The 107880-nt window shown below is 65.7% G+C and carries 124 protein-coding genes (2 of these 124 running past the window's edge); 74 read left to right on the forward strand and 50 right to left on the reverse strand.

Going from position 1 to position 107880, the window contains the following annotated elements:
• The 3 genes from ACT7B3_RS08320 to ACT7B3_RS08330 all read left to right on the forward strand — a co-directional run.
• Positions 1–349, forward strand: the 3' portion of a protein-coding gene (locus tag ACT7B3_RS08320) for an alanine/glycine:cation symporter family protein (protein ID WP_444677756.1). 1058 nt of this gene lie to the left of the window's left edge; only the last 349 of its 1407 coding nucleotides appear in the window; its start codon lies off the left edge, out of view; the stop codon is at positions 347–349.
• 68 nt (positions 350–417) lie between these two features.
• Entirely contained in the window at positions 418–1530 is a 1113-nt protein-coding gene (gene gcvT / locus ACT7B3_RS08325; RefSeq protein ID WP_445157581.1) for a glycine cleavage system aminomethyltransferase GcvT, read from the forward strand.
• Between the two features lie 112 nt (positions 1531–1642).
• Positions 1643–2929 carry an O-antigen ligase family protein gene (locus ACT7B3_RS08330; RefSeq protein ID WP_445157582.1) on the forward strand — a complete coding sequence of 429 codons (1287 nt, stop codon included), beginning with the start codon at positions 1643–1645 and terminating at the stop codon, positions 2927–2929.
• A 37-nt stretch (positions 2930–2966) separates the two neighbouring features.
• Here the strand turns inward: ACT7B3_RS08330 and ACT7B3_RS08335 are convergent, their stop codons facing one another.
• The 3 genes from ACT7B3_RS08335 to ACT7B3_RS08345 form a co-directional block, all read right to left on the reverse strand.
• Positions 2967–3749, reverse strand: coding sequence for a LysM peptidoglycan-binding domain-containing protein (locus ACT7B3_RS08335; protein ID WP_445158860.1), 783 nt, complete (start codon positions 3747–3749; stop codon positions 2967–2969).
• A 125-nt stretch (positions 3750–3874) separates the two neighbouring features.
• Positions 3875–4744 (reverse strand): acyltransferase, encoded by an 870-nt coding sequence (locus ACT7B3_RS08340; RefSeq protein WP_445157583.1) that lies wholly within the window; start codon positions 4742–4744, stop codon positions 3875–3877.
• Positions 4745–4875: 131 nt separating this feature from the next.
• On the reverse strand, positions 4876–5799 hold the full coding sequence (locus ACT7B3_RS08345) for a LysR family transcriptional regulator (protein ID WP_444679337.1): 924 nt from the start codon (positions 5797–5799) through the stop codon (positions 4876–4878).
• A gap of 128 nt (positions 5800–5927) precedes the next feature.
• On the opposite strand from ACT7B3_RS08345, the gene ACT7B3_RS08350 reads away from it, so the two are divergent.
• Positions 5928–6629 (forward strand): CoA transferase subunit A, encoded by a 702-nt coding sequence (locus ACT7B3_RS08350; RefSeq protein WP_444677752.1) that lies wholly within the window; start codon positions 5928–5930, stop codon positions 6627–6629.
• Between the two features lie 79 nt (positions 6630–6708).
• The gene (locus ACT7B3_RS08355; protein WP_444677751.1) at positions 6709–7371 is read left to right on the forward strand and encodes a CoA transferase subunit B; all 663 of its coding nucleotides are present in this window, start codon (positions 6709–6711) and stop codon (positions 7369–7371) included.
• 203 nt (positions 7372–7574) lie between these two features.
• On the opposite strand, the gene ACT7B3_RS08360 is transcribed toward ACT7B3_RS08355, so the two are convergent.
• The 3 genes from ACT7B3_RS08360 to ACT7B3_RS08370 form a co-directional block, all read right to left on the reverse strand.
• Complete coding sequence (locus tag ACT7B3_RS08360) at positions 7575–8342, reverse strand: DUF1338 domain-containing protein (protein ID WP_444677750.1); 768 nt, start codon at positions 8340–8342, stop codon at positions 7575–7577.
• A 323-nt stretch (positions 8343–8665) separates the two neighbouring features.
• Positions 8666–8926 carry a GrxA family glutaredoxin gene (locus tag ACT7B3_RS08365; RefSeq protein WP_444677749.1) on the reverse strand — a complete coding sequence of 87 codons (261 nt, stop codon included), beginning with the start codon at positions 8924–8926 and terminating at the stop codon, positions 8666–8668.
• 118 nt (positions 8927–9044) lie between these two features.
• Complete coding sequence (locus tag ACT7B3_RS08370; RefSeq protein ID WP_445157584.1) at positions 9045–9866, reverse strand: inositol monophosphatase family protein; 822 nt, start codon at positions 9864–9866, stop codon at positions 9045–9047.
• Positions 9867–9965: 99 nt separating this feature from the next.
• Here ACT7B3_RS08370 and hybE point away from each other — a divergent pair, with 99 nt between their 5' ends.
• Together hybE and ACT7B3_RS08380 are read left to right on the forward strand one after the other, a co-directional pair.
• The gene (gene hybE / locus ACT7B3_RS08375; protein ID WP_445157585.1) at positions 9966–10406 is read left to right on the forward strand and encodes a [NiFe]-hydrogenase assembly chaperone HybE; all 441 of its coding nucleotides are present in this window, start codon (positions 9966–9968) and stop codon (positions 10404–10406) included.
• A gap of 86 nt (positions 10407–10492) precedes the next feature.
• Positions 10493–11266: a 3-hydroxybutyrate dehydrogenase gene (locus tag ACT7B3_RS08380; protein ID WP_445157586.1), complete on the forward strand. Its 774-nt coding sequence runs from the start codon at positions 10493–10495 to the stop codon at positions 11264–11266.
• On the opposite strand, the gene ACT7B3_RS08385 is transcribed toward ACT7B3_RS08380, so the two are convergent.
• Positions 11267–11806, reverse strand: a complete 540-nt coding sequence (locus tag ACT7B3_RS08385; RefSeq protein ID WP_445157587.1) for a response regulator transcription factor — start codon at positions 11804–11806, stop codon at positions 11267–11269. It abuts the gene before it with no gap.
• Positions 11807–11866: 60 nt separating this feature from the next.
• Entirely contained in the window at positions 11867–13132 is a 1266-nt protein-coding gene (locus ACT7B3_RS08390) for an ATP-binding protein (RefSeq protein WP_445157588.1), read from the reverse strand.
• A 170-nt stretch (positions 13133–13302) separates the two neighbouring features.
• Here ACT7B3_RS08390 and ACT7B3_RS08395 point away from each other — a divergent pair, with 170 nt between their 5' ends.
• The gene (locus ACT7B3_RS08395) at positions 13303–14892 is read left to right on the forward strand and encodes a peptide chain release factor 3 (RefSeq protein ID WP_445158861.1); all 1590 of its coding nucleotides are present in this window, start codon (positions 13303–13305) and stop codon (positions 14890–14892) included.
• Between the two features lie 20 nt (positions 14893–14912).
• Positions 14913–15674 carry a TatD family hydrolase gene (locus ACT7B3_RS08400; RefSeq protein WP_445157589.1) on the forward strand — a complete coding sequence of 254 codons (762 nt, stop codon included), beginning with the start codon at positions 14913–14915 and terminating at the stop codon, positions 15672–15674.
• Here the strand turns inward: ACT7B3_RS08400 and ygfZ are convergent.
• Complete coding sequence (gene ygfZ, locus ACT7B3_RS08405; protein WP_445157590.1) at positions 15671–16711, reverse strand: CAF17-like 4Fe-4S cluster assembly/insertion protein YgfZ; 1041 nt, start codon at positions 16709–16711, stop codon at positions 15671–15673. The two genes, ACT7B3_RS08400 and ygfZ, sit on opposite strands and share 4 nt — an antisense overlap.
• Before the next feature lie 136 nt (positions 16712–16847).
• Here ygfZ and ACT7B3_RS08410 point away from each other — a divergent pair, with 136 nt between their 5' ends.
• From ACT7B3_RS08410 to nei, 4 genes are all read left to right on the forward strand, one after another.
• A complete protein-coding gene (locus ACT7B3_RS08410) occupies positions 16848–17045 on the forward strand; it encodes a hypothetical protein (protein WP_444677741.1) in 198 nt (65 codons plus the stop codon).
• Positions 17046–17059: 14 nt separating this feature from the next.
• Entirely contained in the window at positions 17060–17482 is a 423-nt protein-coding gene (locus ACT7B3_RS08415; protein ID WP_445157591.1) for an OsmC family protein, read from the forward strand.
• 89 nt (positions 17483–17571) lie between these two features.
• On the forward strand, positions 17572–19593 hold the full coding sequence (uvrB, locus tag ACT7B3_RS08420; protein ID WP_445157592.1) for an excinuclease ABC subunit UvrB: 2022 nt from the start codon (positions 17572–17574) through the stop codon (positions 19591–19593).
• A 175-nt stretch (positions 19594–19768) separates the two neighbouring features.
• Positions 19769–20590, forward strand: a complete 822-nt coding sequence (nei, locus tag ACT7B3_RS08425) for an endonuclease VIII (RefSeq protein ID WP_445157593.1) — start codon at positions 19769–19771, stop codon at positions 20588–20590.
• Positions 20591–20677: 87 nt separating this feature from the next.
• On the opposite strand, the gene ACT7B3_RS08430 is transcribed toward nei, so the two are convergent.
• The gene (locus ACT7B3_RS08430; protein WP_445157594.1) at positions 20678–22465 is read right to left on the reverse strand and encodes a thiamine pyrophosphate-requiring protein; all 1788 of its coding nucleotides are present in this window, start codon (positions 22463–22465) and stop codon (positions 20678–20680) included.
• A 260-nt stretch (positions 22466–22725) separates the two neighbouring features.
• Here ACT7B3_RS08430 and ACT7B3_RS08435 point away from each other — a divergent pair, with 260 nt between their 5' ends.
• The 3 genes from ACT7B3_RS08435 (at position 22726) to ACT7B3_RS08445 (ending at position 26778) form a co-directional block, all read left to right on the forward strand.
• Positions 22726–24231: a fumarate hydratase gene (locus ACT7B3_RS08435; protein ID WP_445157595.1), complete on the forward strand. Its 1506-nt coding sequence runs from the start codon at positions 22726–22728 to the stop codon at positions 24229–24231.
• 90 nt (positions 24232–24321) lie between these two features.
• Positions 24322–25740: a cardiolipin synthase gene (gene cls, locus ACT7B3_RS08440; protein WP_445157596.1), complete on the forward strand. Its 1419-nt coding sequence runs from the start codon at positions 24322–24324 to the stop codon at positions 25738–25740.
• Between the two features lie 120 nt (positions 25741–25860).
• The gene (locus ACT7B3_RS08445) at positions 25861–26778 is read left to right on the forward strand and encodes a LysR substrate-binding domain-containing protein (RefSeq protein ID WP_445157597.1); all 918 of its coding nucleotides are present in this window, start codon (positions 25861–25863) and stop codon (positions 26776–26778) included.
• Between the two features lie 183 nt (positions 26779–26961).
• Here the strand turns inward: ACT7B3_RS08445 and ACT7B3_RS08450 are convergent, their stop codons facing one another.
• Positions 26962–28038, reverse strand: coding sequence for a bifunctional nicotinamide-nucleotide adenylyltransferase/Nudix hydroxylase (locus tag ACT7B3_RS08450; RefSeq protein WP_444677735.1), 1077 nt, complete (start codon positions 28036–28038; stop codon positions 26962–26964).
• Positions 28039–28190: 152 nt separating this feature from the next.
• Between ACT7B3_RS08450 and ACT7B3_RS08455 the strand changes: the two genes are divergently transcribed.
• Positions 28191–29075, forward strand: coding sequence for a YihY/virulence factor BrkB family protein (locus ACT7B3_RS08455; protein ID WP_445158862.1), 885 nt, complete (start codon positions 28191–28193; stop codon positions 29073–29075).
• Between the two features lie 121 nt (positions 29076–29196).
• Here the strand turns inward: ACT7B3_RS08455 and ACT7B3_RS08460 are convergent, their stop codons facing one another.
• The 35 genes from ACT7B3_RS08460 to ACT7B3_RS08630 all read right to left on the reverse strand — a co-directional run bounded on the left by ACT7B3_RS08460 (position 29197) and on the right by ACT7B3_RS08630 (position 51899).
• Positions 29197–29445, reverse strand: a complete 249-nt coding sequence (locus tag ACT7B3_RS08460; protein WP_445157598.1) for a helix-turn-helix transcriptional regulator — start codon at positions 29443–29445, stop codon at positions 29197–29199.
• A 74-nt stretch (positions 29446–29519) separates the two neighbouring features.
• Positions 29520–29831 carry a hypothetical protein gene (locus ACT7B3_RS08465; RefSeq protein ID WP_445157599.1) on the reverse strand — a complete coding sequence of 104 codons (312 nt, stop codon included), beginning with the start codon at positions 29829–29831 and terminating at the stop codon, positions 29520–29522.
• The gene (locus ACT7B3_RS08470) at positions 29824–30177 is read right to left on the reverse strand and encodes a hypothetical protein (protein ID WP_445157600.1); all 354 of its coding nucleotides are present in this window, start codon (positions 30175–30177) and stop codon (positions 29824–29826) included. The genes ACT7B3_RS08465 and ACT7B3_RS08470 overlap by 8 nt, the downstream gene beginning before the upstream one ends.
• Entirely contained in the window at positions 30177–31859 is a 1683-nt protein-coding gene (locus tag ACT7B3_RS08475; protein ID WP_445157601.1) for a dATP/dGTP pyrophosphohydrolase domain-containing protein, read from the reverse strand. Before ACT7B3_RS08475 ends, ACT7B3_RS08470 begins: the two co-directional genes overlap by 1 nt.
• Positions 31860–31873: 14 nt before the next feature.
• Positions 31874–32182, reverse strand: a complete 309-nt coding sequence (locus ACT7B3_RS08480; protein WP_445157602.1) for a hypothetical protein — start codon at positions 32180–32182, stop codon at positions 31874–31876.
• A complete protein-coding gene (locus ACT7B3_RS08485; protein ID WP_445157603.1) occupies positions 32179–32754 on the reverse strand; it encodes a hypothetical protein in 576 nt (191 codons plus the stop codon). Before ACT7B3_RS08485 ends, ACT7B3_RS08480 begins: the two co-directional genes overlap by 4 nt.
• Entirely contained in the window at positions 32744–33634 is an 891-nt protein-coding gene (locus ACT7B3_RS08490) for a hypothetical protein (RefSeq protein WP_445157604.1), read from the reverse strand. Before ACT7B3_RS08490 ends, ACT7B3_RS08485 begins: the two co-directional genes overlap by 11 nt.
• Positions 33631–34392 (reverse strand): hypothetical protein, encoded by a 762-nt coding sequence (locus tag ACT7B3_RS08495; RefSeq protein WP_445157605.1) that lies wholly within the window; start codon positions 34390–34392, stop codon positions 33631–33633. The genes ACT7B3_RS08490 and ACT7B3_RS08495 overlap by 4 nt, the downstream gene beginning before the upstream one ends.
• 29 nt (positions 34393–34421) lie before the next feature.
• Positions 34422–34703, reverse strand: coding sequence for a hypothetical protein (locus ACT7B3_RS08500; protein WP_445157606.1), 282 nt, complete (start codon positions 34701–34703; stop codon positions 34422–34424).
• On the reverse strand, positions 34700–35857 hold the full coding sequence (rdgC, locus tag ACT7B3_RS08505; RefSeq protein WP_445157607.1) for a recombination-associated protein RdgC: 1158 nt from the start codon (positions 35855–35857) through the stop codon (positions 34700–34702). The genes ACT7B3_RS08500 and rdgC overlap by 4 nt, the downstream gene beginning before the upstream one ends.
• Positions 35858–35902: 45 nt before the next feature.
• Positions 35903–36754, reverse strand: a complete 852-nt coding sequence (locus tag ACT7B3_RS08510; RefSeq protein WP_445157608.1) for a DNA adenine methylase — start codon at positions 36752–36754, stop codon at positions 35903–35905.
• A 26-nt stretch (positions 36755–36780) separates the two neighbouring features.
• Positions 36781–38514 carry a DNA cytosine methyltransferase gene (locus ACT7B3_RS08515; protein ID WP_445157609.1) on the reverse strand — a complete coding sequence of 578 codons (1734 nt, stop codon included), beginning with the start codon at positions 38512–38514 and terminating at the stop codon, positions 36781–36783.
• Positions 38507–38710, reverse strand: a complete 204-nt coding sequence (locus tag ACT7B3_RS08520; protein ID WP_445157610.1) for a hypothetical protein — start codon at positions 38708–38710, stop codon at positions 38507–38509. Before ACT7B3_RS08520 ends, ACT7B3_RS08515 begins: the two co-directional genes overlap by 8 nt.
• 136 nt (positions 38711–38846) lie before the next feature.
• Entirely contained in the window at positions 38847–39026 is a 180-nt protein-coding gene (locus ACT7B3_RS08525; RefSeq protein WP_445157611.1) for a hypothetical protein, read from the reverse strand.
• Complete coding sequence (locus ACT7B3_RS08530) at positions 39023–40249, reverse strand: DUF5131 family protein (protein WP_445157612.1); 1227 nt, start codon at positions 40247–40249, stop codon at positions 39023–39025. The genes ACT7B3_RS08525 and ACT7B3_RS08530 overlap by 4 nt, the downstream gene beginning before the upstream one ends.
• Positions 40246–40965, reverse strand: a complete 720-nt coding sequence (locus ACT7B3_RS08535) for a hypothetical protein (protein ID WP_445157613.1) — start codon at positions 40963–40965, stop codon at positions 40246–40248. The genes ACT7B3_RS08530 and ACT7B3_RS08535 overlap by 4 nt, the downstream gene beginning before the upstream one ends.
• Complete coding sequence (locus ACT7B3_RS08540; protein WP_445157614.1) at positions 40962–41210, reverse strand: hypothetical protein; 249 nt, start codon at positions 41208–41210, stop codon at positions 40962–40964. The genes ACT7B3_RS08535 and ACT7B3_RS08540 overlap by 4 nt, the downstream gene beginning before the upstream one ends.
• Positions 41207–41497, reverse strand: coding sequence for a hypothetical protein (locus tag ACT7B3_RS08545; protein ID WP_445157615.1), 291 nt, complete (start codon positions 41495–41497; stop codon positions 41207–41209). The genes ACT7B3_RS08540 and ACT7B3_RS08545 overlap by 4 nt, the downstream gene beginning before the upstream one ends.
• A gap of 84 nt (positions 41498–41581) precedes the next feature.
• Positions 41582–42334 (reverse strand): hypothetical protein, encoded by a 753-nt coding sequence (locus ACT7B3_RS08550; protein WP_445157616.1) that lies wholly within the window; start codon positions 42332–42334, stop codon positions 41582–41584.
• Positions 42335–42363: 29 nt separating this feature from the next.
• On the reverse strand, positions 42364–42906 hold the full coding sequence (gene ssb, locus ACT7B3_RS08555; protein WP_445157617.1) for a single-stranded DNA-binding protein: 543 nt from the start codon (positions 42904–42906) through the stop codon (positions 42364–42366).
• 516 nt (positions 42907–43422) lie between these two features.
• Entirely contained in the window at positions 43423–43893 is a 471-nt protein-coding gene (locus ACT7B3_RS08560) for a hypothetical protein (RefSeq protein WP_445157618.1), read from the reverse strand.
• On the reverse strand, positions 43890–44474 hold the full coding sequence (locus ACT7B3_RS08565) for a hypothetical protein (RefSeq protein WP_445157619.1): 585 nt from the start codon (positions 44472–44474) through the stop codon (positions 43890–43892). The genes ACT7B3_RS08560 and ACT7B3_RS08565 overlap by 4 nt, the downstream gene beginning before the upstream one ends.
• A 116-nt stretch (positions 44475–44590) precedes the next feature.
• Positions 44591–45631 (reverse strand): RecT family recombinase, encoded by a 1041-nt coding sequence (locus ACT7B3_RS08570; RefSeq protein ID WP_445157620.1) that lies wholly within the window; start codon positions 45629–45631, stop codon positions 44591–44593.
• Complete coding sequence (locus tag ACT7B3_RS08575) at positions 45628–46716, reverse strand: YqaJ viral recombinase family nuclease (RefSeq protein ID WP_445157621.1); 1089 nt, start codon at positions 46714–46716, stop codon at positions 45628–45630. The genes ACT7B3_RS08570 and ACT7B3_RS08575 overlap by 4 nt, the downstream gene beginning before the upstream one ends.
• Positions 46717–46793: 77 nt before the next feature.
• A complete protein-coding gene (locus ACT7B3_RS08580; RefSeq protein WP_445157622.1) occupies positions 46794–47102 on the reverse strand; it encodes a hypothetical protein in 309 nt (102 codons plus the stop codon).
• 36 nt (positions 47103–47138) lie between these two features.
• Positions 47139–47408 (reverse strand): hypothetical protein, encoded by a 270-nt coding sequence (locus ACT7B3_RS08585; protein WP_445157623.1) that lies wholly within the window; start codon positions 47406–47408, stop codon positions 47139–47141.
• Positions 47409–47499: 91 nt separating this feature from the next.
• On the reverse strand, positions 47500–47715 hold the full coding sequence (locus ACT7B3_RS08590; RefSeq protein WP_445157624.1) for a hypothetical protein: 216 nt from the start codon (positions 47713–47715) through the stop codon (positions 47500–47502).
• Between the two features lie 96 nt (positions 47716–47811).
• Entirely contained in the window at positions 47812–48405 is a 594-nt protein-coding gene (locus ACT7B3_RS08595) for an HNH endonuclease (RefSeq protein WP_445157625.1), read from the reverse strand.
• Positions 48402–48614, reverse strand: coding sequence for a hypothetical protein (locus ACT7B3_RS08600; protein WP_445157626.1), 213 nt, complete (start codon positions 48612–48614; stop codon positions 48402–48404). The genes ACT7B3_RS08595 and ACT7B3_RS08600 overlap by 4 nt, the downstream gene beginning before the upstream one ends.
• Positions 48611–48757: a hypothetical protein gene (locus ACT7B3_RS08605; protein ID WP_445157627.1), complete on the reverse strand. Its 147-nt coding sequence runs from the start codon at positions 48755–48757 to the stop codon at positions 48611–48613. The genes ACT7B3_RS08600 and ACT7B3_RS08605 overlap by 4 nt, the downstream gene beginning before the upstream one ends.
• Positions 48754–48891: a hypothetical protein gene (locus ACT7B3_RS08610; RefSeq protein ID WP_445157628.1), complete on the reverse strand. Its 138-nt coding sequence runs from the start codon at positions 48889–48891 to the stop codon at positions 48754–48756. Before ACT7B3_RS08610 ends, ACT7B3_RS08605 begins: the two co-directional genes overlap by 4 nt.
• Before the next feature lie 173 nt (positions 48892–49064).
• Complete coding sequence (locus ACT7B3_RS08615) at positions 49065–49280, reverse strand: hypothetical protein (protein ID WP_445157629.1); 216 nt, start codon at positions 49278–49280, stop codon at positions 49065–49067.
• Between the two features lie 298 nt (positions 49281–49578).
• Positions 49579–49887, reverse strand: a complete 309-nt coding sequence (locus ACT7B3_RS08620) for a LuxR C-terminal-related transcriptional regulator (RefSeq protein ID WP_445157630.1) — start codon at positions 49885–49887, stop codon at positions 49579–49581.
• A 413-nt stretch (positions 49888–50300) separates the two neighbouring features.
• A complete protein-coding gene (locus tag ACT7B3_RS08625; RefSeq protein WP_445157631.1) occupies positions 50301–51356 on the reverse strand; it encodes a J domain-containing protein in 1056 nt (351 codons plus the stop codon).
• 9 nt (positions 51357–51365) lie between these two features.
• Positions 51366–51899, reverse strand: a complete 534-nt coding sequence (locus tag ACT7B3_RS08630; protein WP_445157632.1) for a helix-turn-helix domain-containing protein — start codon at positions 51897–51899, stop codon at positions 51366–51368.
• A 166-nt stretch (positions 51900–52065) separates the two neighbouring features.
• Here ACT7B3_RS08630 and ACT7B3_RS08635 point away from each other — a divergent pair, with 166 nt between their 5' ends.
• From ACT7B3_RS08635 to ACT7B3_RS08895, 53 genes are all read left to right on the forward strand, one after another.
• On the forward strand, positions 52066–52311 hold the full coding sequence (locus ACT7B3_RS08635; RefSeq protein WP_445157633.1) for a hypothetical protein: 246 nt from the start codon (positions 52066–52068) through the stop codon (positions 52309–52311).
• 110 nt (positions 52312–52421) lie between these two features.
• Complete coding sequence (locus tag ACT7B3_RS08640; RefSeq protein WP_445157634.1) at positions 52422–53237, forward strand: BRO-N domain-containing protein; 816 nt, start codon at positions 52422–52424, stop codon at positions 53235–53237.
• Positions 53234–54109, forward strand: a complete 876-nt coding sequence (locus ACT7B3_RS08645) for a hypothetical protein (protein WP_445157635.1) — start codon at positions 53234–53236, stop codon at positions 54107–54109. Before ACT7B3_RS08640 ends, ACT7B3_RS08645 begins: the two co-directional genes overlap by 4 nt.
• Complete coding sequence (locus ACT7B3_RS08650) at positions 54106–54927, forward strand: ATP-binding protein (protein ID WP_445157636.1); 822 nt, start codon at positions 54106–54108, stop codon at positions 54925–54927. Before ACT7B3_RS08645 ends, ACT7B3_RS08650 begins: the two co-directional genes overlap by 4 nt.
• Before the next feature lie 2 nt (positions 54928–54929).
• Positions 54930–55475: a hypothetical protein gene (locus ACT7B3_RS08655; protein ID WP_445157637.1), complete on the forward strand. Its 546-nt coding sequence runs from the start codon at positions 54930–54932 to the stop codon at positions 55473–55475.
• Positions 55472–55930, forward strand: a complete 459-nt coding sequence (locus tag ACT7B3_RS08660; protein WP_445157638.1) for a recombination protein NinB — start codon at positions 55472–55474, stop codon at positions 55928–55930. Before ACT7B3_RS08655 ends, ACT7B3_RS08660 begins: the two co-directional genes overlap by 4 nt.
• A complete protein-coding gene (locus ACT7B3_RS08665) occupies positions 55927–56274 on the forward strand; it encodes a DUF968 domain-containing protein (RefSeq protein WP_445157639.1) in 348 nt (115 codons plus the stop codon). Before ACT7B3_RS08660 ends, ACT7B3_RS08665 begins: the two co-directional genes overlap by 4 nt.
• On the forward strand, positions 56271–56741 hold the full coding sequence (locus ACT7B3_RS08670) for a Holliday junction endonuclease (protein WP_095619220.1): 471 nt from the start codon (positions 56271–56273) through the stop codon (positions 56739–56741). The genes ACT7B3_RS08665 and ACT7B3_RS08670 overlap by 4 nt, the downstream gene beginning before the upstream one ends.
• The gene (locus ACT7B3_RS08675) at positions 56738–56938 is read left to right on the forward strand and encodes a hypothetical protein (protein ID WP_445157640.1); all 201 of its coding nucleotides are present in this window, start codon (positions 56738–56740) and stop codon (positions 56936–56938) included. The genes ACT7B3_RS08670 and ACT7B3_RS08675 overlap by 4 nt, the downstream gene beginning before the upstream one ends.
• A 102-nt stretch (positions 56939–57040) precedes the next feature.
• Positions 57041–57628, forward strand: coding sequence for a helix-turn-helix domain-containing protein (locus ACT7B3_RS08680; RefSeq protein ID WP_445157641.1), 588 nt, complete (start codon positions 57041–57043; stop codon positions 57626–57628).
• Positions 57628–58629: a hypothetical protein gene (locus ACT7B3_RS08685; RefSeq protein WP_445157642.1), complete on the forward strand. Its 1002-nt coding sequence runs from the start codon at positions 57628–57630 to the stop codon at positions 58627–58629. The genes ACT7B3_RS08680 and ACT7B3_RS08685 overlap by 1 nt, the downstream gene beginning before the upstream one ends.
• Before the next feature lie 67 nt (positions 58630–58696).
• Positions 58697–60145: a hypothetical protein gene (locus ACT7B3_RS08690; protein ID WP_445157643.1), complete on the forward strand. Its 1449-nt coding sequence runs from the start codon at positions 58697–58699 to the stop codon at positions 60143–60145.
• Between the two features lie 34 nt (positions 60146–60179).
• Positions 60180–61262: a hypothetical protein gene (locus tag ACT7B3_RS08695; protein ID WP_445157644.1), complete on the forward strand. Its 1083-nt coding sequence runs from the start codon at positions 60180–60182 to the stop codon at positions 61260–61262.
• A 109-nt stretch (positions 61263–61371) separates the two neighbouring features.
• Positions 61372–62193 carry a hypothetical protein gene (locus ACT7B3_RS08700; protein ID WP_141246897.1) on the forward strand — a complete coding sequence of 274 codons (822 nt, stop codon included), beginning with the start codon at positions 61372–61374 and terminating at the stop codon, positions 62191–62193.
• On the forward strand, positions 62186–62911 hold the full coding sequence (locus tag ACT7B3_RS08705; RefSeq protein ID WP_445157645.1) for a hypothetical protein: 726 nt from the start codon (positions 62186–62188) through the stop codon (positions 62909–62911). Before ACT7B3_RS08700 ends, ACT7B3_RS08705 begins: the two co-directional genes overlap by 8 nt.
• A complete protein-coding gene (locus tag ACT7B3_RS08710; RefSeq protein WP_445157646.1) occupies positions 62908–63393 on the forward strand; it encodes a hypothetical protein in 486 nt (161 codons plus the stop codon). Before ACT7B3_RS08705 ends, ACT7B3_RS08710 begins: the two co-directional genes overlap by 4 nt.
• Entirely contained in the window at positions 63390–63728 is a 339-nt protein-coding gene (locus ACT7B3_RS08715; RefSeq protein ID WP_445157647.1) for a hypothetical protein, read from the forward strand. Before ACT7B3_RS08710 ends, ACT7B3_RS08715 begins: the two co-directional genes overlap by 4 nt.
• Complete coding sequence (locus ACT7B3_RS08720; RefSeq protein ID WP_445157648.1) at positions 63728–64783, forward strand: hypothetical protein; 1056 nt, start codon at positions 63728–63730, stop codon at positions 64781–64783. Before ACT7B3_RS08715 ends, ACT7B3_RS08720 begins: the two co-directional genes overlap by 1 nt.
• Complete coding sequence (locus ACT7B3_RS08725) at positions 64783–65307, forward strand: hypothetical protein (protein WP_445157649.1); 525 nt, start codon at positions 64783–64785, stop codon at positions 65305–65307. Before ACT7B3_RS08720 ends, ACT7B3_RS08725 begins: the two co-directional genes overlap by 1 nt.
• A gap of 159 nt (positions 65308–65466) precedes the next feature.
• Positions 65467–67146 carry a hypothetical protein gene (locus ACT7B3_RS08730; RefSeq protein WP_445157650.1) on the forward strand — a complete coding sequence of 560 codons (1680 nt, stop codon included), beginning with the start codon at positions 65467–65469 and terminating at the stop codon, positions 67144–67146.
• A gap of 10 nt (positions 67147–67156) precedes the next feature.
• Positions 67157–67735 (forward strand): hypothetical protein, encoded by a 579-nt coding sequence (locus ACT7B3_RS08735; protein ID WP_445157651.1) that lies wholly within the window; start codon positions 67157–67159, stop codon positions 67733–67735.
• A gap of 15 nt (positions 67736–67750) precedes the next feature.
• Positions 67751–69403 carry a hypothetical protein gene (locus ACT7B3_RS08740; RefSeq protein WP_445157652.1) on the forward strand — a complete coding sequence of 551 codons (1653 nt, stop codon included), beginning with the start codon at positions 67751–67753 and terminating at the stop codon, positions 69401–69403.
• Positions 69404–69412: 9 nt separating this feature from the next.
• The gene (locus ACT7B3_RS08745) at positions 69413–70126 is read left to right on the forward strand and encodes a hypothetical protein (protein ID WP_095619237.1); all 714 of its coding nucleotides are present in this window, start codon (positions 69413–69415) and stop codon (positions 70124–70126) included.
• Positions 70127–70188: 62 nt separating this feature from the next.
• Positions 70189–70947, forward strand: coding sequence for a hypothetical protein (locus tag ACT7B3_RS08750; protein WP_095619238.1), 759 nt, complete (start codon positions 70189–70191; stop codon positions 70945–70947).
• The gene (locus tag ACT7B3_RS08755; protein ID WP_445157653.1) at positions 70947–71705 is read left to right on the forward strand and encodes a hypothetical protein; all 759 of its coding nucleotides are present in this window, start codon (positions 70947–70949) and stop codon (positions 71703–71705) included. The genes ACT7B3_RS08750 and ACT7B3_RS08755 overlap by 1 nt, the downstream gene beginning before the upstream one ends.
• Entirely contained in the window at positions 71677–71919 is a 243-nt protein-coding gene (locus ACT7B3_RS08760) for a hypothetical protein (protein WP_095619240.1), read from the forward strand. Before ACT7B3_RS08755 ends, ACT7B3_RS08760 begins: the two co-directional genes overlap by 29 nt.
• A 43-nt stretch (positions 71920–71962) precedes the next feature.
• On the forward strand, positions 71963–72319 hold the full coding sequence (locus ACT7B3_RS08765; RefSeq protein ID WP_176475692.1) for a putative holin: 357 nt from the start codon (positions 71963–71965) through the stop codon (positions 72317–72319).
• A 9-nt stretch (positions 72320–72328) separates the two neighbouring features.
• Entirely contained in the window at positions 72329–72637 is a 309-nt protein-coding gene (locus tag ACT7B3_RS08770) for a phage holin family protein (RefSeq protein WP_095619242.1), read from the forward strand.
• Positions 72612–73316 carry a peptidoglycan-binding protein gene (locus tag ACT7B3_RS08775; protein WP_095619243.1) on the forward strand — a complete coding sequence of 235 codons (705 nt, stop codon included), beginning with the start codon at positions 72612–72614 and terminating at the stop codon, positions 73314–73316. The genes ACT7B3_RS08770 and ACT7B3_RS08775 overlap by 26 nt, the downstream gene beginning before the upstream one ends.
• Entirely contained in the window at positions 73313–73537 is a 225-nt protein-coding gene (locus tag ACT7B3_RS08780; protein ID WP_095619244.1) for a DUF7940 domain-containing protein, read from the forward strand. The genes ACT7B3_RS08775 and ACT7B3_RS08780 overlap by 4 nt, the downstream gene beginning before the upstream one ends.
• Complete coding sequence (locus ACT7B3_RS08785) at positions 73534–73821, forward strand: hypothetical protein (RefSeq protein WP_095619245.1); 288 nt, start codon at positions 73534–73536, stop codon at positions 73819–73821. The genes ACT7B3_RS08780 and ACT7B3_RS08785 overlap by 4 nt, the downstream gene beginning before the upstream one ends.
• 28 nt (positions 73822–73849) lie before the next feature.
• Entirely contained in the window at positions 73850–74053 is a 204-nt protein-coding gene (locus ACT7B3_RS08790) for a hypothetical protein (protein WP_095619246.1), read from the forward strand.
• Between the two features lie 127 nt (positions 74054–74180).
• Complete coding sequence (locus ACT7B3_RS08795) at positions 74181–74681, forward strand: hypothetical protein (RefSeq protein ID WP_095619247.1); 501 nt, start codon at positions 74181–74183, stop codon at positions 74679–74681.
• Positions 74681–75058: a hypothetical protein gene (locus ACT7B3_RS08800; RefSeq protein ID WP_445157654.1), complete on the forward strand. Its 378-nt coding sequence runs from the start codon at positions 74681–74683 to the stop codon at positions 75056–75058. The genes ACT7B3_RS08795 and ACT7B3_RS08800 overlap by 1 nt, the downstream gene beginning before the upstream one ends.
• Positions 75059–75064: 6 nt before the next feature.
• Positions 75065–75964, forward strand: coding sequence for a hypothetical protein (locus ACT7B3_RS08805; RefSeq protein ID WP_445157655.1), 900 nt, complete (start codon positions 75065–75067; stop codon positions 75962–75964).
• Positions 75961–76425, forward strand: a complete 465-nt coding sequence (locus tag ACT7B3_RS08810) for a hypothetical protein (protein WP_095619250.1) — start codon at positions 75961–75963, stop codon at positions 76423–76425. The genes ACT7B3_RS08805 and ACT7B3_RS08810 overlap by 4 nt, the downstream gene beginning before the upstream one ends.
• Positions 76426–76438: 13 nt before the next feature.
• The gene (locus ACT7B3_RS08815) at positions 76439–76921 is read left to right on the forward strand and encodes a defense against restriction DarA-related protein (RefSeq protein WP_445157656.1); all 483 of its coding nucleotides are present in this window, start codon (positions 76439–76441) and stop codon (positions 76919–76921) included.
• On the forward strand, positions 76921–77427 hold the full coding sequence (locus tag ACT7B3_RS08820) for a hypothetical protein (RefSeq protein WP_445157657.1): 507 nt from the start codon (positions 76921–76923) through the stop codon (positions 77425–77427). Before ACT7B3_RS08815 ends, ACT7B3_RS08820 begins: the two co-directional genes overlap by 1 nt.
• The gene (locus ACT7B3_RS08825; RefSeq protein WP_095619253.1) at positions 77402–77692 is read left to right on the forward strand and encodes a PAAR domain-containing protein; all 291 of its coding nucleotides are present in this window, start codon (positions 77402–77404) and stop codon (positions 77690–77692) included. Before ACT7B3_RS08820 ends, ACT7B3_RS08825 begins: the two co-directional genes overlap by 26 nt.
• A 116-nt stretch (positions 77693–77808) precedes the next feature.
• A complete protein-coding gene (locus tag ACT7B3_RS08830; protein WP_445157658.1) occupies positions 77809–81519 on the forward strand; it encodes a defense against restriction DarA-related protein in 3711 nt (1236 codons plus the stop codon).
• Between the two features lie 14 nt (positions 81520–81533).
• On the forward strand, positions 81534–87968 hold the full coding sequence (locus tag ACT7B3_RS08835; RefSeq protein WP_445157659.1) for an SNF2-related protein: 6435 nt from the start codon (positions 81534–81536) through the stop codon (positions 87966–87968).
• A gap of 1 nt (position 87969) precedes the next feature.
• Positions 87970–88389: a hypothetical protein gene (locus tag ACT7B3_RS08840; RefSeq protein WP_445157660.1), complete on the forward strand. Its 420-nt coding sequence runs from the start codon at positions 87970–87972 to the stop codon at positions 88387–88389.
• A gap of 50 nt (positions 88390–88439) precedes the next feature.
• Positions 88440–89978 (forward strand): hypothetical protein, encoded by a 1539-nt coding sequence (locus ACT7B3_RS08845; protein ID WP_141246899.1) that lies wholly within the window; start codon positions 88440–88442, stop codon positions 89976–89978.
• On the forward strand, positions 89975–90874 hold the full coding sequence (locus ACT7B3_RS08850; RefSeq protein WP_445157661.1) for a hypothetical protein: 900 nt from the start codon (positions 89975–89977) through the stop codon (positions 90872–90874). The genes ACT7B3_RS08845 and ACT7B3_RS08850 overlap by 4 nt, the downstream gene beginning before the upstream one ends.
• Positions 90875–90876: 2 nt before the next feature.
• A complete protein-coding gene (locus ACT7B3_RS08855; protein WP_445157662.1) occupies positions 90877–93915 on the forward strand; it encodes a glycoside hydrolase family 19 protein in 3039 nt (1012 codons plus the stop codon).
• A gap of 49 nt (positions 93916–93964) precedes the next feature.
• On the forward strand, positions 93965–94264 hold the full coding sequence (locus ACT7B3_RS08860) for a hypothetical protein (RefSeq protein WP_445157663.1): 300 nt from the start codon (positions 93965–93967) through the stop codon (positions 94262–94264).
• Complete coding sequence (locus ACT7B3_RS08865) at positions 94264–95763, forward strand: hypothetical protein (RefSeq protein ID WP_445157664.1); 1500 nt, start codon at positions 94264–94266, stop codon at positions 95761–95763. Before ACT7B3_RS08860 ends, ACT7B3_RS08865 begins: the two co-directional genes overlap by 1 nt.
• Positions 95760–96689 (forward strand): hypothetical protein, encoded by a 930-nt coding sequence (locus tag ACT7B3_RS08870; RefSeq protein ID WP_445157665.1) that lies wholly within the window; start codon positions 95760–95762, stop codon positions 96687–96689. Before ACT7B3_RS08865 ends, ACT7B3_RS08870 begins: the two co-directional genes overlap by 4 nt.
• 12 nt (positions 96690–96701) lie before the next feature.
• Entirely contained in the window at positions 96702–97397 is a 696-nt protein-coding gene (locus tag ACT7B3_RS08875) for a phage tail protein (RefSeq protein ID WP_445157666.1), read from the forward strand.
• 4 nt (positions 97398–97401) lie between these two features.
• A complete protein-coding gene (locus tag ACT7B3_RS08880; RefSeq protein WP_445157667.1) occupies positions 97402–97752 on the forward strand; it encodes a hypothetical protein in 351 nt (116 codons plus the stop codon).
• Positions 97753–97754: 2 nt separating this feature from the next.
• Positions 97755–98810: a phage major tropism determinant gene (locus tag ACT7B3_RS08885; RefSeq protein ID WP_445157668.1), complete on the forward strand. Its 1056-nt coding sequence runs from the start codon at positions 97755–97757 to the stop codon at positions 98808–98810.
• A 2-nt stretch (positions 98811–98812) separates the two neighbouring features.
• Entirely contained in the window at positions 98813–99166 is a 354-nt protein-coding gene (avd, locus tag ACT7B3_RS08890) for a diversity-generating retroelement protein Avd (RefSeq protein ID WP_245522962.1), read from the forward strand.
• A 329-nt stretch (positions 99167–99495) separates the two neighbouring features.
• The gene (locus tag ACT7B3_RS08895) at positions 99496–100521 is read left to right on the forward strand and encodes a reverse transcriptase domain-containing protein (RefSeq protein WP_445157669.1); all 1026 of its coding nucleotides are present in this window, start codon (positions 99496–99498) and stop codon (positions 100519–100521) included.
• Between the two features lie 7 nt (positions 100522–100528).
• Here ACT7B3_RS08895 and ACT7B3_RS08900 read toward each other — a convergent pair whose 3' ends face one another.
• A complete protein-coding gene (locus ACT7B3_RS08900) occupies positions 100529–101809 on the reverse strand; it encodes a tyrosine-type recombinase/integrase (RefSeq protein ID WP_445157670.1) in 1281 nt (426 codons plus the stop codon).
• Between the two features lie 387 nt (positions 101810–102196).
• Here ACT7B3_RS08900 and yccX point away from each other — a divergent pair, with 387 nt between their 5' ends.
• Positions 102197–102469: an acylphosphatase gene (gene yccX, locus ACT7B3_RS08905; RefSeq protein WP_444677734.1), complete on the forward strand. Its 273-nt coding sequence runs from the start codon at positions 102197–102199 to the stop codon at positions 102467–102469.
• 4 nt (positions 102470–102473) lie between these two features.
• Here yccX and ACT7B3_RS08910 read toward each other — a convergent pair whose 3' ends face one another.
• Genes ACT7B3_RS08910 through ACT7B3_RS08920 form a run of 3 tightly spaced genes read right to left on the reverse strand, consistent with a single transcriptional unit; the run spans position 102474 to position 105292 of the window.
• Positions 102474–103418, reverse strand: coding sequence for a nucleoside hydrolase (locus ACT7B3_RS08910; protein ID WP_445157671.1), 945 nt, complete (start codon positions 103416–103418; stop codon positions 102474–102476).
• An 18-nt stretch (positions 103419–103436) separates the two neighbouring features.
• Entirely contained in the window at positions 103437–104342 is a 906-nt protein-coding gene (locus ACT7B3_RS08915; protein WP_445157672.1) for a ribokinase, read from the reverse strand.
• Between the two features lie 2 nt (positions 104343–104344).
• Entirely contained in the window at positions 104345–105292 is a 948-nt protein-coding gene (locus ACT7B3_RS08920; protein WP_445157673.1) for an NAD(P)-dependent oxidoreductase, read from the reverse strand.
• Positions 105293–105447: 155 nt separating this feature from the next.
• Here ACT7B3_RS08920 and ACT7B3_RS08925 point away from each other — a divergent pair, with 155 nt between their 5' ends.
• The 3 genes from ACT7B3_RS08925 to ruvC all read left to right on the forward strand — a co-directional run.
• The gene (locus ACT7B3_RS08925; RefSeq protein WP_445157674.1) at positions 105448–105711 is read left to right on the forward strand and encodes an FmdB family zinc ribbon protein; all 264 of its coding nucleotides are present in this window, start codon (positions 105448–105450) and stop codon (positions 105709–105711) included.
• A gap of 55 nt (positions 105712–105766) precedes the next feature.
• A complete protein-coding gene (gene aspS, locus ACT7B3_RS08930; protein WP_444677731.1) occupies positions 105767–107545 on the forward strand; it encodes an aspartate--tRNA ligase in 1779 nt (592 codons plus the stop codon).
• A 161-nt stretch (positions 107546–107706) separates the two neighbouring features.
• Positions 107707–107880: the 5' portion of a crossover junction endodeoxyribonuclease RuvC gene (ruvC, locus tag ACT7B3_RS08935; RefSeq protein WP_445157675.1), read on the forward strand. 366 nt of this gene lie beyond the right edge of the window; 174 of the gene's 540 nt are visible here — the first part of the coding sequence; its start codon is at positions 107707–107709; its stop codon lies off the right edge, out of view.

Below are 107880 nucleotides of genomic sequence, written 5' to 3' on the forward strand. Positions count from 1 at the left end.
TGCCGCGCTGCCCGGCTGGGGCAACCAGATCGTGTCGCTGGCGCTGGCAGTGTTTGCCTTCACCACCATCCTCGGCTGGTCTTTCTACGGCGAGAAGTGCTTCCAGTTCTTGTTCGGCACCCGCTCGATCATGCTCTATCGGGTGCTGTTCGTGCTGGCCATTCCGCTGGGTGCCATCGCCCAGCTGGGCTTCATCTGGCTGATGGCCGATACCTTCAATGCCCTGATGGCGATTCCCAACCTGATCGCCCTGGCGCTGTTGTCACCGGTTGTGTTCAAGGTCACCAAGGATTACTTCGACGGCAAGGAAGTGCTGCCTGGCGAAGAACTTGACCACAACAAGAGCTGAGCGACGGCCTTGTGGCCCGCTCGGGAGGTGCCTGCAAGGCACCTCCTTTTTTCCCTGAGGAGTCCGAGATGAGCCAACTCAAGCATACGCCGCTGCACGCCCTTCATTTGGAGCTGGGGGCGAAGATGGTGCCCTTCGCTAGCTACGACATGCCGGTGCAGTACCCGCTGGGCGTCAAGAAGGAGCATGAGCACACCCGCACCTCCTGCGGGCTGTTCGATGTGTCGCATATGGGCCAGATCCTGCTGAAGGGCCCGAATCCCGCGCAGGCCCTTGAGACGCTGGTGTGTGCCGATATTGTCGATTTGCCTGTGGGCATGCAGCGCTATGCGCTGTTTACCGGCAACGAAGGCGGCGTACTCGACGACCTGATGGTGGCCAATGCCGGTGACTGCCTGGTGCTGGTGGTGAACGCGGCGTGCAAGGACCAGGACGTGGCGCTGCTCGAGACCGGGCTGGACGCTGACCACGGCATCGAGGTGCTCGACCGCGGCCTGCTGGCGCTGCAAGGACCGAAGGCCGCCGATGTGATGCAGCGTTTCTGTCCGGAAGCCTGCGAGATGATCTTCATGCAGCATGGCCGCTTCGAGATGGCCGGTATACCGGTATGGATCAGCCGCAGCGGCTATACAGGGGAGGATGGCTTCGAGATCTCGGTGCCCGCAGACCAGGTCGAGGCGCTAGCGCGGCGACTGCTGGCCGAGCAAGAGGTGGAAGCGATTGGCCTGGGCGCACGCGATTCCCTGCGGCTTGAAGCTGGCCTGTGCCTCTATGGGCATGACATCGATACCGAGACCACGCCGGTGGAAGCGGGCCTGATCTGGGCCATTGGCAAGGCGCGCCGACATGGAGGCGAACGTCCGGCGGGCTTCCCGGGTGCCGACGTGATCCTGCATCAGGTCGACGCCAAGGACCATCGCCGCAAGCGGGTCGGCCTGCTTGGCGAAGGGCGTGCCCCGGTACGTGAGGGAGCAGAGTTGTTCGATGAAGCCGGACGTTCGATCGGTCGCGTGACGTCAGGCGGATTCGGCCCCAGCGTCGGCCAGCCGGTGGCCATGGGGTATGTCACGATCGAGCAGGCGGAGATTGGCACCACCGTTTATGCTGAAGTGCGTGGCAAGCGCTTGCCCATGGTAGTGGCGAAGATGCCGTTCGTGGCGCCTGGCTACCATCGGGGCTAAGCCTTAAACCAAGACTCATCCTTATACCGTTACCTTTCTTCCAGTTCGAAGTAGGCAGGGACATGCGATAGGGGCAGGAGGGCCGTGGCCACCTGCCTCGGGAGTGCGCTCAGTGGATGATACCGCCGTGAACGAGCCTCAGTCGCCGCCTGCCGGAGCGGCACTTCGCTTTCGCTATTTGCAGGCTCTGTGGAGCCGTCGCCTGGCCTCAATGGCGCTTGCCGGTGCCGGCATGCTGCTGGTGTTGCCTTGGCAGTGGCTGGTCATCGTGCCGGTCCTGCTGCTGCTGGCGGCGTTGCTGGCCGATGACTCGCCTGATGCGGTTGCGCCGCTGAGGGATGACTGGCTGATGATGGCTGCCCTGGGGGGCTATGGGCTGACCTGGCTGGTGATGGCGCAGTGGCACGGCGAGAGCGTGCGCGGCGTTGCCCATGCCTGGCCCGTTGCGCTGGCCATCGCCGCCCTGGTGGCCTTCGCCAAGCTACGTGCGACGGCAACCTGGCTATGGGCTGGGCTGGCGCTGGGTAGCCTTGCAGGAGGCGCCTGGGCGATCTGGCAGAAGCTGATCGAGGGCTCTCGGCGTGTCGAGGGGCATGAGCCCTTCAACGCCATCCTGTATGGCAACCTGGGGCTTCTGCTGGGGCTGCTGTGCCTGGCCGGGCTTGGGTGGGCCTGGTCCCGCCAGGCTCGCTGGCGCTGGTCGCTACTGATGGTGGCCGGCGGTCTGTCTGGCCTGCTGATCTCGGCTCTCTCCGGCACGCGGGGCGGCTGGATCGGCCTGCCCCTGGCGGCCTGGGTGCTTTACCGGGGGCACGTCAGCCGCATGTCGGTGCGCTGGCGGCTGGGCTTGCTGTCGACGCTGTTGCTCTTAATGGCGGCGGCGTACCTGGTGCCGCAGACCGGGGTTGCCGAGCGGGTCGAAAATGCCAGGGTCGGCGTCGAGCGTTACTTCACCGGTGACGATGACATGAATTCGATCAGCGCCAGGGTCGAGATGTGGAAGGGGGCGGTAGAGCTGATTGGCGAGCGGCCGATGACCGGCTGGGGCATGGCCGGTTATCGCACGCTGATGATCGAACGCAGCGAGGAGGGGCGTCAGGACCCGCTGCTGCGCCGCTTCTGGCATGCCCACAACGATGCGCTGGATGCTTGGGTCAAGCGTGGCCTGCCGGGATTGCTGGCGCTGCTGGGTCTCTATGTTACGCCGCTGTGGCTCTTTGCCCGGGGGATCGGCTCCGGCTCGGGTGAGCGTCGGTCCCTGGCGGTGGCGGGCACGCTGCTCGCCGTGGCCTTCATCGATTTCGGCCTGACCTACAGCCTGCTGGCTTACCCGGCGGGAGGCTGGATCTATGCCCTCCTGCTGGTGCTCTTTTGGGGGCTTTACCGTCAGGCTCGCTGATCGGCATGCCCCCTTGTTGACCTGTTGGCGTGTTGGCTCAGCGCAGCACTCGCCGCGGGTCGATCGGCTTCCCGCCCATGCGCAGGTCGAACAGCAGATCGTGGCGTTCGGCGGCGCTGTTGAAGCTGACCTCACAGAGCGGCGTTCCGCGGGTAACCCGCGCGCCATCATCCACCAGCAGGGTGTCGCACAGGGCGTAGACGCTCTGCAGGTTGTCGGCGTGATGCACGATGACCACGCGTCCCAACTGGCGCATGCTGCCGGCGAAGCGCACATCACCATCGGCGACCGCCTTGGCCCGGGCGCCGCGGCTGGTAGCCAGCAGCATGGGTTGCAGGGTGCCGCGGCTGTCGGTGCCGAAGGAGCGCACCACGCGATAGTCGTCCAGCGGCCACGGCCAGTTGCGCGCCGAGGCAGGCAGGGCGGGAGCGTTCGAAGGTGCAGACGCCGGAGCGGCCGCCGTCCCGCTGCCGGCCTGGCTGGGACGGCTCGGGCTCGACGCCGCAGGTGCTGCGGCAACGGCGCTGCCGGAGCCGCGTAGCGGCACGTGAAGCACCTGGCCCACCCGTAGCTGGGTGGGCTCAATGCCAGGATTGGCCGCCTGAATACGTGCCGGAGTGGTGTTGAAACGCCGCGCAATGGCCGAGTAGGTATCGCCGGGGCGTACCTGGTAGCGGTAGGGTCCGCCTGACGGCGCGCGCTCCTGCTGAGTGGGTACGAGCAGGCGCTGGCCCACCGCCAGCCGATTGGGGTTGACGTCGGGGTTGAAGCGCTGCAGGCGCGCCAGCGGTACATCGGCGCGAGCGGCGATGCTGCCCATGGTGTCGCCGCGCTGTACCTCGATCCAGCTGCCCGAGATGCCGGGGTCTGCGCTGCGCTGAACCACGCTTGGGCGAGTGTTGCCGCCTCCAGCGCAGGCGCTGAGTAAGAGAGCGAGTGCCAGGATCAGTGCGAGTCGAGCGCCTGGTCCTTTTCTTGCCACAGGGCATTGAGCCATGAGTGGAAGCGTTCCTTGTAAAGCGGGTCGTCGTGATAGCTGCCGGTGGTCATCCAGCTGGGAACTTCCAGGCGCCGTGCCGTCAATGTCACGGGGCCTTCGCGCCCACATAGAAAGCCCCAGAAGGTTGGATGGGGGTTTTCATAGTGCAGCGTCATGTCGAGGATGCCGCTGAGCTGGTCCCCGAGCTGATTAAGCACCTGTGCGGTGCCGCCGGCCTTGGGCCGCAGCAGGTGGCGATAGGGGCTCTGCTGGGCGTCGCGCTTGGCTGGGGTGAAGCGTGTGCCTTCGACGAAATTGAAGATGGCAATAGGCATCTCGCGTGCGCGTCGACACATGCGCTGCGTGGCTTCGCGGTCGATGCGCGCCAAACGCGGGCTGCGTTCGAGCTGCTCCCGGCTGTAGCGTCGCATGAAGGGGTACTCCAGGGCCCACCACGCCAGGCCGACGATGGGGATCCAGATCAGCTGCTGCTTGAGGAAGAATCGCGGCATGGGAATCCGCCGATGCAGTGCCATCAATAGCAGAAAAATATCGGTCCAACTGCGATGGTTGGAAATGACCAGCCACCTTTGTTCCCTTGAGAGTCCGTCGGGCACCTCCATCGTCAGCTGGGGCTTGAGAAAGTGCCGAATCCACCAGAGGTTGGCGCCGATCCAGTTGAGGGCCACGCCATTGAGCCCTTTCAGTACGATTAACCGCAGGGGGCGCCCCGGGGTAATCAGTTTCAGGGCCGTCAGGAAGATCAGCGGCACCCCCCAGAACAGGGTATTGGCCACGATGAACAGAACGCTGGCGATCCCTTTCAGGGTCGACATGCCGGGCTCCTTGCGCTGCGTTTCCGATTAGCCGCCCATGCTAATGGATCAGGGAAATCCTGCCCAGCATCAACTTGGCTCATGCGTGCCAACGCTTCATGCGGGCCGCAGTGCCGATGGACGCTGCGTACTCAGATTGGCGCAGGCGGTGTGATGCCGCCCCATGGGGTCGGCTCGCACAGGGTGGTCCGCAGCACATCATTCAGTGCGCGAGCGGCAATCGAGAGCTCCTGGCCATGGCCGACCACCACACCCACGGTACGCGAGATCTGCGGGTCGCGCAGGGGCAGGCAGCGAGCCCCGAGCTCGTGCATCTGCTCGCGACACAGCGAGGGCACGGCACTGACCCCAAGGCCGCTGGCGACCATCCTGCCTACCGTCGCCAGCTGGTGACTCTCGAAGGCCACCGGCAGCTCGATGTTGCGCTGCGCCAGCGCCTGCTCCAGCAGGATGCGGACCATCGAAGGGCGCTGCAGGGTGATGAAGTCATGGGCCAGAAGCGCTTGCCACCCCACAGCGGGAGCACTGGCCAGCAGCGACTGGCAGGGCACCACGGCAATGAAGGTGTCGTCGAACAGCGGGAGGAAGTCGATGCCCTCCTGGGTTTCCGGCTCGAAGGCGATGCCCAGCTCCACCTGCTGGCTGCGCACCATGTCGATCACCTGTTCGTTGATGACGTCGTGTACTGTGACGTTCACTCGCGGAAAGCGCTCGCGAAAGACGCGCAGCGCGCTAGGCAGGCGGTTGCAGGCAAGGGAGGGCATGGCCGCTAGCGCCACGCGGCCCAGTTGCAGCGTGAAGCGCTGGCGCAGCAGTTCCTCGGTATTGTCCCACTCGGCCAGCAGCCGCTTGGCCAGTGGGAGCAGGATCTCGCCTTCGGGTGTCAGGCGCACGCTGCGTGTGCTGCGTATCAACAGCGGACCGCCCAGCGTTTCTTCCAGCCCCTTGATAGTCAGGCTGAGTGCAGGCTGGGATAGATGCAGCCGCTCGCAGGCTTGGGTAAAGCTCAGGGTCTGGGCGACGGCCAGGAAGGCGCGTAGCTGCTTTACGGTCATGGTGGCCATCTTTTCATTTGTTTTTTGTATAAATTGATAAAAAAAACAAACTTAACAAATATATTGGCTGGGTCAACACTGTTCCGGTACTGTCATTCTTCCTTTTCACAACAAGACGAGGCTTCGCGATGTCCGGATTCGACAAGCGCGTTTACTCCTACGAAGACGCCATGCAAGGCATCGAGAGCGGCATGACCGTGGTAGCTGGTGGGTTTGGCCTGTGCGGCATCCCCGAGAACCTGATTGCCGAGATCAAGCGCCGCGGCGTGAAGGATCTGACCGTCATCTCCAATAACTGTGGCGTCGACGGTTTCGGCCTCGGCCTGCTGCTGGAAGACAAGCAGATCAAGCGATTCTACGCGTCCTACGTTGGCGAGAACGCCTTGTTCGAACAGCAGATGCTGAATGACGAGATCGAGGTCATCCTGACTCCGCAGGGGACTCTCGCCGAAAAGATGCGCGCCGGCGGAGCCGGAATTCCTGCGTTTTATACCGCCACCGGCTACGGCACCCCGATCGGTGAAGGCAAGGAAGTGCGCGAGTTCAATGGGCGCCACTACATCCTGGAAGAGGCCTTCCACGCTGATTTCGCCATCGTGAAGGGCTGGAAGGCCGATCGCTATGGCAACGTGGTCTATCGCGACACGGCGCAAAACTTCAATCCGCTGGCGGCCACCTGCGGCAAGATCACCGTGGTGGAGGTCGAGGAGATCGTCGAGCCGGGCGAGCTGCGTCCCGATCAGATCCACACCCCGGGCATCTACGTCGATCGCATCATCCAGGGCACCTTCGAGAAGCGTATCGAGAAGCGCACGGTGCGCGAGGGCTGATCGCCCCGCTTCGCTGCAAACCTTGCACGGCCAACCGAACGGCCAAACGCTTCTCAACCGAACACAAGAGGCAAACAAGATGGCACTGACTCGCGAACAAATGGCGCAGCGCGTGGCGAAAGAGCTCAAGGACGGTTTCTACGTCAATTTGGGCATTGGGATCCCCACCCTGGTGGCCAACTACGTGCCGGATGGCATCGACGTGATGCTGCAGTCCGAGAACGGGCTGCTCGGCATGGGACGCTTTCCCACCGAGGATGAAGTCGATCCGGACATGATCAACGCCGGCAAGCAGACCGTGACGGCGCGTCCGGGTGCTGCGATCTTCAGCTCGGCGGAATCTTTCGCCATGATTCGTGGCGGTCACGTCGATCTGACCGTGCTGGGGGCCTTCGAAGTCGACCAGGAAGGCAACATTGCCTCATGGATGGTGCCTGGCAAGCTGATCAAGGGCATGGGCGGCGCCATGGATCTGGTGGCCGGTGCCGAGAACATCATCTGCACCATGACCCATGCCTCCAAGCACGGCGAGTCCAAGCTGCTGGAAAAGTGCACCCTGCCGCTGACCGGTGCTGGCTGCATCAATCGTGTGCTGACCGATCTGGCCTACCTTGAAATCGAAAACGGCGCCTTCATCCTCAAGGAGCGTGCTCCCGGCGTCAGCGTCGAGGAGATCATCGAGAAGACCGCGGGCAAGCTGATTGTGCCGGATCATGTTCCCGAGATGACTTTCGACGCCTGACCGTAGGCTTGGCTTCGGCGATTACAAGAACCCGGGTCCGGCCCGGGTTCTTGCATGCTGGGCAGTGAATAATCCAGGTCACTCTGCTGTGGCGATTTTGTGACCGATCGTTGCGAAGCCGCATTATTGCTGGGATGGCGCGGCATGGGAGCTTCGCCTTGCACAGCATTATCCACAGTTTCTGTGGATAACCTCTCAAGGGATCAAGCCATCTCGCAGCGGGTATGCGGCGGCAAGAGAGCCTCCACTGCCCGCTCATGGTGGCCATTGAGCCGTTTTTGTACCAGCGCCAGGCCGCCCAGGCAGATGCGATGTTCATCGCCTTCGGCAAAAGCCAGCCGGCGCGAGCTGGTGGGATAAAAGCGGTACTGGAGGATCGGTGAGACGGGAAAGACACTGTGGCGATGATCGTCGCTGCCCTTCAGGCCCGTCTGCTCAAGCTTGGTGTTCAACTCCTCCAGCGCCATGCCCAGTTGCTCGCAATCGAAGCCCGCATGATGCATTCCCGGACCCATCACCGAGAGCCAGCCAGCCAGCGGGTGCGCCTGGTTGACGAGGCGGTAGGTAGGCCAGTCCGGCATATCCCACGGGCGTCCGCGACACAGCAGGTTCTTGCCGCGGGTATCCTTGGGGTGACTGGTCGTCACGAGGCGCGCCAGGGCCTCCCTGGGTTCGCGAGAGAGCGCCCCCAGCTGTAGCTCGGCCAACACCAGCCAGGCGCCTTCGTCGGGTGGTGCCAGCAGGCAGATCAGCAGGCCCCGGTCGGCCATGGCAAAGCGCTGCATGGGACGATAGCCAAGATGCCCTAGCGTCGGCAGCAGGTCTGCCACTGCAAAGGGTGTGCGATTGAGGGTGAGTAGCACCAGGTATTCCGCCGGCGTCTCGAGTGGCCACAGGCGCAGGGCTCCGATATCCGGATGGTGGTGGATATAGTCGAGCCAGAGCTGTTGGATGAATTCTTGCCGTTGCATCGCGCCGTCCTTATGTCCTGATGCGCCTACTTAGGCGTCAGTATAGGAGGTGGTGGCAAACGGCTTTCAACGGCGTCAGGACGTTCAACGCAGCATGAACGCTGCACGGGAGAGCGATACGTCATCAGTGGCGGACGCCTCAGGCGCAGGGAGGGAGTCCCAGCGAAGTTGCCTGAGGAAAGTTGCATGAATCGAATGGTTTGGGGGAGGTACTAGGAATAGTGCTTGAAGAATGATGCCTGAGCAATGGTGCTCGAGGAATGCCAAGGCGCCTACCAAGCAGGGCGAATGAGCACTGCCCGTTCGACGCCAAGCGGCCAGGATCAGGCTAGCAGGGCCTTTTCTCTCACGTACTGATCGAACTCGGTGAAGCCTCCTACGTGCGTCTGGTCGACGAAGACTTGTGGCACGGTACTCACGGGTTTGCCAATGGTCTTTTCCAGGTCGGCCTTGCTGATGCCTTCCGCCCAGATATCAACATAGCGATGTCCCTCGATGGCACCGGCGCTTTCCAGGCGCTCGGCGAGGGCCTGGGCGCGAACACAGAAGGGGCAGCCGGGGCGACCGAAGATGACGACGAACATGGCAAGTCTCCAGTGGAATTCGACACTATTGTGGCCCAGCCAGGCCTTGCTCTCCAATAGCAGGCTGCTAGCCGGTCCATTGCAGTGAGCTATCGCGGGCGGTGTCAGGCCCTCGTGATCAGGACAAGGACAGCGCGTTGGCGTCCGCTGCGCGCAAGAGTTCCTTCATTTCATCGAAGAGTTCGGGGCTCGCTACCAGGATGTTCTCGCCGTACAAGTCTTCCGGTATGCCGTCGGGACAGGGGTAGAGGTGCCCCGTTCTGGCTCCGGCTTCACGGGCGATCAGCAGCCCGGCGGCAAAGTCCCAAGGCGAGACGCTTTCGTAGTAGGCATCGAGGCGACCGCACGCCACGTCGCACAGGTCCAGCGCCGCCGAGCCGTTACGGCGGACATCCTGACAGTGTTCCAGCACTGCCATGAGGCGCCGCATCAAGGGGGGGCGGCTGTCCCGGCGATAGGGGAAGCCGGTGCCCACCAGGCTGCGCGCCATGTTGCCCGTGCGGCTGGCATGGATCGACTTGCCGTTGCACCAGGCGCCCTGGCCGCATAGCGCCGTGTAGGTTTCGTTGAGAAATGGGGCGTGCACGACCCCGAGCCGAGCCTTGCCTTCGCTGACCCAGGCAATCGAAACGCACACGTGGTGCAGGCCATGGGCGAAATTGACGGTGCCGTCGATGGGATCGATGACCCACAGTGACTCGGCATCGCGCATGACTTGAGGATCCGGCGATAGCTCCTCGCTGAGGCGGGGCTCGTCGGGCAGGCTGGCGGCAAGACGTTCACTGATCAGGGTGTCGATAGCGAAGTCGACGTCGGTAACCAGCTCATGGTCCCGCTTGTAGCGGGAGCCGAAGACCTGTCGGCGTCGTGCTTCAGCAATGGCGTCTCCGGCTTCCCGGGCGATCGAGACGGCCAGTTCGAGTCGCTGTAAAGGGAGCATGGGCGTTCCTCGTCACAGGGGGAATTGCCAGAATAGCAGCCAACGCCTAGGCTGCCGAACCGATCGCAGCGCCCCAGTCCACGCCACGAGGTTACGACCATGCAGAGCCTGACACACGACCAATACCAACGCCTCTTCCAACTGGCCAAGGCCTGGCAGCGCGAGCGCAGCGATGCCTTCAAGGGTTCGCCGAACTACAACCCGCGCCTGACCTGCGATGCGCTGTGCTTTCAGGAACTGCTGCTTGAGGAGGCGGAAACCGCTCCTGGGCGCTACCTGGCGGGTGCCTTGGTGACCCCGGTATCGCTGTCGCTGGTGCTGCTGCCGGGTGACGCAACGGCCGCCATGCCGAACGAAGAGGGGCCGTGTGATTTCATGCTTCCCTCTGGGCGCTACCCGTTCATGGCGGAGCGGATCGATGCGACGCAATGGTGCTGGCGCTGCGAGCTGCTCGATGACCTGAGCGATATCGAGTCGCTCCAGGAGGCCAGCCGCCTTGCCCAGCGGCTGATGGACAAGGTGCTGGCGCCACCGGCATGATCCGGGGCGCTGGTGTGCGGTGCAGTAGCGGCTTATGCTGATATGGCTTTGGCCCACTCATTCAGCCTTGTAGAAGGAACGTGTCGATGACCAATCCAACTAATCCTGCGCCTCGCGTCGCTCTGGTCACCGGAACCGCCAGTGGCATTGGCGAGGCCGTGGTTCGCCAATTCCGCGAGATGGGGCACCAGGTGCTGGCGGTGGACTACAACGAACAGGCAAGGGAAAAGGCCGAGGCGGTGGGAGCGGCGTTCTTCCAGGCCGACCTGGCCGATGGTGAGGCTTGCAAGGCCGCCGTAGCGGAGGCGCTCAAGCGCTTCGGCCGGGTGGACATCCTGGTCAACAATGCCGGGATCCAGCATGTCGCTCCGTTGGAGGAGTTCCCCGAGGCCAAGTGGCGCCAGATCATCGACCTGATGCTGACGGCTCCCTTTCTGCTCACGCAGGCGGTATGGCCGTCCATGCGTCAGAATGGCTGGGGCCGGGTCATCAATATCGCCTCGGTGCACGCGCAGATAGCGTCACCGGGCAAGTCTGCCTACATCAGTGCCAAGCACGGCATGATCGGCCTGACCAAGACGGCAGCGCTGGAGGGTGGGGCGCAGGGCATCACCGTGAATGCCATTTGTCCGGCCTACGTCAAGACGCCGCTGGTGGAGAACCAGATCGCCGACCAGGCGCGGCTGCACGGCATGGACGAGCAGCAGGTTGTCGAGCAGGTCATGCTCAAGAACGCGGCGGTCAAGCGGCTCATCCAGCCGGAAGAGGTATCCGGCCTGGTTGCCTACCTGGCGTCGGATGCGGCCGGTGCGGTGACCGGCTCGAGCTGGAACATCGACCTGGGCTGGACGGCCCAGTAATCAGCGCCGCACCGGGCGTTTTTGCAGCTTGCGCTGCAGCGTGCGGCGATGCATGCCCAAGGCACGGGCAGTGGCAGAAATGTTGCCGTCGTGCTCCTGCAGTACCTTCTGGATATGCTCCCAGGCGATGCGGTTGATGGAGGGCGGGGCCTCGGCGACTTCAGCATCAGGGTCTCCGCCCTCCCGGCCCAGCGCCACCAGGATCTCCTCGGCGTCGGCCGGTTTGCACAGGTAGTTGACTGCACCCAGCTTGATGGCTTCCACGGCGGTGGCGATGCTGGAGTAGCCGGTCAGCACCACGACGCGACAGCCCGGCACGATGGCCAGCAGCTCCGGCAGCAGCTTCAGGCCGGAGCTGTGCTCGAGCTTGAGATCCAGCGTGGCCAGCCCCGGACGGTGGCGCTGCGCTAGCTCAAGGGCCTGATCGGCATCGTGGGCCACCAGCACGTCATAGCCGCGCCTTGCCATGGCGCGTGACAGCACGTGGCAGAACATTTCGTCGTCGTCGACTATTAACAGCCGGGTTTCAGCGTCTTGCATGGCATCCTCGTCGCATCGCTCATGACTTGCTTCTATAATTTTTCAAGCTTCAATGATGTGTTATGTGTCTCCGAGCGGCAGGATCACTTCGGTCAGTGTCCCTCCGTCCGGGTGGTTATATAGGCTTACCACACCTCCGAAGCGGTTGATGGTGGCGTGGGTCAAGAACAGCCCAATCCCTAGCCCCTTGCTCTTGGTCGAGACGAAAGTTTCGCCAAGGCGATCGGCAATCTCCAGCGCCACGCCGGGGCCGTGGTCACGAATGTCGATGACCACTTCCTCGGCGTTCCAGTCCAGCCGGATCTGGATGTTGTCCGGATTGGCGTCGGCGGCATTGTTGAGCAGGTTGGTGATGGCCTGGTCCAGGGTGGCGTCGACCTTGAGCCAAGGCGTGCCCTGCTGCGAGGCGATATCCACTACATGGCTGACGTCCGGACGCAGCACCAGCCAGCGCTGGATCACGCCCGTCAGCCAGTCGCGGGCATCGCACGCCTCGGGGTTGGACAGGCGCTGCCTTTCGGCGCTGCGCACCAGGTCGCGCAGCCTCGTCTTGCACACATCGACCTGCTGGCGCAGCAGGTCGATGTCCTTTACCAACTGGGCGTTGCCATGCGCATCCTCGCGCATGTCGCTGAGCAGTACAGCCATGGTCGACAGCGGCGTGCCCAGCTCATGGGCGGTACCGGCGGCCTGGGTGGCTACGGCCACGATCTGCTCGTTGCGCAACGCCGCTTCGCGGGTCTGCGACAGGGCCTGTTCTCGGCTGCGCAGGGCGTTGGCCATCTTGACGATGAAATAAGCCACCAGGCCGGCGGAGAGGGCGAAGTTGAGCCACATGCCGACCACGTGCAGATTCACGTCGCCGCCGTGATGGTCAAGCTGGGGCACCGGCCGGTAGTCCAGCATCAGCAGGGTATAGGCGGCCATGGCGGCCGAGGCGATGAACCAGGCATGGCGCCAGGGCAGGGTGGCTGCAGCGATGGTGACCGGCACCAGGTAGTAGTTGATGAAGGGATTGGTGGAGCCGCCGGTGAAATAGAACAACACCGTCAGCGCCGCGATATCGGCCAGCAGATGAACGACATACTCGCTGTGACGTACGGCCCACTGTCGATCCAGGCGCCACCAGGTGAACAGGTTCAATAGCCCCATGCTGGCGATCACGCCGATCACCGGCAGCACTTCAAGCTGGAAATCCAGCCATTCGATCCCGATGATGACGGCGGCAAGAAACCCCATCCAGGTGATGCCACGAATGATGGTCAGACGGATCAGGTTGTGGCTGGGCGTGGAGAGGGGCAGCGGCAAAGGGGGGGCGGAAGGCATGACGACTCCAGGCAGGGCGTTGCCCATGATACCGTGACACGGGGTCGTGGCGTGCCGTTTGCCACCTTGGGCGAGACTTGCCCTACACCTCGGTCGGGCAAAGCCGTAGAATGCGGGCACTTGACACCCACGCACCGATGACCGGTGCCATGACGACGAATCTTACCCTGATGTCTGATGCCGACCTAGCCCGGGAAGTCGGGCTGCGTAGAACCTTCGCGATCATCTCGCACCCCGATGCGGGCAAAACCACCATCACCGAGAAGATGCTGCTGTTCGGAAATGCGATCCAGCTTGCCGGGTCGGTGAAGAGCAAGCGCAACGACCGCCACGCCACCTCCGACTGGATGAAGATGGAGCAGGAGCGCGGCATCTCGGTGACCACCTCGGTGATGCAGTTTCCCTATGGCGGGCGCATCGTCAACCTGCTCGACACGCCGGGCCACGAGGACTTCTCCGAGGACACCTACCGTACCCTGACGGCAGTCGACTCCGCGCTGATGGTGATCGACGGTGCCAAGGGCGTCGAGGATCGCACCATCAAGCTGATGGAGGTGTGTCGTCTGCGCACCACGCCCATTCTCACCTTCGTCAACAAGATGGACCGCGACATCCGCGACCCTATCGAGGTAATGGACGAAGTCGAAACGGTGCTCAACATCCAGTGCGCGCCGATGACCTGGCCGATCGGCATGGGGCGTCATTTCAAGGGCGTCTACCACCTCTACAACGATGTGATTCATCTCTATACCCAGGGGCAGGGCAACCGCATTCCCGATGACAAGCGCATCCAGGGGCTCGACAGCCCCGAAGTCGATGCAGTGCTCGGCGCGGAGGCGGCCGAGGAGCTGCGCATGGAGGTCGAGCTGGTGCGTGGTGCCTCGCATGAGTTCGATCTCGATGCCTACCGGCGCGGCGAGCTGACCCCGGTCTATTTCGGTACCGCCATGGGCAACTTCGGCGTGCGCGAGATGCTGGATGGCTTCGTTGAATACGCGCCGCCGCCGCAGCCCCGTGAGACCGATACCCGCTCCGTCGAGGCCAACGACAGCCGCTTCACCGGCTTCGTGTTCAAGATACAGGCCAACATGGACCCGAAGCACCGCGATCGCATCGCCTTCCTGCGCGTCTGTTCGGGCAAGTACGAGAAAAACATGAAGATGCGTCATGTGCGCATCGGCAAGGACGTCAAGATCGCCGACGCTTTGACCTTCATGGCCGCCGACCGCGCCCACGTTGAGGAGGCCTGGCCAGGCGACATCATTGGTCTGCACAACCACGGTACCATCCAGATCGGCGATACTTTCACCATGGGTGAGGAGATGCGCTTCACCGGCATTCCCCACTTCGCCCCGGAGCTGTTCAAGCGCGTGCAGCTCAAGGATCCGCTGAAGCTCAAGGCGCTGCAGAAAGGCTTGCAGCAGCTCTCCGAGGAGGGGGCCACCCAGCTGTTCCAGCCGTTGGACAACAACGACCTGATCCTGGGCGCCGTGGGTACCCTGCAGTTTGACGTAGTCGCCCACCGGCTCAAGGAAGAGTACAAGGTCGACTGCGTCTACCAGCCGGTCAACGTGCAGACCGCCCGCTGGATCTACAGCGACGATGCCAAGAAGCTAGAGGAATTCAAGCGCAAGGCGAGCGCCAACCTGGCGCTGGATGGCGGTGGCTACCTGACCTACATTGCCCCCACGAGGGTCAATCTGCAGATGACTCAGGAACGCTGGCCCGAGATCCGCTTTGCCGCGACCCGGGAGCACTGATAGCTAGCCATGGAGGCGCCATGTTGATCGATGCCCACTGTCACCTGGACTTTCCCGACTTCGACGCCGACCGTGAGGCGATGTTCGAGAGGGCCAGGGCCGCCGGGGTGGGCCACTTCATGGTGCCCGGCACCACGCGCAAGCGCTGGCCAAACGTGCTGGCACTGGGCGAGCGGCCCGACGTTAGCATCAGCCTGGGCCTGCATCCCTGTTTCATCGACGAACATGGCGAGGAGGACGTGGATGCGCTCGCCCAGGCGCTCGACGCCCACCCCGAGGTAAAGGGGGTAGGCGAGTGCGGTATCGATGCCCGTTTCGAGGAGACGCTGGAGGCCCAGTGGGAGCTGTTCAATGCCCAACTGCGGCTGGCCAAGACGCGCCAGCTGCCGGTGGTCATCCACTGCGTGCATGCCAACGACAAGGTGTCCAAGCGGCTGCGTGAGCTCGACCTGCCGGCCGGCGGCCTGATACATGCTTTTGCCGGCTCGCCGGATCAGGCCTGGAAGTTTCTCGACCTGGGGTTCGTGGTGGGGCTGGGCGGGGCGGTGACCTATGAGCGGGCGCAGCGCCTGTGGCGCGCCGTGAAGAGCCTGCCAGAGGATGGCTTCGTGCTGGAAACCGACAGCCCCGACATGCCACTGTGCGGCTACCAGGGCCGACGCAACGAGCCGGTCCGCATCGACCAGGTATGCGATATGGTGGCCAAGCTGCGGAATGTCTCGACCGAGGCGATTGCCGCGCAGAGTACGGCAACCGCCAAGCGAATCTTCGGGCTCGCCTAGCCGGCCCGCTGGGCCAGGCTCTCAGGGTCGACGCGTTCGATGGAGTAGGGAAGCTTCAACAGCTTGGCTGGCTGCCCTTCGACCCTGAGCGGCTCGGCATGGTCGCGGGTGCTCAGCACCGCCAGGATCTCGGCCTGGCCGTAGGCGTCAAGCTCGGCGGCCACTACCTCGCCGGCGCTCTTGCCCTCTGCATCGAGCACGCTGGCGCCCAGGGGCGGCACTTGCTCCCCCTCCAGTTGGGCGCGCGACAGGCGCTTCTTCACCTGGCCGCGGAAATGCGCTCTGGCTACCACCTCTTGCCCGGTATAGCAGCCCTTCTTGAAGCTCACCCCGCCCAGCGCCTCCCAGTTGATCATCTGCGGCAGCAGGGCATCCTGATGCGCCGGCGTCAGCCAGGCGAGTCCCGCCTGGATGTCCTGCAGGCACCACACCGCATTGCCCACCAGCGGAGCCTGTGCGGCCAGTTGGGCGACCAGCGCTGCTGCCTGCGCCTCGGGCAGGCAGATCAGCAGCCGCGGCTGGGGCCCCGGGTGGGCAAGCAGCTGCAAGGTTTCATCGCCCGCCTGGTGCCAGAGTCCGGGGGGAACCAGGTCGCAGCGCACCTCCGCCAGCGCCTGGGCCTCTCGGCCGATCAGCCCCACCAGCGCGAGGTCGTCACGCACCTGCAGTTCGCACTTGTAGAACGGGGCAAACTTCGCCAGATGCTGGCGCAGCGGCTGTGCCAGGCCGCGGTGAAGGATCAGCCGGTAGCGTTCGGGGGTGATGCGCAGCAGCTGGGCATTGGCCAGCATGCGCCCCTTGGCGGTGCAGAAGCTGGTCAGCGGTGCAAAGTGGCCGTCAGCCAGCTCGACCTGTGCGCTGGTTTGCCCCTGCAGCAGCTTGGCGGCGCCCGCGCCGGCCACGTCAAGCATGGCGAGGTGGACCAGCGGGCTGGTCACGGTGCCTTCCAGGGCGGCTCTAGCCGGGTCGGGGGTGTCGAACTCCACGCGTTCGTCGCTCACTCGCCGTCCGCCCAGGGCGGTCATCCAGTCACTCATTGCCTGTGGCTCCAGGTCGTGTTCAGGGGTGGGTTTTCAAGGTATGCGGCCGGTGCTGCGACATTGCAAGCGGCTGCCGCTCCCTAGTAGCCATGTTAGACTGTTCTTTCGTTATGCTTAGGAACGGGAGTCGTCCATGGCACAGGTGTCGCTGAGCTTCACAGGGGTGGAAAACGCCGAACAGATCAATCGTATCACCGAAGCCCTGATGATGGTGGATGGCGTCGAGAGTGCTGAGGTAGGTCGCCATGGAGCCGACGTCGAAGGCCGGGCCAGCCGCGAGACGCTGCGGCGTGCCATCGAATCCCTGGGCCTTCCCATCGTCGTCAAATAGCGGAATTACGCAGAATGAAACAGACCATCCAGATCGTCAGTGAGCGCAACCGGATTTTTCGCCAGCAGGTGCAGATCGAAGGGTTCGAGGATCTCTACGTCGATGTGCCCAAGGCCTACGGCGGCGAGGGCAGTGCTCCGGACCCCCACGACTTTTTCGATCTCTCGCTCGGGGCTTGCAAGGCGATCACTGCGCAGATGTACGCCCAGCGCAAGAAATGGCCCCTCGAAGGCATTAGCGTTACCGTCAATCGTGACGACAGCGAGGAACAGAAGGGCATCTATCGACTCGAAGTGGTGATGACCTTCCACGGCATCGAGGATGCCGAGCAGCGTGCCCGGCTCGAGGAGATCAGCCACAAGTGTCCGATTCACCGCCTGATGACCAGTGCCACCGTGGAGGTCACCACGCGTAGTGCCGATGTGGTCGAGGCCTGAGCGGGGCGCATTGCACCGCCGGCCCCGAGCCGCCTGGAGATGATCCTTGCCGGGCGCCATGAGGCGCCCGGCGCGTTGCCGGAGCCAAGATGAGCAAACCGTTTCGCCTGAATGCCAAGTTCAAGCCCGCCGGTGACCAGCCTGCCGCCATCGAAGGCCTGGTGACGGGGCTGGAGGCGGGACTGGCCCACCAGACCCTGCTGGGCGTGACCGGGTCGGGCAAGACTTTCACCATGGCCAACGTGGTCGAACGGCTGCAGCGACCGACCATCGTCATGGCGCCCAACAAGACCCTGGCCGCCCAGCTCTACGGCGAGTTCAAGTCGTTCTTCCCCGACAACGCCATCGAGTACTTCGTCTCCTATTACGATTACTACCAGCCCGAAGCCTACGTGCCCTCGTCGGACACCTTCATCGAGAAGGACGCCTCGATCAACGACCACATCGAGCAGATGCGGCTCTCAGCGACCAAGGCGCTGCTCGAGCGGCGCGATGCGTTGATCGTGGTCTCGGTTTCGGCCATCTACGGTTTGGGCGATCCCGACCAGTACCTGAAGATGCGCCTGCACTTCACTCGCGGCGAGCTGATCGACCAGCGCAGCTTCCTGCGCCGCCTGGCGGAGTTGCAATACACCCGCAATGACATGGACTTCAAGCGCGCTACCTACCGGGTGCGCGGTGACGTGATCGACATTTATCCGGCCGACTCCGACGAGGAGGCGGTACGGGTGGAGCTGTTCGGCGACGAGATCGACTCGATCCGCCTGTTCGATCCGCTCACTGGCGAAACCCGCGGCGAGGTGCCGCGCATGACAATCTATCCTAAGAGCCACTACGTAACGCCGCGTGAGACGATCCTCTCCGCCGCCGAGGCGATCAAAGTCGAGCTGGTCGAGCGTCTCGAATGGCTGCGCAAGAACGACCGCCTGGTGGAGGCCCAGCGACTCGAGCAACGCACGCTCTATGATCTGGAGATGATGAACGAGCTGGGCTATTGCAACGGCATCGAGAACTACTCGCGCTATCTTTCGGGGCGTGCACCCGGCGAGCCGCCGCCCACCTTCTTCGATTACCTGCCGTCCGATGCGCTGGTGTTCATCGACGAGTCACACGTCAGCGTTCCCCAGGTCGGGGGGATGTACAAGGGCGACCGCTCGCGCAAGGAGACGCTGGTCGAATACGGTTTCCGCCTGCCCTCGGCGCTGGACAACCGTCCGATGACCTTCGAGGAGTGGGAGGCCATCTGCCCGCAGACGATCTTCGTCTCGGCCACGCCTGGCCCCTACGAGGCCAAGCACGCCGGCCAGGTGGTGGAGCAGGTGGTGCGCCCCACCGGCCTGGTTGACCCCGAAATCGAAGTGCGACCGGCCACTACCCAGGTCGATGACCTGCTGTCGGAGATCCGCCTACGCGCCGAAGTGGGCGAGCGTGTGCTGGTCACCACCCTGACCAAGCGTATGGCCGAAGACCTCACCGAATACCTTGACGAGCATGACGTGCGGGTGCGCTACCTGCACTCCGATATCGACACGGTGGAGCGGGTGGAGATCATACGCGACCTGCGCCTGGGCAAGTTCGACGTGCTGGTGGGCATCAACCTGCTGCGCGAAGGACTCGACATCCCAGAGGTGTCGCTGGTGGCGATCCTGGATGCGGACAAGGAGGGCTTCCTGCGCAACGAGCGCTCGTTGATCCAGACCATCGGCAGGGCGGCGCGCAACGCCCACGGCAAGGCGATCCTCTACGCCGACCGGGTGACCGACTCCATGCGTCGCGCCATCGACGAGACCGAGCGGCGTCGCGCCAAGCAGATCGCCCACAACGAGAAGCACGGCATCACGCCCACCACCGTGACCCGCTCGGTGGCCGACATCATGGAGGCGGCGCAGGCGCCGGGGCGCAAGGGCAAGGGGCGGCGCAGCGAGCGCAAGGTGGCCGAGGGTGCGGCGATCTACGACCTCAACGAGCTCTCGCCGACCGATCTGGCCAAGGAGGTGGCGCGTGTCGAGGACGCCATGTTCGAGGCGGCCCAGAACCTGGAGTTCGAGGAGGCGGCCAGGCTGCGCGACCGGCTGCATGAGCTGAAGGAGCGGCAGCTGGCGCTTGGGTAGGCATCGTTGATTGACTGCTGCTCACCACGGAGCGAGGGGCGCCGTGGGCAGGCCGAAGAGGAGGTCTTTTGCCAGGGATGGCAAAGGTAGCGTACAGGGAAGTATTTACAGCGCCTCCTCGCAGGCCTGCCCGCGGATCAGCCCCGAGCGGGGCAAGATACTAAGGAAACACTCGATGCCCGAAGGGCCTGAGATTCGCCGTGCCGCCGACCGCCTGCACGAGCAGCTTGCCGGCAGGCGGCTGGAGTCCGTGTGGTTCGCCTTCCCCGAACTGGCCGCTGAGGCCGACTCGCTGGTGGGGCGAGAGGTCACGGCGGTGGACAGCTGGGGCAAGGCGTTGCTGACCCGCTTCGACGACGGTCGCGTGCTCTACAGCCACAACCAGCTCTACGGCGTATGGAAGCTCCACGACGCCGAACGCGAGCCCGATACCGAGCGCTCGCTGCGCGTACGGCTGACGGCGGAAGGGCGCTCGGCCAGCCTCTACAGCGCCTCGGACGTTTCGCTGTGGCCGGCCGAGCGGCTCGCCGAGCATCCTTTTCTCTCTCGTCTCGGCCCCGACCTGTTGACCCACGGGGTCACGCCGGAGCTGGCCGTGGCGCGTTTGAGCGAGCCGCGCTTCGTGCGCCGTCGGCTGGGCGGGCTGCTGCTCGATCAGGCACCTTTCGCCGGCATCGGCAACTACCTGCGCTCCGAAATTCTTTTCTTCGCCGGGCTGCCGCCCACGGCCCGGGTCGTTGATCTGAGCGACGAGCGGCTGGAAGGGTTGGCGCGAACCATTCTTGCCGTCACCCGGCAGGCCTACGACCAGGCCGGTACCACCAATCGAAACGATTGGGTGATCAAGGCGCGACGACAGGGCGAGAGCCCTCGGCTGTGCCGCTTTGCCGTGTTCGAGCGCGACGGCTGCCCGTGCCATGTCTGTGCAACCCCGGTCGAGCGGCTGACGGTAGCGTCGCGCCGGCTCTATCTTTGCCCGACGTGCCAGGGAGTTTGACCAATTGTACGTTAATATACCGTTATCGTTTCATGCTGTGCTCACCCTGCCCAAACTACAAATCTTGAGCAGGGCAGCAAGCTGCCGCTAGTTCTTGCGCTTGAACAACGAGCGGCCCATCTGCTTGGCGGAGAGCTTGGCACTGTGCAGGCCGCTCGAATCGCCTTTCAACATCGATGCCAGGTAGCTCTTGGCCTGCGCGAACTCGATGTGCGGCGGCAGGGGCGCGATATCCCCGTCGGTATAGGCATTGATCACCACCGGGCGGTCGGAGGTGAGTGCCTCGTTCCACACCCGGTCGACGTCGTCGGGCTCGCGCATGACCAGGCCCTTGAGGCCGAGCAGCTCGGCATACTGGTCGTAGCGAAACTCAGGCAGCTCCTGCGAGGTGTCGAACTTGGGGTCGCCCTCCATCACGCGCTGCTCCCAAGTCACCTGGCTAAGATCGTGGTTGTTGAGCACCAGCACGATGCAGCGTGGGTCTTCCCACTCCTGCCAGTATTTGGCCAGGGTGATCAAGGCATTGTTGCCGAGCATCTGCATGGCGCCGTCACCCACTAGCGCGATGGCGGGCCGGTTGGGGTGGCAGAACTTGGCGGCGATCAGGTAGGGCACGCCGTTGCCCATGGAGGCCAGGCCGCCGGAAACCGACCCTAGCATGCCGCGGCGAATCTTCAGGTTGCGCGCGTACCAGTTGGTGGCGCTGCCTACGTCGCAGGCGAGCATCACATTCTCGGGTAGCCGTGACGAGAGGCTCTGGAACACCAACTGAGGGTTGATCGGTGAGGCCTCGGTGGCGGCGCGGGCCTCGGTCTTCTCCCACCAGTCGTCGATCCAGCCCTGCACCTTCTTGCGCCATTTGTCGTTGGCCTTTGGTTCCAGGCGCTCGGCCAGGGCTGCCAGTGTGGCCCCAGCGTCGCCGTGCAGGTTGATCTCGGTGGGGTAGCGTATGCCCAGCGCTTCCGGTACCACGTCGATTTGAACGGCACGTGCCTGGCCGGGCTCCGGCAGGAATTCCACATAGGGGAAGCGGGTGCCGACCATCAGCAGGGTATCGCACTCCTTCATCATCTTGTCGCTGGCCTCGGTACCAAGCAGGCCAATGGCGCCGGTCACGCCGGGCAGGTCGTCCGGCACCATGGTTTTGGCCAGGATCGCCTTGGCGATACCGGCGCCGGTCAGGTCGGCTACGCGGATCAGTTCGTCAAGCGCATGCTTGACCCCGGCACCAGCTAGGATGGCGACCTTCTTGCCTGAATTCAGGATTTCGGCGGCGGTGTCCAGGTCGGCGGTTGCCGGCACCTGACTGGGGAAGCGGTAGCCGACGCCGGAGAACACCGCGCCATGCTCCATGGGAGGATCCTCCATGGGCAAATCCTGCACATCATTGGGCAGGATCACGCAGGTCACGGTGCGACGGGCAGTGGCGATGCGCATGGCCTGGTCGATGACGTGGCGGGCCTGGGCTGGCTCGGTGACCATCTGCACGTACTCGCTGGCGACGTCCTTGAACAGCGCCATCAGGTCCAGCTCCTGCTGGTAGTCGGTCCCGAGGCTCTTGCGGGCCTGCTGGCCGACGATGGCCACGGTGGGCATGTGATCCTTGCGCGCATCATAGAGGCCGTTGAGCAGGTGCACCGCACCTGGTCCGGAAGTGGCGACACAGACGCCTACCGTGTCGCTGAACTTAGCATGGGCGCAGGCCAAGAAGGCGGCCACTTCCTCGTGGCGGGGCTGGATGAGGCGGGGATTGCCGTCGGCGCGGCGCAGGGCGGACATCACACCGTTGATGCCGTCGCCTGAGTAGCCGTACAGCCGCTCCACACCCCATTCGCGCAAGCGGGAGATGATAAAATCAGACACGGTGGGTTGCATGATCGCTCCTTTGATCGAGGCGGTGTCGAGTCCATGAACGGGCTAACTGCAAGCGTAGAGGCGGAGAACCGTGGCGACAAACCCACATAGAGTCATTATACCGTTACCTTTTATTTAAAACACGAAGAGCTACGACCTTGGCGGCACAACCCTGTCGACAACGATGCGATACGGTATAATTCGCCACCGTTCGAGCCCGCCGCTTCGCGCTTGCGAATCCATAAGCGGGCATGCCGACACTGCCGAGGAGTTCCTTGCACATGACCGTGATCCGCCAGGACGATCTGATCCAGAGCGTCGCCGACGCCCTGCAGTACATCTCCTACTACCATCCCAAGGATTTCATCGACGCCATGGCGGCGGCGTACGAGCGGGAGGAGAACCCGGCGGCCAAGGACGCCATCGCCCAGATTCTGATCAACTCGCGCATGTGCGCCATGGGCCACCGTCCGATCTGTCAGGACACCGGCATCGTCACCGTGTTCGTGCATGTGGGCATGAACGTGCGCTGGGACGCCGAGATGAGCCTCGACGACATGATCAACGAGGGCGTGCGTCGTGCCTACCAGCTGCCCGACAACGTGCTGCGCGCCTCGGTGCTGGCCGATCCGGACGGCGCCCGCAAGAACACCGGCGACAACACGCCGGCGATCATCCATCACAAGATCGTGCCCGGCGACAAGGTCGAGGTCCACGTGGCGGCCAAGGGTGGCGGCAGCGAGGCGAAGTCCAAGTTCGCCATGCTCAACCCGTCGGACAGCGTGGTCGACTGGGTGCTCGAGCAGCTGCCCAAGATGGGCGCCGGCTGGTGTCCGCCCGGCATGCTCGGCATCGGCATCGGCGGCACCGCCGAGAAGGCCATGGAGATCGCCAAGGAGGCGCTGCTCGATCCCATCGACATCCAGGAGCTGCAGGCGCGCGGCGCGTCCAACCGTGCCGAGGAGCTGCGTCTGGAGCTGTTCGACAAGGTCAACAAGAGCGGTATCGGCGCCCAGGGCCTGGGCGGCCTGACCACGGTGCTCGACATCAAGGTCAAGGACTACCCGACCCACGCCGCCAACAAGCCGGTGGCGATCATCCCCAACTGCGCGGCCACCCGTCATGCGCACTTCACCTTGGACGGCTCCGGCCCGGCGGCACTGCCGGTGCCCAAGCTGGAAGACTGGCCGGAGATCACCCGCGAGGCGGGTGACAACGTCAAGCGCGTTAACCTGGATACGGTCACCCCGGAAGAAGTGCAGACCTGGCAGCCGGGCGATACCCTGCTGCTCAACGGCAAGCTGCTCACCGGACGCGATGCCGCCCACAAGCGCATGGTCGACATGCTTGCCAAGGGCGAAGAACTGCCAGTCGACATGAAAGGTCGCTTCATCTACTACGTCGGGCCGGTGGATCCGGTGGGCGACGAGGTGGTAGGTCCGGCGGGCCCGACTACCGCCACGCGTATGGACAAGTTCACCCGCACCATGCTGGAAGAGACCGGCCTGCTGGGCATGGTGGGCAAGGCCGAGCGCGGCCCGGCCGCCATCGAGGCGATCCGCGACAACAAGGCGGTCTACCTGATGGCCGTGGGCGGCTCCGCCTACCTGGTGGCACAGGCGATCAAGAAGTCCCGCGTGGTGGGCTTCGCCGACCTGGGCATGGAAGCGATCTACGAGTTCGAGGTCGAGGACATGCCGGTCACCGTGGCGGTCGACAGCCAGGGCACCTCGGTACACCAGATAGGCCCCGCCAAGTGGAAGGAGATCATCGCCGAGCGGGCCTGATCTCGCCTCGACGACTCCGCGGCCCCGCCAACTGGCGGGGCCGCTGCCGTCTGGGGTATGCTGCAGTGTGCTGTTTTTCAGGGAGATGTCATGGCATCCTGGCTTTTCGGCCTCGCGATTTTCCTGATCCATCTACTGGGAATCCTGTCGGCGATCCTGGCGCTGCTCTCCAGCCGTACCTCGCAGGGCGCCGTTGCCTGGATCATCTCTCTCGTGACCTTTCCCTACCTGGCCGTGCCGGCCTACTGGATCTTCGGTCGGCCGCGCTTCTACGGCTATGTCTCCGCCCGCGGCGAGCGGGATACCGTGCTACGGCGCATCCTGGCGCGCTATCGCGAACGTCTGGAGCCGTTCCTTGCGGATCCGCGCAATCCTGATATTCGCGCCGTGGAGCAGCTTGCCATGATGCCGTTGACCAGCGGCAACCAGGCCGAGCTGCTGATCGATGGGCAGGAGACCTTCGACAGTCTCTTTGCCGGTATCGATGCAGCCGAGGATTACGTCCTTGTACAATTTTTCATCGTTCGCCACGACGCTCTGGGGCACCGGCTAAAGGAGCATCTGCTGCGTGCCGCTGACCGAGGCGTACGGGTCTACTTCCTGTTCGATGAGGTTGGCAGCCGCAAGCTCTCCGAGGGTTACCTGCGTGAGCTATCAGAAGGCGGGGTAGAGGTGAGCCCGTTTCGTTCATCGCGGGGATTCAAGCATCGTTTCCAGCTCAACTTCCGCAATCATCGCAAGATCCAGGTGGTGGATGGCCGCCAGGGTTGGCTTGGTGGCTTCAATGTCGGCATCGAGTACCTGGGGCAGCATCCGCGCCACGGGCCTTGGCGGGATACGCATCTCAAGCTTACCGGGCCCAGCGTGCTGGGCCTGCAGGAAGCCTTCTGGGAGGACTGGCACTGGGCCACCGGCGAGGTGATCAACTTGGCCTGGGAGCCACGCACCGACTGTGAAGAGTGTCAGAACGTGGTGATCGTGCCCTCTGGCCCTGCCGATCGGCAGGAGACGGCCAGCCTGCTGGTGCAGCATGCCATCCACAGCGCCCATGAGCGACTTTGGGTCACGAGCCCCTATTTTGTTCCGGACCAGGGGGTGCAGGATGCCTTGCGCCTGGCGGCCATGCGGGGCGTAGACGTGCGCATCATGATGCCGGAACGTCCCGATCACCTGCTGATCTACCTTTCGGCCTTCTCGTTCCTGCCCGACATGGTGCGAGCCGGGGTCAAGGTCTATCGCTACCAGCCTGGCTTCTTACATCAGAAGGTGATACTGATCGACGATTCGGCGGCGGCGGTGGGTACGGTGAATCTCGACAACCGCTCGTTTCGCCTGAATTTCGAGATCACTGCCTTCATCCCCGACCGACGCTTTGCCGCGCAGGTACGACTGATGCTGGAGCGTGATTTTGCCGACTGCCGCCGGATCGGTTTCGACGAGATGCAGAACCGCCCGCTGTGGCAGAAACTGGTGTCGCGAGCGGCCTATCTGACCGCCCCCATCCAGTGATCATGCGCTCTTGGGTTCGCCAGGGGGGCTGGGTTACATTAGTGGCCTGTTGGATAAAGAACCCTGTCGACACAAGTACGTATCGGCATTCTCAATCTTTTCTCTGCGGCGGGAGTCACGGTGAATCTCGAGACAAAATGGCTGGAAGATTTCGTGGCGCTGGCCAACACCCGCAGCTTTTCCGCCTCTGCACGGCAGCGCCATGTGACCCAGCCGGCGTTCAGTCGCCGTATCCGTGCCCTCGAGCAGGCCGTCGGTGTCACTCTGGTGGACCGCTCGACCACACCCATCAACCTGACCCCAGAAGGGCAGCTGTTCCTGGTGACGGCACGCAATCTGGTGGAGCAGCTTAACGAGTGCCTGGGGCATTTGCGTGGCGTCTCCATGGCTCGTGAGGCGCTGGACATCGTGGCGGCGCATTCGCTGGCACTCAGCTTCTATCCCGAGTGGATATCGCGCCTGCAGGAAGGCCTGGGCGAGCTGCCCACTCGGCTCGTGGCCATGAACGTCGGCGAGGCGATCCACGTGCTGCGTGAGGGTAACTGCGACCTGATGCTGGCCTACCACGACCCCTACGCCACGATGCAGCTCGATGGTGAGGTCTTTCCCTCGTTCTCCATCGGGCAGGTCAAGATGCTGCCGGTCAGCGTCCCCGATGCCAAGGGCAAGCCCCGCTTCAGCCTGGAAAGCAAGGACACCATTCCCTATCTGGCCTACACCCAGGGCGCCTTCCTCGGGCGCAGCGTGCGCATGCTGCTGAAGAACGATCCGCTGCGCCTGCGCCTGCGCACGGTCTACGAGACCGCCATGGCCGAGGGGCTTAAAGGCATGGTGCTGCAGGGGGTCGGGCTCGCGTGGATTCCCGACTTCTGTGTCCGCGATGAGCTCAGGAGCGGCAAGCTGGTACGCGCCGGTGACGAGAAGTGGGATGTGCCGCTGGAGATCCGCCTCTACCGCTGCTCATTGGTGCATAAGCCAGGCGTTGAGAAGCTGTGGCGGCAGATGATGAAGCTGCCCCGGGATTTCCTCCAGGCCTGAAAAAACACGCCACGGCTGGCTGCACCGCCCAATCGCTGCGCTAAGGCTGTTCAAATTCGTTCCCGATGAATTTGTTCGCGGTGCTTGGAGGCGGCACATATACCCCCTATGCTCCATCTCCTGCGCTCCGGGCGCCTTGCGCTTGGGGCGCTCGCCGATCCCTGGAGCACTTTTTTTGTGCCGCTAGATCCCGCCGAAATCGGCCGGCAGGCCGAGAAAATTCTGAATGATGAAAAAGTGGTCCTCGAACAGGCTGTCCGGTTCGAGTTCGGCCAGCGGTACCCAGCGCGCGTGATCGCCGCCCTTGACCGGCTTAAGCTGCGGCAGCTGCTGGTCGGGGCGCAGGGCGAAGTAGAAGGCTTCGGCCAAGGTCCGTCCACGCCAACTGCGGTGCGGCTCATCGAACAGCCGCTGCCCGCGCAACGAGCCCTTTAGCACCGCCTCCGGTACCTTCAGCCGCACGCGTTCGCGCAGCTCCCGCAGGCACGCATCGAGCAACCGCTCATGGGGGCTGATGAAACCGCCGGGAAGTGCCAGCAGTCCCTTGCCGGGAGCGGCCGTACGGCGCACCAGCAGCACATGGCCTGATTGCACCACCACGGCGTTGACGGTGACGAAGATAGGAGGATAGGGCGCATTGACCCAGGCCTGGCGGTACTGTTCAAGCAGTTGCTGCTCTTCCATCAGCTGGCGGTGGGCGTCGCTGTCGGCAAACTCGCGCAGGGCCTCGACCACGCCGGGAGGCAGGTCGTGGACGGCACCGGTGCTCAGGTAGTCGGCGGTGGAAGAGGATGAGCGAAACAGGCGCTCGCGGATCTGACTGGCCGAGATGCCTTCTACCAGCGGTACGCTGACCGACTCCCACTGCGGAAACAGCGAGAGATAATAGCTCGACTGGCCGCGGCTGGCACCGATCAGCCCGATGCGCGGCAGCCTGGCATGATGATGGCCGGCAATGTCGCGAACCTTGCGCTGCACGTCGCGCACCCAGACATCGTCGTTATAGAGGGCATCAAGCAGCGGCACGATATCGAGCCTGCCGTTCTCCTCGTCGTCGAAGCAGCTCCTGAGAAGCGCCTGGCGTTCAAGAAAATGCCAGGGGTTGCGCAGCGAGCGGGCCTGCCAGGCGGAACCGACCAGAACGATGACTTGCCGGGCGTGGCGCAGAGCCTCGTTGATGACCGCCAGGTGCCCTAGGTGCGGTGGTTGAAAGCGCCCGATGAAAACAAGACAGTCGAACTGATAGTCGGAAACACGCATCGGAACTCCTTCATGGGCGGCTCGGGCCTTATTATGGTGGTCTCGTCCGTGACGCTGCAACGTGAGCCGGCCAGGCCGACAGGTCGGCATCGATCGGATATGCTGTAACGCATGACGGCAAACAAGGAGATGTCGTGGAACGGATTTCGTTCATGCTGTGGTGGCGTGCGATCAAGGAGGCGGTCAACCTGTGGCTGGAGCGCAACGCCTTCAGCTATGCCGGTTCGCTGGCCTTCTACACGCTTTTTTCCCTGGCCCCGACCGTGATCATCGCCGTGGCCGTGATCGGCGTGGTCTTCGGCGAGGATGCCGCCCAAGGGCAGATCGTGGCCCAGTTGCAGGGCACCGTGGGCGAAGAGGCAGCGCGCATGGTGGAGCAGGCCGTGGCAGCCTCACGCATCGAGGAGTCGGGACTGCTGCCGACGCTGCTCGGGGTAGGGGGTCTGCTGGTCGGCGCCACCACCGTCTTTGCCCAGATGCAGTTCTCGTTGAACACCATGTGGGGTGTGACGGCCAAGCCTAGTCGCAACAGCATGCTGGTATTCCTCAAGCAGCGCATCCTGTCACTTACCGTGGTGCTCGCCATCGGCTTCATCCTGCTGGTTTCACTGGTGGTCGGCATCATGCTGCGCGCCATGCTGCAGGTGGCGAGCACGGCGGTGCCGCTGGCCGGTCCGCTCACGGCAGGGGCTGAATTCGTCGTCTCACTGGCGGTCATCACCGCCTTGTTTGCCACCATCTTCAAGGTTCTGCCTGACGTGGTGCTAGGCTGGCGTGACGTGCTGCTGGGTGCGGTAGTCACGGCGCTGCTGTTTGCGGTGGGGCGCAGTGCCATCGCTTCGTATCTGGCCTATACGGCCACCGCATCCACCTATGGCGCGGCAGGTTCGGTGGTGATGATCCTGCTGTGGGTCTACTACAGCTCCCTTATCGTCCTGTTTGGGGCGGCCTTTACAAGGTGCCACTTAATGGCCATGGGAAGGCCAATAATTCCAAGAAATTCAGCGGTTTTAGTGCGTCGTGAGTTGGTCGAATAGCAGTGGTGGGATCACCTGAAAGTGTATGGTGATTTTGCTTGGCGGGAAGGCGCCATACACGGCGCCATACAAGAAAGTGTGGGCTGGAATGATGAGCCCCCTTGGCGGGGGCAGGCGGGGATCAGTCCAGGCGGTTGTCCAACTGGCGGCGCATCCAGGCCTCGACCTCGGACTTGACCCAGCGGATGCAGCGCGGCCGGTTGCCGACGCGGCTCAGCACCACCGGCTTGGGGAAGGTCGGGTCGCTTTCGCGCCGGCGCTGAAGGGTGGTGCTGGCCAGGCCTGTCTTCTCGATCACGTCTTGGGTGGTCAGGAAGACCAGTTCGTCCTCGTTACGCGCGGCGATGTCGGGTGCAACAGCGGCGGTCATGGGAACCTCTCGATAACAGGGTAGATGGCCGGCTGACGGTTGCCAGCCGGGCTCTCTTGAATGGTGATGGGTCTCTATGGGGTGTCGGCGGCGTGTTTTCCGTCGACGGGCTGGGGAATGGGGCCGGCCCACTCCAGGGGCGCCCACCCCGGCAGCATTTCGTGATTGGTGAAGCGCGGGCTGGTGGTGGGCTCCAGCACCTCCTTGCCACCAACGCTGACCACGGTCACGAAGTTCTCCAGCGGGTCGACGCGGGTGGAGACCGACACCTCGGCGATCACCGGGCGGTTAAAGTTCCAGCCGCGCGCCCAGTAGTGGGCCACGCCTCCCGCGGCCACGACTTCATCCAGGGTGGGCGGCTTCGGCCGCCATACAAAGCTAGGCACCTTCCGCCTCCTCGGGCCAGTCAAAGCCCTTGGCCTTCATCCATGCCTTGGTTGCCCACCAGGCCTCGGGCGAGGCCATGCTTAACCCCTCGCTCTCCAGCCAGTTGTCGCACGCTTTTTCCACGGCGGACCTATGGGAGTCAGAGGCGCCGCCCGGGCGCCCCTCCTTGATGATGATCTCGCCGCCGGAATACCGGACCAGCACCGAGTCCTCGCCAGCGACTTGGGCCAGCAGGCCGAATATCTCGCCGACGCGCCCCATGCCCATTTCGCTGAACTTGGCGCCCTCGATACTCAGGGTGAGCACGGCGCGCTGATCATCATCCTGATAGCTGGCGGTCTCCATCACGTTTCCTCGCTCTGCCGGTTGTGCTCAATGGCCTTGGTGGGGTCGACGGTGCGCCAGTCCGGCCAGTCGCGCCCCTCGTTCTTGACGAGCTTCGCACCCAGCCCGGCCGCCACCTCTTCGGCGGAGTAGCCGGCACGCCAGGCGCCGTCCAGGGCCAGCGACGCGACGTCGATCCACTCCTCGAGGTCGTGCGGGGCGGCCTCGACCTCCTTGAGCTCCTTGCGGATATGGTCGGTTACGCCCTGGCAGCGGCTGCCGGGGCCGAAGGCGCGGGTCGAGAACGCTATCTGGCGCTTCATGTGGGCCACCAGGTCGTAGCCGGACGTGTCGCCGCCGCTGGTGGCCGCCCACGCCTTGGCGGCGTCGCTAACCACCGGCTGCACCTTGTAGTTGCACACGTACTCGAAGTCGCCCCAGTGGTAGCCTTCGGGGTCGCAACCGTCTTCATCCAGTTGACTCTCGTCCGGACGGTCGACTCGATCTACCTGACTGCTGATCTGGGTGGCGCGGCCGACGAACACCTGGTCGACTTGCTCATCCCAGCCGGTGTCGCCATCCAGCCAGCTGTCGATGAAGTCGGTGGCCTGCTCGACGGCCTCGGCCTCGGTACCGAAGGCCATCAGGCCCTGATCGGGACAGTAGGCGAACCACGGCTTGTCGTCGGTGACGTACCAGGGCGGTGCCTCGCCTGGCTGTCTCGGGGCCACGCGATCGAGGCTGGTGCGTCCACCAAGGGCATGGATCATGGCGGCGAAGTTGAGCACGTCCACCGGGTCGCCCTTGGCGATGTGGTTGACCAGCATGCTGTTCAGGCGAGGGATGCTGCAGGTCTCCCAGCCGCCCCGGCCTTCGCCTCGCTTGTCGGCGAGCTTCTTGCGCATGGCCAGCGCCGCGGCTTCCACCATGGCGTCGTCGGGGTGCAGCTCGTGAGGCGTCAGCGCCTCCTGCAGCACGTCGACATACCACTCCAGGTACTTGTACTCGTAGACCTCGCCGCCCAGGTCGGAGCGCTCTTCCCACATATCGGGTGCGCAGGCGAAGTCGATGGCTTCCTCCATGCGCCGGCTGCGCTCGATAAGGGTGTCCAGCGCCTCCAGGATCTGTTCATCCTTGCCCTGGTGGGGCTCGCCGGCCACACCCAGGCGCTCCGCGACCATGCCCAGCATCCGGGCCCGGTCCTCGGCATAGTCGGTAGCGGCTTCCAGCTTCTCCTCGGCCAGCATCAGGTCGCGGGTGTTCAGCACATGGCCATGGGGTGACACGCTAGCCAGGCGCTCATTCTCCTGCTCGACCGCCTGCAGCCGCTGAGCCACCGGGTTCTTCGGGCACAGGCGGTCGTGCTCCATCAGCAGCTGGTGGGCAGCTTCCATGTCGTCGACCTTGCGCGTGTCGTAGATGATGGCCTCGCCGCAGTAGATGCACGACGCCGCGTGGTTGCCCTCGGCATCGCGCAGCCGTCTCAGCAATCCCAGCACCACCTTGGGGTTGGCGGCGGCCACGAAGGCCTCGTTGGCCTCGGCGTTGGGGCGGCTGGTGTGGTCGGCGTACTGGGCATGGACGACGCAGGGGCCGCGGGTATTCTCATGGTCGGGGTAGATGCCGCCGAACCGGCCGCGCACCCAGGGGCCTGGCGTGGCCGCCTTGGCGGCGGCCTCCAACGCTTCGATATCGATTGTCATGTCTGTGGTCCTCTCTATGGGCAGCACATCGGCGAGCCGCCGCACCAGTGTTCATAGTCCTCGTCGGGGATCTCGCTCAGGCCGCAGACGATGGGCATGTACTCGTCACAGCCCCGGCACCTGGCTTCGTATTCGCCGGGCGCGGCTCCTTCCACGACACCTTCGGGAAGCACGCCACCAGGCATCCAGGCCAGGGAGTGAAGGGAGGGGCGCCACTCGACGTGCTCGCCACGGCGACGTAGCTTCCGGGCCCGGGCGCTGGATATCGGTCGCCAGCCAGCGCGGATATCGGGAACAGGAGAATTCTTGAGTCGGGTTCTCATGCGGCTTTCCTTCGTTGCTGCCAGTAGCGCAGGGTCACGCCCCGCGCCATGGCCATCAGCTGGTTGTCGAGGAGCTTGACGCGATGCAGTCGGGGCGCGGGTCGCGTCTCGGTGACCCGGTAGCCGTGGGCCTGGTGGATGCCATGACGGTAGGGCACGACCTCCATCAGGCCGGCATAGGCGGGCAGCTCGTCGTCTCGGACGATTCCGGGTGCGGTGACCAGCCAGAAGTAGCTGGGCGGGACCAGCCCGCAGCAGTTCGAGCCCTTGGCAGCCAGGCCGGCGGTCTTCTTCGCTTCCTCCTTGGCGTTGGTCAGGGTATGGGCGCGATACCACTTCGCGCAGCGCCGGTCTCCGCGAATCTGGCGCAGCTCGGAAAGCCAGTCGGATCGACTGACCTTGATCTCGAACTCGTGGCCGAGCCTTGCCCGGGTGACCGATACCACGTCGGCTTCAGGGCCCCACACGGCGCCGCAGTTCGGCACCGTGATCTCGTGCTTGGCGCTGCTGCACCAGGCGTAGATGACGTCTTGCACCAGGGCTTCGGTCAGGGGAGGGAGGTCAGCATCCATCCAGCACCTCCCTAGCCCGTCGGCGCTCGGCTTCACCCCTTGTGCGCAAGCACATTGCTGCGCGCCTGTAAGCCGCCCTTTCGGAGGTGGTGTCTGAGTCAGACTCGTCGCGCTCGAAGTTCAAGGCCTCCTGTTTCAGAACCTCCTCGAGCTTGGTAGCAACCAGGAAGTTCAGCGCCTCCCGAAACTGCTCGACATAATTCTCTGTGCATCGGGCGCCCCAGCTGTTCACCAGGCATTCATCATCTGGCTCGATGTCAGGGAAGTCGTCGTCCGGCTTGCCCGGCACCATGAGGAATTTATTCTCGATGGCATGCAGGTAGCCGGCGAAGCGGGCAGCGTTCTCGACGTTGACCAGAAGAACGCTCGATGAGCGTGCCGCCTCGCCGATTCCGAAGATGTCGCAAATCTTGCCCAGCGTGGCTGCCAGGGCATTGAAGCCATCGCTCACCCTTTTCAACGCAGCTATCTGCGCCTCAGCCTCGTGGTGGTATTCGGGGCCGCGCAGCAGAACCGCCTCGTCGCTCTCGATAGAGGCGGTTGGGCCAAACAGTTCGCCTATGGCATCGCGCACCATGCGCAGTGCGGCCCAGGCAGCTTCCCTTTCTTCACGCCCCATACCCTTCGGAGCCTTCTCCGCCAGGCCGTCACGCTCTGCCTTCAGCTTCTCCACCAGCGACAGCGCCGGCCCTGTCGGCACCTCTTCGCCTTCGTCCACCAGGGCGGCTTTCAGGGCGCTCAGCTCCTCGCAGGCGCTGTGCAAGCAGCCGCGTAGCTGGTCGCAGTCCTGCTCCATCTCTATCAGTCGGCGGGCCAACTGATAGGCCGACTCGTTGTCGGCCAACTGCTGGGCTTTCTCGTGAAGGTCGAAGTTGGTCACCGGCCACCTGCCTTGCGCACCGCGCGCGCGATCTTCTGGATGGTGGCCGGGCCGATGCCCTTGATGCCGGCGAGCGCCTTGCGCTTGGCCTCGGTACCGATCTCGCTCAGCAGCTCATAGCCGGCGTCCTCGAGCTGGGTGACGACGCGGGCCGGCAGGTCGAGGTCTTCGATGCGCTGGCAGCCGTTCTCCTTGCGCCAGTGGCCGGCCAGGCGGTGGATGGCGCCCTTGATGAAGACGGCGTCGTCGCCGGCCATGATGCCGTCGATCAGCCCGCAGAAGACCAGGCGGTGCTTCTCCGCCTGGTCGAGCGGCTTGCTGCTGACCATGTACCAGCGGTCGGGCTCGTGGATGTGCACCTGGTTGAAGGCCAGCTGAACGACGACGCGACCGTCGTCGCTCTTGATCGTGGCGTGCGGCCCCGGATCCTCGCCGGCCTTCTCGGCGGGCGCCTTCTCCTTGCGGGACAGCTCGGCTTCCAGTTGCTGGACGCGCTGTCTCGCCTGGTGGCGAGTCTGGGCCAGCTCCTTCTTGCCGGCCGCCTTTTCGGCGGCCAGGCGGTCGGCGCGTTCGCGCTGCTGGTCGGCTTCGGCCTTGGCCTTGTCCCGACTGGCGGCCGCGCTCTCGGCGCGGCGCAGAGCGACAGCCAGCTCCTCGCGCAAGTCCCTGTTGTCCAGGGCCAGACGGATAGCCTCGTCGTAGGGGTCGAGCGAGGCGCGCACGGGCGCGCGCCCGCTCTCGTGGGCGTGTGTGTTCATCATGGGCTCCAGCGGTAGTAGGCGGGCGGTCAGGCGCGGTGATTGGCCAGTTGCCGGCGCAGCTCGTGGTTGTCTGCGCAGACGGCGGCCACAGCTTCCAGGAAGGTGGTCGGCTTCTTGAGCATGCCGGATCGGCGGATGACCTCATCCAGGTGTCGGCGCGCCTCCGCCAGGTCCGCGAGCTGGTCGGACAGGTCGAGTTGCTCGGCCAGGCGCGCCTTATCGTCTTCCAGCTCCTGGTTGCGCTGCATGACCTGCTCGCAGAACGAGCAGGCTGCCGTCTCGGCCGGGGTGTGGGCCAGCGATGTCATGCCACCTCCTCGAGCACCTTACGGGCGCCGCTGTTGTCCATGGGGGAAACCACGCCCTGGCGCTCCAGGTCCTCGATGAGGTGCGCCGCGCGGTTGTAGCCGATCTTGAATTTCCGCTGCACGGCCGATATCGACGCTCGCCCGCTCTCGATCACGAAGGCCTTGGCCTCGCTCAGCAGTGGGTCGGGCTCGTCGGTACCGGGCGAGGCAGGCGAGGGCGCCGCCTCATCCATGCTCTTGAACTCGGGCACGGCCTCGCCGCCCAGCCCGGTCAGCAGCAGCTTGATGACGTCGCGCAGGGCGTTGACCATCAGGATGAAGTCGGTCTCGAGCCGCAGGACGGCGTCGCCGTCGTCGTCGGTATCGCCGGCCTCGTCCAGCAAGGCATCGGAGAAGCGCAGACTCTTGAGCGTCAGGTCATCGGTCAGCGTCAGCGATACCCGCTCATCGAGGGTGATGCTCAGCTGAGAGGCCTGGCGCCCACACTCCAGCAGCTGCTGCATGTCGTCGGTATCGAGGTCGACGTTCTTGGCCGTCACCTTGCCGTCGTCGCCTTTTTCGCGGAGCTGCACGCTGTCGCCGACTTCCAGCCAGGACGGGCGCAGGCTCGGGTCTTGCAACCAGTGCGTCATGACGCGCGTCGGCAGCGAGTGAGTAGCGATCGGCAGCACCTTCAGGCTGCCCAGCGTGGCGCGCAGCAGGTCCAGCGCCTCCTCGGCACGCTTCGCCGACGAGGTGTTGACGGCGATCATGCCGCCGGCCATGTCCCACCAGAGGTCGACCCGGTGGCTGCGCACGAAGGCGCGGGGCAGGAACTCCTCGTAGACCTGCTCCCGGATGCTCATCTTCTCCGCGCGCGCCACCGGGCCGCCGCGAACGGCCTCGATCTCCTCGCAGCGGGCCTCCACCTCCTCTTTCACCACGGACGAGGGCAGGATTCGCTCCTGGCGCTGCATGGTCAGCAGGAACTGGCCTTGGATGGCGTGGACCAGGGTGTCACTCTTGCGCCCGGCCGGCGGCACCCAGCCCAGGTGCTTGGCCTCGTGGCCGCCCATGTCGCGGGTGGCGAAGCGGCCCATGGCTTCGGCTAGGGCTTCAACGGCGATGCTGCCGGCAGCGGGCAGGCGATACAGACGAAGGTTCTTGAACCACATGGCGATGTCTCCAGGTTGCGATGCCGCCCGCCGGGCGGCGAAGGTTTAGGCGGTGGCGAACATGTCGGCTTGGCGCTGTTGCTGGACAACGCGAGGGGATAACCACAGACATTCAGTACGGGTTGCTCCACCACGCTGGCCAGACGCTTGAACGTCTTTCTGCACTAGGTGCCATCCGGGCAGTGATTCTCGGTACAGCTCGCTGTCATAGCCGGACAGCACGACGAACCCTTGCAGCGATTTCAGCCCCGTGAGGAGCTCTATATGCTCGGCCTCATCCATTTCATGGCGATATACGAGCCGGTGGCCCTTCTGGCGAGTTGAATCCAGGTAGGGCGGGTCTACGTAGTGAAGGGCGCGCTCTCGGTCATGCTGAAGCATCACGTCGAGGGCGGGGCGGTTCTCGATAATCACCCCCTGGAGGCGCTCAACGTAGCTGGCAATGACTCGTGGATAGTCCAGCCAGGTAGCGGCGATTTTGCCTCGAGGTCCGTCTTCTCCGGTGTAAGTTCGAAAACCGCTCGTTCCGGCTGTCGCAGATGCGGACCCAAACCCGGCTGAAGCACGAAACAGGGTGCGCCGGGCTCGCTCAACGGGGTCGGTGGTGGGCTGGTAGGCCAATTCGAACTCACTGCGAGCAAACGGCGTGAGGCGACACAGCTTCGCGAGATGCTGGGCTTTCCACGGGTCTCGAAGAACGCGAAAGACATTCACCACGTCTTCGTCCAGATCGTTGTAAACCTCATGCTTTGAGGGAATCTTCTGGAGAAGCACCCCAGCAGCTCCGCCGAAAGGCTCAACGTAAACATCGAAGGCTGAATGCGGCGGAAACTGTGACATGATCCACGGTGCAAGCCGCCACTTGCCGCCGTGGTATCGCATTACAGGGCTGTTCATAGGACCTCCAGAACGAACCGGCCGCCTCAGTGGGCGGCCTTGGGGTCGGGTTTCTCGGGTTGGTGGAGCGATAGGCCGGCGGCGACCTGGCGAACCCATATCGGGGTACTGCCCAAGGCGAACGTTTCGCCCGCCCACGCCAGCAGCAGGGTGGTACCCATGACACCGGCGATGGCCTCGGCGGCATCGGGAGGCACTGCGTTGCCAATGCGTTCGCGCCAAGCGCTATCGCTCAGGCCTTCCAGTTCGAGGTGTTCCTCTGGATCGACGAGGCTTTGCAACGCCGCGAGCTCGAGGGTGGTGAACGGGCGGTGCCAGGTGCCATCCTCGGCTACGATGATGTAGGCGCCTCTGTCTGTCGGCGCTGGCAGGGCATCAGCAATCGCGTGAGCAGCTGCGGCCCTCGGGTCCGCAACCGAGAAGCGCCCGCTATCGTGCCTGGCCTTGCCGCTGACAGTGCCGGCGGCGGCGTTCCAGTCCACCACGCCGTAGTGCCCGCCGGTTTGGTAGTGCGGCCGGCTGGCGGCCATGCCGGAGCGGGGGTCAGCGATCGCCAGCCCGCCAGCGGTTGGGCCGGCGCCGCTGGTGACGGCCGGAGAGGCGTCGGACCAGCGCACGACCCGGTAGACGTTGCTGAACCTAGGGCCTCGCCGGCCGATGCGAGGGTCTGCGACCGAGTGAGGGCCGCCGCCAACGAACATCTTGCCGGTCACCACCGGGGCCGGCTGATCCCAGCGACGAACGCCGTGCTGCACGGAGCGTGGGTGGCCGTCAATTCGCGGGTCGGCGATGGCAAAGGCGCCGTTAGTGGGCCCGGCGCGACTGGTGACGGTACCGCAGGTTTCATTCCAGCGATTCACGCCCATTACGCCGCCGTGCCAGCTGCAGCCAGGCACGATGCCGTAGTCAGCCAGCGCCCCGCCTTCGACACGCAGGCGCTCAAGTGAGCGCCAGTCCTTGCCCGCCTCAACCATGGCCAGGCGAACCCAGGTGCGCCACTGTAGAGACGGGATCCGATGCATCGGGCCGCCAAGCTCGATATCGCCCGGCAACGGAAGCTTTTCGAGCACGTCGCCCACGGCGCGAAGCGGCCGCTTCTGCGGCTCGTAGAGAAAGGGCGGCACCTTCGCCTGATGACGAGCCACAAGAAGGAAGCGCTTGCGAGACTGCGCCAGGCCTCCCAGTTCGCCACAGTCGTGGGTGGTCTCAGCCACGGCATAGCCGTAGCTCTCCAGCAGGGCACAGATCTGGTCAAGCAGGTGGCGGCCGCGGCTAGCGATACGCGGCACGTTCTCGAACAGGATGAACTCGAGCGGATCGTCGGCCCAGGCCTCGCATAGCAACCAGATCCCGCGGAGCGTCAACTCATTCAGCGCCTGGTATTTGGCGGTCTTGCTGAGCGTCTCGTTCAACAGCCCCGACAGCCCCTTGCATGGGCTGCTGGTGAACCCGATGTGCGGCCGTTCGCCGCCAGCCGCGCGCCGCAGGTCGGCAGGAGTCGCTTCACGCCAGTCGGGCGGCGGCTCGTGGCCGTGGAAGGCAATGTACTGTTCACGTGAAAACAGGTCCATGACTGTCCCGGGAACGCCAGTCAGGCGCTGGAAGTCAGCAATCGCGCCTGCATCGATGTCGATCCCGCCGACACAGCGAAAGCGCGCCTCCATGTTGCCGACGCGCGCGCTCCCGCGGTTGAAGCCCCGGCCACCGCCACCCAGGCCGCAGAAAAGCTGAAAGTGCCGAATCTCGTGCCGCTCAATCATGCGTGCCGGCCTCCAGGTTGGCCTTGATCCACTCCAGTTCGCCGGCATGGCCGGCGTCCTGAAGCACGACGCGCCCCTCGGGGTCGCGGATGATGCGGTGATGGCCGCCGCTCCCGCGGCGCGGGATGCGCTCGACCTGGTAGCCGTGGCGTGCCCACTTGGCATTCGGTGAATCGGGGTGCGGCTGGCCGGTCATGACAGCCAGGCCTCGAGCTGCTGGGCGGCGAGGGCGCTGGCTTGGGCGGCCTGGTGCCAGGCCTCGAAAACGGTGTCGATGTCGTGCATGTCGCTCTCCTTGGGCATGAAAAAGGCCACCTCGGTGGGGTGGCCTGTCAGTAGTGGTTGAGCCGCCTGGCGCGTCGTCGTGCGCGACGCTTGGCGGCGTGTCGCTGGTGAGCCTTCACGCTGCCGTACTTGGGCTTGCGTGGCGCCTGGTGGCGAGGTATCGGGATGCCGGCCCATGTCCTGGCCTTGGTGCCAAGCATGGCGGCGATGCTGGTGAGCAGGTTCATTGGCGCGCCCTCGGGTATTCGTCGTGTTGCTGGCCGTCCAGAAGGCGCCCCGCGGCTTTCTTCCCGGCCCAACCCATCACGGTGCCGTCGTCGAAGATGTGCTTCTCGCCACGGACGCTCACGCCTTCGGCCTGCCCGAGCATCGGCAGCCACTCGCCCCATTGTTTGAACAGGAACGGCACATCGGCGCCGGCACATTGATCGCGGACGGTTCGGGCCCAGTCGGGGTGCATCGGCCGCGCCTTCTTACCGGACTCGCCGCCGGCGACTACCCAGTCGATGTGGCGTGCAGGCGTGGTCGGCGTTCCGAACTTGGGGTCCGTGCTTATCGCAGGGATTGCGCCGCGGCCGTTGCAGTGATGGCAGCGCCCTTTCGGCCAGCGCGCCAGGATCCCGGTGCCGCCACAGAGATCACAGTGGAAGTCAACTCGCGGGAGTGTGATAGGGCCCAGCAGCGGCTCCATGCTGAGCCATCGCACTGCTGCCGGCGCTTCGAGCAACAGCGGGATACGCTCGTCGGCCGTGGCCTGGTCCTCGACGCTGACGCCGAGCCAGACGTTATCGAGCGGCCACCTTCGCCAGTGTCTCTCGCCCAGGTGCTGCAGGTGGTGGTAGCGGGATTTGCCGTCCATGTGCGGGCTGATGATCGGTGTCGCGATGTCGTACAAGCCGCGAACTATCTCAGTCGGGGGTTGCGGTTCGCTCAAGGACGCTTTGCCCTCGTCGCGAAGCGCCTGCCGCGCCTCGACGCCGCGCCGGTAGCTGCTGGAGTTCATGTATCGCTCATTGGCCCCCTCGGCTTGCTGGGCCAGCCAGGCGAAGAACTCCAGCATCCGACCCGGGCGCTTGGTTAGCACCTGGTAGGTGTGTCTTGGCGTGCTTGCCATGACGCCGAAAACAGCCGCAATGAATTCGAACGGCACGCTCTCGTGGAAGAGGTCACTCATGCTGTTTACGAATATCTTGCGAGGCTTGCTCCAGCGAATCGGCTGCGTCAGCAGCCCGGGAAGCATCCGAATGGTGCCGTTCCACTGGCCGCCCTTGGCGAGCAGGCCGTCATAGGCGCCCTTTCCCTCGGGGATGCCACGACCGCGATCCATGGCGATGATCCGCGCCGCCTGGCTTTCCGCATAGCAGTGCCGGCAGCCTTCGGAGACACGGGAGCAGCCTCTAATCGGGTTCCAGGAGGCATCGGTCCATTCGATTCCGGTCTTATCGCTCATGCTACCAACCTCCCGCCCGGCACCACGCGAATCCGGGGCTTGGCCCTGACTTCCATCCAGTCCTTGGTGTACGTGACCGGGCCTGCGTGGATATTCATGATCACCCCTGCCGCATCCACGTGGTCTGCGACGGGCAGGACGAGTATCTTTCGGCTCCGCTTCCCTGCTTCAGGCAACTCGCAGCGCAGCTCCACGCCTTCCCGGCTGTCGCGCTCCATTCCCGCCATGACCGAGAAGGAATCACTGAACAGACCGACATAGTGGGCGTTGACGCTGAAGCACGGCGCGCTGTCCGCGCCCAGCGCTGACTGCTCGGGGAAGACGCTCGCAATGTTCAGCGGCTCGCACTTGAGCAGCTGGGCCTTGCCGGCGGTCAGGCAGGTGTCCAGTAGGGACTCGCCAGCGTTTTGAGGCTTCCGGTCAAAGATCACGGCCAGGCCTGCGTCGGTGAGGTAGAAGCGGCTGCTCGGATGCGCTGCCGACGCCTCGACAAGCTTGGCCTCCGGGGAGAAGACCACGGGATTGGTGCCGACCATTCGGCCTTCGGGGTCGCGCGCGATGATGGCCACATGGCCATTGGTCGCGGCCAGCAGCACACCACCCTTGGCGGCCGGCATGGCCTGCATTCCGATCATCTTCTCTTGCACGCCATCCCGGTCAGCGAAGCGCATGATCGGCTCCAGGAAGCACGCGCTGAACTCGACAATGGTTTTCATGCTGCCTCCTTCGAGGTGCTTGGGTGTCCGGCGCACGAGCCGTCAGGGTTTTTGTTGTCGCACTTGCCGGCAGCCAAGACAGTCATGCCCATCAGCTGCATCTCTCGCAGCTCGGCGCGCGCTGCCTGCGCGCCGTCCGGATGGGCAACCACCTCGCCGAGCTTCTTGTCGCTGTAGCTCAGCAGGACATGTAGAGGGATGTGGATGTGGTAGGTGGTCGGGCCGTCGTGGCTGAGCTTGCTCATGCCGCCTCCTGGTCGCCATCAGGCTTGGCCGCCTTGCCGCAGAAAGGGCAGAAGTTGGCGGTGACGAAGGTGTCGATCTTCTGCCGCTTCATGCCATCACCGTTCTTCTTCGGCACCCAGGCCTCGCCTTGGTAGCTGATCATGAACGGCGACATCAGCTGGTTTCCGGCCATGGCGAAGCCGTAGCCCTTGAGCTTGGCGTCGAAGTCTTTGAAGCCTTCGGGCAGCTTCGCCTTGACGTGCTCGGCCAGCTTCTCGGCGACTTTCGTTTGGCAATCACACTGCATGGTGCCCTCCAGAAACAGGAAGCCCCGCAGCATGGCGGGGCAGGGTGGTGGTTGAGCCCCGCGCGTGCGGGGAGCGGCTAAGCGTCAGTCGTAGCCGGGGTAAGAGAAGTCGTCGGGATCGCAGTCGAGGATCAGCTTGGCCTCGCCGTAGTAGAGGGCGATCACCAGCTTGTCGTACTCGCTGTGCCATTCGCCCATCTGCTTACCCATCACATCGCCATCGAGCTTGGCGGCGTAGACCTCAGCGACATCGTAGCCACCGTAGTTCGGGTCCTTCTCCGTCTTGATCCGGGCCGCCAGGCTGTTGTCGAGCGAGTACTTGCTGCGAGAGGAGTAGCGAGACTCTTCCGGGTCCTTGTCGAAGTAGAGGTGCATGAAGCTACCCTCTTCCTCGTAGACCACCTTCGGGTGTTCCCAGCCGCTCTGCTGGGCCTCCTCGGCGTTCTCCTCGATGAAGGCCTCGAGCAGCTTCTTGAGGCTGACGGCCTCGGGGATCTCGTACTCTGCGAGCACTTCCTCGGCCGACTGCTGTGCCCGCTGGGCCACGTTCTCGGCGATGCCGGAGCTCTCCCAGGTGTTGCGCATAGCGTTGGCGATCAGGTTGTTGTAGCGCGCCAGGCCCATCATGTCGCTGATGTTGCCAGGCATAGCGGCCTTGATCGCTTCCTTGACCTGCTTACCCATGTCGCCGTAGGAGCGGAAGGCGTCTTCTACTACCGACTCGAACATCTTCTCGACGTGCTTCTCGATGATCTCCTTCGGCTTGTCACTCTCGACGAAAGCGCTGACGTGTTGGTGGAGCAGTTGCTCCAGGGTCTGGCTTTGATGGTCTGACATGTTGATTCCTTGAAAGATGGTGGTTGGCCCTAGCCCCCGGCGATATTCGGGAAGCGGGCGAACGGGATCTCGTCGTTGAAGTCGTCGAAGCCGCCGCCACCGCCTTGCGGGGCCTGGCTGGGCGGTGGCGCGCCGTAACCGGGCGGCTGGCTCTGTGGCGGCCGGCGCTGCTCGCCATAGCCTTGCGGCGAGGTGTAGCCGCGGTCATGTCCGCCGGACTGCTGGCCCTGCTCGCCGCGGGAGTCGAGCATCTGCATGTCGTTGGCGACGATTTCCGTGCTGTAGCGGTCCTGGCCGTCCTGCCCCTGCCACTTGCGGGTCTGAAGCCGCCCCTCGATGTAGACCTTGGAGCCCTTGCGCAGGTACTGCTGGGCGATCTCGGCCAACTTGTTGAACAGCACGACGCTATGCCACTCGGTGCGCTCCTGGCGCTGGCCGCTCTGGCGGTCCATCCAGCTGTCGGTGGTGGCCAGCCTCAGGTTGGCGACCGGGTTGCCTGAGGGCATGAAGCGCACCTCCGGATCCTGCCCCAGGTGGCCGATGAGGATGACCTTGTTCACTCCGCGTGCCATATAGGCTCCTTTCTCGTGTTCAGGTGCGTGCATGCGCACGGCATAGCGCCCTCGGAGAAGGCGCTACACGCTGCGTTGCAGCCCTTGGGGTGCCTTGCCTCACATCGGCAGGCCCAGCCCCGCCTGGCCCCGCTTGGCGGCGCCCAGACTCGGGTGGCGGCTATTGCCACCGGAAGCCGGGCTCGTGGAGTCCGGCGACCGCTGATAACAGCCCTTGGGGTGCCATGGCGCACATCGCAACACCTCGCCAAACCTGGCCACGCTGCGCCCGGCCAGACGGTGCTTTCGCACCGGAAAGCCCTCTCGCAGAGAGGGCAGACCGCTACGCTGTAGCCCTTGGGTTGCCGCGCCATACCAATGCATGCCCTGCCATGCGGAACCTGGCGGCGCCCTTGGTGCATCTGCACCGGAAGGGCGGCTCGCAAGCCGCCAGACCGCTGCATACGCAGCCCTTGCCACGCGATGCCTGGCCGGACCGAGCCATGCCATCGCATGCCGCGCGCTGAGCCAATCGCGCTATTCGGCGGGATGGAAGGGAAGGGTGAGGCGCCTCTGCTGCCGATTCATCAGTTGCTGGAAGCCCGCCACCCGGGCCTGGGCGTCGACGTGACGGCGAGCGCCTTCGTCGCTCATCTCGTCGAAGCGTGCATGCGCTAAGATGCGCTGCGTTTTGTTCAGGCTCTTGTTGATTGCCCTGGTCAGGGCATGGATGGCGAAGCCGGCCTGGTCGTCAGGCGGGACGATTCGGTAGCCCTCGCCCCAGACGTTGGCGACCACGATGCAGCGCTCCTCCATCAGGTAGGTGAAGAAGCTCTTGAGGCGGTTCCGCTCCTCCCAGCGCGCTTTCTCGTATTCGGCTACGGTGGCGGGCGCCGGCATATCCAGCGCCCAGTCAAGCCACTCGTGACTGATCAGGTCGCCATCCTTGAAACCTTCGCGGTCGAAAGAGGCGATGGCGCCTTCCATCCAGGTGGTGTCCTTGCTCACTTCACAACCTCCACGTTGAAGCGTCCAAAGGTGCCGCCCTTCTCGGGGCGGTAATCGCCCAGGCCGACGAACATGCCGGCATCCTCGGCGGCGCGGACGATACTGTCTTGCTCGGTCATCTCTGGGCTGAACATCACGTCGACCTGAAGCGACCAGTCATGAATCTTGGGCCGATAGCGCATCAGCCTCGATTGGCTGACCACCACCGAGCGGCAGTCGACGAATTTTCGTTCGGCAAACATCTTTTCCGGGTCGCGCGGGCCGGGATAGTCGAGCTTGACGCGCTCTTCCAGCACCATGACGCCGCGCTTGAAGGCGGCGCCCAGGCGGTTGAGCTTGGCGGCTCCAACCAAGGCAGACTTGATGTTCTGGCCGGGCAGATAAGGGCCCATGTCCTTATCGTGGTAGAGGCCGCCCATCCATTCGGACTTGGCGATAGCTTCGTGATCCTCGTCCAGCTTCTTCCGCTTTCCGGTCAGCACCTTATGGGCCTTGGTCATGGGGTCGAGCGGGTTCGCATAGCGGTCGCTGTGCATGAGAAGCGGCGAAATGCCGGTCAGTTTCAGGGTGACGGTTTTCATCGTCGTGGCTCCTATTGCGCCGGAGTACGGGCGCGCGACAGCCCCAAGCGGGCTTGGCGCCATGTGTTTCCGGCTGGCGGTGAAGGCCCCATCGTGCGGGGCCGGCGGTTGGCGGCTTACTGGCCGCCGTCAGCTTGCTGCTTGAGCGTTGCCAGGCGCCCCTTGTAGGCCTCCCGGGCTACGCCCTGGTCGCCTTCCGGCAGGTGGCGGGCCATGTCGGCGGCTTCGGCCAGCTCGTCAGGGTTGGATGCCTTCTTGATCAGTTCGCACACGTAGGCACAGGTGATCTCGCCGCCGGGGCCGGCATCCTCTAGCTCGCCCATGGGGTCCTCGGCGGGCTCGCTGGTCGGCGGCGTCTCCTGAGTCCTCGCCTGGCGCTTCTGGGCGAGACGGGCCTTGGCGCGGCCTTGGGCGGTGTTGGGCAGCGAACCCGGCCCTTGCGACGCCTGGCGCGGTGTCACGTCCCGCTCACCGGCCTGCTGGCCGTAACCGTCCACCTCGTCGGGGGTGTAGACGCCCAGGATCACGTCGGGGCAGTACAGACGCGCCCAGCGTTTGATGGCCAGGTAGGCGAGCTGCTGCTTTGGGTCGCTGGCCCACAGGGTGGAGTTGCGGGTCTGGGCTTGGGTCAGCAGGATATCCAGAACACGAGGTTCGTCTTCGCCCTTGAGCGTGGCCCACACGCGAACGCCCAGCCCTTCCTCATCCTCCGAGGACCAGCCCGGCGCCTTGTAGGTGCCGTTCTTGCCTTGCTTCTCGACGAACTTGCCGATGATCTTTGTCCAGTCGCCGAACCACTCGTACCGCAGGCGGCCGGTGGTGGGCGCCATGGTGTTGATCACGGCATTGACCAGTTGGGCCTCGTAGCCCAGCGTGCCGTTGACCAGGTGAGTCTTCTGCGCGACGGCGAAGGGGTTCATGCGCCACTGCGCAGCCTGCATCACCACCGCCATGCAGTCCCCGGCGTTGCCCTGAAGGTGGCGCGGCACCGTCGACTGTCCCTTGGCCATCACCTGAGCCAGGTTGTAGAGCTGGCTCATGGCGTTGTGGTTGAACAGCAGGTTCTGCATCTCCTCCTGCGTCTGGATAGACGGCGCCGCCGCATGGCTTTCGGCAGGGGCTTGGAACTGCTGGGCGTTGAGGGGTGCAGTGGTCATGCGGCTTCTCCTTGGTTCTGGTCTTCAGTGCTCTCCTCGAGCTGCTCGAGCTCCGCCTTGTTGAGCTTGGCGACGCGGCAGTCGATGTAGCTGGTGGGCGCCACCTCGTAGCCGGCCCGCTTCACTTCCTTGCGGCGGTAGCAGGTGCCGTCGGGGAAGGCGGCCACGGCGGCGCTGCCCATTGCCTTCAGGATTCGCGCACGGGCCGTTTTCGCCGTGGTTTCCAGGGCCTTGATTTCGGCCTTGGCGTCCTCCTCGACCTTCTTCCAGTGCTCGAGCTCGGCCATCGCCACCACGCGACCATCAGTACCCGGATAGAGGCGCTTGAGCAGGTCGAGCGCCTTCGGGTGCTCGACGTCGATGTCCGGCAGCTCGCCGCGCTGAATGGCGGCCCACAGGTCGCCTTCCAAAGCGATCAGGTCGTCGATCAGCTCGTCGTCGCGCAGGATCGGGTACCAGCGGGTCTCCCAGCCGGCGATGGTCACCACCAGGAAGCCCCACTCGTAGCCGGTCACGGCCAGCTGCTGCTGCACCTGGATGAAGTAGTCCTCCGGCACCTCGCCACTGGTGCACAGCCCGCCGGTGGTGTGCACGTTGTCCGGCTTGCCCCAGCCCTGCGCGAACTCGACGTTCTTGAGCTCGGCTACGCCCGGGCCCTTCACGGTCTGGCCCATGACCAGCTCGAGCCAGGCCGACTGCGCATCGGTGACGCCGACGATGCGGCGGTCGATGTTGGCCAGCATGAAGGGGTGCTCGGGGTGGGCCAGCATGTAGTTGAAGTTCTGGACGTTGAGCCCGGTGAACTCCGAGAAGCGGGCGGCGGTCACCGGCTCCATGACGTGGCCCATGGCCATCTTCATCTTGCGGCGGTAGTTGGCGTCGGCGTCGTCGCTGACCAGTCCCAACTTGCGCTCGGCGATCTCGAACGGGGTTCGGTGCTCGCTGGCCCCGACGGCCGCCGCGGCCTCACTGGCCCCGATGCCCAGTCCGCGCAGCTGCAGCCACACATCTTCCGGCATCTCCAGCGTGGCGACGCGATGGTTAGTGGTCAGCTCATGCTTGGCTTGTTCAATAGTCATGCTCATGGTGCTATCCTCGTTGGTGATTCGCTTTCTCGTGGATCATCCGGCCCCACACCTGTTCGCCCAGGTCGGGGCCTTCTTTATTCGCCGCGGGCTTTGGCTAGGGCATCAACAACCTTGCGCATCGTTGCTGTGCTGATGCCGCCCTTCTTCATGTCACTGCGGGCGGCTTCCAATGCCTCGTACAGCTCCGGCGCCGCTGCGATCAGGTGTGCGTTAGCAGCGTCTTCTTCAGTGGCGACTGGCGGGTCAAATATGCCGTGACTGGCATGCACGAATGCCACAACATGGCTGACATACTCGGCGTCGATATGCTCAATGAACGAGCCGCCCGATTCCTTCGATGGCGACCGTTGCCACGGCCCAGGCGTTGCTTTCAGTTCACTCATGGCCTTCTCCTATGCCCACCAGGGAACGGGGCTTTTTCATGCCTGCATCAGGCTGTCGATGTAGGCATCGATGCGCGCCTGGTCCCGGCTTTCGCGCAGGCTGGCTTCGTGCTGCTCCAGGATGGCGAGGTCGTCATCGTCAGTGACCTTGGCTAGCAACCAGCCCGCCTTGTAGCCACGGCGGTCGTAGACCTCGTACTCGATTTCCGGCCCGCTGGGCGGCTCGAAGAAGCTGCCCGGATCGGCCGGGGTGTAGCTGGTGACATCCACCAGACAGGGGATGCCGGCGATGCGGGTCTTCATCATCAGTCTTTCCCCGTGGTCCAGATGGCGAAGGCGATGATCAGCCCGGCCATCACGATGGATTGAGGGATCGTCAATGACTCAGCGATCTCCATCATGAGGCGAACTCCTCCTGGCGCTGCCGGTACCAGCGCACGACCGCCTGCAGGCTGCCGCGGGCATCACAGGCGGCGGTCAGGCTGGCGACGCGGGTCGCGTCCTCCCCGGCGGCAAGCAGGCGGGAGAGCCCACCGGCCAACTCGGGGCCTAGATTTGGGTCGTGAACGGCTGCGCGAAGCGCGTCCAGCAGCTCGATGTCATCGATATCCATGGCGGGGCTCCTATCGAGTCAGGAAGGCGAGCACGACGGCGGCCAGGATCAGCGCCATGGCGATGCTCAGCCCATGGGTGGCGATCGGCTCGACCATCACGCTTTTCTCTCGTGGTAATGGGCGATATCCGCTCCGTGATTTGGTGAGAAGTTGTTTGAAGACCGGAAGTCGGCGACAGCTTTTGCGGCGTCTTCAACGCGGTCGAAGTGACCAAGAAAGTGGCTTCTGCCACCTATTTGGCATCTAGCCGTCCACTTATTGGCTCGCTTACTCCAGCCGACGCCAGTCACCCCGCTAGTGTTGTTTTTGTTTTTTGAGCGGTTTTTCATGTTCCGGCTTCGGTTTGAGCCTTTCAGGTTGCCCCACCTGTTGTTTGTCGCGTCCTGGTCATGGTGATCGATCTCGTCTGGCAGCGGGGCATCGGTCATCCATAGCCAGGCCAGGTGGTGGGCCTTCCGGTATTTGCCGAGCAGCTGAACGACTCGCCGCTGGTAGCCGTTTTCATTGTTTCGCCACAGGCGATCCGCTCGTTTGCCGGCGCACCTTGAGTTCCAGGAGCTGCAGGCCCGCTGGGTTTTAAACCAGTGCACGCCTCTCTTCCGGAAGTAGAAGGCTCCGGTGCCTGGATCGTATTCAAGAAGCTCTCGCACAATCCCAGGCGTCAGACCGGCTAGTGAGCGAAACTTCATTTGAAAAGCCTTATCAGCGGGGCCTTGATGCCCTGGCGGCGGGCGATGTAGTCGGCGTAGCGCCTCGCGTTGTCGGCCTGCTGGGTAGTGAGCGGGCCGTCCTCTCGCTTGCGGCGCGCCGGGGCGATGACCGGGCAATCCGGCCCTCGAATGATCGGGACGGTCCCGATGCCCAGCCGAAGGCGGGCAATGTCAGCGGTGCGGTTCATGGGCGATACCTCTCGTACAGCCAGGCCCCGGTACCGGCGATGGCGAACATGCCGGCGAGCAGGGCGGCGGATCCGATGGCCCCAGCCAGAGCCGGGTCGATGTGATGCGCCAGGGCGCTAGCAATGGCGGCTGCAGGGTTCATTGCCAGACCTCCCGAAGTTCGCGTTTCAGCTGCATGTCGCGCAGCTTCTGGTCGATGAGTCGGCGGCAGGCGTAGCGGGAGGCGCCGCGCTGGTCGTTCTGAATGCGTCGCTCGTGCTTCGTGGCTGGTGTCATGCCAGGCTCCAGATGTCCGTAAAAAAGCCCGACGGGAAGCCGGGCAATGTGCAGGGAACTGAAGGGTGATGCCGCTGGCATCGAGAAGCACCCTGACGCCGCAACGGCGGGTGGGTCGGAGACCTACGGCGCCAAGGCGCTTCTCGATGGCCCCTGTTGCCAGGGGCCGGGCGTTACCTGAGTCGAATCAGTCGGCCAAGCGTGGCGCGCCCGGTCACGGTGCGGCCTTGCATCGTGACCGAGGCGCCTTGTTTCTCTTGGGCGATGGTGATGACGATTTCGTAGCTGCCGCCTGCTGCCAGGGCTTGCCTGATGGCGGTAGCAACCTTGCTCTTGCTGAGTTGGCGCCCCATGTCAGCCATGGCGGCGTCGATAGTGTCGATGGCCATACGCTCTCCCTTGCTGGGTGATCGTTCCTGATGGCGCGCCGATACCCGGCATTCACAGCCCCAGGCAGGGGCGCTTGGTGCCACTTGCGCTGTGGCTGCGTACTGCTGGTGACACGCCGTGGAGTCGCTTTCCTCCGCGCTTGCCGGCGCCCGCCAGGGTCTACGGCATTCCACCGCGATTATCCTGGCGACCCGCTAGGGTCGGCGTGCCCGCCTGTCCGACATGAGGCCGGATGGCGCCCCCTTACCAAGCCAGGGGGAGGCGTGATCAGTTGTTAAAGAGCCGTGGCGGCTGGCGTCAGATGACGACGGCCGGGATGTCATCGAGTCGTTGCGTCAGGCGCCGAGGCGCGTTGCGACGCAGGCTGTCCGGATGCCCGTCGCACATGGCGACGATGAGCAGCAGGCACAGCGGCTTGATGAATCCACGGCTGATGGAGAGGGCAATGAGGTGGGCGGTGTTGCGCGCACCATGACGCTCGCAAGCGATTTGCAGGTGGCGGCGAACCGTGGGCAGGGCGCAACACAGGATGTCAGCGACTTCTTGGCCGGTGTGTCCCCGGGCCATGAGTTCGACTATCTGTGTTTGGCGCTTGCTCAGGCTCATCTCATCCGCCCCAACTATCAACCGTTGAGTTGATACTAGGAGTTGGGGCAGAAGGAGTCAACTGTAAAATTGATTCTTTTTAGAAAGCTACGCGCTTCTCGGCGTATCTAGTTGATTCTGCGTTCGAAAAAAATTCGGCGGCACGCTCTTTTCGGAGCTGGTCGTAGGCGAGGTCAAGGCGACGAAGGGCGTCGCGGGACATCCTTGGAATGGCGATGGCGGGCGGGTGGCTGTTGCGTTTCTTCATTACTTCCCCACGGATAGGCGATGGCTGCCATCCAGGCAGCGTGGCTTTATGGTTGCGATGGCCCTCCCGGAGGGAACGCTAAGTATATCGAACTAAGTCGGAATGGTTAGCCATGAATAAGGGGTATGAAGGGTGTAATTGATCAAGTCTTGACTTAATGGCGCGACTATAGCCTTGCCAGCAGCTCGTAGGCGGCGCGGATTGCGCGAAAGTCAGAAGGTTGTCCGCCGCGGTCGGGATGATGTCGAAGGGCTGCACGCCGGAAGGCGGCCTTGATGGTGGCGGCCGGTGCCGGCCAGGCGCGAGGATCCAGATCAAGCACTGACAGCGCCCAGCCCAGACTGTCTTCGGGCAGCTCGATGACGGGGAAGTGAGGGTTGTCTCGGTCGGCGTCGTGATATTCCGGCGGATCGTCCTCGTTCATGAAGGCGTCGAAGTCAGGGTCGTCATCTTCGTCGTAAAGTCGAAAGTCCGGTGGCGGGTCGGCGTAATAGGTGCGCGAACTCGGCCGATGATCGACCTGGCGATCGCGCTCGAGCACGTCGCGAGGCAGTAGAGCGATGTCGACCAGGTGTTGCCGCCAAATCGGGTGCAGGAAGGCGGGGCCGGGACGGAACGGGAGAACGTCTACGGCCACTCGACGGGGTGTGCGTGAAATCACGCGATGGCAGGTGTCGCGCCGGTAGCGGTCTCGGGCGTAGATCAGCGGTATCTCTGCCGGCTGGCCGCATTTCGCCGCGGGGCGGGCTGCCCGGGCAGCGAGCCGCTGCCGCGCCAGATAGCGACGCAGGAACGAAGACGCGCGCCAGACCAGGTGGCCATCGGCCAACGCCCGCCCTGGCGGGTCGCCGGTATCCCGAATGGCCAGCGGCGGCTGGCTCAGCAGATAGCTGGCGGGGCTGGCCCATACCGCCCAGCGGCGGCCTGATGCCGAACAGAAAGGGCGGCTGTCGACGAGCAGCTCGATCAGGGCGGCGTTGATGTGGTGGGTGGGTGAGAGGCGCAGCCGCTTGGCCATGCCCAACATGGCGGCGACATCCAGCATGGCGTCGGGATCGGGAGCGTAGCCCGAGGTCAGCGGGGCGCGCTTGACGTCGGCGCTGGGCAGGATATCCCACACGCACCACAGGTAGCCGCCGCGGCGCTCCGCCCAGGTGACCAGCGCAGCGTCGTCATGCGCGGTACCGGCGAGGCGGGCCGTCGACAGGTAGAACTCCTTCATGGTCGGCCTTCAGTCGACAGCTTTCGGTCCGGTCGAGTCATTGGATGCGGCCTGCCATTCGCGCTTCTTGCGCGCCACCTCCAGAACCAGCTCGCCGCGTGCTGCCTTCTCTTCCATGCCCTCCAGCAGCAGGTCGTGGGCGCGGCGCATCACCCACAGGAACTGGTCAGCGGTGCCGTTGGGCAGCAATTCGGACACCACCAGCTCGGTGATGTCGCCTGCCTGGCGCAGCAGCTCGTCGGGCGGCCCGTATTGACCTTCGCCGGATGGCGCGCCTTCCCGTCCGGAGAGATAGGCCATGGAGACACCATACAGGTCGGACAGCTTGCGAAGGGTCTCTCGCTCGGGTTTCGACTTGCCCTTGGCCCACTTCGATACCGCGGCAGTGCCAACGTAGCCGGCCGACCCCTCGGGGCCCGTGTCTGCCGAGATGACCTTTTGCATGCCATAGACCTTGGTGCGCCTATGGTGTCGCAGCGCTGTCTCCAGGATTCGCTCCCAGATGATGCGCTTTTCTTCTTCTTCCGAGTCAGGTCTCGGCATCGAGCTTTTCCTCCGGCATGCCGGCAAATGTTTGGTTGGCAATCGTTCGGTTGATTATAGGCAGCTTAGGAGCAATGCCAATTCATCGGAAAGAACCAATTTCTTGAACTATCAACTTTACGTGGCATACTCTCTACTATCCGGTTGATAGCTTGGTAGAAACTACGTGACACAGAACGCTAAGACGGCCAAGGTGCCGACGCTCAGGGAGCTCATCAAGGATTGCGGCGGCCCCTCTGCCGTGGCGCGTGAGCTCGGCTGCTCGACACAGAACGTTCACAAGATGATCCAGCGCGGCCACTTGCCCTATTCGGAGCTGCGGGAGCGCTCGCGGGCCGAGGTATTGGCCGGCATGCAGAAGAAGGGGGACCTGACCGCCGACCAAATCCGCCGTATCGGGTTCGGCCTGTAGCAATGGGTGGCTGCATCACCACCCCCGAGCCGGGCGTAGCCCGGACACAACAACGCCCCGATCGGCTGCCACCGCGGGGCGTTGCTGCACACCTAGTTTGTGGAGCCAGTATGAACGAAAAAGCATCAAACGTCCAGTTGACTCCGTTCACCTTTGATGAACGGCAAGTCCGCGTTATTCAAGGCGAAGACGGCGAACCTCGCTTTGTCGCCAAGGACGTGGCCGAGGCCCTTGGCTACGTCTGGAAAGGGCAGTCCGGTTCACTTGGGCATGTGCCCGAGGAGTGGAAGGGGGTCTGTTTCGTCCAGACCCCCTCCGGACGCCAGCAGATGGCCGCGCTGACCGAGCAAGGCCTGTATTTCTTCGTCGCTCGTAGCGACAAACCCAAGGCGCTGCCCTTCCAGAAGTGGCTGGCCGGCGAGGTGCTGCCCGCCATCCGCCAGACCGGCGGCTACCAGCTGCCGGCCGCCCGGCCCGATCAGGCGCGCCTCACCGGCGAGCTAGCCCTGCTGGAGTGCTTCTGCACCCTGAACAATCCGGCACCGTCGAGCCGCGTCGTGCTACTGGAGAAGATCGGCAGCGCCCACGGCCTGAATACCGCCTGGCTGCCCGGGTATGTCGAGGATGGTCCCGAGGCGGGGCAGGGCTCACTGGACACCGATAGCGCCACTGCGCTGCTGGCCGAGTTTGGTGTGCGCATCACGGCCGCTGTGTTCAACCAGCGCCTGGCGGCTATGGGCATCCTTGAGCGTCGCAATCGCAAGGCACGCAGCGGCACCAAGGCCTACTGGTGCGTGACCGACAAGGGTCAGGCCTACGGCAAGAACATCACCGCCCCGCAGTCACCCCGCGAGACCCAGCCCCACTGGTACCGCGACCGCTTCCTCGACCTGCTGGCCCTGGTGGGCATGAAGGGGGCGGCATGAGCATTCGTCGTGCACCGCGCCCGCAGAGCAATTTTTACATGCTCGACAAGCGGATCAGCGAGGATCGCCGCCTGACATGGGCTGCGCGTGGCTTGCTGGTCTTCCTGCTGGGCAAGCCCGACAACTGGGAAGTCAGCGTCAAGCATCTGGTCAACGAGACCGCCGATAGCGTCAAGCAATCCCGGCGCGATGCGGTATACGGCCTGCTGCGAGAGCTCGAACAGGCTGGCTATCTGCGCCGCAGCCAAGGGCGTGGCAAGGGTGGCTCCTTCGGCAGTGCTGACTACATCGTTCACGAGACACCGTGTACGGATAATCCGGATACGGACGAGCCGCGTCCGGATTCGCCGGATACGGATAAACCGGATACGGCTGAACCGTATACGGCCAATCCGACACAAGTAAGTACTGAGGGGTTAGAGAGTATTGAGGGGTCAGGAAGTATTGATTCTCAACAATGCGGCGATGATCCCGACGGTGCCGCTGCTGCTGACGAAGACGAGCCTGCTGCTGGCCCCATGGAGGCTGCCTTCGAGACCTTCTGGCAAGCCGGCATGCGCAAGGCCAACCGCAAGGCGGCCCGCAAAGCCTTCGAGGCGGCTGCCAAGGCGTCTGACAAGACCCTGGCGGAGTTCGCCCGATTCCTGGCCGACGACATCGGCCGCCGCATCGCTGCCGAACAGCTCGGCTTCGATCGCATGCACCCCACGACCTACCTGAACGGCGAGCGCTGGGAAGACGACATGCCGCCCCCGCCTGCGCAGACCAATGCCAAGCCCGGGCGAGCCGGTTTCGCCCAGCCCAAGCCTGCCGGCAGCTACCACCGCCCGGCCGATAACGACATGCCCCAGTGGGCCACGGAGGGATCATGAGCCAGCACCTGACCACCACCCCGGCAGTTCGCGGCCACCTCGCCAGCCTGATGGCCGGCAAGACCAAGACCGCCGACAAGTCCTGCCGGATCCATGGCGATTACGTGGCGAGCCTGATGCCCAACGACAAGTGGAGCGAGTGCCCGCAGTGCCTGGACGACGACCTCAGGGCGCAAAGCCAGGCCGCCATCCGGGAGCAGCGCTCGACGTCCGTCGCCCAGCGGCGCACCAAGTTGCGCGAGGGCGCGATGATCCCCAAGCGCTTTCGCAACCGCACGCTGTCCGGTTACCAGGTCGATGACAGCCGCGACAAGGCCCGCGTGAAGGCCATCTGCCAGGCCTACGTGGACCGCTTCGACGACCGTCTGGCGCAAGGCGGCGGCCTGGTGTTCGTCGGCGGAGTGGGTACCGGTAAGTCGCACCTCGCTTACGCCATCGGCAATGCCCTGTTGGATCGCGAGCACACCGTGCTGGGCATCGACGTCTACGAGCTCATCGACCTGGTGAAGGAGAAGGTCTACCGCGACGGCGGCATGTCCGAGCGCCAGGCCGTGCGCACTCTGGTGGACGGCCTCGACCTGTTGATCCTCGACGAGGTGGGCGCCCAACTGGGTACCGACTGGGAGATGGTCATGCTCTTCAAGGTGATTAACGAGCGCTACAAGGAGGAGTTGCCGACCATCCTGATCTCCAACCTGGACAAGCCCGAGCTCGAGGGCTACCTGGGCCCCCGCGTCATGAGTCGCACCGAGGAGGGTGGCGGCACGACGCTGGTGCTCGACTGGGAAGACTACCGCAGCCGCGGCAAGGGGGCGTGATCATGACAGAGCTCAGCCCCCAAGCCCGTCAGGCCCTGCATGCCGTCGTCTTCACCGAGGAGCGCGATGCCCGGGTCGAGACCCTGTTGCGCTTCGGTACCGAGGCCGGCGCCCGCGCCCTGCTAGAGCTGGTCGCCGATCTGGTGACCCTGGCCGACCAGGTGATCGACAACGGCCGCGACCACGCCATCGACCTGCTGATTCAAGAGGCAGGGCTGCATCCCTACGAGGCCGAGAAGCTCAACTACCCGAGCCTGAAGGGCGCGCTGGTGGGGCTCGAGGCCGCCGAACGGGTACCGGCTCACGCACGTGATCGCGTCTGCCCCGGCTGTGCTTACCGGGCAGGCAGCGTTGCCAATCAGTGCTTCACCACGCAGACCGACGCCGACTGCGTGCTGGAGAGCGGCGACGCCTTCCTGTGCCATGCCCGCGGCCTCGATGACGTGACCGACGAGCCGACCCGCCCCTGCATTGGCCACGCCTACGCCGCCAGGCAGCACGCCAAAGACTGCATGGAGGACCATCACGGCCCCGAGGGGGCGGCATGAACCGCTCCGCTTCCGCCAATCAGGTCGAGTACGTGATCCAGCACCCGGGGCAGCTGGCCCCGGTCATGAGCCAGGCCATGGCGATGGCCGGTCGCGGCCTCAGAGGCGGTCCGGTGCGCGTGGTGCTGACCCGCATCGAGGAGAAGCGCACCGACAGCCAGAACAAGAAGCTGTGGCCGATGCTCAGCGACCTGTCCACGCAGGTGGTGTGGCACGGCGTCAAGATGGCCCCGCACGAGTGGAAGGACCTGGCCACGGCGGCACTGAAGCGTCACCGCATGGTGCCCGGCATGGATGGCGGCTTCGTCATGGTCGGGCTCAGCACCAGTCGCATGAGTAAGCGCGTGTTCTGCGACCTGATCGAATGCCTGTACGCCTTCGGTACCGAGCAGGGCGTCCAGTGGAGCGAGCCCGCTCTGGCCCTCTACGAGGAGTACAAGGAGGCCCGCCAGTGATCCCCAAGAGCAAGGCCTGGCGCTCTGAGCGCTATCTGGCATGGGTGCGCAGCCTGCCGTGCTGCATGACCGGCGAGGAGGGCTGTGAGGCTCACCACGTCATCGGCCTGGGGGGGGGCCTGTCCGGATGGGGGCTCAAGGCGCCTGACTCGTTCGTGATGCCGCTGACCCCGTGGGCGCATCGCATGGTCCACCAGCGCGCCGAGTGGCAGCCCTGGCAGGTGGAGTGGCTGCAGCAGACGATTCGCGCCGGCCTGACCGAGTTCGCCAACGACCCCGACATTCGCGAGCAGCTGACCAACGCGCTCGCCTTCATCGCCGCAAGGGAGGGCGCCACGGCATGAACATCATCGGTATCGACCCCGGCAAGTCCGGCGGTATCGCCTCCATCAACGCTGCCGGACAGGCAGCCGGCGACGTGATGCCCATCATCGGCAAGGAGATCGACGGCCACGAGCTGGCCCGGATCCTCACCGCGGCCTCTCCCGGACTGGTGATCATCGAGAAGGTCGGCGCCATGCCCAAGCAAGGCGTGACGTCGACGTTCACCTTCGGGGCTGGATATGGGCGCTTGCTGGGCGTGTGCGAGGCCCTGGGCATCCCGTACCGCCTGGTGACCCCGCAGGCCTGGAAGAAGCGCGTGCTCGCCGGTACCGCCAAGGACAAGGACGCCGCCATCGCGTTCGTGAAGCGCGCCTTCCCCATGGTCGACCTCACGCCGGGCAAGAAGCGGGTGCCTCACGACGGTATCGCCGACGCCGTATGCCTGGCCGAGTACGGCCGTCAGCTCATGGCCAAGGGGGCGGCGTGACGGCAACCAAGCTGGAGTGGCAGCGGGTCAGCAACTACTGCATTCGGGCCGGGCAGTACCGCATCGCCAAGGTGGTGCTCGGCGGAGACGAATGGTTCGAGCTGCATGCCGCCGATGAGCGGCTGGGCATGTGGCGCGGCAATGCGGCCGCCGCGAAACGGGCCGCGCAGAAGCATAACGACGGGTTGAAGGGCTGACGACTGGGGGTTGGCATGGAGCAGGTTGAGGTAGCAGCCAAGGCAGCGATAGGGCGCCGTCGAAACGGTGGTCCGGGCGTTCCTACCCGGCAAGAGCAGGTGATGCTCGCCCGCCAGGTGGGTGACAGGTTGCGGGAAGCCAGGGAGATGCAGGGCTATTCGCAGGTCAAGGCCGCCCAGCTGCTGGGGTACGCCAATTCCGCCAAGCTGGCCAAGATCGAGCTCGGCAACTACAGCTCGCAGATTCCGCTGTGGGTGGTGAAGCGCGCCGCCCTGCTGTACGACGTCTCCGTCGACTACCTGCTGGGCAACACGGAGAGCATGGAGATCGGCGAGAAGCGCAGCCACGCCGCCCGGGATGCCATCATCCTGATGCGCGAGGAGTGGGAGCGCCAACGCTGGCGAGACATGATCGCCACCCGTCAGGTGCAGGAGCGCGTCGAAGCCGTCGAGGAACTGGTCAACCTGATGTCCAAGCAGGTCGGCGAGGCATGCGAGGCCCTGTCCCGCGTCGAGGAGCTGAACCCGCGCCGCTGGGAGAACGTCAAGGGCGGTTCGCGCCTGCAGTCTGCTGTCGAGCGCGCCGCCGCCACCGGGCGTACTGCCGATGCCAAGCTCAAGCGCCTGCATCGCGACGCGCGATCCGCTGCCGGCGCCGTGCAGCCTGAGTTGGAGCTGGTGTACACCTGATGGCGAAGTTGACGGAACAGCAGTGGCGCAAGGCGAGAGAAACCTGGGAAGCGGATTCGCGCGACGGCTACGCCTGGCTGATTCGGGAACTGGGGCTCGACGTGTCGGGCCCTGCCGTGCGCAAGCGCGCCCTCAAGGAGGAGTGGGTCAAGGGCGGCAGCAAGGCGAAGCCGGCCCGAAAACCGAAAACCCAGAAACCCAAGGCGAAAACCGGAAACCGGAAACCTCGCCAGAAACCGGAAACCACCGTCGAGGAGCTGGAAGAGCTGCCGCCGGAGATGGCAGACAAGGCGGTACCGCTTGAAGACGCCGAAACCATCCCCTGGGACGAGGCCGGAGAGGAGGAGGGCGGCGTATCTCACAACTTCACCCTAACGCGCGTATGCACACAATCGCTCGAGGAGGACTTCGGCGACAGCCCGCTGCATGAGATCTACGAAACCGATGCCAGCGGCCGCACCAAGTACCGCCGCCAGTACGCGCGCCTCGCCTACAAGCATGCCCTGCTGGGCGCCACGCCCGCCCACGTCGCCAGCCTGCTGGAGGTGACGGAGCGCACCGTCTACGACTGGATGGAAGCGCACCCCGAATTTCGCGCCGCCATGGAGCAAGGTCGCGTCGACGCCGACGCCAACGTGGCGCGCTCGCTGTACAAGAAGGCGACCGGCTACACGCACCAGGCGGTCAAGGTGTTCCAGTACCAGGGGCAGCCCGTGGTGGTGCCCTACACCGAGATCGTCCCCCCGGATACCGAAGCGGCGAAGTTCTGGCTCAAGAATCGCCAGCCCGAGCTGTGGAAGGAGAAGGTCGAGATCGAGGAGAAGCCCACCCTGGCACTAGTCGACAAGGAGGCGATGGATCGCGTGTACCGCGAGGCCCTGGAGCACGCCGCCGAAGTTGAGCGGCAGATGCAGGGGCGTGCCGAGCGGCTTGGGCTAACCATCGATCATGACGACATCGGGGTAGGCGTCGGAGGTGGCGCGGGGGGCAGCGATGCGTAAGAAGCGCACCCTGCTACATGAAGACCCGCGCTGGCTGCCGTTCTGCAAAGCCTATGCAGGAAACCTGGTGCGATTTCAAGTCGAGGTGCTGGGCATGCGGCCCACGCCCCAGCAGATCCAATTATTTCAGAGCGTGGCGCCGTCGCGCTCCATGGTCAGCGTGTCGTCGGGCCACGGTACCGGCAAGACTACATCCATCGCTGCTATCGTGCTCTGGCACCTGCTGTGTTACCCGCAGTCGATCACGCTGCTGACCGCCAACGACATGGCCCAGCTCAAGGCCACGCTGTGGAAGGAGATCGGCCTGGCCGTCGAGCGCATCCGGCGCGGCCCGTTCGGCTGGCTGGCCGAGCACATCGAGATCCTGTCCAACGGCGTGATGCGCATCCTTGGCTTCAAGGACACGTGGTTCGTCGAGTCCAAGACCGCCAACGAGAAGACCGCCAACAAGATGGCCGGCCGCCACGGCGAATGGCTGATGATCATCGGCGACGAGGCGTCGACGCTGCCCGACGCGGTGCTGACCACCCTGCGCGGGGCGCTGACCGAAGAACACAACCGCATGCTGCTGACCTCGCAGCCGACCCGCAACGCCGGTTTCTTCTATCGGACGCACCACGACCTGAGCAAGCTCAACGGCGGCGACTGGACGCCGCTGGTGTTCTCCTCGCTGGAATCGCCGCTGGTCAGCGACCAGGCCTTGAAGGAGCTGTGGGACAGCTACGACGACGACGAGCGTCGCGTGCGCCTGCTCGGCCTGTTCCCGCTCGAGTCCGGCAAGCACATGATGAACCTGCCCGTGGCCGAGGCCCTGTACCGCCGGGGGCGGATCATCGGCGACGACGAACCCTATGGTTGGGTGGTGCTGTCCGACATCGCCAGCGGCGAGGGGCTGCGCGACAAGAGCACCGTCGTGGTCGCCCGCATCATCGGTTACGGGGAGCGCGGCCCCGACGCGCGGCGCGTCGAGATCGTGACCGTGCCGGTGCTGACCAACAACGTGCGCAGCAACCGCTTTGCCGGGCTGGTGGCGGAGAGCGGCGACCCCTACGACGGCGTGACCTACGTGGTGGACTCCGGCGGCCTGGGCATCAATGTCTGCCAGGATCTGGAGGACATGGGCAAGCCCGTTCACCGCGTCAACTGGGGCAACCCATGCTTCCAGAACAAGAACAAGGATCGCTACATGAACCTGCGGGCACAGGCCATGCACCAGGCCGCGCGCGCCGCCAAGGAAGGGCGGCTGTCGATCCTGACCGGCGAGCACCGCAAGACCATGCTGTCGCAGTCGAGCCGCATCCCGAAAACCTTCACCGACAAGGGGCGGATTCGCGTGCCGCCGAAGCACAGCAAGGAGTGGGAGGGCATGCCATCGCCCGACCTGTGGGACGCCGTGTGCTTTGCCTTCCTGGAAGGGTTGATCTACACCGCCAGCCAGGAAGGCGACGGCGACGGGCGCTCGCTGGGCGATTCGCTGGAGAGCGAGGCCGAAGCCTTGTTCGACGACGTGGTGTAACATATCGGCTTCAGGGGATAGAAGGGGTCTAACGATGAAAACAGGAGTCGTGGCAGCGATTTTTGCAGGAGTGATGGCGACCACCGCTTACGCTGAGCCGCTGTTTGAAGTGAATGAAAGGCTGGCGGATATCGAAGCGCGGCAACAAGCAGAGCGCCATGCCGCCCAGTCCACAACAAGACAGAGCGAGGCAATTGCCGAGGAGCGTCAGCGAGCGGCAGACAGAGCAAGGACTGAACGCGAGCGCCTGAATGCCGAGCACGAGCGCCGGCAGCAGGAAGTTCGCCAGTCGAGAGAGCAGGCCGTGTCCGCCTGGGAGAACGCCCCTCGCCTGAATGACCGTCAGGCCCAGTTCATCAACGATGTCTTCGGAGGTGTCTACTCCCAATCAGACGAGTACGTTGCGGGCATCGGCCGCGTGTCGCAGTCCATGCTCAGGGTGGGGGTCGAGGGTGGTCGGCTCCACATGGCATTCGCCAACCGATCGCTGAATCCCGTCGTTGAATCCATCGATGAGGAGAATCGCTCGTTCAACTTCCGCATCGGCGGGGGAAGGCTGGCCACAATGCAGCGCTCCCCTAATATGGCGGTTCTGACGGGGTATAACGGCACCCAATATCTCTATTTCGTGCGCAGCCTCGCCGGAGAGGATCGTGAGCGGCTTGGAATGCCGCGCCAGGGGGTGGCAGCAGGTAGTGGCGGGCAGCCCCCGGCTGCTCAGGGCGCCCGCTCGGGCTCCGCAATTCTGACCGGCGACCAGGTGCAGCAGATCACTGCCATGATGCTTGATGCCTACCGGGACGGCCGGGCCGAAGAAATGTATCGCACCGAGATGCAGTGCTGGGTAGATGTGCCTGCCGGCGGCGGGCAGCGTGACGTGACCATGGAGGCGTGTGCCGTGGCTAACTTTGCCGCTACGGTTATTGAGGTTGCGAATGCCGACGAGCAAGGTCGCCGCCCGCATGCTGAGTACGATGCTGACGAGGCGATGAGCCGCGTCCTATCCCAGTGGTCTGCGCATGGCATGGAGGAGTCAGCGCTATCTGAGCGCCTGATGCAATCAGTGGATGCCAACATGAGCACCATTGTTGCCGCGCTGGAGGCAAGCGGGCTGTAGCGCCTTCCAGTTTCTCCGCAAACCGGAAACCAGACGGAAAACCCACCGATATCCACGGATAGCCTTGCCGCATCATGCCCTCATGGGAGTCAACCGTGAGGGCATCACCATGCAGCAACCTCCGCTGATTAAGTACAACCTGAAGGAGCGCGGCCGCCAGTTCCGTGGCGTGGAGCGCAACTTCGACATTCCGGCCATCGTGGCCAGCGTCAACAGTCCGGCCACGCAGGAGCGCGTGGCCACGCGCGGCATGCTGGGCTACTTCGGCCACTGGCCGCGCGTGCGCTTCGGCATGGAGCCCGCCGAGGGTGGTATGGCCGATGGCAAGGCCCAAGCCGTCGAGCCGGCGGTGGTCACCACCCATCTGCGGGCCTACGACGACGGCACCATCGAGCACCAGACCGAGTTCCTGGACACCGCCACCGGGCAACTGGCGTCACGCATGTACGCCAATCGTGTCGGCGGCTTCTCGTCTGCCATCGACCCGCGCAAGCCCGAGTTGTATGGATTCGACTGGGTGAACGATCCGAACTACTCGACCAACCGGGGCTATGACCTGGTGCTGGACAGCGTGACCAGCGGCGAGATGTCCTTCGACGACGTACTGGCGGCCGAGCACGCCGACCAGATGGACGCCATGAACCGGCTGTTCGAGATGATGGACGCCAGCATGCGCCTGGCCCTGGATTCCGCCGCTCGCTTCGAGCGCGAGAACAGCGAGCTGCTCGACCTGCTGAGCAAGCACGAAGAGGCTGGCAAGGCCGTGCTGACTGACAGCGCGGCCACGCCCCGGGACGTGACCAAGCAGCTGGAGCGCGACCGCCAGTTCTTCATGGACAGCGCGCTGCCGCGTTTCCAGGATCCCGAGGCGAAAGTGGAGAACGATCGCGACTACCTGCGCCTGAAGCGTCGGATGTTCCTCCATGTTTGAGCCCGTGAAGGCCGGGCTCGGCGAGTTCATGCAGGCGTTCTATGCCGAGGTGGTGCCGACCACGCGCCCCCTGGTCGAATTCGTCGAGCGCGGCTTCCCGTACTGCGTGGCCTGGGCGCCGACGCGCATGGTCGACCGGGCCGAGGAGATGCTGGCCGCCTACCAGCGCAACGACACGCGCCAGGAGCCGACACGGCCGCCCGACCTGCCGGTCATCCTGGTGGCCGTGGCCAAGGACTGGGTGCCGGCAGGGCGCGAGTTCACGACACAGATCGCCGACCCGGTGGACATCACCTTTCCCGACGACCCGAAACAGCGCTACTTTCGCGTCAAGGCGGTGGCCGGCGACGTCAGGGCGCAGGTGGCCATCTTCGCCAGCGACGAGCCGACGGCCAAGAGCCTGGCCGCCCAGCTGCTGCTGTTCCTCGACTCGCCGAGCCGGCGCCGCTTCCTGGCGCGCTACCCGTTCGCCGGCCTCGAGCACGAATACCCGGCACAGGTGGAAGCGCCCGACAATCCGGCCTCGAGCATCGACACCGGCAGCCAGAACCTGACCGTGCTGGCCGTCGACCTGACGCTGAAGTGCACGGTACCCATCTTCATGGCGCCTAAGGCCGGCGAGCCCAACGACGGCAAGGGCACGCCCGGTACCGACGACCCGGCGGGCTACCCGCTCACCAACGAGGTCGATGCCGTCAGCCAGGAGCCGATCCCATGATCGAGCTGCAAGCCAATATCGCCGGCTATGCCGGCCGTCCGGCCACGGTATTCGCCGCCTATGACGAAGACACCGGCATCCTGGTGGTGGCCGCGTCCGTCGACCTGCGCCCGCGTCGACCTGGCTGCGTGCTGATCGAGACCGAGACCCGGGCCGACCGGGACTCGCTGTTCGCGTACACCGACCTGAGAGAGGCCATCACCGCCTACTACGACCTGAAGGGCAGTGTGGCGTCCGACGGTCGCAGCGCCAGGCTGCGCTTCGCCGAGCGCGCCATGCGGGCCGATCCGGCAGGCGGTATCGAGATGGATGGCGTCGACGTCACGGGGCCGCTCTACCGCATCTCCCCGGACACCGGCAATGCGCAGGTCGGCGCCCTGGCGCTGTGCCGCTACGTCAAGCGCTACTCAGCGGCGGCCGACGTCGTCAACATGGCCGACGACCTGAACAATCTGCTGTCCGGCCGGGTGGTGACCATATGAGCGTCGACCATCACAGCCAGGCCGCGCGCGTCTACTACCGCCTGGTGCGCGACTTCGCCCAGTCGGTGCAGCCCTGGGAGCAGGCCGTCTACCACGACGTGGCGCCCGACGAGCGCTGGGACATCACGCTGACCGCGCGCAAGGTCTACGGCGATGCCGGTGAGTTCCTGGCCATCATGGCCGCCGCCGGGCTGGATTCCGTCGACCAGCCACTGGAGCAGCAGCGCCTGGTGCTGCCCACCGCCGACCGCCTGCGCGCGTTCAAGCGCCGTGCCGGTTTCGAGTCGCGCGCCGACCACCGCAAGGGCGGCCGCCCGACGTGGAGGACTGACTGATGGCCGGAGACCGGCGAGCCATAGGCCGCCTGAGCGGCAGTGCCGGCGAGGCGCGCGCCCGCGCCCGCCAGGACGCCGACGAGCGCAGGGCGGCGCCCAACATTCTCAACCCCAACGAGGTGCGCGGCGATTACGACGCCGGCCGCATGCTGATGACCACCCTGGGCGGACAGGTGCGGCCGATCACCGCCGACGACCTGGCGGCGTTCCGCCACAACGCCCGCGTGGCCGGTCAGCGCTTCAAGGGCGGCATCACGGCGCGCCAGGTGATCGACATGTCGCTGTCCGCCGACCGTGAGCGAGCCCGCCGCCAGATCACCACCGCGGTACCGACGGCCGGCCGAGGCCTGCGCGGCAGTAATCGCCAGGTGGAGGCGCTGGAAGTGCGCTTCATCACCAACGCGGGGCCGGACAGCGACGTCAGCCGCCATCATGTCACCGTGGAGTTCGCCGGCTACCAGACGGCCATCGCGTCCGGCGCGGAGTCGCCCCAGCGGGCCGCCGCCCGCCTGCGCAAAGAGGGTGTGCGCTTCGACTGCGACTGTGGCCGGCACCGCTACTGGTTTCGCTACATCGCCACCATCGGCCGCTACAACGCCGGACGGCCGGAGACCGGCTATCCCAAGATCCGCAACCCGAAGCTCAACGGCGTGGCGTGCAAGCACGTGCTGCGCGTCATGGCCGAGATCGAGGGCGGCAGCGCCGTGCAGTCCTTTCTGGCCCGCGCCATCGCCAAGGGGCGTCAATCCGAGGATGGCGCCGGCCATATCCGTCAGCGGCAGCAAGAGGCCGAACGCCTGGCCGAGAAACAGGGGCGGCGCCCGACCGGCAATCGCAGCGCCACCGGTGACCGGGACTACGATCGTGCGCGGCGCGCGCTGCGCAAGCAGAGCCGGGCCACCAAGGTGAAGCCCAGGCGCACGGCCAGCGGCAGCAAGCGCATGCAGGCCCTGGGTGGCAGCACGGACGCCCGCGAAGCCCTGCTGGCCGCCGCGCGGGATCTCGGCCTCACGCCAGAACAGGCTGTCGCCATTCTTCAGGGAGGTAAGCGGTAATGCTCAACAACGTGCCGTCCGGCATCAACGCCATGGCCCGCAACGTCATCATCCGGCACCCCAACGCCTACAACTGCGAGGTCTATCGCCGCCAGATCGGCCGCCCCGACCCGGAAGCCGGCGGCGCGCCAACGCTGGGCGGCATGATGGTGCTCAACCCCGAGGACGAGGACGACATCCGCTGGGAGATGGTCGGCCTGGGCTTCGCGCTGCCGGCCGAGCAGTTCCAGCCGTCGCAGATGATGGACCGGCGCGACGCCAACAACGGCTATGCCGACGAGCTGCGCTTCCTGGTCGAACCCGAGGAGATGATCGGCGAGCCTGGCGGCTTCGAGGTCAAGAACCGCGACGTCATCTATCTGCTGCTGGGGGAGGGGGAGCAAGCGCCGAAGATCGCCTACGAGATCGTCGCCGTCGAGGCCGTGGTCAACGTGCCGCCCTTCGTGCCGCGCTACGTCGTCAACCGCCGCGACGACCTGGACATCATCGATCCCGACGAGCCGGAAGACGACGAAATCGCCTGACGCCTTGCTGCTGTCGACCGCTGCCGGCCGCGCGCCGGCTTTTTTGTGCCCGCAAACCCGGAAAATCGCCCGCCGGCCCGTCCGGGGGCGGGCTCAGACTCACCCTATCCGGCCACCTGGTCGGCCTTGCACCTACCGTAGAGCAAAGGAGAGAGGGCTATGCCTCACCACTACCACAGCCGCGAGACCGCCGAGGTCGCCGAGTTCATCGATTCCTTCCGCCAGGAGTCGGTCAAGAGCGGCGTCTTCGATTCGGCCGCTGCCGACGACTTCCTGACCACCGCGATCAACCAGAGTGCCGGCGTCAAGGTGCCGCAGAAGCTGCAGGCCGCACTCGACGAGGCGGACGACAAGTCCGCGTCCATGCTGTCGCGCGCCATCTTCGACGGTGCCGCCGTCTACGAGCAGGCGCACGGCGCCCCCTGCCCGGCCGACGTCATGCAGCAGGCCATTCACCTGGCCTACGCCACCACCAATGAAGCGCGCCGCAAGATGGGCATGACCCTGGACTCCGCGACCAGCGAAGGTCATGACGCGCTGTCTCTCCAGCCCAACCGGGCGGTGGTCGCCATCCTGGCCGCCCTGACCGAGGCGATTCCGTTTGCCCACTACCTGCCGGCGGACATCAACTCCAACGAGGCCAAGCTGGCCATCATGACCCACCAGGCGGGTCGCGATTACGGTCGTTACAGCGCTGGCGGCATCATGGACGGCGCCAATTCCGGCGACACCTACATCTCGTCCAGCCGCGAGCACAAGTGCGAGGTCGAGACCGACGCCGAGGGCGACCCGACCGGCAACATCACCGGCAAGCTGACCGCCATTCAGGACACCGACGAGACCTGCGACCCGGATGCCGCAACGGTCAAGCTGCTGCGCGGCCGCGCCATCGTCTACGTCGACGGCATGATCGTCGCCAAGGAGGTGAGTTCCACCGGTACCGGCACGTCCGCGGTCAGCGGACAGGTCGACATCGAGGGCACCACGCACCAGATCGGCGGCACCATCAACCCGGATAACGGCGCCATCGCCCTGACCGCCCAGCCGCCGCTGCCGGCCAGCACCCACGTGCTGGTGGAGTCGTTCATCGACTACGAGCGCGCCCCGGAGCTGACGCCGGAGATCATCACTGCCGTCGACACCTTCCAGCTGTTCGCCAAGCCGTGGCGGGTGACCACCCACCAGACCATCGACAGCCGTACCCAGATGGCCAACGAACTGGGCCTGGACCCGTACAGCGAGGGCGTGCTCGGCATCCAGTCGCAGTTCGCCAACGAGCGCCACTACGAGGTGCTGCGCAAGGCGCGTCGCCTGGCTGGCCGCAACCAGGAGACCTTCGACTTCGCGTGGGCCTCGCAGGGCGACTACAAGTCCCGGGCCGACGTGTGGCGCGACTTCAACGCCGTCGTGGGCGCTGTCAGCCAGCGCATGGCGCTGTCCACCATGAACCACGGCGTCACCCACCTCTACGTGGGCGAGAACGTCGCCGCCCAGATGCAGGGCCTGCCCGCCGATATCTGGGAGCCGTCTGGCGTCGTCGAGCGTCCCGGCATCTTCCGCCTGGGCCGCCTGTTCGGCCGCTACGACGTCTACTACAGCCCCAAGGTGGTGCTCGAGACCGCCAACAGCGCCGAGGTGCTGTGCGTGGGCCGTGCCACCGACGTGACCCGCAACCCGTTCGTGCTGGGCGATGCCGTGCCGCCGACCGTGATTCCGCTGGCCACCAACGCCGACCTGAAGTCGGGCGCCGGCTTCTACGCGCGCAACTTCACCAGCGTGAACCCGCACCAGCCCAGCTCCACCGGCTGCGCGCTGATCAACGTCACCAACCTGTTCTAAGGAGTAGCACATGACTCGACTGGTCATCGGGCGCCCCGCCGTAGGCGGGATGGGCGCCAACCAGAAGGCCAAGGAGGCGTTCAGCGGGGCCGAGTTCCCGCTGGTCGTGAACGTCGTCAACAAGATGACGATCACGCTCAGCCTGCCCGAGGCCGGTATCAAGCTGCGCCCGCTGGCCAGCGGCGTGGCTACGTTCCGCGACTACGACCGCCTGCAGCGCGCGGTGTCCAGCCTGGAGCAGATTGCCAGGCTCAACAACGCCGCCCAGCTGGTCATCCTGGAATCGGCCGAGCCGTCGGCGGAGGAAGCCAAGGCCGCCGCCGAGCCTGTGCCCGGGGGTGATGCCGGCGATGCCGGCGACAGCGACGACGGCGATAGCGCTGGCGGTGACGGCGCCGAGCAGACGTCCGAGGGCGGGGCAGAAGGGGTGGTCACCATCGTGCAGGACGACGAGCAGGCGTTTGTCGTCGAGCTGGATGGCGTGCGCTTCGAGCCGCTGCGCAACCAGGTGCGCGAGGACGGCACGCTGACCGCTGGCGGGCTCAAGGCTTTCGAGGAAGCCAAGGCCGCCGCCGAGGCTGACGACTAAAAGGGGGCATCAGCCATGACCGTGTCATTCGTACGACAACTCGGCGCCGAGTCGGGGGTTCAGCTGAACCCCCTGGTCGACGGCTCCGAGATTCCGACGACCGGCAATGAGGACCAGCTGTTCGCCATTGCCATGCGCGCCTCCCGCGGGCGCATCGATCGCGCCTTCAAGGTCAATCGTAGCAACGTCCGTCAGCGCCTGGGGCATGGCGAGCCGATGCATGACAACGAGCTTAACGAGGCCTATGTCCACGTCCGTGAGGCGCTGGACAACGGCGCCTACGAGGCCGTGGTGGCGCGCCTGCACTCCGACGCCGCCGTGCTGAGCTGGATCGTGGTCAGGGAAGAGGTGGCCGGCGACCCCGAGGAGCCGACCGGGGGCTTCGTCTTCGAGGTGTCGGAGAACGAGCCCGAGTCCGCCTTCCTGTTCGCGGTGAAGCACCTGGAGTGTTTCAACGACGGTGTGATGGTCGAATTCCGGGCCGACGAGAAGCGCGAGGGCGGGGTCAACGTCGCTAACGACGTCATTACCCTGCGCCTGCTCGAGCCCAACGGCGACAAGCTCATCGAGATCACGGGCTCACTGGATCGCGACGCCAAGGACGACAGCGGCAACTCCTACTACCTGCCGAACGTCATCGAGAGCCGCACCGACCGCCTCGAGGTCCTGACCGGCGCCACGACCGTCATCGAGCCGGACTCCGACGCCTACGGCTATGACGAGATCTTCCGCGAGAAGTGGGCGACCTCCGAGGTGCTGGAGTACTTCGACGAGGGCGGTACCGCCTACGCCGTCGACGACTACGTGCGCGCCCGCGACCAGCTCTACGGCACTCAGCATGGCTACGCCTACATCGCCTCCGGCGGTAGCGAGGCGCCGGCACTGATCGCCGAGCTGGCCCGGCTGGGCTTCGACACCAACCGTCAGCTGCGTGTCGACGTCCCCGGGCATCTCGACGTCGAGGGCGCAATCGCCTTCGTCGAACAGATGAACCTGGGCAGCATGGCCGAGGCGCACCTGCTGCACGTCTTCTGGGCGCCGCTCAAGAGCAACGACCCGACCGGCATCAACGGCAAGCGCCACTTCGGTACGGCCACGCTCAACATCGCGCTGGCGTGCGGCCGCAACGCGCGCGTCAACGCCAAGGGCTTCGCGCCGAAGAACTACCCGATTGCCGGCCGTGAGTGGCCGGTTCGCCGCCAGGGCATCGTGCAGACCTACACGCCCAACAACCAGGAGCTCAACGCCCTGGCCCGGGCGAAGATCAACCCAGTGGTCTTCGAGAACTACTCCGGGGGCGGTCGCTACGTGTTCCGCGACTCGCTGACCAGTGCGCAGGTGGATTCCAGCCTGAAGAAGCTGATCGCGGTCGCCGACATGTCGACCTCCGTCGACGATGCCGTCACGCGCGCCGGCAAGGACTTCCTGCAGCTGCCGATGAACGTCTCCATCAAACGCATGCGGGACTTCCTGACCACTCTGTTCGAGGGCGCGGAAGCCTCCGGCTGGCTGGTACCGTCCGACGACCCGGCCATGGGTGGCGCGGCCTGGCGCTTCGAGGTCCAGCCCAACGAGCAGCGGCCGTATGAACTCATGGATGTCCGCTACTGGCTGCGCTACGACGGCACCAACCGCCAGACCCACGTGACCCAGACGCTGAGCCGCTAAGGAGAGACCATGTCTGATCTGCAAAACATGCTGCGTGGCGTGATGTACCCGCGCCACAAGCAGCCCGACCCCAAGCCCGCCGCCGAGGAGTCTCGGCGGTACCTGCTGCTCGACGATGCCGGCGAACCGATGCTCGACAGCGCCGGCGAGCACGAGCACATGAGTCTGCGCATGGACGCCGTGGCCGTCATCCAGCAGTGGATCGAGGAGGACGACCTTGACGACGGCGAGAGCAGCGCCGACCGCCTGCTGGCCATGATGGTCGGCATCGCCGACGGCAACCAGGACGGCGAGCTCGACGAGGACGAGCACGAGGTCGTCGACGTCGCCCGTGAGGCGGCCTGGGACTACCTGTCGGCCCTGGGTATCGAAGACGAGGATATCGGCCTGCTGCTCGACGACTGGGACGACGAGGCCGCCGAGCGGATCCGCGACGCCGTGGCGGCCGCGCTGCCCGACGGCGACGACGAGGCCGATACCGCCATCGACAACTTCACCTTCGACGACGCCGACCAGGAGGCGGTCTTCGACGCCACCTACCGCAAGCGCACCGTCGTTCGCGGGGGCAAGAAGAAGCGCGTCAACAAGCGCGTGTCCGGCAAGGTGCGGCTGTCCGGCAAGCAGAAGCTGGCCATTCGCAAGGCGCGTAACAAGGCACACAGTCCGCGCGCCAAGGCGCGTCGCCTGAAGTCGATGCGCGTGCGCCGCAAGATGGGGATGTAACCCTTTTCGAGGGGTGTTGCTTGGCGGCCGGTGGCCGCCTTTTTTTCTGACGGGAGTCTGACATGGTGCTGCCATTTGATGGGCTGGGGCCGCTGTGGGACGGCATCAATCCCCACCTGATCGCCACCATCTACGAGGTCGACCACGTCGGCGAGCAGCTGGACGATAGCCCGTTGGTGCGCTGCCTGTTCGTCGACGACGCCAACCTCGAGGCCACGCTCAACTGGCAATCGCCGTTCGACGGTGCCGGTCCCGAGGCCAGGGCGCCGACACTGGCCGCCATGTTGCAGAGCGGCGCCATCCAGCCCATCGCCGAGCGACTGGGCGACGACGTCGGCGGCGCCACCCGAGAGGTGAGCGAGACCGCGCGCGGGCGCACGGGCATCACCAAGCTCAACAGCACGCAGGTGTTCAGCGGCATGCCGCCCGTCCGCCTTCAGGCGACGATCATGCTGCGTGCCTGGCGGGACCCGGGCGCCGAGGTCGAGGCGCCGCTCGACCAGCTGATGCGCTGGGTGCTGCCTCAGTTCCTGGCCCCGGAGGGCACGCTGCTGACCGCGGCGCTCGACTGGTACCAGCGCGGCGAGCGCGACGTCAACGGCTTCATCGAGGCCGCCATGCCGTCGGCGGCGCCGTCGCTGCTGGCCGTGCGCTACAAGGGCCGCACCTACGCCCCGATGGTGGTCGAGAACATCGGCGTGCCGCTCAACTCCCCATCTGACCGCTTTGGTCGCTTCGTCCAGATCCAGATACCGGTGACGTTCAGCACGCTGACCGCGCTGGACCGCCACGACTGGGACGCCATGAAAGGAGTGCCGTGATGATTCACTTCCCGACCCTGCGCACCCGACGCCTGACGGTGCGCCTCAAAGAGCTGGCGATGATCGACGCCATCGCCCTGGCGGCCATTCCGCCACACCTCAACGAAGAAGCGACGACCGTCTTCCTGCGCGCGGCCGTCGACGATGCCCAAGGCGTTTCCGATCCCGACCAGTGGACGGTGCAGGAGCGCACGATGGCTGTCTGCCACTACATGGCGTCGACCCTGGACGATGGCCCCGACTTCAGCCTGGCCGGTGGCAAGGCGCGTTTCTCCGACTACCTGACGGGCGAGCGTGACTACGGCGCCGACAGCGTAGACGTCGGCGAGATCGAGGGCGACCACTGGACGGCACGCCACCTGACCGGCGCCCTGGCCGGTGCCGTCGAGCGCTTGACCGGCGAACTGCTGGGCGTCGACGGCCTGGCGCACTGGCGAATCGGCCGCATGGCGGCGCAGCTCGTGCCCAATGGCAACGCGGTACCGGCCGAGGGTGATATCGACGCCGCTCTGCTGGAGCGCATGCGTGTCATCACTCGCTACCCCGAGAGTGTGTTCGCCCGCCTGTCGGCCGGCTTCGACGCCGCCTGCCAGGAGCTGGACCACCTGTTTCTGATCGATGCCGACGAGCACGGCCTGATGGCCCTGCCAAGGGAGGATAGCGCGGCTGGCAAGCCGCCGGCGCGATTTCCAGTTGGCGCCTGCCTCACAGACCTCGCGCGACAGTTGGGTGGAAAACCAGCGGCTGCTCGCCCATAGCCTGGCCCTATATTCGGCGACATCACTTCCCGACGCGCTGCGCATGACCGGCAGCGAGGCCGAGGCCTTCTTCGAGGGCAAGGCCTACGCCGATTGGCGCAAGGGGAAGGAGCAGGAACTGAAGCTGCAGGCTGCCGTCAGCGACCGCTTGAACGGTGTGATCAGGGCCTGCGGCGCAATCGTAAAGACGGTGGCATCACTGGGGCGTCGTTGACGGGCGTCGTGAGGTGTCCGGCCATGCGCGACAGGAGGGCGATGTGGCAGAACCAACTACCAGCGCAGCGGCGGCAACGGCGACGGCGACCGGTATCGGCCTGGCGGCCCTGCTGCCCTGGATCGACGCCAATGCCCTGATGGGGGCGGCGCTCGGCGCCGGCCTCGTGGCCTACAGCAAGTCCGACCTGCGAGCCTGGCAGCGCCTGGGCGCGCTGCTGTTCTCCGCCCTGTGCGGCTATCTCATGACACCCGAGATCGTGGCGCAAACCCCGGTGACCCACGACGGAGCGGGCGGGTTCATCGGCGCCATCGTCGTCGTCCCGCTGTCGCTGAAGCTCATCCAGCACGTCGAGAGGTTCGACCTGGCGACGTGGCTCGACCGCCGGAAAGGCAAGTGAGGCTCGGCAATGGCTGATACCGGGGTACTTCAAAGCATCGCGCCGGCACTGGCGGCCTTCAGCTACTTCATCGCCGCCATGCGCCTGGCCACCTTCCGCCGCGGCGCGCGCCGCTACAAGCCGTGCGTGTCGCTACTGGCCAGCGTGCTGATTGGCACCCTGCTGTGCGCCGGCCTCGAAGTCGTGTTTCTCAAGCCTGAGGTGAGCCTGTTCCAGACCGTGCTCGCCGCCCTGTTTTGTGTCCTGACGCTGCGTGCTCGGGGCAATGTCGCCAGCCTGATGAGGATGTCCTATGACGGCACTTCTGAGACGAGGTAGCCGCGGCGAGGCCGTGCGCGCCCTGCAACAAGAGCTCAACCGCCAAGCCGGCGCTGGACTGGTCGATGACGGCGTGTTCGGTCCCGTCACCGAGCGGGCGGTCAAGGCCTTCCAGCGCAGCCGGGGGCTGACGCCTGACGGGCTGGTCGGCCCCGCTACCCGCGGGGCGCTGGGCACTGCCCCGAAACGGCCGGCCCCCGGGCAGGGCGAGGCCAATCTGTGCGCCTTCCTGGACATGATCGCCTTCGCCGAGGGTACGGACCGTTACGGCGAGCAGGACGGCTATGACGTGCTGGTCGGCGGCGAGCTGTTTACCGACTTCAGCGACCACCCCAACAAGCGGGTCTGGCTGCCGGCCTATGGCATCCATTCCACGGCGGCCGGCCGGTACCAGATCCTGCACCGTTACTGGAAGCACTACCAGGCGCAGCTCGGCCTGCCCGACTTCGGCCCGGCATCACAGGACCTCTACGCGGTTCAGCAGATCCGGGAGCGGCGCGCCTATGACGACGTGCTGGCCGGGCGTATCAGCGACGCCATCCGCAAGTGCGCCAACATCTGGGCGTCCTTCCCGGGCGCGGGCTACGGCCAGCGCGAAGTCGCCGAACGCGAGCTGATCGCCTTCTACCGCCGGAAGGGTGGGCGGCTCGAGCACGAGACAGGGGAGATGACGGCATGAGGTTGACCGACGACGCCCGCAACTGGCACCGCCTGTGGTCGGTGCGGCTGGGCATTCTTGCCGCCGTGTTCGGCGGTGTCGAGGCCTCGCTGCCACTCTGGGAGGTCGCCTTGCCGCAGGGGGTGTTCGCCGTCCTGGCAGCCGTCTCCGGTACCGGCGTGGGCATCGTGCGCGTGATCAAGCAGAACCTGCCGCCTCACGGCGACGAGGCGGACCAATGAGCCGGCTCCGGCAAATAGTGGTCGCCGCCCTGGGGCTGTTGGCTACCGCGCTGTCGATCGCGCTCGCCGTCGTCGCCAGGCAGCGCGACAACGCCCGTCAGCGAGCCGATGACGAGGGCCGGCGGGCCGATACCGCCGAGGAGCGTATCGAACAGCGGCACAAGGCCGACACGGCCAGCGCCAAAGGCAAGGAAGAGGGGGAGCGTGATGTCGAGAAAGCCCGTGCTGACGCGCGTAGCGGTCGCCGCGACCATTTTGCTGATGGCTGGATGCGCGACGACTAGGACCGTCTTCGTTCAGGAGCCGTTGCCTGTGCCCGAGCGGCCGGCGCTGCCCGTCGTGACGGCCGCTGAGTTCGCCTGTCATCCCGAGGTGGATGCCGTGCTGCGTGAGCTCGAGCTGCCGCCCTATGACGGCTGTCTGGCGGCAGGTGCCTATGAGGCGCTGGCCACGCGTGACGCCATGCTGCAAGCCCATATCCGGCGCCTGGAGGCGGTACTGCGCACGACCCACTGAGCCAGGGCGCCGAGACCGAGCGGAAAACCCGGGGGCTGCGCGCTCCCGGGCAGCGATAGTCTGGGCGCTCAAGGCCATGGAACGCCATGGCTCGTGCTGACTTGATCCCAACCATCGAGGCTACGCCATGACCGTATCCAACGCCAACTACCTCAAGGGCTTCTACGACCAGACCAAGGCCATGGGGCAGAAGGTGGTCAACTCCGACTTCACCTTCGAGATCGAGGGCTTCGAGCAGAACTACCTGCTGGCCCGCCAGTGCCCGTGGCCCGTCGTCGCGCCGCAAGGCGAGATCGAGGTGCCGTCACCGCTGGGCGCCGCCCTGTGGGAGCCGCAACAGATCCGCGTCAACCACCAGGGGCAGGTGACCCTGATGGAAGTGACGGCCGGCAGCATCGATCAGATGCTCGTCGACATCATCACCAACGGCGGCACGTTCAACGCCAAGATCTACGAGGGCACGCCCGAGCGCTACCTGCGCTACAAGCGCATCACCGACGCCTTCATCCAGATCGACGACCCGGATCGCGACTGGGAGAACCGCAGCCAGATCCTGGCCTTCAGCGGCACCATGTTCTTCCACTACTTTGGCGAGATCGTGGAAGGCAACAGCACGGATTACCGCTGATGGCAAAGCTGGCCGACCTGGTGACCCGCTTCGTCAAGCTCGAGCGCGGGGCTGCCAACATCCTTCCCCCGGAATCCGTCACGGCGCAAGCCGTGGCGGCGGTGTCGTTCTATGCCGGCTTCGCGGCGCTGACCCACCTGGCAGAGGGCGCCGACATCGACGAGAACGTCGACATCACGGTGTCGGAGTGGGCCGAGATACGCCCGCTGTTCATCCTCTACGTCGAGCGTGAGAACGCGCTGCAAATGGAGGCGACCGGCATCCTGAGCGCTGGCGGCGGCTTTGGTCGCTCGAGCTCCGAGGTCGGCAGCGAGATCACGCAGCTCGAGGCCGACCTGCCGCGGCGCGTCTTCTTCCATCCCGTCGTCACGGTGTAGACCGCCATGGAGCTGTACTTCGGCGAGAACGGCGACCAGCGCATTCGAGGCGACTTCATTCGTCGCGCGGTGCTGCGCTCCGATCTGGTGCCGATACCGCTCACCCTGGAGGCCGAGATCCGCGCCGGCACGGAGACCGCCGAGCACTTCGAGGTCGGGCGCTCGATCACCACCTATGACGGCGACGAGCTGGAGATCATCAAGTCCGAGTTCATCCAGCAGGCGCGCATGCAGGCCGACGACCTGGCGGGCTACGTGCGCCTCATCGCCATCCTGAAACCGGTGGTCGAGGTCGCGTTCGTCAAGCCGCGGGCCGTCATCAAGCGCGGCGCCACGCTGACCGAGGTCTACCGCGCGTGCGGGGCCACGCTGCGCGGCATCGAGGGCGACTTCGCGGTACCGCGCTTCGCCTGCCTGGCGGGAGAGGCGCATACCTACCACATTGCCCGGGCTCTACAGGAGGCGGGCGGTGTCGTGCGTTGGCGGCATGGTCGCCTGGCCTTCATTCCACTGCCGGCGCTGTTCGATCAGGAGCCGGCCGACCGCATCGTCAACACGGCGTCGGATGACGTCGAATCCGGCTTCCTGGAGCGCCACGACATCCCGTGGTTTTACAGCGTGGATGCCGACGGCCAGTTCGTCTACGGCAACCGCGGCAAACCGCGCGCGGCCCGTTTTCAGCCCGGGGTCAACGAGGTCACGCTGCGCCACATGACGGGCTGTCTGGTGCTGACCAAGAACACGCGCCTCAAGTACACGCAGAAGATCGCGGCCGGCGACCTGATCGAGGTCGTGGGCGGCGAGCCGCTGGTGGCAATGACGGTGGCCACCCTGTTCGCGCCCGGGGCGGACGGCGACGCCCCCGAGCAATTCACCCGCGTCTGGCTGGGGAGACTGGAACCATGAGCGGAAGCGGCCTGCTGGCCGGCAAGTGGCCGGCCGTGGTCGACAGCTACGAGGCCGACACGCGCACGTGCGTGGTCAGCATCCCGGGCATCACCGACGGCGCCGAGACCGGCCTGGTGGCGGAGATCGAGTACCCGGTCGGCGACAAGTCGCGCCACGAGACCATGACCGAAATCGAGATCCTGCCCGGCGACCTGGTGTGGGTGGAGTTCATTCAGGGCGACCCGCGTTTCCCTCTGATCACCGGTTGGCGCAATCCGACGACCGGCAACTCCGCCGGCTGGCGGCGCTGGCACCATGCCAACATGCAGCTGCTGACCGACAGCGAGATGCGCCTGCACTCCGGCGGACTGGTGCACGTCAGTGCCGGAGACAGCATCACCCTGCAGGTCGGCGGCTCGACCATCACGCTGACGCCGGACGACATCACCCAGCTGTCCAGCATGATCAACCTCAACTGACAAGGAGCCCGCCATGGCTGCCAATCTGCTGTTTTCCTTCGATGACCTGAGCCGCAAAGACAAGGCGGTGCGCGACGTCGAGAAGTACTTCCGGCGTGCCGGCGCCAACCCGGTGAGCGTCGACGTCGATTCGCGGATCAAGCGCACCAGCGGCGTCAGCTACCGCGAGATCGGGCTGACGTTCAGCGACAGCCAGGTGGTCAAGCTGCGCGTGAAGCGGCCGGGCGACATCTTTCAGGTGCTGCTCAACCGCAAGGTGGTGCCGATGGCCAACCAGGACGATCACGTCAAGGCCATCGGCGAGATCGTGCAGGCCATGGACCGCGGCCGCACCGCCTTCCAGCGGCGCCTGTCCCGGGCCAGGGTCGAGCTGCCCAAGCGCATGAAGACCGCGGCGCCGCGGATGGAGAAGCGCCTGGAAGCCAAGCGCGACGCCCTGCGTGACGCCGTCGACGACGCTCGCCAGCAGCTGGCCGAGCTGCGCCCCGCGTCCTGATGGCGGCAACCGAAACCTGGACGCCGCCGCCCGACCTGCTGTTCAGCCTGCCGGAGACCGCCGGCCCGGTGGCGTTCACGATCAACGTTGAGGTCGAGGGCGTCGACCCCGTGACCGGCGAGCCGGCTGTCGTCGAGGTCGTCGGCTACCGGGGCTCGATCACGCCGGAGCAGGTGCTGCTGGCCATCGACGGCGATGCCGACGGCCTGACCGTATCGGCCGACAGCCTGACCGGGCTATTCCCGATCGAGCACATCGACTATCGCCAGGACGGGCAGGTGGTGCGCGTGCCGTCCTGGGAGCAGTTGCCGGCCGAGGCCGAGGAGCTGATCGAGTACCGCCCCAGCCGAGAGCAGACGCGCGCCTACCGACTCGATGTCGTCGCCGACCTGGTCGACGGCAGCGAGGCCTACATGTCGTACCTGATCGAAGTGCATCAGGACTGGAGTGCCGGCCGTGACCGGCTGAGGAGTGAGATCGATGCCCGCCGTAACTCGACAGGGTGATGGCTGCACCGGCCACGGTGCGTTTCCGCCGCGCAACAGCACCGAGGGCAGCCCCAACGTGATGATCAACGGCCAGCCCGCCCACCGCCAGGGCGATGCCTGGGAGTCGCACTGCAACCCGGACGGCGTCTGTCACGACGGCGTGCTGTCCGCAGGCTCGGGCAGCGTCAACGTCAACGGTCGCCCGCTGGGCCGTATCGGCGACCCCGTGGATTGCGGCTCGGCAGTGGCGGCCGGCTCGCCCGACGTCATGGCCGGCGGCTGACCGCCGGGCTGCGCGGCCAGGAAAAGCCGAGGCCGGCAGCCTGTCTCCCTCCCATAGCATGGCCCCATCTGCGCGCCCGTCGCGGCGCCCCGATCCACCCATTACAGGGGCCTACTATGTCTTCACCACCTGTTCTCTGGAACGACAGCGCGATGCCGGTCGGCATTACGCTGGCTCAGCTGCTGTACCGCATTCGCCGCGCCGATGCCGACGACGGCCTGGTGTTCGACAGCGTAACGCTCGACGACATCCTGGAAGATGCCGACGAGGTCTTTGCGCTGGACGCCCTGGTGGCCACGCAGTCCACGCTGGGGCGCAAGGTGCGCGGCCTGGAGCGCGTGATGAACACGGCGACCGGCGAGCTCGACGTCGTGGCCTCGCAGATCTCCAGTCCGTTCCGGCGCCAGGGCGTGATCAACGTAGCCGCCGTCTTCGAGCTCAGCGACGGCCAGACGGTCACCATCATGTTCCACAACCCGGACGCGGGCAGTGCCAAGGCGCTGAAGCCGACCGATGACCTGATCAGCTGGAAGTGGCTGCTCAACAAGAAGGACATCACCATCGTCGTCGCTCCCGAGCGCGGTACCGACCTGCCGATTCGCCAGGTGGCGCGCCGCATCATGAAGCTGGCGGCCAAGAACTCCGATGCCTTCGCGCGCATGAACAAGCGGCGCGCCGAACGCCTCGAGCATATCGAGGGGCTCAAGCTCGAGATCGGCGACCTGGAGGCCGAGCTCGACCAACTGACGAAAGAGATCGAGATCGCTCGCATCGAGGCCGAGGACGCCGCCCTGAATGCACCGCCGGCACCGCCGACGCCCGCCGACGGGCTGCGCATGCTCGACGATATCCGCCCCTTCCTGTCACGCAGCCAGTACCGGGCCATGGCTACCGCCATTCGCAACGGCGAAGAGGCCGACGCCTACATCGACCGTGCGCAGGTGCTGGCCCGGGTCATCGACGGCATGACCACAAGCTACGAGCAGGATGGCAAGGGCATGGATGCCACCGCCTACCTGCACTATTTCCGCGATGCCGGCAACTGGTACATCACCGAGAAGGATGCCAAGGGCGACGGTACCGAGCAGGCCTACGGCTACTCTGACAGCGGACTCGGCTACATCAGCATCGACGAGCTGACCGATGCCGGCGTCGAGCTCAACTTGCACTTCGAGCCCAAGAAGGTGAGCCAGGCCGTCGGCGAGCAGCAGACCCGCCAGCCCGCTGACGATGAGCCGCAGGCCGAGGAAGAGCCGGCGAGCCCGCCAGCCGAGCCTACCGGCAAGGAAACGCCCACCGGGGTCAACGCCGACGGCGAGCTCGAGCCCGAGGGTGCCGAGAACGTGGTCAAGACCGCCAAGGGCAGCGAGGTGCAGACCGGCTTCACCGTGGTCGAAGCCGACGAGCTGATTGCCTCGCACGATATCAGCGGCAACCCCAACCCCGACTTTCCCGCCGAGCTCCAGCCACGCGACCGCGGCCGCGATGCGTCCATCGCCTGGGTGCAGAAGACGGCGCGGCAGCTGGATCCGGACAGCCTGGGGCGTACCCGCCGGGCCGATACCGGAGCGCCCATTGTCGGCCCCGATCGCGTCGTGGAGTCCGGCAACGGGCGCACGATGGCCATTCAGGAGGCGTACCGCGCCGGCAGCGCCGAGGAGTACCGCCAGTGGCTGATCGAGGAGGCGCATCACTACAACCTGGACGCCGGCCGCGTGCGCGCCATGCGCAAGCCCGTGCTCGTGCGCGTGCGCACGTCACAGCTCGACCGCCGGGAGTTCGCCGTCGAGGCCAACCAGGACGACAAGCTGAGCATGACCGGCACCGAGAAGGCGCGGGCCGATGCCGACCGGCTGGATGACGGCCTGATCGCCAAGCTCGCCGACGACGGCAACCTGCTGTCGGCCGCCAATCGGGGGTTCATCAACGGCTTCCTGCAGTCGCTGGGCGACACCGAGGCCGCCCAGTACATGACCGGCGACGGCAACCCCACGGGCGCGCTGATCGCCCGCGTGCAGGCCGCCATCTTCGCCAAGGCCTACAACGACGACCGCCTGCTGGAGATGACGGCCGACGCCAGCAAGCCCGAGGTCGCCAACGTCATCAACGCCCTCAACGTGGCGGCGCCGGAGTTTATTCGCGCGCAGGCCGCCGACCAGGCCGGTACCGATGCGCTGACCAACCAGCTGGTGGACAGTGTCGAGGCCTCGCTCAACGAGCAGGCGGTTCAGGCCATCATCGACGCCACCAACCTGGTGCGCCGCGCCAAGGCCGAGGGGGCCAGCGTGGAAGAGGTCGTCAGCCAGCTGGGGCTGTTCGGCGACATTCCGCCGGCCACGGCCGCCATGGCGCTGTTCATCAGCCAGAACAACCGCAGCACCAAGCGGCTAGGCCTGGCCTTCCGGGCCATGGCCGAGTTTGTGCGCAAAGAGGCCGAGCGCGGCCAGACCGTGGACATGTTCGGCGAAGGCCAGCAGGCCAGCCTCGAGGAGATCATCGCCGCCGCCAACCGGGAACTGGAGAAGGAGTACGGCGAGGGCAGCTACGCCATCGAGTCGCTTGACCTGTTCAGCGCGCCGGCAGCCGATCCTGAGCCCGAGCCCGAGCCCGAGCCCGAGCCCGAGCCGACCGAGGAGTCGCCGTCAGGCGAGGAAGGGTTGGAAGCGCGCGAAGAAGGGGAAGAGGGCGAGGCGCCTAGCGAAAACGACATCGAGCAGGCGCGCCAGGCCACCGATATCGAGCCGACCGAGGAGGAGAAGGAGAGCGGCGACTACGCCAAGGGCGAGGTCGACATGCACGGCCTGACGCTCGCCATCGAGAACCCCAAGGGAACGGTGCGCTCCGGCACCACGCAGGAAGGCGAGGAGTGGTCAATCTCGCTGCCCCATGACTACGGCTACATCAAGGGCACCAAAGGCGCCGATGGCGACGAGGTCGACGTCTTCATTGGCCCCGATCTGGACAGCGAGCGCGTCTTCGTCGTCAACCAGGTGGGCAAGGACGGCGAACTGGACGAGCACAAGGTCATGCTGGGCTTCGCCACCCGCGAGGCCGCCGAGCAGGGCTACCTGGCCAGCTATCGGGCCGGCTGGGATGGCCTGGGCAGCATGCAGGAAATGAGCGTCGACGAGCTCAAGGCCTGGCTGCCGAGCGCGGCGACCGGCAAGCCCGCCAGCGGCACCGAGGAAGAGCCGGAGCCGGAGCCCGCGCCCGCGACACCGGCAGACGTCGACCCTCTCGAGGCCGGCCGAGCCGTCGTCGAGCGCGACGAGTTCAAGACGCTGACCCGCGACTTCACCCGCTCCCTGTCCACGATCAAGGGCATCGATGCCGGCACCATGCCCGGCATGGAGCGCTCGCTGTTCGTCAACTCCATCGCCGGCAAGGTCAAGACCCGGGCCAAGCGCGACCCGCTGCTGGGCGCCGTGCTGCTGGCCTGGCTGGCTGAGCAGCAGAAGGGCTGGGACAAGCCGGCCATCACGTCCCGCAACGCCGTTTGGCAGGCGGCCGAAGACTGGGAGCGGTACCGCCCGCTGTTCGACCGTGACGCCGCGCCCAGCGCCCCGGAGGCGCCCACCGACCCGGCATCGGGCGCCGAGCCGCCCGCGCCCGCCGACAACGAGGAGGACCCGATGCGCCGCCAAGACCGGCAGTTCCTGCAATCCGTCATCGACGGCACGGTGCCCGACATCCTGTCTCCCGAGTTGGCTGACCAGATCCTCGCCATCATGGAGCGCCAGGCCGGTGATGAGGAGATGGAGGCCATGATCGAGCAGGCCGGCAATGCCTACGAGCGCGCCATGCTGGCCGCCACCGACACCCTGTAAGGAGGCAGTGAGGAATGAAGCGGATTTTTGACGACGCATCGGCCGGTGGCGGCGCGCAGGCGATGATGGCCCGGCTCAAGCTGGTGTCGGAGCTGGGCAGGGTACGCAAGGAGCTGATCACTCTCCCGCAGGGCATTGGTGCCATGGCCGACCGGCTGCGCCTGGTGAAGCGGGCCAACGAGGTTCGCGCCGAGCTGAAGGCGGCCACCCTGGCCGCCGACCCGGCAAAGGCGATGCAGGCCGAGCGCGAGCCGCCGGAGCCGGTAGGCGAGCCGCGCCGCCAGACCGCCGGCCTGTACAGCCACGACGAGAAGCGCACCAAGGGGCAGCGCCAGAAGGCCAACGACGCCGCCATCGAGCTGCTGGCCAGGGTGCAGTCCGGCGAGTTGTCCCGGGATGAGCTCACCGACGAGCATCGCGCCGTGCTGGCCGGCTATTCCGGCAACGGCGGGGCGCTGGTCGGCGCCGATGGCAAGAAGGGGTCGGCCTACGAGTACTACACCCCGCCGCCAGTGGCAGAGGGCATCTGGCGCACCCTGGCGGAGATGGGCTTTGCCGGCGGCAAGATTCTCGACCCGGCTGGCGGTACCGGCATCTTCGGCGCCGCGGCGCCGCGCAATGCCGCCGTGGACGCCGTGGAGATCGACGAGACCTCCGGTGCCGTCAACGAGCTGGTCAACGGCGGTCCCGGCTATCACGTGTCGGTGGCACCCTTCGAGCAGGTGGCGGCCGCCACGCCCGACGAGGCCTATGACGCGGTGGTCACCAACGTGCCGTTCGGTACCGTCGCCGACCGGGGCGGCAACCAGAACCTGGACCCCAAGTACCAGAAGGAGACGCTGGAGGCCTACTTCATCCTGCGCTCGCTCGACAAGCTGAAGCCCGGCGGCCTGGCCGCTTTCGTCGTGCCGCCGCGCTGCGTCTCCGGGCGCGGTGGCGCCGAGGTCAAGCTACGCCAGCGGGCCAGCCTCAAGGCCGAATTCCTGGGCGCCTACCGGCTGCCCAACAGCGTGTTCGGCGCCGCCGACGCGGACACGATCACCGACGTCATCTTCTTCCGCAAGTACGGCCGCGACGCCGCGGAGAAGATCGAGGAGCTGCACGAGCAGGCGCCCGAGACCCTGGCCGAGGCCAAGGTCATGTGGAGCGAGTTCGTCGAGGGGCGGTACTTCAAGGGCGAGGGCAAGCGCTTCGTGCTCGGCGAGTTCGTGCCCAAGGATCCCGAGAAGTTCCGCGACGTCGACCGCGTGAAGAATCCGGCCAGTATCCCCGAGGTCGCCAGGCTGATCCGCCGACTGCCTGGCAGTCGCGTGGACTGGGCGCTGCTGGAGGCGGCCGAGACGCAGCCCATCGTCTACCGTGAGGGCGACACCCTCACTCAGGCCGGGCAGACCCTGCAGCTGCAGGGCGGCGAGTGGGTACCGCTGGCGTCCGGCGACAGCGATACGCGGGGCGTCGAGCTGCTGGGGCGGTTCAAGGACGCCTACTCCGCCTTCGATGCCGGCATGGGCTACGTCGACGCCGTCACGCTGCGCCAGTACATGCGCGACACCTCGCAGTCGCTGGACATGCCCGCCTGGCTGGCGTCGGCGCTGGCCGCGCTGGACAAGCTGGCCGACGACGAGGCGCGGGCGCGCGCCTGGGCGCCCGGGCTGGTGGGGCTGGCCGTGGCGCAGGTGCTGGACGAGAACGGCCGCGGCAGCGGTACCGACTTCCTGTCCGGCTACGCCAAGCTGTCGGCCGCCATGCGCGAACAGGCGGCCGCCGCCCGGCGCGTCAAGGGCGTGGACGGCGAGCTGCGCCGCGGGCTCGGCGAGCTGGTCACCCACTACCAGCGCAAGGCCGGATTCAGCGCGCTGTGGCGTGGCGACGTTCAGCAGGCGCCGACCATGCAGGTCAGTGCCGCCCACGGCTTCGAGGGCCTGCTGTACGAGAACCAATCGAGCTGGACCACCCTGGAGCAGGCGCGCAGCGTGCTGGGCGACGACTTCAGCCCGTTCGACAGCGACGACTGGTGCGTGTCCGCCGACGGCAGCCAGGTGTGCCGGGCCGACGACTACTTCGTGGGCAGCTACGCCGACTTCGTCAAGCGGATCGACGCCGAGATGGCGGCCGCGCCTGGCGAGCAGCTGCGCGCCAAGCTCATGCGGCAGAAGGCGGTGGCCGCCGAGCGCATCGACCGCGTCGACGTGTCGCGCATCAGCTTCAACCTGTTCAGCCCCTACGTCACCCTGGAAGAGAAGGCCGAGTTCCTGCGCCGCTTCGTCCACCCCAGTGCCGTGGTGGCCATCGATGAGGCCAGCGGCGAGCCGCGCATCGAGTTCGATATTCCCGGCAGCAAGCTGACCGACCGAGAGAAGCTGATTCGGCGAATCGGCGCCTACCTGCGCAACGGCACCATCACCCTGGGCGGTACCAAGCTGGACATGGGCGATGCGGCCGGTATCCGCGAGCTGCGCGCCATGGTCAACAAGGCCAACGAGCAGTTCAACGGCTGGGCGCGAGGCAACGCCAACGTGGTGTCGCGACTGGAGAGCCAGGCCAACGATCCGGAGAGGCTGCGCTTTGCCCAGCCCGAGGACGAGAGCCCGCTGGCCATCCCGGGCATGAATCCTGAGCTCGAGCTGCACGGCTACCAGAATGCCTACGTGCGCTCCCGCGCGCGCGACTTCTCCGGCATCAACGGCTTCGACGTGGGGCTGGGCAAGACCCTCACCGCGCTGGCAGTCGCCCAGTACGTGCAGTCCATCGGCGCCAAGAAGAAGACCGTCTTCGTGGTCCCCAACTCCGTACTGTCCAACTGGCAGAAGGAGAGCGCCAAGGCCTACGCCAGCACCGATGACTGTCTCTACGTGGGGCTGCGCGACGGCAGCGTGAGCTCGTCGGCCTACGATGAAGACCTCAACCGCATCATGGAGAACCGCCACAGCAAGATCTTCATGACCATGGAGGCCTTCGAGCGAATCCGGCTGCGCGACGACACCATCACCGGCTACGAGTCCTACATGCGCAGCGCCGACCAGTCCTTCGCCGAGAGCGAGGACCGCAAGGCCGACGAGCGCGCCAAGGGTAAGGCAGCGACCATCGTCGACGTGCTGGGCAAGAAGAATGGTGCCGCCCCGTTCCTGGAAGACATGGGCATCGACTCGCTGGTGATCGACGAAGCCCACGTGTTCAAGAACTCGGCGACCACCGTGGATTTCAAGGGCGGCAAGTACCTGTCGCAATCGCCGGCCTCGAAGCGCGGCCTCGACGCGCAGGCCAAGGCCTGGGTCATCCGGGGCGGCGGTGGCGCCCGGGGCGATGGCGTCATGCTGCTGACCGCCACGCCCATCACCAACAGCCCGCTGGAGATTTACTCCATGATGGCCCTGGCCGTGGGGCACGACCGCGTGAACGACATGTTCATCGGCACGTCGGGCGCCGACGGCTTCATGAACGCCGTGTGCCAGATCGAGAACGAGGACGACGAGTCCATCGACGGCGAGAGTCGGGCCATCAACGTGTTCAAGGGGCTCAACAACGTCGAGATGCTGCGCGGCGCCATGCGCCAAGTGGCCACCATCAAGAACGCCGATGACGTCGGCAGCCAGATCAAGGTGCCGGACGCCCCGGAGCGGGCCAGCAACATCCAGCTACCGGAGGCGACCGTGGTGCAGCTGGAGGAGTACAAGCAGGCCTACCGCTATGCCGCCGACGCCATGGCGGAGCGCGGCGAGAACCGCGGCGACGCGGCGGCCTTCGAGCGTATCGCCGGCAAGTTCGGCGAGCCGATGGAGCTGATCGGCCACCCCTTCAACCTGATCAACAAGATGACCATGCTCATCGCCGACCCCGATCTTGATGCCAGGGTGTCGCGCTACCGGTTCGCCGAGGGCGAGGAAGAGGAGGCGCGGGCGCTGGTGGAGCAGTGGAATGCCAAGCCGCCCACCGAGCAGCGCACCCGCCCGGGGCCCAACGCCACAGCGGAGGAGGCGGTCAGCGTAAAGACCATTCGTGACGCCAGCCGGGAGGTGGTGGGCCGCCAGTACAAGATGCCGGTCAAGGCGTGGATCGAGAGCGGCGCCATCGTGCTCGACACCGTGAGCTCGGACACACAGGACCGCTTCGAGGCCATGGCCGACAAGGCGGGCGTCGAGCTCGATGTCTCGGTACCGCCCAAGCTGGCCGCCATGCTCGAGAACTTCCAGACCGAGGCGGCGACCCCGCGCGGCGTGGACTCCGAGGGTAATCGCATCCCGCGCGCCAAGCAGATCATCTTCTGTGACCTGCTGGGCATGCACAACAAGATCCGCCGGCTGCTGGTGCGCCGGGCCGGCGTGCCGGAGGCGGCCATCGCCGTCATCACCGGGCAGCGCAACAACAGCCCGGAGGAGATCATGGCGGTGCAGGACGGCTTCAACGCCCCGGGCGAGGCCAACAAGTACCGCGTGATCATCGCCAACGAGAAGGCGGAGGTCGGCATCAACCTGCAGAAGGGCACGCAGGCCATCCATCACCTGACCATCGGCTGGACGCCGGACAGCCTGACCCAGCGCAACGGCCGCGGCGTGCGCCAGGGCAACAAGACTGAGCAGGTCACGGTCTACCACTACGACGCCGACGGCACCTTCGACACCGCCAGGCGCTCCCTGGTCAACAGCAAGGCCGACTGGATCGGTGCCATGATGAAGCCCGACGGCGGCGACAGCCTGGCTATCAGCGGCGGCATGAGTCGCGAGCAGATGGAGGCGCTGATCGACGTCGTTGGCGACGCCGACGCGGTGACGCGTATTCAGGAGGCGATGGCCGCCAAGGAGGCCGAGCGCCGGGCGACCACCAACCGCGAGCGTCAGCGCATCAACCTGGACACCATCGACAAGCAGAACCGCTTCCTCGAGGAGAATGCGTCGGCGTCGGACTGGGTGGCGCGCAAGGTGGGACAGCTGATGTCCGCCATGGCGCAGACCGAGAAGGTGCGCAAGCGGCTGTCACGCGCCAAGTCGGAGTCGGCGCGGGCCAAGAACGAGAGCCTGCTGGCCGAGATGGAGGTCAAGGAGCGTGGTTTGCAGCGTCAGATCGAGGAGGCGGCGACCTTCCATCGGGCGAGCTACAACTATCAGACCCGCCAAGCCGAGCGGCTGGACGACGACCCGCTGAGCGTCCGCGAGGTGGTCACCACCTTCCTGGATCGCGCCAAGCGCGGCGAGAACCGCGCGTCCGACCTGGTGGCGGCGCTGCGCAGCGGGCGGCTGGGTTACGGCGCGGTCGACATCGCCGTCAACGAGGAGGCGGAGCTGGTCAACGAATGGGAGTCCGAGGTCGACATGGCGCGCCAGATGCGCCGCCAGGCGGTGGAGAGCTATCAGCGCCAGGCCAAGGAGGCCGGCGGCCTGCCGGCCGGCGTCGCCGAGGCCTTCGCCGCCGACAAAGGCGTGATGGTGGCCGACCGGCCGGTGATTGCCGAGTGCTTCATCACCGTCGATGACGACCTGTTCGCGGTCAGCTCCGAGTCCCTGGCGCAGTTCCGTCCCAGCGCGGTCGGCTACGTCGACGGCCGAGAGCAGCGGGCTACGCTGGCCGCCCTGGTGCCGCTGGGCGAGGTTGCCTACCCTGGCAGCCGTGAGCACGATGCCTGCCTGGTGCGCGCGGCTGCGATTGAGGACGCCGCCGAGCGCGAGGGCCAGACGCTGCGCCTCTACACCGATGCCTGCCCAGAGGTGGCCACGCGCCGCGAGACCACGGTCATGGCGCGCTACTCGGCCCGCGACTACTCGCTGCCGGCGCCGCACTTCCCGATTCCGCTGGATCCGGAGCGCGTCACCCCGGACTCCCCGGTGCTGGCTCGCATCGTCGACGAGCAACGCCAGCTGATCGAGCGCTGGGAAGGCATGAGCTTCGTGGTGGCCGGCGATGTCGAGGTCGCGCGCGGCCAGTCCAGCCTGGTAGAAGCCCTGCGCGACTACGCCATCGCCCATGGACTGAAAGTCACGCTGGCCGACTTTGGTCCCGGGCAGATGTTCCGCCTCAAGCAGGTGGTGCGCGAGCACTTCGACGACGCGGCGTTCGAGGCGGCCCTGGTCGGCGAAACCGGCGAGGAGATCGGGCGCAGTGTCGAGCGCTATGTGGCGAGCGCGGTGCCGTGGTTCGACTTCGAGGGCGAGGCCCAGTCATACTTGCCGCCACACCTGCAGCACCGGGCAACGATGGTGGTCGCCGACAGGGCGCCGGCCGAAGAGTCGGGCGAGCCGGTGCCGGCCATCAGCGACGACGGTGACCCTGACGAGATGGTGCTGGTCGAGGGCGAGACCCGTGCGTGGAAGGACCGCATCAAGGAGTACGGCAGCCGTCACGGCAGCTATCGGCGCTGGATGCGCAAGGAGACGGCATGGCGCGTTCGCCGCCGGGCCTGGAATGCACTGCTCGCCGACTTCCCGCGGGCGGCGGAAGAACTCAACCTGAGGGCCTGACATGGCATTCACTGAACACCTGTTCGACAAGGACGACATCAAGGCGCTGGCCCGGCAACGGGCCGCCGCCCTCAAGGAGAATCGCGGCTTCTCCGACTTTCCCGGGTTCGCGCTCGGCGTGATCGAGCGCCGCCTGGCCAAGGACCCGCTTCGGTACCGGGATTACGGGCCGTACTGGTGGGCGGTCAAGGCATTGCTGATCGACAGCGGCCGGGATCTGGGCGAACGCGACGACCCGATGGTGCGGGCCGCCTACCAGGGCGACAGTCGCGAGGAAACCATCGTCATGGCCGACGAGTTCCGCACCCTGTACCTGGCGACGCAGGCCGTGGGTACCAACCAGTTCCTGCTCGACGGCGAGTCCGGCGACTTCTACACCCTCGAAGACGAGGACATGGAATCCCGCCTGCCCGGCGCCTAAGCCGGAAAACCCCGCGCTGACCCACCCCCGGCATGGCCCACCATCGGGCCATGCCTAAATCATCTCCAAGGCATCGGCGAGGCCTGCTCTCACGACTCGGCATTGGTGCCAAGAAGTGGGAGAACGACCACCTCCCCGAGAGCCACGAAATCACGCCAGCCGACACCATGCTCTACGGTGCCGGCACGACGACGGTCGCGAGCCTCATGGCCTCGGGGACGCGTCAGGCCCGCACTCGCCAGGCCATCTACAACAAGTGGTCGCAGATGGAGTCCGACCCCATCGTGTCGTCGGCGGTCAAGCTGCTGGTGACGTCGGCGCTGGGCGGCCACGAGACCACGGGCGATATCGTCTTCATCGAGAAGCGGCCGGTAGCCGACGAGAACGACCAACTGGGCAAGCTGGTCGAGGACATCCGCGAAGACCTGTCAGGCATCCTGAACCGCGCCGCCTACCCCATGGCCTACCTCGGGGGCGTGTTCGGCGACTCCTACGCCCGCATCTACACCGATCAGCGCGGCGTCGTCGACCTGTACGTCGACGAGCTCGTCAGGCCGCCACTGGTGCAGCCGTTCGACCGCGGCAGCCGCACGGTGGGCTTCGCCATCTATACCGGCGAGCGCAACTTCCAGCGCCTGGACACCACGCAGATGGCGCGCCTCAAGATGCCGCGCAGCCAGTGGGTGCCTCAGCACGGCGTATTCGAGAAGTCGCTGAAGATCGCGCTCAGCACCGATGACGTCAACGAGCTGCCGCTGATGCCGGCCATGGCGGGCGGCTCGCTCATCTATCCGGCGGAAGACGCCTACGACAACCTGGTTTCCAGCCTGCTGGGCCTGGTCGGCCAGCGCTGGATGGATTCGATCGACGAGCAAATGCTCACCGTGAACCTCAACGACATGTCGAAGGACATGCAGGAGAAGTTCATGGGCTCGATTACCGACATGCTCAAGCGCTCCAAGGAGATCGCCGAGGAAGCGGTCAAGGGTGGTAGGCCGATCATGGAGCGCATTCGGCACGTGATCCCCACCTTCGGCGACAAGCAGCTGACCCGCGTCGAGGGGGGCGGCCAGTCTGGCCGCGCCGATCAGGTGAGCATCGAGGACGTCATGTTGCACGCCCGCCTGCTGTCCGGCGCCATCGGCGTCGACCTGTCGATGATCGGGTTCGCCGACCAGCTGTCGGGCGGCCTGGGGGAGGGCGGCTTCTTCCGCACCTCCGCGCAGGCGGCCGAGAGCGCGCGCGTGATTCGCGTCGCCCTGGCCGATGCCTTCAACCATGTCATCGACATGCACACCCTGAAGCGCTACGGCGTGGTGTTCCCGCCCAGCGAACGGCCGTGGCGCATCAACTTCTATGGCTCGATATCCGCGCTCGAGGCCGAGCGTCAGCGCACGCTCAACGACGGCATGGGCGTTGGCATCGGCCTGGCGCAGGCCATTGCCGCCATGCGTGACATGGGGGCCAACAAGAAGATCCTCGAGGCCTTCCTGACCGACACCATGCAGTTGGACGAGGAGCAGGCCAAGCTCTACGCCCAGCTCGCCGAGATGGGCAAGGATGACGGCAACGGCCAGGGGTGGCCATGAGCCTGTTCGACAAGCTTTCCGGCGCCGGGGCCAGCGGCAACGTCATCGGCAGTGCCGACGGCGCGATTCGCTCCGGGGCCAGCCAGATCGGCAGTCGAGTCGGGAACCTGGCGGGGGGCGGTCGGCTTGCCGGCGCCGTCTCACAGGCCGGCGCATCCATCGGCGCGCAGGCTGCCAGCCGGGCCATGCACAGCCATATCCCGCCCGGCATGCGCGGCACTATCAACTCCGGCGCCGAGGCGCTGGGCCAGATTGCCAAAGGGGACATTGAGGGCGGCATCCTGACGGCGCTGGAGGCCGGGCTGGCCGGTGACAGGCTGGGCAACCTGCTTGGCGGTCAGGCCAGCCAGGGGCGCTACTGGAGTGCGGCCAACATGCTGTACGGCGGCATCACGCCGTCAGAAGCGAAGCGCATCTATCAGGAGGCTGTCGATACCGGCCGGGCCAAGAAAAACCTGTTCCTGCTCAAGGTGCGGAGCAACTTGGTAGGCGACTACTCGCATGAGTTCAATCTGTTCTGCACGGATATCGAGCGCGGCTACGGCGAGGTGACCGGGGGTAAATCCCGCGCTGGCAGCGCCCTGGTTGACACGCTGCAGCAGCGAGAAGCGGGAGCGATCCGCATCACCACCATGGATGACCGCACCGGCCTGCTCAAGCGCTGGTTTCTCGATCACATTGTTGCCATGGCCGCGCAGGACGGCACCTTCGGCGTGCCGGCTGACTACGCTATCGAGATCACGGTGCAGCACGCCTTCGTCGGCGATGTCGGCGCCTTTGCTGGGCGCATGCTATGCCGCGCCCAATCTTGCGAGACCAGCCTTTCGCGCCGTGAAGACGCCATGGAGGAGCTGCAGATGACCTTTACACAGCTAGACACCTTCATGAGTCCCTAGCCATGGCATTGAACCACGACAATCAGGGCTTTCTGGTCGGCGAGCGGCTGGATGCCGAGGATATCACCGGTCGCTTGGATGCGATTCGCAACGAGGTCGCCGCCCTGCGCCGAGACATCAGCGGGAGTAACGCCAGCCCCGTGGCCAGGCCGCGGCAGGTCGAGCGAGTAGAGGCCGGTCCCGACCATGCCGCCGGCAGCCCTTCGTCAGAGCCTGGCGCTGTCTCCAGCGAGGCGCGCCGCAACGAGGTCGTGATTCGCATCGACCGCCCGGCCGTGGCGGCGACGCCACCCGATCGCCAGGCGCCGGGGCGATACGTCTACCGCGCGGCGCAGGCCGCAGGCAGCGAGGGCGTGGCCTCGGCGGCTTCACCGTCGCGGTCGGCCAGCCAAGTCGAGCCCGGTACCGACCCCTCTCAGCCGGTCGCGCGCGCGACGGCGCGCCCGGCAACGCCCAGCCCTGGCGCCGGCCGCGATGCCGGCGGCCGGTTCGTGCGCCGCTCGGAGGCGGCCTCGCCCAGCGGCCGGCAGCGGGGCGACGGCAGCCCGCGCGACGACGATGAGGACGGCGGCCGTCTCTCCATGGCCGTGGATGGCATGGGGCGCCGGCTCAGCGACGCCGTACAGGAAATGGGGGCCGGCACCGAAGAGGCGGACCCGGCGGTCAAGGCCTTCAACGAGGTCGCGCAGCCGCTGTCCCGCGGCTTCGGCAAGATCATGGGCGGCGACAGCGACCGCAATCAGGAGCGTTGGTACCGCCGCTTCTGGCGGATGATGCGGCGCAAGAATCGTGACGACGAACAAGAGGGCAAGCGACAGCGCCGCATCCTGAAGAACATCGAGCGCAAGCCGGTGAGCGACGGCGGCGGCTCCATGCTGTGGCGAGGCGTCCTGCTGCTGCTGGCCCCGATCACGGCCATGCTGTCCCTGCTCGGCGCGCTGCCCCTGGCGATAGCCGGCGCCCTGGCCTCGAGCCTCAAGTGGCTGCTGACCGCCATGGGCATGAGCAGCATGGCGCGCCGCATTCCGGTACCGGGCGGGCGCCGAGCAGGCGGCCGGCACACGCCTCGAACGGCAGTCCCGCCGGCCGCCGCGGCCGGACAGGCCGGCAGGCAGAGCAGGGCGGCCGGCGCGGTGCCGCCAGGCGCGGGGTCATCCCCTCCGGGGCGTGGCGGCCGCATAGGTGGCGCCTTGCGCCAGGGCGCCCGCCGCATTCCGGGCATTGGCGCGCTGCTGGGCCTCGGTTTCATGGCCAGCGACGTGGCGGCCAGCGAGCGCAGCGACGCCAGCCGAGAGGAGAAGAACGTCACCACCGGCCGCGCCGTCGGTGGCGGCCTGGGGGGTATCGGCGGCATGGCCGGTGGCGCTGCTGCCGGTGCCGCGCTGGGCTCCGTCGTGCCGGTCATCGGTACCGCGGTGGGCGGCGTCGTGGGCACCATTGCCGGCGGCTTCTTTGGCGGTAGCGCCGGCGAGGTGCTGGGCGAGAAGGCCGGACAGTGGCTGAACCGGCTGCAGGACACGCCAATCATCCAAGGCATGTCCGACAGCTGGCACTACGCCGCCGACTTCACGTCTGCGCTGTGGGGCCGTGTCAGCGAGGCGGCTTCGTCGAAGTGGGAAGACGTCACCGCGGGCTGGCAGCGCGTGTCGCAGCGAATAGGCGACAGTTGGGAGGCGGTCGCCGGTACGATCAGCGAGCGCTGGCAGAACGTGACAGCCAGCATGCAGGCGCGCTGGGAAAGCGCGGTCGCGCTGGCGGCGCGTGGCTGGGAGGCCCTGAGCGAGGCGGCCGGCGACGTCAACGACTGGATCCGGGAGAAGACCGGCATCGATGTCGGCCAGGCAGCCAGCGACGCCGCCGGCTGGGTGTCGGATACCGCCGTGTCGTCTGCCGAGTGGACGGCCGAGCGTGCGGGTCGCGCACGGGACTGGGTGTCGGAGCGCGCCGGCGTGGCCGCCGCCAGGGCCAGCGAGGCAGCGTCGCGCGCGGCCGAGGGGGCGAGCGAAGCCGCGGCGTCAGCATGGGAGCGCACACAGCAGGCCGGCGGCTGGATCGCCGACAAGACCGGGCTATCGACGGCGGCGGACTGGGTGCGCGACTCGGCCCGCGAGGCCGGCGAGAACCGACAATCACGCCGTAACGCGGCCGCAGCCGAGCCGGCGCTGGTCGCGGCCATGGCCGAGGCAGGCATCACCGACGCCAACGAACAGGCCGCCTTCATGGGGCAGATGCACCATGAGTCGAACGGCTTCCGCAGCCTGGAGGAGAGTTTTCGCTACTCGTCTGCCGACCGCATCATGGAGGTCAGCCGCACGGCACGCCAGCAGGGGCGCGAGGCCGTCGAAGCCGCCATGGCGCAGGGACCCGAGGCGGTCGCCGAGCTCATGTACGGCGGCCGCATGGGCAACACCGAGGCCGGCGACGGCTATCGCTATCGTGGCCGCGGCTACACGCAGCTGACCGGGCGAGACAACTACACGGCAGCCAGCGAGGCGCTGGGCATCGACCTGGTCAACAATCCCGACCTGGCGGCCGACCCCGAGGTGGCCGCGCGCGTCGCCACCTGGTACTGGCAGAACCGTGCCGGGCTCTCCGAGGCCGCGCAGCGGGGTGATGCCCGCGAAGTCACGCGCCTGATCAACGGCGGCCACAACGGCCTCGAGGACCGCCGGAACCAGACCGATCGCTACCTTGCCGCCGCCCGCGCCGGCGAGCTGAGCCCTACCGGGGCTGTGCCGGCCGGCAGTCCTGCCGGGGCGCCCATGCTGGCCAGCCAGTCGGTGCAGACCGCCCACCTGGTCCCGATGGGGCTGGCGGCCAACGGCCCGCCGGCCGGCGTTACGCCGCCGCCGGCCGCGCATGTCCCGGCGCCGAGCATGCCCCGAGTTGCCGAGGCGCCGACCGTCAGCGCGCCGCTGTCGCCGCCGAGCTCTCACGATGGCGACCGTCGCCATGGCGGCCAGGGGCAGGACGTGTCGCGCGACGTCTCAGACCGGCGCATCGCCCACATAGTCACCGGTGCCTACAGCGGCATGAGCTGACCGGAAAACGCCAGGATCGCGGGCCGGCCGCCCGGCATAGCATGGCGGCATGACGACGATCACCGGCGATGACATTCAGGCAATGGTGCGGCACTGGCTAGAGACTCCGGTCAACGGCTACCTGGGCTCCGGTTACGGCGCCGATGCCAACCGCCTACTACAGCGAGCCCAGCAAGATGGGCGCGCCGACCGCTTCGTGCGCAAGCTCAGGCGGGACGTCGGCGTGCTGGAAGTGCTGCCCAGCAATGCTGTCGAGCTCTATGGCACGCCGGAGGGCGTCGACCGGCTGCGCCTCACCCTGGAGGTCGCTGGCCGTTCCTACGACCTCAGCGACTTCGGGGGCTCGTGATGTACACGCGCGAAGACTTCCAGCAGGCCATAGACGACAGCGTGGCGCGCTACCCGGCGGTGGGCGCGCTCTACCGTGCCCGCGACCCGCGCATCCTTCAGCACCTGGACGCGATGGCGACCATGCTGGCCATGTACTCCCAGCAGCTCGAGGTTTCGCTGGCCGAGCCGTTCGAGAAAGTGCGTGACGCCACGGTGCTGGCCGACGCCTCCATGCGCGGCCTGGTGCCGAAGGCCAAGCCGGCACAGATCACGGTCAAGATGCATAACCCGACAGGCACGGCGTTCGCCGTCGCGCCGGGGCGCAGCATGCTGGATGCCGCCGGCCGGCCATTCCGTGTCGAGACGCCGGCAGAGGTCGGTCCGGGCGAGACGACCACCTTCGAGGCCGTCCAGCTTCACGAGAGGGCGCGCGCGCACGTCGTGCAGGGAAGCCGCGCCTTCTATGCCGTCGAGCTCGACATGGCCGATGACGATTCCTGGCTGTGCGGGCTGCACGTGACCGATGCGGACGGCGCCTTCGAGTACCGGGAACGCTACACCAACACCCTGGCCGGCGAGCGCATCTATCACGTCGAGGCCGACGAGCGACAGCGCGTCTACGTGCGCTTCGGGCAGTCCGGCGTGGTCGGCGTGCAGCCATCCGATGGTCGTCAGCTGACGATCACTACCTACTACTCGCTGGGGCGCATCGACGACTTCCGCACTGGCTCGCCGATGGCGTTCGAGGCCATGCAGGATCCTGTCGAGGCGCAGCTGGAGATGACCTTGGAGGTGGTGGCCAGCAATGGCGAGAACCCGCCGTCCATGCGCGCTCTGCGCGAGCTGGCCAAATATCCCAGCGTCTACAACCACAACGCGGTCTTCCTGGGCGAGTTCGACTTCCTGGTGCGTCGACACTTCCCGTCCCTGAGCTTCCTGTCGGTGTGGAACGAGGGGGTAGAAGAGCGCCATCGCGGCATGAGCGTGGACAACATCAATGCCCTGTTCGTCGCCTGCCTGTCGGGTACGGGTGACGAGACGGTGCTGACCCAGCAGCCGGGGGAAGAGGTCGAGCCGCAGCTGTTAGATGACGAATCGCTGACCGCCACGCAGCTCGCCATCCGTGAGCGTATCCATGCCGCCGACGATAGCTACCGGGTGCGCTTCTACACCCCGATCCGGGCGCCGCTGGCGGTCGCCATCGATGCCACGGTGGCAACCAGCTACGACGAGAGCGTGGTTCGTGACCAGATCCGCCAGGTGATGCTCGATGAGTTCGGCGAGCAGGCCGACCAGTCGCGCCGCGGGCAGAGCGCACCGCTCTACCAGCAGGTCTACCAGCTGCTCCGCCAGCGAGTGCCGGCACTCAGCGTCGGCCGCGCCGACCTGAAGGTCGCCATCGAAGACCCGGCAGGCGCTGCGCGACCCGAGTTGTGGCGCTATGTCTCGCCGGAGAGCCTTGATGTCAACGTGACGGTCGGCAACGTCAACGTGCCGTTCTGGGGGTCGGGCCTGTGAGCAACTTCGACTTCCCTGGCGCCGAACTGCCGGCGATCAGCCCGCTCCGAGAGAGCTACGCCAATGGCCAGATCGAGGCCGAGCTCAAAGCGCTGTTCGGCGACCTGTTCGAGCGCGTAGCCCGCGACACCTTCGATGCCAGCGTGCTCGGCGCCCCCCACCTGGGGAGCTTCGACCTGGTGCGCCGGACAGTCAATTACGACGGCCTGGTGCTGCTCCGGGACGCCAGGGAAGAGGCGGCAACCCGCTACCTGTATCGCGCGTGGAAGTCGGCCGACACGCAGGGCCGAGGCCTGCATTTCCTGCGCACCTATTTGCAGCTCCTGTTTCCCGATCAAGCGACTGCTAATCAGCTGTGGCACCGCAAGGACGAGGAATATGGTGAGGGCTTCATCAGGCCCGATCCTGACGAGGAGCCGTCTCTTGCCCCGCATGAAGACGTCGACAACGCCTTCCTCACTTCCCGCGTTCAGGTGGCGCTGAACGCCGAGGGGGCGGTTCGCTTTTCGGATTCCGGTTTCGTCGACCTGTCGAAGATATCCCAGATCATTGGGGATGTTGTGCCGGCGAGAATGGTCCCCGAGTACCAAATCTATTTCCGTAGCTTTTCCAGCATTTATTACGCCGCCACTGTCGTGTCAGGGGCCGCCACCGACGTTCGTCCCTATCGCATAAACGAGCGCGAACAGGCCCATGCCGCCTATCACGCAGCCGCGACTCACACCGTGACGTCGACCGAGCTGCGCCCGCCCATTGTCACCGACATCGAGAGGCGAATGCCTGTTGTCAATGGCTGGGGTGTGCACGGCGTGGTGTCGACGGAAATTCGCCCGCCGGTGTCGGCGACAGTGGTTCAAAATGCAGGCCTTTTCCACGGTTGCGGCATTCATGGCGTAGTGCAGACAGCGGTTTACCCGCTTCAATAGAGGATGGAGGCAATGGCCGAGTACTACACGATCTTGACGGATATCGGGCGGGCGAAGCTGGCTGCTGCTCAAGCGGGCGGTGATCCGGTGCGCCTGGCAACGATCCACGCCGGCACCGGCGGTGGAGACAACTACTACGACACCTATGGGCGCGAAGAGCTGGAGGCGCTGACGGCGCTGGTAGACGAGGTCTGGGACGACCCCATCAACCTGCTCAAGGTGGATGACAACAACCCTCACTGGGTCATTGCCGAGGGTGTTGTGCCGGCTGACGACGGCGGCTGGATGATCCGAGAGGTCGGCCTCAAGGACATCGATGGCGACCTGATCGTGATCGGACGCTACCCGCCGACCTACAAACCCTTGCTCACCGATGGCGCTGCTCAGGACCTGAAGATTCGCGCTATCAGCGAGTGGAGCAATGCCGAGCTTGTGGAGATCGTCGTCGACCCGACGGTGGTGATGGCCTCGCAGAGCTACGTGCACGAGTACACCGACCAGCGCGTCGGCGAGCTGCTCGAGGAAGAAGACCCTGAAAAGGCCTTGGCTTCGAAGGCTTATTCGGACACTGCCGCAGGGCAGGCCGAGGCCGCAGCCAAGCAGCACACTGACGAGCGCATCGACCCAGTAGACCGACAAACCGGCACGCCCTATCGGGTGGTGGTGGTGGATGGCGTGCTGTGTATCGAGGACATGACCGAGGAGTGATGACATGAGAGGGATTCCGCGCAACCAGCTCAAGACGCGGGCTGATTTCATGCTGCTGCAGGAGGCGGCGCTGGCCGGCGAGCTGCGCCCCTACGAAGTGGCCGACCTGCGCCGGCATTGGCAGGCGCTGTTGGATGGCCGCGTTGCCTACGAGGTGGATCGCGTGCTGGCCGAAGGTGAGGCGCCGGACGGCGAGGAGCCCGAGTATCGCGTAATGACCGACGAGGACGAGGCCAGCGGCGAGGCGATCCGGACCCAGTACCGGCTGGTCGAGACCGGATGCTCCCGGCTGGTCCGCCTGGGGTTCGAGGTCGAGGAAGTTGAGGCGGCACTGGCGCAATTGGAGGACAAGTAATCATGGCGGACAGCATTCTGGCGGTACCGGGCCAGGCGGCCGGCGAATTCAAGCTGATGGGCAAGATCCGCACGGCTGACGAGGTGCGCCTGGACGTGCCCGAGGGCATCCTGAACATCGGCGGCAACGGCAAGGGGTTTATCCTGCAGCCGCGCATCGACTGGGACCCGACCGCCCCGGCCAATCAGGACGGCAGTCTCGACAATCTGGCGCTGGGCGATGACGTCTACCTGTATGCCGTGCAGCAGGCCAACGGGCGCGCCCACCTGGTGGCGAGCCGCAACATCACGGTGCCAGATGGGTACGGCCCGGATGAGTCGCGCCGCATCGGCGGCTTCCACTTCGGCCGCTGGCGGCCGCTGGCCGAGCGCTACAACGCTGCTTACGATCCGTCCGTGATCGTCATGCCAACCAGCGTCTGGGACCTGAAGCATCGGCCCAAGTGCGATCCGTCGGGGATGGTGGAGTTCATGCCCGGCTGGTGGGTGGATATCTACCTGGCGTCCGAGGATGGCGCACCCTGGCCCGAGACCGTGCCGCTGTCGCGCTACAACGCCACGCCGCTAACCGGCACCGAAGGTTACTCGCGCTATCTCGACTATCCGCGCTTGCTCGCCAATGCCGGCAAATACGTGCCGACGCTGGCTCAGTTCTACGTCTACGCCGACGGCGCCCCGCAGGGCAATGACGGCAACAACGACACGGCATGGAGCGCCACCAGCAACAGCGGGCGCACCGCTACCGGTACCGTCGCCAAGGCCGTGAGCTGCGCCGGTGTCGTCGATGCCGCGGGCAACGTCTGGGAGATGCTGCGGGACCACTACGACGTGGGCTCCACCTCGAGCAACGATTACAGCTATGACCGCACCATCGTCGAGAACGGCAAGGACAGCGGCCATAACCGTGGCGAGATCTATCATCGCCACTGGCGTATGTGGCTCGCCGGCGGTCGATGGGGCCACGGCGTCCGGTGTGGGTCGCGTTGTGCGCACGCGAACTACAATCCCTGGCTTGTGAATGGCGGTACGGGGCTGCGCGGTGTCTGTGACTCCCTATGACCATGAGCCCTGAAGGTGCCCCGCGGCAGCGGGGCCTTGTCCTACTCAATAAGGCCGAGAAGCTGATCATTGACTTGGCGCCGACCATCGACAAGGTGCCCAAGCATCAGCGGTACCGCTATGCGGCGCGGCTCGAAGACGCGCTGTGGGACCTGGTGGCTCGGATCATCGAGGCGGTTGCCAGCGGCCAGAAAAGCAAGATCTACCGCATCGAGGAGCAGCTGCGATTCATCCATTCCCTGCTGCGCCACGGCGCCGAGCGCAAGCTGGTCAGGCCGGCGCGCGTGGGAGAGGCGGCGCAGCAGCTCCGGGAGATCGGCGCCATGATCGGCGCCTGGCGTAAACGGCTGCAGTAGCGGCGTTGAAGGGTGGTATGGGCTTCGCCACTGGCGTATGTGGATCGCCGGCGGTCAATGGGACAACGGCGTCCGGTGTGGGTCGCGTTGTGCGAACGCGAACAACAATCCCTGGAATGTGAATAGCAATACGGGGCTGCGCGGTGTCTGTGACCACCAGTTAACAGAGAGGGCGGCGATGGCCTCGCCGTCACCTGGATTCCCTGATAGGGGGTCAGCCATACCATCCTGGTCCCGCCATGCGGGCCGAATACGACAGACCGGGCGGCGCGAGTAGCGAGAGCGAAAGCCCCGCCCGGTCGCATTTCAAACACCCGAATGGAGGCAGCGTGGGGAAGCGGCATAAGCGCCTGATCGAGGCGATAGTGGACTGGGACAACTTGCAGGAAGCGCACCGCTTGGCGAGGCGCGGCAAGCGGGATCGGCATGAGGTGGCCACCTTCGAGGCCAATCTGTGGGAGGAGCTGGGCGCGTTGCAGATGGAGATGCTGTGGGGCAGCTACCAGCCCGGCCGGTACCGCAGCTTTCTGGTCTATGAGCCGAAACGGAGGGAGATCCTGGCCGCACCCTATCGCGACCGCGTCGTGCAGCACGCCATTTGCAGCCTGTGCGGCCCGATCTGGGACGGCGCCATGATCGACGACTCCTACGCCTGCCGGCCGGGCAAGGGCACTCACACCGGCGCCGCTCGTGTCGAGCAGTGGCTGCGCGGCATGACCGCCACCGGCCCCGTCTGGGTCGTGAAGATGGACGTCAGCAAGTATTTCGCCAGCATCCGCCACGACCTGGCCAAGGCGGTGGTGCGTGACAAGATCAGCTGCCCGGCAACGCTGCAGCTGATCGACGCCATCATCGACAGCACCGCCGATCCGGCCGATCCTGACCCGGTGGGCATTCCGGTCGGCAACCTGCTCAGCCAGTGGATCGCCAACCTGGTCGGCAACCGCATCGACCAGTGGGCCAAGCGCGAACTCCGCCTGAAGCGCTACGCGCGTTACATGGATGACATGGTGGTGCTCGTGCGCACCAAGCAGGAGGCGCTGACGATCCGCGACCAGTTCGACGACAAACTCGCCTCGATGGGCATGCGGTTCAGCAAGGCCTCGGTGCTGCCGGCAAGCCGCGGCGTGAACTTCCTCGGCTACCGCATCTGGGCCCACAAGCGGCTGCTGAGGCGCGATTCGGTGCGTCGCATCAAGCGCAACCTCAAGGCGATGCGCTGGCAGTACCAGCGCGGCAAAACCGACCTCTTCACCATCCAGCAGCGCATCCGCTCGTGGATCGCCCACGCCGATCACGCCAACGCCGAGAACCTCAAGCGGAAGGTACTGGGCAGCGTGAGGTTCAAGCGGTAGGCGGCGGCTAGACCGGCTCCGGCTCGGTGAAGCGCTGGCCGCCAGGCAGCAGCACCTGGGCGTCGAACCACTCGACCTTCTCTTCGCTGATGCCAGCCTCGAGGGCGTCAAGGTAGTCGGCATACCACTGCATCATGACGCGCCGCCACTTCAGCAGGCGCGCCTGGTTGTAAGTGTCCTCAGTGCCTGGCAGAGAGTGAGCCAACTGCATCTCGCTCCAGTCACGCGGCCAGCCGTGCTCGGTCAGCAACGTCTTCGCCGTATGGCGAGATCCGTGCCCTGTCATGCGGCCTCCATATCCCATAGTCGACAGGCACTTGTTGATGCTCCCGACTGCAAGCACTTTGTTGGTTCGGCCGTTTGCCAGCTTTCGATTCTTTCGATAGTTCCTGTTGGGGAAAACCTGGCCATCCTCTCCGGCCAGGGGGCGCACCTCCTTCAGCAGCTCGACTACTTGGCGAGGCAGAGGCGTCACGTAGTCGCGCCGCGACTTCATTTTCTCGGCGGGTATATGCCATAGCGCCTCCTTCAAATCTATCTCCGGCCAGTACATCCAGCGCACCATGCCAGGTCGCGTCGATAGATAGAGGGTGATCCACGAGGCGGCGGCCACCAGCGGCCCGCTGGACGTATGGCGAAGCTTGCGCAGGAAGTCTGGGAGCTCCTCCTCACGAAGGAAGGGGAACGGCTTTGATGGCCCGGGCGCCTTCGACGAAACATGAAGGCTTGTTGCCGGGTTGGTATCGCAGCGATCGAGAGAATGGGCGTAATCGAAGATGTCGCGCAGCCAGATGCGACACTTCTTGGCACGGCTCAGGGCGCCGCGCGCCTCAATGCGTCTCTGCACCTTGGCGCAGTCGGCGCGCGCCACCTTCGATATCGGAATGCTGCCCAGCACGGGGATGATGTCGTTTTCCAGCGCGGTGCGCGCCTGATACTCGGTGTCCGGGCCGAACACCCCGTCTTCGACGCGATGCTTCAGCCATGCCTTCGCCGTAATGCTAAAGGGCCCCATGCGCCCCTCTCCGGTGCGTTCCTCGCGCCGCTTTTGCACAGGGTCGATGCCGTCGGCCACCTTGTCGGCGATGTCCTGGGCGGCGGCTCGGGCGGCCTTGGCGGTGACGTCGGGATAGGTGCCGATGCCCATCCAGGCCCAGCGCCCCGTCGCCGGCTTCTTGAACCTGACTTCCCACCGCTTCCTTCCTGACGGGGCGACCACGAAGTACAATCGGTCGACCCCATAAGATTCGCGGTACTCCTTCTCTTCCGGCTCCAGCTTGGAGAGCACGGTATCGGCCAGGGGCCGACGCTTGATAGCGCTGCGTTTCATGGGCGTTCTTGTATGGCGATAGGTTGAGGGTGCTTTTTCAGTCTACACCATACACCAGGCCATACATTACGGCGCGGGCTTGTATGGGTGGCCATGGGTAGCAACAGGCCACCAATTATAACAAAAACAACGGATTGGTTGGCTTGTACGGGTCTTTATGGGTAGTTATGAATATTAGGTTATATGCCTGCTGTGGGTCTATTACAGTTCGCTGATCCTGCTGTTCGGGGCGGCGTTTACGCGCAGTCACATGCTGGCGAGAGGACGTCGGGTGATACCGCGCAACAGTGCGGTTCTCGTTCGGCAAGAACTGGTGATCGAAGAACCGACCGGGAGTGAATCGAGATGAGCCGATGCTGTGTAAAGGCCCGGGTGGCCGGCAAGGTGCAGGGGGTTTGGTATCGCCGCGCCGTGCAGGAGCAGGCGCTCCAGCACGGCCTGACCGGCTACGCCAAGAATCTCCCCGACGGGCAGGTCGAGGTGCTGCTGTGCGGCAATGGCGAGGCGGTCAACCAGGTCGCCAGCTGGTTGTGGCAAGGTCCGCCGAACGCCAGGGTGACGCATGTCGAGCTCGAGGCGATCGAGCACCGCGAACCGGACAGTTTCGTCTGCTTGTAACGCCTTAACCCAACGTATCGGCGATCCATTCCACGACTGCCTCGCCGTCCACTTCGAGACAGACTTCCGCCAGGGGAGTCTGCGACCAGCGGGGCTGAATGAAGCCACGGCCCTCCGGGGCGAAGATGGTCTGACCTTCGGCAGCCCCTTCGGTAACGACCGCCAAATGCCCCGGGGCGGAGGTGAACAGCTCCGGGCGCAGCAGCCACGCCAGCGCGCAGCTGTCGTGGGGGCAACAGCCGTCGATACCGAGGAATTCGCGGTAGAAGTCGCGGTAGAACGCATAGCTGCCGGCCAGCACTCTGCCCAGCTCACCCTGACCCGCCTCGATGCGCTGCATGTGGGCCGGCGTCAGCACGCAGCGATGGGTCACGTCGAGCCCCACTAGGGTCAGCGGCCAGCCGGCGGTGAGCACCCGCTGGGCGGCGTGGGGGTCGTTGAACATGTTGGCCTCGGCCACCGGCGTGACGTTCCCGCCCTCGCGAATCGAGCCCCCCATGACCACCACGCCCTTGACCTTCTCGGTGAGCTGGGGATCGAGCTGCAGGGCGGCGGCCAGGTTGCCCACTGGCCCCACGGATACCAGCATCACCTCGCCTGGCCGGCCATTGACGGTGTCGACGATGAACTGGGCGGCGCTGCGCGAATCCTTCTTTCCCTTCATTTCAGGCAATTCGATGTCACCCAGGCCGTTGGCACCGTGGATGTGTGCCGGCGCCGGGTGGCGTGGCTTGACCATGGGGCCCGCGGCACCCTGGGCCACGGGAACATCGCCGCGACCGGCCAGCTCGCACAGCAGCAGCGCATTATGCGTGGCGGTCTCGACGTCGACATTGCCGTAGGTAGTGGTCAGCCCCAGCAGCTCGATGTCGGGGTGGCGTAGGGCGATGGCGATGGCCTGGGCGTCGTCGACGCCAGGGTCGGTATCGAAGATGATCGGATGTGACACGTGGCCTCCTTGTGGGTGTCAGGCGCTCTGTGAACCGGTGAGATATCGCTCGACCTCGTCGCGCGAAGGAATGCTGTCGGCGGCACCGGGTTGCTGCACGCCGAGAGCGGCAGCATGGGCGGCCAGCATTAGGCACTCAGGAATGCGGCGCTGTTCCTGTAGCGCCGCCAGGAAATAACCGATGAAGGTATCGCCGGCGCCGGTGGTGTCGATCGCCTCGACCGGCAGGGCAGGCTGGAAATGGCGCTCATCGCCTGCCTGGTACCAGGCCCCTTCATGGCCCAGCGTCAGCACCGTGGCTGTTTCCGGCAGGCGTTGGTGCAGTCCGTAAAGCAGTGCCTGGGCGTCGCTCGACTCCGGCAGCCCGGTCAACCAGGCGGCTTCGCCTCGGTTGACGAACAGCAGGCGGCAGGTTTCCAGCGGCAGCGTCAGCACCCTATCGGTCATGGGGGCGGGATTGAAGGCGATGGCGAGGCCGTGGCGGTGCGCGCCATCGAGCAGCTCGGGCAGGGCGTTGCACTCGTTCTGCACCAGCAGCCAGTCACCGGGGCGAGCTGCCTGACATAGTGCCACATGGTGGCGGCGGGTAAAGCCGTGGTTGGCCCCGGGGTACAGCAGGATGGCGTTCTCGCCTTGGTCGTCGACCTGAATGATGGCGTGCCCGCTGGGCTCGTCGACCAGCTCGACGTGGTTGACGTCAACCCCGTCGCGGGCCAGGCGATCGCGGGCCCAAGCGTCGTGCCGCCCCAGCCGCCCCCAGTGACAGACCTGGCCGCCGGCTAGGGCCATGGCCAGCGACTGGTTGGCCCCTTTGCCACCGAGACCGACCCGGTAGCCATGGCTGGCCAGCGTCTCGCCGGGGTGCACCAGGTGAGGTACCCGATAGATGTGGTCGAGGTTGATCGAGCCCAGGTTGTGCAGCATGGTCAGGCTCCGTTCTGTTCGGCCTTCCATTGGCGCAGGTTCTCGCCTGTCAACATCACGATCCGCTGACGGGCTTCCGGGGTGATCCAGGCGTTGTGCGGGGTGACGATCAAATTGAGCGGTTCGCTCAGGGCATCGAGCAGCGGGTGGCCGTCACGAGGCGGTTCCACCGGCAGCACGTCCACACCGAGGCCTCCCAGGCGCCCGGCACGCAGCGCCGCCAGCGCCGCCTCTTCGTCAATGATGCCGCCCCGGGCGCAGTTGACCAGCAGGGCACCTGGCTTGAGCGAGGCGAGCAGGGCGGCATCGACCAGGTGGCGTGTGGCCTCGGTGAGGGGGCAGTGCAGAGAGATGACGTCAGCTTCAGGTGCCAGTGCGGCGAGCCCCGGACGGCTGTCGTTGGCTTCGTTACCGGGCCGAGCGGCGAAGGTCACCTGCATGCCGAAGGCCTCGGCCAGGGCGGCGACGCGCCGGCCAAGCTCGCCCTGGCCGACGATGACCAGGCGCTTGCCCTCCAGCTGCAGAGTGCCGTGCTCCATCAGGCAGAAGAAAGGGCTTTCATTCCAGCGCCCGGCCGCCACGTCACGCTGATAGAGCGGCAGCCGATTGGCCAGCGCCAGGACCAGCATCAGGCTGTGCTGGGCCACGCTGGCCGTGCCGTAGGCCGTGACGTTACGCACCGCGATGCCGAGCCGATTGGCGGTGGCCATATCGATGTTGTTGGTGCCGGTGGCAAGCACGCAGATCAGCTTGAGCTCGGGCAGTGCTTCCAGCGTGGCCGCATCGAGTACTACCTTGTTGACGATGGCGACTTCGGCCCCGGCCAAGCGTTCGCGGCTTTGCTCGGTGGTGCTGGTCGCGTGCACGTCTAGCGTATCGACCTGTTCACGCAGTGCGACGAGATCGATGTCAGGGCCCAGGCTGGCGGCGTCGAGTAACACGGCTTTCATGCTGGATTCCTTGTGTTGGTTGACCTGGGCAAGGCCGGGACAGGCCCTGTCAGGCGAGTTATACTAGCCGGCTTTCACGGCAGGCTTGGAAAGCGCGCCGCTTGACCCTATATCGCCGTTGGTTGCGCGCTGTCGAATCAGGAGTGAATTGAACCATGCCCATCTATGAATACCAGTGCAAGGCCTGCGGCCATCGTCTGGAGAAGCTCCAGAAGCTCAGTGCCGCTCCCCTGACCGATTGCCCCGCCTGTGAAGCCCCTGCGCTCGGCCGACTGGTGTCCGCCGCGGGCTTCCGTCTGGCCGGCGGCGGCTGGTACGAGACCGACTTCAAGTCCGGCAGCAAGAAGAACCTGGCCGGCGACTCATCGGGCGGTGGCGGCGACAGCAAGGCACCGGCGAAGGAAGGTGCGGCGGCCTGACCGTGCTCGCTCCCGACAACCCCATCGACAACGCTTAACGTAAACAGGATACGACATGCGCAGCCATTATTGCGGCCAGCTCAACGAGACCCTGGTGGACCAGACGGTCACCCTGTGCGGCTGGGTTCATCGCCGCCGTGACCACGGGGGTGTGATCTTCCTCGACATGCGCGACCGCGACGGCATCGCTCAGGTGGTGGTCGACCCCGATACCGCCGAGGCTTTCGCCACTGCCGACCGTGCTCGCAGCGAGTACGTGCTGCGTATCTCAGGCCGCGTGCGGCTGCGTCCCGAAGGCACCCAGAACCCCAAGATGCCCACCGGCATGATCGAGGTGCTGGCCAAGGACGTCGAAGTGCTGAACAGCGCGGCCACGCCGCCGTTCCAGCTCGACGAGCATGGCAAGGTCGGCGAAGAGGTGCGCCTCAAGCACCGTTACATTGACCTTCGCCGTCCCGAGATGATCGAGAAACTGCGTTTACGCTCGCGCATTTCCCACCATGTGCGGGCCTTCCTCGAGGGGCAGGGCTTCCTCGATATCGAGACGCCGATCCTGACCCGCGCCACCCCCGAGGGCGCGCGCGACTACCTGGTGCCCAGCCGCACCCATCCGGGCAGCTTCTTCGCCCTGCCGCAGTCGCCGCAGCTGTTCAAGCAGCTGTTGATGGTAGCCGGCTTCGATCGCTACTACCAGATCGCCAAGTGCTTCCGCGACGAGGACCTGCGCGCCGACCGCCAGCCGGAATTCACCCAGATCGACATCGAGGCCTCCTTTATCGAGGAGGACGACATCATGGGCATCGCCGAGACGATGATCCGTGAACTGTTCCAGGACGTGCTCGACGTCGAACTGCCTGCCTTCCCGCGCATGACCTGGGCCGAGGCCATGGACCGCTATGGCTCCGACAAGCCGGACCTGCGTATCCCGCTAATGCTGGTCGACGTCGACGACCTGATGAAGCAGGTCGACTTCCAAGTCTTCTCCGGCCCGGCCAGCGCCGAAGACGGACGCGTGGCAGCGCTCAAGGTGCCGGGTGGTGCCAGCATGTCGCGCAAGGTGATCGACGACTACACCAAGTTCGTCGGCATCTACGGTGCCAAGGGGCTGGCGTGGATCAAGGTCAACGAGCGTGCCAAGGGCATCGAGGGGCTGCAGTCACCGATCGTCAAGTTCATGGAGAACGTGATCGAGGAGCTGCTCGACCGCGTCGGCGCCGAAGATGGCGACATCGTCTTCTTCGGTGCGGACAAGGCGCGCGTGGTCAACGAGGCGCTGGGAGCGCTGCGGGTCAAGCTGGGCGAGGACCTCAACCTCTATACCCGCGCCTGGGCGCCGCTGTGGGTGGTCGACTTCCCGATGTTCGAAGCCGACGACGCCGGCCGGCTCAGCCCTCTGCACCACCCGTTTACCTCGCCCTCGTGCAGCCCCGAGGCGCTCAAGTCCAACCCGGCCGCGGCACTCTCGCGGGCCTATGACATGGTGCTGAACGGCACCGAGCTAGGCGGCGGTTCGATCCGTATCCACGACCAGCAGATGCAGAGCACCGTGTTCGAGATTCTCGGCATCGGCGAAGAGGAGGCCCGCGAAAAGTTCGGCTTCCTGCTCGACGCCCTGCACTATGGCGCGCCGCCTCATGGTGGTCTGGCCTTCGGCCTCGACCGCCTGGTCATGCTGATGGCCGGTGCTCGCACCATTCGCGAAGTGATCGCCTTCCCCAAGACCCAGAGCGCCGCCTGTCCGATGACCGACGCACCGGGTGAGGTAAGCGGCGACCAGCTGCGCGAACTCAACATTCGTCTGCGCCAGAAGGCCAAGGCGGGCGAGAGCGAGTAATGCATCGGCGCTGAACCCGTTGCCGTCTTACTGTTCCTTCACCGGCGCCTGCAAGGCGCCGGTGGTGTGTGTGCAGGAGCCTTCATGTTCCAAACGCTGCAGCATCTGCTAATGCCGCCACCAGCCCGCTCGAGCAGAGCCCGCACCGCCGACTGCCTGCCATGCTGATTCTGGGCATCGACCCCGGGTCCCGCATCACCGGCTATGGCGTGCTGGACGTGACCATGCCGACGCCGCGCTACGTCGCCAGTGGCTGCATTCGACTGCATGACGTCGAGCTTCCGCAGCGTTTGGCACGCATCTACGCCGGGCTGTCAGAGCTGATTGCCGTGCAT

The sequence above is a fragment of the Halomonas sp. E14 genome (assembly GCF_052568415.1).

Excerpts from the sequence above, each read along its gene's own strand:
- gcvT (WP_445157581.1), top strand. The coding sequence starts at position 418 with ATGAGCCAACTCAAGCATACGCCGCTGCACGCCCTTCATTTGGAGCTG.
- ACT7B3_RS08335 (WP_445158860.1), bottom strand. The coding sequence starts at position 3,749 with ATGGGCAGCATCGCCGCTCGCGCCGATGTACCGCTGGCGCGCCTGCAG.
- ACT7B3_RS08340 (WP_445157583.1), bottom strand. The coding sequence starts at position 4,744 with ATGTCGACCCTGAAAGGGATCGCCAGCGTTCTGTTCATCGTGGCCAAT.
- ACT7B3_RS08345 (WP_444679337.1), bottom strand. The coding sequence starts at position 5,799 with ATGACCGTAAAGCAGCTACGCGCCTTCCTGGCCGTCGCCCAGACCCTG.
- ACT7B3_RS08350 (WP_444677752.1), top strand. The coding sequence starts at position 5,928 with ATGTCCGGATTCGACAAGCGCGTTTACTCCTACGAAGACGCCATGCAA.
- ACT7B3_RS08355 (WP_444677751.1), top strand. The coding sequence starts at position 6,709 with ATGGCACTGACTCGCGAACAAATGGCGCAGCGCGTGGCGAAAGAGCTC.
- ACT7B3_RS08360 (WP_444677750.1), bottom strand. The coding sequence starts at position 8,342 with ATGCAACGGCAAGAATTCATCCAACAGCTCTGGCTCGACTATATCCAC.
- ACT7B3_RS08365 (WP_444677749.1), bottom strand. The coding sequence starts at position 8,926 with ATGTTCGTCGTCATCTTCGGTCGCCCCGGCTGCCCCTTCTGTGTTCGC.
- ACT7B3_RS08370 (WP_445157584.1), bottom strand. The coding sequence starts at position 9,866 with ATGCTCCCTTTACAGCGACTCGAACTGGCCGTCTCGATCGCCCGGGAA.
- hybE (WP_445157585.1), top strand. The coding sequence starts at position 9,966 with ATGCAGAGCCTGACACACGACCAATACCAACGCCTCTTCCAACTGGCC.
- ACT7B3_RS08380 (WP_445157586.1), top strand. The coding sequence starts at position 10,493 with ATGACCAATCCAACTAATCCTGCGCCTCGCGTCGCTCTGGTCACCGGA.
- ACT7B3_RS08385 (WP_445157587.1), bottom strand. The coding sequence starts at position 11,806 with ATGCAAGACGCTGAAACCCGGCTGTTAATAGTCGACGACGACGAAATG.
- ACT7B3_RS08390 (WP_445157588.1), bottom strand. The coding sequence starts at position 13,132 with ATGCCTTCCGCCCCCCCTTTGCCGCTGCCCCTCTCCACGCCCAGCCAC.
- ACT7B3_RS08395 (WP_445158861.1), top strand. The coding sequence starts at position 13,303 with ATGTCTGATGCCGACCTAGCCCGGGAAGTCGGGCTGCGTAGAACCTTC.
- ACT7B3_RS08400 (WP_445157589.1), top strand. The coding sequence starts at position 14,913 with ATGTTGATCGATGCCCACTGTCACCTGGACTTTCCCGACTTCGACGCC.
- ygfZ (WP_445157590.1), bottom strand. The coding sequence starts at position 16,711 with ATGAGTGACTGGATGACCGCCCTGGGCGGACGGCGAGTGAGCGACGAA.
- ACT7B3_RS08410 (WP_444677741.1), top strand. The coding sequence starts at position 16,848 with ATGGCACAGGTGTCGCTGAGCTTCACAGGGGTGGAAAACGCCGAACAG.
- ACT7B3_RS08415 (WP_445157591.1), top strand. The coding sequence starts at position 17,060 with ATGAAACAGACCATCCAGATCGTCAGTGAGCGCAACCGGATTTTTCGC.
- uvrB (WP_445157592.1), top strand. The coding sequence starts at position 17,572 with ATGAGCAAACCGTTTCGCCTGAATGCCAAGTTCAAGCCCGCCGGTGAC.
- nei (WP_445157593.1), top strand. The coding sequence starts at position 19,769 with ATGCCCGAAGGGCCTGAGATTCGCCGTGCCGCCGACCGCCTGCACGAG.
- ACT7B3_RS08430 (WP_445157594.1), bottom strand. The coding sequence starts at position 22,465 with ATGCAACCCACCGTGTCTGATTTTATCATCTCCCGCTTGCGCGAATGG.
- ACT7B3_RS08435 (WP_445157595.1), top strand. The coding sequence starts at position 22,726 with ATGACCGTGATCCGCCAGGACGATCTGATCCAGAGCGTCGCCGACGCC.
- cls (WP_445157596.1), top strand. The coding sequence starts at position 24,322 with ATGGCATCCTGGCTTTTCGGCCTCGCGATTTTCCTGATCCATCTACTG.
- ACT7B3_RS08450 (WP_444677735.1), bottom strand. The coding sequence starts at position 28,038 with ATGCGTGTTTCCGACTATCAGTTCGACTGTCTTGTTTTCATCGGGCGC.
- ACT7B3_RS08455 (WP_445158862.1), top strand. The coding sequence starts at position 28,191 with ATGCTGTGGTGGCGTGCGATCAAGGAGGCGGTCAACCTGTGGCTGGAG.
- ACT7B3_RS08460 (WP_445157598.1), bottom strand. The coding sequence starts at position 29,445 with ATGACCGCCGCTGTTGCACCCGACATCGCCGCGCGTAACGAGGACGAA.
- ACT7B3_RS08470 (WP_445157600.1), bottom strand. The coding sequence starts at position 30,177 with ATGGAGACCGCCAGCTATCAGGATGATGATCAGCGCGCCGTGCTCACC.
- ACT7B3_RS08475 (WP_445157601.1), bottom strand. The coding sequence starts at position 31,859 with ATGACAATCGATATCGAAGCGTTGGAGGCCGCCGCCAAGGCGGCCACG.
- ACT7B3_RS08480 (WP_445157602.1), bottom strand. The coding sequence starts at position 32,182 with ATGAGAACCCGACTCAAGAATTCTCCTGTTCCCGATATCCGCGCTGGC.
- ACT7B3_RS08485 (WP_445157603.1), bottom strand. The coding sequence starts at position 32,754 with ATGGATGCTGACCTCCCTCCCCTGACCGAAGCCCTGGTGCAAGACGTC.
- ACT7B3_RS08495 (WP_445157605.1), bottom strand. The coding sequence starts at position 34,392 with ATGAACACACACGCCCACGAGAGCGGGCGCGCGCCCGTGCGCGCCTCG.
- ACT7B3_RS08500 (WP_445157606.1), bottom strand. The coding sequence starts at position 34,703 with ATGACATCGCTGGCCCACACCCCGGCCGAGACGGCAGCCTGCTCGTTC.
- rdgC (WP_445157607.1), bottom strand. The coding sequence starts at position 35,857 with ATGTGGTTCAAGAACCTTCGTCTGTATCGCCTGCCCGCTGCCGGCAGC.
- ACT7B3_RS08510 (WP_445157608.1), bottom strand. The coding sequence starts at position 36,754 with ATGAACAGCCCTGTAATGCGATACCACGGCGGCAAGTGGCGGCTTGCA.
- ACT7B3_RS08515 (WP_445157609.1), bottom strand. The coding sequence starts at position 38,514 with ATGATTGAGCGGCACGAGATTCGGCACTTTCAGCTTTTCTGCGGCCTG.
- ACT7B3_RS08520 (WP_445157610.1), bottom strand. The coding sequence starts at position 38,710 with ATGACCGGCCAGCCGCACCCCGATTCACCGAATGCCAAGTGGGCACGC.
- ACT7B3_RS08525 (WP_445157611.1), bottom strand. The coding sequence starts at position 39,026 with ATGAACCTGCTCACCAGCATCGCCGCCATGCTTGGCACCAAGGCCAGG.
- ACT7B3_RS08530 (WP_445157612.1), bottom strand. The coding sequence starts at position 40,249 with ATGAGCGATAAGACCGGAATCGAATGGACCGATGCCTCCTGGAACCCG.
- ACT7B3_RS08535 (WP_445157613.1), bottom strand. The coding sequence starts at position 40,965 with ATGAAAACCATTGTCGAGTTCAGCGCGTGCTTCCTGGAGCCGATCATG.
- ACT7B3_RS08540 (WP_445157614.1), bottom strand. The coding sequence starts at position 41,210 with ATGAGCAAGCTCAGCCACGACGGCCCGACCACCTACCACATCCACATC.
- ACT7B3_RS08545 (WP_445157615.1), bottom strand. The coding sequence starts at position 41,497 with ATGCAGTGTGATTGCCAAACGAAAGTCGCCGAGAAGCTGGCCGAGCAC.
- ACT7B3_RS08550 (WP_445157616.1), bottom strand. The coding sequence starts at position 42,334 with ATGTCAGACCATCAAAGCCAGACCCTGGAGCAACTGCTCCACCAACAC.
- ssb (WP_445157617.1), bottom strand. The coding sequence starts at position 42,906 with ATGGCACGCGGAGTGAACAAGGTCATCCTCATCGGCCACCTGGGGCAG.
- ACT7B3_RS08565 (WP_445157619.1), bottom strand. The coding sequence starts at position 44,474 with ATGAAAACCGTCACCCTGAAACTGACCGGCATTTCGCCGCTTCTCATG.
- ACT7B3_RS08570 (WP_445157620.1), bottom strand. The coding sequence starts at position 45,631 with ATGACCACTGCACCCCTCAACGCCCAGCAGTTCCAAGCCCCTGCCGAA.
- ACT7B3_RS08575 (WP_445157621.1), bottom strand. The coding sequence starts at position 46,716 with ATGAGCATGACTATTGAACAAGCCAAGCATGAGCTGACCACTAACCAT.
- ACT7B3_RS08580 (WP_445157622.1), bottom strand. The coding sequence starts at position 47,102 with ATGAGTGAACTGAAAGCAACGCCTGGGCCGTGGCAACGGTCGCCATCG.
- ACT7B3_RS08585 (WP_445157623.1), bottom strand. The coding sequence starts at position 47,408 with ATGATGAAGACCCGCATCGCCGGCATCCCCTGTCTGGTGGATGTCACC.
- ACT7B3_RS08590 (WP_445157624.1), bottom strand. The coding sequence starts at position 47,715 with ATGGATATCGATGACATCGAGCTGCTGGACGCGCTTCGCGCAGCCGTT.
- ACT7B3_RS08595 (WP_445157625.1), bottom strand. The coding sequence starts at position 48,405 with ATGAAGTTTCGCTCACTAGCCGGTCTGACGCCTGGGATTGTGCGAGAG.
- ACT7B3_RS08600 (WP_445157626.1), bottom strand. The coding sequence starts at position 48,614 with ATGAACCGCACCGCTGACATTGCCCGCCTTCGGCTGGGCATCGGGACC.
- ACT7B3_RS08605 (WP_445157627.1), bottom strand. The coding sequence starts at position 48,757 with ATGAACCCTGCAGCCGCCATTGCTAGCGCCCTGGCGCATCACATCGAC.
- ACT7B3_RS08610 (WP_445157628.1), bottom strand. The coding sequence starts at position 48,891 with ATGACACCAGCCACGAAGCACGAGCGACGCATTCAGAACGACCAGCGC.
- ACT7B3_RS08615 (WP_445157629.1), bottom strand. The coding sequence starts at position 49,280 with ATGGCCATCGACACTATCGACGCCGCCATGGCTGACATGGGGCGCCAA.
- ACT7B3_RS08620 (WP_445157630.1), bottom strand. The coding sequence starts at position 49,887 with ATGAGCCTGAGCAAGCGCCAAACACAGATAGTCGAACTCATGGCCCGG.
- ACT7B3_RS08625 (WP_445157631.1), bottom strand. The coding sequence starts at position 51,356 with ATGAAGGAGTTCTACCTGTCGACGGCCCGCCTCGCCGGTACCGCGCAT.
- ACT7B3_RS08630 (WP_445157632.1), bottom strand. The coding sequence starts at position 51,899 with ATGCCGAGACCTGACTCGGAAGAAGAAGAAAAGCGCATCATCTGGGAG.
- ACT7B3_RS08640 (WP_445157634.1), top strand. The coding sequence starts at position 52,422 with ATGAACGAAAAAGCATCAAACGTCCAGTTGACTCCGTTCACCTTTGAT.
- ACT7B3_RS08645 (WP_445157635.1), top strand. The coding sequence starts at position 53,234 with ATGAGCATTCGTCGTGCACCGCGCCCGCAGAGCAATTTTTACATGCTC.
- ACT7B3_RS08650 (WP_445157636.1), top strand. The coding sequence starts at position 54,106 with ATGAGCCAGCACCTGACCACCACCCCGGCAGTTCGCGGCCACCTCGCC.
- ACT7B3_RS08655 (WP_445157637.1), top strand. The coding sequence starts at position 54,930 with ATGACAGAGCTCAGCCCCCAAGCCCGTCAGGCCCTGCATGCCGTCGTC.
- ACT7B3_RS08660 (WP_445157638.1), top strand. The coding sequence starts at position 55,472 with ATGAACCGCTCCGCTTCCGCCAATCAGGTCGAGTACGTGATCCAGCAC.
- ACT7B3_RS08670 (WP_095619220.1), top strand. The coding sequence starts at position 56,271 with ATGAACATCATCGGTATCGACCCCGGCAAGTCCGGCGGTATCGCCTCC.
- ACT7B3_RS08680 (WP_445157641.1), top strand. The coding sequence starts at position 57,041 with ATGCTCGCCCGCCAGGTGGGTGACAGGTTGCGGGAAGCCAGGGAGATG.
- ACT7B3_RS08685 (WP_445157642.1), top strand. The coding sequence starts at position 57,628 with ATGGCGAAGTTGACGGAACAGCAGTGGCGCAAGGCGAGAGAAACCTGG.
- ACT7B3_RS08695 (WP_445157644.1), top strand. The coding sequence starts at position 60,180 with ATGAAAACAGGAGTCGTGGCAGCGATTTTTGCAGGAGTGATGGCGACC.
- ACT7B3_RS08700 (WP_141246897.1), top strand. The coding sequence starts at position 61,372 with ATGCAGCAACCTCCGCTGATTAAGTACAACCTGAAGGAGCGCGGCCGC.
- ACT7B3_RS08705 (WP_445157645.1), top strand. The coding sequence starts at position 62,186 with ATGTTTGAGCCCGTGAAGGCCGGGCTCGGCGAGTTCATGCAGGCGTTC.
- ACT7B3_RS08710 (WP_445157646.1), top strand. The coding sequence starts at position 62,908 with ATGATCGAGCTGCAAGCCAATATCGCCGGCTATGCCGGCCGTCCGGCC.
- ACT7B3_RS08715 (WP_445157647.1), top strand. The coding sequence starts at position 63,390 with ATGAGCGTCGACCATCACAGCCAGGCCGCGCGCGTCTACTACCGCCTG.
- ACT7B3_RS08720 (WP_445157648.1), top strand. The coding sequence starts at position 63,728 with ATGGCCGGAGACCGGCGAGCCATAGGCCGCCTGAGCGGCAGTGCCGGC.
- ACT7B3_RS08725 (WP_445157649.1), top strand. The coding sequence starts at position 64,783 with ATGCTCAACAACGTGCCGTCCGGCATCAACGCCATGGCCCGCAACGTC.
- ACT7B3_RS08730 (WP_445157650.1), top strand. The coding sequence starts at position 65,467 with ATGCCTCACCACTACCACAGCCGCGAGACCGCCGAGGTCGCCGAGTTC.
- ACT7B3_RS08735 (WP_445157651.1), top strand. The coding sequence starts at position 67,157 with ATGACTCGACTGGTCATCGGGCGCCCCGCCGTAGGCGGGATGGGCGCC.
- ACT7B3_RS08740 (WP_445157652.1), top strand. The coding sequence starts at position 67,751 with ATGACCGTGTCATTCGTACGACAACTCGGCGCCGAGTCGGGGGTTCAG.
- ACT7B3_RS08745 (WP_095619237.1), top strand. The coding sequence starts at position 69,413 with ATGTCTGATCTGCAAAACATGCTGCGTGGCGTGATGTACCCGCGCCAC.
- ACT7B3_RS08750 (WP_095619238.1), top strand. The coding sequence starts at position 70,189 with ATGGTGCTGCCATTTGATGGGCTGGGGCCGCTGTGGGACGGCATCAAT.
- ACT7B3_RS08755 (WP_445157653.1), top strand. The coding sequence starts at position 70,947 with ATGATTCACTTCCCGACCCTGCGCACCCGACGCCTGACGGTGCGCCTC.
- ACT7B3_RS08770 (WP_095619242.1), top strand. The coding sequence starts at position 72,329 with ATGGCTGATACCGGGGTACTTCAAAGCATCGCGCCGGCACTGGCGGCC.
- ACT7B3_RS08775 (WP_095619243.1), top strand. The coding sequence starts at position 72,612 with ATGACGGCACTTCTGAGACGAGGTAGCCGCGGCGAGGCCGTGCGCGCC.
- ACT7B3_RS08780 (WP_095619244.1), top strand. The coding sequence starts at position 73,313 with ATGAGGTTGACCGACGACGCCCGCAACTGGCACCGCCTGTGGTCGGTG.
- ACT7B3_RS08785 (WP_095619245.1), top strand. The coding sequence starts at position 73,534 with ATGAGCCGGCTCCGGCAAATAGTGGTCGCCGCCCTGGGGCTGTTGGCT.
- ACT7B3_RS08795 (WP_095619247.1), top strand. The coding sequence starts at position 74,181 with ATGACCGTATCCAACGCCAACTACCTCAAGGGCTTCTACGACCAGACC.
- ACT7B3_RS08800 (WP_445157654.1), top strand. The coding sequence starts at position 74,681 with ATGGCAAAGCTGGCCGACCTGGTGACCCGCTTCGTCAAGCTCGAGCGC.
- ACT7B3_RS08805 (WP_445157655.1), top strand. The coding sequence starts at position 75,065 with ATGGAGCTGTACTTCGGCGAGAACGGCGACCAGCGCATTCGAGGCGAC.
- ACT7B3_RS08810 (WP_095619250.1), top strand. The coding sequence starts at position 75,961 with ATGAGCGGAAGCGGCCTGCTGGCCGGCAAGTGGCCGGCCGTGGTCGAC.
- ACT7B3_RS08815 (WP_445157656.1), top strand. The coding sequence starts at position 76,439 with ATGGCTGCCAATCTGCTGTTTTCCTTCGATGACCTGAGCCGCAAAGAC.
- ACT7B3_RS08820 (WP_445157657.1), top strand. The coding sequence starts at position 76,921 with ATGGCGGCAACCGAAACCTGGACGCCGCCGCCCGACCTGCTGTTCAGC.
- ACT7B3_RS08825 (WP_095619253.1), top strand. The coding sequence starts at position 77,402 with ATGCCCGCCGTAACTCGACAGGGTGATGGCTGCACCGGCCACGGTGCG.
- ACT7B3_RS08830 (WP_445157658.1), top strand. The coding sequence starts at position 77,809 with ATGTCTTCACCACCTGTTCTCTGGAACGACAGCGCGATGCCGGTCGGC.
- ACT7B3_RS08835 (WP_445157659.1), top strand. The coding sequence starts at position 81,534 with ATGAAGCGGATTTTTGACGACGCATCGGCCGGTGGCGGCGCGCAGGCG.
- ACT7B3_RS08840 (WP_445157660.1), top strand. The coding sequence starts at position 87,970 with ATGGCATTCACTGAACACCTGTTCGACAAGGACGACATCAAGGCGCTG.
- ACT7B3_RS08845 (WP_141246899.1), top strand. The coding sequence starts at position 88,440 with ATGCCTAAATCATCTCCAAGGCATCGGCGAGGCCTGCTCTCACGACTC.
- ACT7B3_RS08850 (WP_445157661.1), top strand. The coding sequence starts at position 89,975 with ATGAGCCTGTTCGACAAGCTTTCCGGCGCCGGGGCCAGCGGCAACGTC.
- ACT7B3_RS08855 (WP_445157662.1), top strand. The coding sequence starts at position 90,877 with ATGGCATTGAACCACGACAATCAGGGCTTTCTGGTCGGCGAGCGGCTG.
- ACT7B3_RS08860 (WP_445157663.1), top strand. The coding sequence starts at position 93,965 with ATGACGACGATCACCGGCGATGACATTCAGGCAATGGTGCGGCACTGG.
- ACT7B3_RS08865 (WP_445157664.1), top strand. The coding sequence starts at position 94,264 with ATGTACACGCGCGAAGACTTCCAGCAGGCCATAGACGACAGCGTGGCG.
- ACT7B3_RS08875 (WP_445157666.1), top strand. The coding sequence starts at position 96,702 with ATGGCCGAGTACTACACGATCTTGACGGATATCGGGCGGGCGAAGCTG.
- ACT7B3_RS08880 (WP_445157667.1), top strand. The coding sequence starts at position 97,402 with ATGAGAGGGATTCCGCGCAACCAGCTCAAGACGCGGGCTGATTTCATG.
- ACT7B3_RS08885 (WP_445157668.1), top strand. The coding sequence starts at position 97,755 with ATGGCGGACAGCATTCTGGCGGTACCGGGCCAGGCGGCCGGCGAATTC.
- avd (WP_245522962.1), top strand. The coding sequence starts at position 98,813 with ATGAGCCCTGAAGGTGCCCCGCGGCAGCGGGGCCTTGTCCTACTCAAT.
- yccX (WP_444677734.1), top strand. The coding sequence starts at position 102,197 with ATGAGCCGATGCTGTGTAAAGGCCCGGGTGGCCGGCAAGGTGCAGGGG.
- ACT7B3_RS08915 (WP_445157672.1), bottom strand. The coding sequence starts at position 104,342 with ATGCTGCACAACCTGGGCTCGATCAACCTCGACCACATCTATCGGGTA.
- ACT7B3_RS08920 (WP_445157673.1), bottom strand. The coding sequence starts at position 105,292 with ATGAAAGCCGTGTTACTCGACGCCGCCAGCCTGGGCCCTGACATCGAT.
- ACT7B3_RS08925 (WP_445157674.1), top strand. The coding sequence starts at position 105,448 with ATGCCCATCTATGAATACCAGTGCAAGGCCTGCGGCCATCGTCTGGAG.
- aspS (WP_444677731.1), top strand. The coding sequence starts at position 105,767 with ATGCGCAGCCATTATTGCGGCCAGCTCAACGAGACCCTGGTGGACCAG.